The sequence below is a fragment of the Pseudomonas sp. Choline-02u-1 genome, from assembly GCF_002836515.1.
Lineage (GTDB): Bacteria > Pseudomonadota > Gammaproteobacteria > Pseudomonadales > Pseudomonadaceae > Aquipseudomonas.
This window is the reverse complement of record NZ_PJBC01000004.1, coordinates 173,014-286,594: the sequence shown is the minus strand read 5'-3', so window position 1 is coordinate 286,594 and position 113,581 is coordinate 173,014. Positions and strand designations below refer to the sequence as shown.

Annotated in this window: 103 protein-coding genes and 2 tRNA genes (2 of these 105 running past the window's edge); 41 read left to right on the top strand and 64 right to left on the bottom strand. The window is 59.5% G+C overall.

Annotated features, from left to right (window positions below):
- Window positions 1-523 carry the final stretch of an efflux RND transporter periplasmic adaptor subunit gene (locus CXF97_RS05415; protein ID WP_101156918.1) on the top strand. The gene continues 542 nt to the left of window position 1, outside the view, so only the last 523 of its 1,065 coding nucleotides appear in the window; its start codon lies beyond the left edge, outside the window; its stop codon occupies window positions 521-523.
- Window positions 520-3,573 carry an efflux RND transporter permease subunit gene (locus CXF97_RS05410; protein WP_101156916.1) on the top strand — a complete coding sequence of 1,018 codons (3,054 nt, stop codon included), beginning with the start codon at window positions 520-522 and terminating at the stop codon, window positions 3,571-3,573. Before CXF97_RS05415 ends, CXF97_RS05410 begins: the two co-directional genes overlap by 4 nt.
- Window positions 3,574-3,663: 90 nt before the next feature.
- On the opposite strand, the gene CXF97_RS05405 is transcribed toward CXF97_RS05410, so the two are convergent.
- From CXF97_RS05405 to CXF97_RS05345, 13 genes are all read right to left on the bottom strand, one after another.
- Entirely contained in the window at window positions 3,664-4,293 is a 630-nt protein-coding gene (locus tag CXF97_RS05405; RefSeq protein ID WP_101156914.1) for a bifunctional 2-polyprenyl-6-hydroxyphenol methylase/3-demethylubiquinol 3-O-methyltransferase UbiG, read from the bottom strand.
- Between the two features lie 104 nt (window positions 4,294-4,397).
- Window positions 4,398-4,754, bottom strand: coding sequence for a DUF6124 family protein (locus CXF97_RS05400; protein WP_042608557.1), 357 nt, complete (start codon window positions 4,752-4,754; stop codon window positions 4,398-4,400).
- A 411-nt stretch (window positions 4,755-5,165) separates the two neighbouring features.
- Entirely contained in the window at window positions 5,166-5,810 is a 645-nt protein-coding gene (locus CXF97_RS05395; RefSeq protein WP_101156912.1) for a methionine ABC transporter permease, read from the bottom strand.
- Window positions 5,800-6,921: a methionine ABC transporter ATP-binding protein gene (locus tag CXF97_RS05390; protein ID WP_101156910.1), complete on the bottom strand. Its 1,122-nt coding sequence runs from the start codon at window positions 6,919-6,921 to the stop codon at window positions 5,800-5,802. Before CXF97_RS05390 ends, CXF97_RS05395 begins: the two co-directional genes overlap by 11 nt.
- A 2-nt stretch (window positions 6,922-6,923) precedes the next feature.
- Window positions 6,924-7,733 (bottom strand): MetQ/NlpA family ABC transporter substrate-binding protein, encoded by an 810-nt coding sequence (locus tag CXF97_RS05385; RefSeq protein WP_101156908.1) that lies wholly within the window; start codon window positions 7,731-7,733, stop codon window positions 6,924-6,926.
- A gap of 119 nt (window positions 7,734-7,852) precedes the next feature.
- On the bottom strand, window positions 7,853-9,211 hold the full coding sequence (locus CXF97_RS05380; protein WP_101156906.1) for an LLM class flavin-dependent oxidoreductase: 1,359 nt from the start codon (window positions 9,209-9,211) through the stop codon (window positions 7,853-7,855).
- Window positions 9,211-10,404 (bottom strand): SfnB family sulfur acquisition oxidoreductase, encoded by a 1,194-nt coding sequence (locus tag CXF97_RS05375; RefSeq protein ID WP_101156904.1) that lies wholly within the window; start codon window positions 10,402-10,404, stop codon window positions 9,211-9,213. Before CXF97_RS05375 ends, CXF97_RS05380 begins: the two co-directional genes overlap by 1 nt.
- Window positions 10,405-10,430: 26 nt before the next feature.
- Complete coding sequence (locus CXF97_RS05370; protein ID WP_101156902.1) at window positions 10,431-11,672, bottom strand: SfnB family sulfur acquisition oxidoreductase; 1,242 nt, start codon at window positions 11,670-11,672, stop codon at window positions 10,431-10,433.
- Between the two features lie 260 nt (window positions 11,673-11,932).
- A complete protein-coding gene (locus tag CXF97_RS05365) occupies window positions 11,933-12,697 on the bottom strand; it encodes a hypothetical protein (protein ID WP_101156900.1) in 765 nt (254 codons plus the stop codon).
- A 462-nt stretch (window positions 12,698-13,159) separates the two neighbouring features.
- Window positions 13,160-13,909: an L-cystine ABC transporter ATP-binding protein TcyN gene (tcyN, locus tag CXF97_RS05360; RefSeq protein ID WP_101156898.1), complete on the bottom strand. Its 750-nt coding sequence runs from the start codon at window positions 13,907-13,909 to the stop codon at window positions 13,160-13,162.
- Between the two features lie 4 nt (window positions 13,910-13,913).
- A complete protein-coding gene (tcyL, locus tag CXF97_RS05355; RefSeq protein WP_256589696.1) occupies window positions 13,914-14,636 on the bottom strand; it encodes a cystine ABC transporter permease in 723 nt (240 codons plus the stop codon).
- Window positions 14,636-15,436, bottom strand: coding sequence for a cystine ABC transporter substrate-binding protein (tcyJ, locus tag CXF97_RS05350; protein WP_101156896.1), 801 nt, complete (start codon window positions 15,434-15,436; stop codon window positions 14,636-14,638). Before tcyJ ends, tcyL begins: the two co-directional genes overlap by 1 nt.
- 306 nt (window positions 15,437-15,742) lie before the next feature.
- Window positions 15,743-16,735, bottom strand: a complete 993-nt coding sequence (locus CXF97_RS05345) for a D-cysteine desulfhydrase (RefSeq protein ID WP_101156894.1) — start codon at window positions 16,733-16,735, stop codon at window positions 15,743-15,745.
- Between the two features lie 190 nt (window positions 16,736-16,925).
- Here CXF97_RS05345 and epsC point away from each other — a divergent pair, with 190 nt between their 5' ends.
- The 3 genes from epsC to mgrA all read left to right on the top strand — a co-directional run bounded on the left by epsC (window position 16,926) and on the right by mgrA (window position 21,439).
- Window positions 16,926-17,852: a serine O-acetyltransferase EpsC gene (epsC, locus tag CXF97_RS05340; RefSeq protein WP_101156892.1), complete on the top strand. Its 927-nt coding sequence runs from the start codon at window positions 16,926-16,928 to the stop codon at window positions 17,850-17,852.
- Between the two features lie 407 nt (window positions 17,853-18,259).
- Window positions 18,260-20,221, top strand: coding sequence for a choline transporter BetT (betT, locus tag CXF97_RS05335; RefSeq protein WP_160768576.1), 1,962 nt, complete (start codon window positions 18,260-18,262; stop codon window positions 20,219-20,221).
- 180 nt (window positions 20,222-20,401) lie between these two features.
- On the top strand, window positions 20,402-21,439 hold the full coding sequence (gene mgrA / locus CXF97_RS05330; protein WP_101156888.1) for an L-glyceraldehyde 3-phosphate reductase: 1,038 nt from the start codon (window positions 20,402-20,404) through the stop codon (window positions 21,437-21,439).
- Window positions 21,440-21,488: 49 nt separating this feature from the next.
- Here mgrA and tauD read toward each other — a convergent pair whose 3' ends face one another.
- The 7 genes from tauD to CXF97_RS05285 form a co-directional block, all read right to left on the bottom strand.
- Entirely contained in the window at window positions 21,489-22,331 is an 843-nt protein-coding gene (gene tauD / locus CXF97_RS05325) for a taurine dioxygenase (RefSeq protein ID WP_101156886.1), read from the bottom strand.
- A gap of 141 nt (window positions 22,332-22,472) precedes the next feature.
- On the bottom strand, window positions 22,473-23,306 hold the full coding sequence (gene tauC, locus CXF97_RS05320; RefSeq protein ID WP_101156884.1) for a taurine ABC transporter permease TauC: 834 nt from the start codon (window positions 23,304-23,306) through the stop codon (window positions 22,473-22,475).
- Entirely contained in the window at window positions 23,303-24,097 is a 795-nt protein-coding gene (gene tauB, locus CXF97_RS05315) for a taurine ABC transporter ATP-binding subunit (protein WP_101156882.1), read from the bottom strand. Before tauB ends, tauC begins: the two co-directional genes overlap by 4 nt.
- A 16-nt stretch (window positions 24,098-24,113) precedes the next feature.
- Complete coding sequence (gene tauA / locus CXF97_RS05310; RefSeq protein ID WP_101156880.1) at window positions 24,114-25,091, bottom strand: taurine ABC transporter substrate-binding protein; 978 nt, start codon at window positions 25,089-25,091, stop codon at window positions 24,114-24,116.
- 257 nt (window positions 25,092-25,348) lie between these two features.
- A complete protein-coding gene (gene gshA / locus CXF97_RS05300) occupies window positions 25,349-26,932 on the bottom strand; it encodes a glutamate--cysteine ligase (protein WP_101156876.1) in 1,584 nt (527 codons plus the stop codon).
- 317 nt (window positions 26,933-27,249) lie between these two features.
- Window positions 27,250-27,633 (bottom strand): PaaI family thioesterase, encoded by a 384-nt coding sequence (locus tag CXF97_RS05290; protein WP_024011182.1) that lies wholly within the window; start codon window positions 27,631-27,633, stop codon window positions 27,250-27,252.
- Window positions 27,633-29,957 carry a Tex family protein gene (locus CXF97_RS05285; RefSeq protein ID WP_101156871.1) on the bottom strand — a complete coding sequence of 775 codons (2,325 nt, stop codon included), beginning with the start codon at window positions 29,955-29,957 and terminating at the stop codon, window positions 27,633-27,635. Before CXF97_RS05285 ends, CXF97_RS05290 begins: the two co-directional genes overlap by 1 nt.
- A gap of 359 nt (window positions 29,958-30,316) precedes the next feature.
- On the opposite strand from CXF97_RS05285, the gene ompR reads away from it, so the two are divergent.
- Both ompR and CXF97_RS05275 read left to right on the top strand, forming a co-directional pair.
- Window positions 30,317-31,057 carry a two-component system response regulator OmpR gene (ompR, locus tag CXF97_RS05280; RefSeq protein WP_039756430.1) on the top strand — a complete coding sequence of 247 codons (741 nt, stop codon included), beginning with the start codon at window positions 30,317-30,319 and terminating at the stop codon, window positions 31,055-31,057.
- Between the two features lie 114 nt (window positions 31,058-31,171).
- Window positions 31,172-32,485, top strand: a complete 1,314-nt coding sequence (locus CXF97_RS05275; RefSeq protein ID WP_101156869.1) for an ATP-binding protein — start codon at window positions 31,172-31,174, stop codon at window positions 32,483-32,485.
- Window positions 32,486-32,571: 86 nt separating this feature from the next.
- Here CXF97_RS05275 and rimK read toward each other — a convergent pair whose 3' ends face one another.
- Genes rimK through CXF97_RS05260 form a run of 3 tightly spaced genes read right to left on the bottom strand, consistent with a single transcriptional unit; the run spans window position 32,572 to window position 34,749 of the window.
- Window positions 32,572-33,477 (bottom strand): 30S ribosomal protein S6--L-glutamate ligase, encoded by a 906-nt coding sequence (gene rimK, locus CXF97_RS05270; RefSeq protein ID WP_024011184.1) that lies wholly within the window; start codon window positions 33,475-33,477, stop codon window positions 32,572-32,574.
- On the bottom strand, window positions 33,474-33,935 hold the full coding sequence (locus CXF97_RS05265; RefSeq protein ID WP_172667902.1) for an ATP-dependent zinc protease: 462 nt from the start codon (window positions 33,933-33,935) through the stop codon (window positions 33,474-33,476). Before CXF97_RS05265 ends, rimK begins: the two co-directional genes overlap by 4 nt.
- A 34-nt stretch (window positions 33,936-33,969) precedes the next feature.
- The gene (locus CXF97_RS05260) at window positions 33,970-34,749 is read right to left on the bottom strand and encodes an EAL domain-containing protein (RefSeq protein WP_101156867.1); all 780 of its coding nucleotides are present in this window, start codon (window positions 34,747-34,749) and stop codon (window positions 33,970-33,972) included.
- A 116-nt stretch (window positions 34,750-34,865) separates the two neighbouring features.
- Between CXF97_RS05260 and CXF97_RS05255 the strand changes: the two genes are divergently transcribed.
- Window positions 34,866-35,270: an RNA-binding S4 domain-containing protein gene (locus tag CXF97_RS05255; protein WP_101156865.1), complete on the top strand. Its 405-nt coding sequence runs from the start codon at window positions 34,866-34,868 to the stop codon at window positions 35,268-35,270.
- A gap of 88 nt (window positions 35,271-35,358) precedes the next feature.
- On the opposite strand, the gene CXF97_RS05250 is transcribed toward CXF97_RS05255, so the two are convergent.
- Window positions 35,359-36,159, bottom strand: a complete 801-nt coding sequence (locus tag CXF97_RS05250; RefSeq protein ID WP_101156863.1) for a phosphatase PAP2 family protein — start codon at window positions 36,157-36,159, stop codon at window positions 35,359-35,361.
- Window positions 36,160-36,266: 107 nt separating this feature from the next.
- Between CXF97_RS05250 and hslO the strand changes: the two genes are divergently transcribed.
- Both hslO and CXF97_RS05240 read left to right on the top strand, forming a co-directional pair.
- Window positions 36,267-37,169: an Hsp33 family molecular chaperone HslO gene (gene hslO, locus CXF97_RS05245; RefSeq protein ID WP_101156861.1), complete on the top strand. Its 903-nt coding sequence runs from the start codon at window positions 36,267-36,269 to the stop codon at window positions 37,167-37,169.
- Window positions 37,170-37,350: 181 nt separating this feature from the next.
- On the top strand, window positions 37,351-38,892 hold the full coding sequence (locus CXF97_RS05240) for a phosphoenolpyruvate carboxykinase (RefSeq protein WP_101156859.1): 1,542 nt from the start codon (window positions 37,351-37,353) through the stop codon (window positions 38,890-38,892).
- A 199-nt stretch (window positions 38,893-39,091) separates the two neighbouring features.
- Here CXF97_RS05240 and CXF97_RS05235 read toward each other — a convergent pair whose 3' ends face one another.
- On the bottom strand, window positions 39,092-40,234 hold the full coding sequence (locus CXF97_RS05235; protein WP_101156856.1) for a hypothetical protein: 1,143 nt from the start codon (window positions 40,232-40,234) through the stop codon (window positions 39,092-39,094).
- A gap of 304 nt (window positions 40,235-40,538) precedes the next feature.
- Between CXF97_RS05235 and CXF97_RS05230 the strand changes: the two genes are divergently transcribed.
- From CXF97_RS05230 to CXF97_RS05220, 3 genes are all read left to right on the top strand, one after another.
- On the top strand, window positions 40,539-42,509 hold the full coding sequence (locus CXF97_RS05230) for an ATP-dependent DNA helicase RecQ (RefSeq protein WP_101156854.1): 1,971 nt from the start codon (window positions 40,539-40,541) through the stop codon (window positions 42,507-42,509).
- Window positions 42,510-42,598: 89 nt separating this feature from the next.
- Window positions 42,599-43,825 (top strand): 3-hydroxyacyl-CoA dehydrogenase, encoded by a 1,227-nt coding sequence (locus tag CXF97_RS05225; RefSeq protein ID WP_101156852.1) that lies wholly within the window; start codon window positions 42,599-42,601, stop codon window positions 43,823-43,825.
- Window positions 43,826-43,925: 100 nt separating this feature from the next.
- On the top strand, window positions 43,926-44,345 hold the full coding sequence (locus tag CXF97_RS05220) for a thioesterase family protein (RefSeq protein WP_101156851.1): 420 nt from the start codon (window positions 43,926-43,928) through the stop codon (window positions 44,343-44,345).
- A gap of 54 nt (window positions 44,346-44,399) precedes the next feature.
- On the opposite strand, the gene CXF97_RS05215 is transcribed toward CXF97_RS05220, so the two are convergent.
- The 4 genes from CXF97_RS05215 to CXF97_RS05200 form a co-directional block, all read right to left on the bottom strand.
- Window positions 44,400-44,885 carry a glycine zipper domain-containing protein gene (locus CXF97_RS05215; protein ID WP_016772172.1) on the bottom strand — a complete coding sequence of 162 codons (486 nt, stop codon included), beginning with the start codon at window positions 44,883-44,885 and terminating at the stop codon, window positions 44,400-44,402.
- Window positions 44,886-45,178: 293 nt separating this feature from the next.
- Window positions 45,179-47,527 carry an FdhF/YdeP family oxidoreductase gene (locus tag CXF97_RS05210; protein ID WP_101156849.1) on the bottom strand — a complete coding sequence of 783 codons (2,349 nt, stop codon included), beginning with the start codon at window positions 47,525-47,527 and terminating at the stop codon, window positions 45,179-45,181.
- Window positions 47,524-48,363, bottom strand: coding sequence for a formate dehydrogenase accessory sulfurtransferase FdhD (fdhD, locus tag CXF97_RS05205; RefSeq protein ID WP_101156847.1), 840 nt, complete (start codon window positions 48,361-48,363; stop codon window positions 47,524-47,526). The genes CXF97_RS05210 and fdhD overlap by 4 nt, the downstream gene beginning before the upstream one ends.
- 92 nt (window positions 48,364-48,455) lie before the next feature.
- Window positions 48,456-49,343, bottom strand: a complete 888-nt coding sequence (locus CXF97_RS05200) for a LysR family transcriptional regulator (RefSeq protein ID WP_101156845.1) — start codon at window positions 49,341-49,343, stop codon at window positions 48,456-48,458.
- Window positions 49,344-49,480: 137 nt separating this feature from the next.
- Here CXF97_RS05200 and lysM point away from each other — a divergent pair, with 137 nt between their 5' ends.
- Entirely contained in the window at window positions 49,481-49,921 is a 441-nt protein-coding gene (gene lysM / locus CXF97_RS05195) for a peptidoglycan-binding protein LysM (RefSeq protein WP_101156843.1), read from the top strand.
- A gap of 57 nt (window positions 49,922-49,978) precedes the next feature.
- Here lysM and yrfG read toward each other — a convergent pair whose 3' ends face one another.
- Window positions 49,979-50,641 (bottom strand): GMP/IMP nucleotidase, encoded by a 663-nt coding sequence (gene yrfG / locus CXF97_RS05190; RefSeq protein WP_071174081.1) that lies wholly within the window; start codon window positions 50,639-50,641, stop codon window positions 49,979-49,981.
- Between the two features lie 88 nt (window positions 50,642-50,729).
- Here yrfG and nudE point away from each other — a divergent pair, with 88 nt between their 5' ends.
- Both nudE and cysQ read left to right on the top strand, forming a co-directional pair.
- A complete protein-coding gene (gene nudE / locus CXF97_RS05185; RefSeq protein WP_101156841.1) occupies window positions 50,730-51,299 on the top strand; it encodes an ADP compounds hydrolase NudE in 570 nt (189 codons plus the stop codon).
- Between the two features lie 7 nt (window positions 51,300-51,306).
- Window positions 51,307-52,134, top strand: coding sequence for a 3'(2'),5'-bisphosphate nucleotidase CysQ (gene cysQ, locus CXF97_RS05180; RefSeq protein ID WP_101156839.1), 828 nt, complete (start codon window positions 51,307-51,309; stop codon window positions 52,132-52,134).
- Between the two features lie 11 nt (window positions 52,135-52,145).
- Here cysQ and CXF97_RS05175 read toward each other — a convergent pair whose 3' ends face one another.
- The 4 genes from CXF97_RS05175 to rfbC all read right to left on the bottom strand — a co-directional run bounded on the left by CXF97_RS05175 (window position 52,146) and on the right by rfbC (window position 56,515).
- A complete protein-coding gene (locus CXF97_RS05175; protein ID WP_101156838.1) occupies window positions 52,146-52,601 on the bottom strand; it encodes a thioesterase domain-containing protein in 456 nt (151 codons plus the stop codon).
- A complete protein-coding gene (locus CXF97_RS05170; RefSeq protein ID WP_101156836.1) occupies window positions 52,598-53,980 on the bottom strand; it encodes a sigma-54 dependent transcriptional regulator in 1,383 nt (460 codons plus the stop codon). Before CXF97_RS05170 ends, CXF97_RS05175 begins: the two co-directional genes overlap by 4 nt.
- Window positions 53,977-55,785, bottom strand: a complete 1,809-nt coding sequence (locus CXF97_RS05165) for an ATP-binding protein (protein ID WP_101156834.1) — start codon at window positions 55,783-55,785, stop codon at window positions 53,977-53,979. The genes CXF97_RS05170 and CXF97_RS05165 overlap by 4 nt, the downstream gene beginning before the upstream one ends.
- A 184-nt stretch (window positions 55,786-55,969) precedes the next feature.
- Window positions 55,970-56,515, bottom strand: coding sequence for a dTDP-4-dehydrorhamnose 3,5-epimerase (gene rfbC, locus CXF97_RS05155; protein WP_101156832.1), 546 nt, complete (start codon window positions 56,513-56,515; stop codon window positions 55,970-55,972).
- 161 nt (window positions 56,516-56,676) lie between these two features.
- Between rfbC and CXF97_RS05150 the strand changes: the two genes are divergently transcribed.
- The 4 genes from CXF97_RS05150 to CXF97_RS05135 all read left to right on the top strand — a co-directional run bounded on the left by CXF97_RS05150 (window position 56,677) and on the right by CXF97_RS05135 (window position 62,338).
- Window positions 56,677-59,589 (top strand): aminotransferase, encoded by a 2,913-nt coding sequence (locus CXF97_RS05150; RefSeq protein WP_101156831.1) that lies wholly within the window; start codon window positions 56,677-56,679, stop codon window positions 59,587-59,589.
- A 306-nt stretch (window positions 59,590-59,895) separates the two neighbouring features.
- Window positions 59,896-60,774 carry an N-carbamoylputrescine amidase gene (gene aguB, locus CXF97_RS05145; protein WP_101156829.1) on the top strand — a complete coding sequence of 293 codons (879 nt, stop codon included), beginning with the start codon at window positions 59,896-59,898 and terminating at the stop codon, window positions 60,772-60,774.
- Entirely contained in the window at window positions 60,774-61,880 is a 1,107-nt protein-coding gene (gene aguA / locus CXF97_RS05140) for an agmatine deiminase (protein WP_101156827.1), read from the top strand. The genes aguB and aguA overlap by 1 nt, the downstream gene beginning before the upstream one ends.
- Before the next feature lie 245 nt (window positions 61,881-62,125).
- Window positions 62,126-62,338, top strand: a complete 213-nt coding sequence (locus tag CXF97_RS05135; protein WP_090288350.1) for a hypothetical protein — start codon at window positions 62,126-62,128, stop codon at window positions 62,336-62,338.
- Between the two features lie 124 nt (window positions 62,339-62,462).
- On the opposite strand, the gene CXF97_RS05130 is transcribed toward CXF97_RS05135, so the two are convergent.
- Window positions 62,463-64,556: a TonB-dependent siderophore receptor gene (locus CXF97_RS05130; RefSeq protein ID WP_101156825.1), complete on the bottom strand. Its 2,094-nt coding sequence runs from the start codon at window positions 64,554-64,556 to the stop codon at window positions 62,463-62,465.
- 512 nt (window positions 64,557-65,068) lie between these two features.
- On the opposite strand from CXF97_RS05130, the gene CXF97_RS05125 reads away from it, so the two are divergent.
- The 5 genes from CXF97_RS05125 to CXF97_RS05105 all read left to right on the top strand — a co-directional run bounded on the left by CXF97_RS05125 (window position 65,069) and on the right by CXF97_RS05105 (window position 68,815).
- A complete protein-coding gene (locus CXF97_RS05125) occupies window positions 65,069-66,373 on the top strand; it encodes an OprD family porin (RefSeq protein WP_101156823.1) in 1,305 nt (434 codons plus the stop codon).
- Window positions 66,374-66,602: 229 nt separating this feature from the next.
- Window positions 66,603-67,349, top strand: coding sequence for a 2OG-Fe dioxygenase family protein (locus tag CXF97_RS05120; RefSeq protein ID WP_101156821.1), 747 nt, complete (start codon window positions 66,603-66,605; stop codon window positions 67,347-67,349).
- A 79-nt stretch (window positions 67,350-67,428) separates the two neighbouring features.
- Window positions 67,429-67,806, top strand: a complete 378-nt coding sequence (locus tag CXF97_RS05115; protein WP_101156819.1) for a GNAT family N-acetyltransferase — start codon at window positions 67,429-67,431, stop codon at window positions 67,804-67,806.
- Window positions 67,803-68,519 carry an AzlC family ABC transporter permease gene (locus CXF97_RS05110; RefSeq protein WP_101156817.1) on the top strand — a complete coding sequence of 239 codons (717 nt, stop codon included), beginning with the start codon at window positions 67,803-67,805 and terminating at the stop codon, window positions 68,517-68,519. Before CXF97_RS05115 ends, CXF97_RS05110 begins: the two co-directional genes overlap by 4 nt.
- On the top strand, window positions 68,498-68,815 hold the full coding sequence (locus tag CXF97_RS05105; RefSeq protein ID WP_024011198.1) for an AzlD domain-containing protein: 318 nt from the start codon (window positions 68,498-68,500) through the stop codon (window positions 68,813-68,815). The genes CXF97_RS05110 and CXF97_RS05105 overlap by 22 nt, the downstream gene beginning before the upstream one ends.
- Here CXF97_RS05105 and CXF97_RS05100 read toward each other — a convergent pair.
- The gene (locus CXF97_RS05100) at window positions 68,732-69,658 is read right to left on the bottom strand and encodes a LysR family transcriptional regulator (protein ID WP_101156815.1); all 927 of its coding nucleotides are present in this window, start codon (window positions 69,656-69,658) and stop codon (window positions 68,732-68,734) included. The genes CXF97_RS05105 and CXF97_RS05100 overlap by 84 nt on opposite strands.
- Before the next feature lie 322 nt (window positions 69,659-69,980).
- Here CXF97_RS05100 and CXF97_RS05095 point away from each other — a divergent pair, with 322 nt between their 5' ends.
- Window positions 69,981-70,388: an MbcA/ParS/Xre antitoxin family protein gene (locus tag CXF97_RS05095; RefSeq protein WP_101156813.1), complete on the top strand. Its 408-nt coding sequence runs from the start codon at window positions 69,981-69,983 to the stop codon at window positions 70,386-70,388.
- A gap of 11 nt (window positions 70,389-70,399) precedes the next feature.
- Entirely contained in the window at window positions 70,400-71,065 is a 666-nt protein-coding gene (locus CXF97_RS05090) for an RES family NAD+ phosphorylase (RefSeq protein WP_101157095.1), read from the top strand.
- Here CXF97_RS05090 and CXF97_RS05085 read toward each other — a convergent pair.
- The 7 genes from CXF97_RS05085 to CXF97_RS05055 all read right to left on the bottom strand — a co-directional run bounded on the left by CXF97_RS05085 (window position 71,056) and on the right by CXF97_RS05055 (window position 76,969).
- A complete protein-coding gene (locus tag CXF97_RS05085; protein ID WP_101156812.1) occupies window positions 71,056-71,853 on the bottom strand; it encodes a lipopolysaccharide biosynthesis protein in 798 nt (265 codons plus the stop codon). The two genes, CXF97_RS05090 and CXF97_RS05085, sit on opposite strands and share 10 nt — an antisense overlap.
- 411 nt (window positions 71,854-72,264) lie before the next feature.
- Window positions 72,265-72,340 (bottom strand) — tRNA-Thr (locus tag CXF97_RS05080).
- A gap of 417 nt (window positions 72,341-72,757) precedes the next feature.
- Window positions 72,758-73,990, bottom strand: coding sequence for a methyltransferase (locus tag CXF97_RS05075; protein ID WP_101156810.1), 1,233 nt, complete (start codon window positions 73,988-73,990; stop codon window positions 72,758-72,760).
- Window positions 73,971-74,660: an ABC transporter permease gene (locus tag CXF97_RS05070; protein ID WP_016772145.1), complete on the bottom strand. Its 690-nt coding sequence runs from the start codon at window positions 74,658-74,660 to the stop codon at window positions 73,971-73,973. Before CXF97_RS05070 ends, CXF97_RS05075 begins: the two co-directional genes overlap by 20 nt.
- Window positions 74,657-75,352 carry an ABC transporter permease gene (locus CXF97_RS05065; protein ID WP_101156808.1) on the bottom strand — a complete coding sequence of 232 codons (696 nt, stop codon included), beginning with the start codon at window positions 75,350-75,352 and terminating at the stop codon, window positions 74,657-74,659. The genes CXF97_RS05070 and CXF97_RS05065 overlap by 4 nt, the downstream gene beginning before the upstream one ends.
- 77 nt (window positions 75,353-75,429) lie before the next feature.
- Window positions 75,430-76,182, bottom strand: a complete 753-nt coding sequence (locus tag CXF97_RS05060) for an ABC transporter substrate-binding protein (RefSeq protein WP_101156806.1) — start codon at window positions 76,180-76,182, stop codon at window positions 75,430-75,432.
- A gap of 13 nt (window positions 76,183-76,195) precedes the next feature.
- A complete protein-coding gene (locus tag CXF97_RS05055; RefSeq protein ID WP_024011209.1) occupies window positions 76,196-76,969 on the bottom strand; it encodes an ABC transporter ATP-binding protein in 774 nt (257 codons plus the stop codon).
- Between the two features lie 543 nt (window positions 76,970-77,512).
- Between CXF97_RS05055 and gabP the strand changes: the two genes are divergently transcribed.
- Window positions 77,513-78,904: a GABA permease gene (gene gabP / locus CXF97_RS05050; RefSeq protein ID WP_101156804.1), complete on the top strand. Its 1,392-nt coding sequence runs from the start codon at window positions 77,513-77,515 to the stop codon at window positions 78,902-78,904.
- A gap of 71 nt (window positions 78,905-78,975) precedes the next feature.
- On the opposite strand, the gene CXF97_RS05045 is transcribed toward gabP, so the two are convergent.
- The 9 genes from CXF97_RS05045 to CXF97_RS05005 form a co-directional block, all read right to left on the bottom strand.
- A complete protein-coding gene (locus tag CXF97_RS05045) occupies window positions 78,976-79,428 on the bottom strand; it encodes a hypothetical protein (RefSeq protein WP_101156803.1) in 453 nt (150 codons plus the stop codon).
- A gap of 6 nt (window positions 79,429-79,434) precedes the next feature.
- Window positions 79,435-79,848, bottom strand: a complete 414-nt coding sequence (locus CXF97_RS05040; protein ID WP_101156801.1) for a hypothetical protein — start codon at window positions 79,846-79,848, stop codon at window positions 79,435-79,437.
- Between the two features lie 29 nt (window positions 79,849-79,877).
- Window positions 79,878-80,852, bottom strand: coding sequence for an alpha/beta fold hydrolase (locus tag CXF97_RS05035; RefSeq protein WP_101156799.1), 975 nt, complete (start codon window positions 80,850-80,852; stop codon window positions 79,878-79,880).
- Between the two features lie 67 nt (window positions 80,853-80,919).
- Complete coding sequence (locus tag CXF97_RS05030; protein WP_101156797.1) at window positions 80,920-81,978, bottom strand: YhcG family protein; 1,059 nt, start codon at window positions 81,976-81,978, stop codon at window positions 80,920-80,922.
- 179 nt (window positions 81,979-82,157) lie between these two features.
- Window positions 82,158-82,505, bottom strand: a complete 348-nt coding sequence (locus CXF97_RS05025) for a hypothetical protein (RefSeq protein WP_157830858.1) — start codon at window positions 82,503-82,505, stop codon at window positions 82,158-82,160.
- Between the two features lie 126 nt (window positions 82,506-82,631).
- A tRNA-Phe gene (locus CXF97_RS05020) sits at window positions 82,632-82,707 on the bottom strand.
- A 91-nt stretch (window positions 82,708-82,798) separates the two neighbouring features.
- Window positions 82,799-83,071 (bottom strand): oxidative damage protection protein, encoded by a 273-nt coding sequence (locus CXF97_RS05015; protein WP_101156793.1) that lies wholly within the window; start codon window positions 83,069-83,071, stop codon window positions 82,799-82,801.
- The gene (mutY, locus tag CXF97_RS05010; RefSeq protein WP_101156791.1) at window positions 83,068-84,135 is read right to left on the bottom strand and encodes an A/G-specific adenine glycosylase; all 1,068 of its coding nucleotides are present in this window, start codon (window positions 84,133-84,135) and stop codon (window positions 83,068-83,070) included. The genes CXF97_RS05015 and mutY overlap by 4 nt, the downstream gene beginning before the upstream one ends.
- Window positions 84,132-86,348 carry an AsmA family protein gene (locus CXF97_RS05005; protein WP_101156789.1) on the bottom strand — a complete coding sequence of 739 codons (2,217 nt, stop codon included), beginning with the start codon at window positions 86,346-86,348 and terminating at the stop codon, window positions 84,132-84,134. Before CXF97_RS05005 ends, mutY begins: the two co-directional genes overlap by 4 nt.
- 630 nt (window positions 86,349-86,978) lie before the next feature.
- Between CXF97_RS05005 and CXF97_RS04995 the strand changes: the two genes are divergently transcribed.
- The 6 genes from CXF97_RS04995 (at window position 86,979) to hisF (ending at window position 91,969) form a co-directional block, all read left to right on the top strand.
- The gene (locus CXF97_RS04995) at window positions 86,979-88,643 is read left to right on the top strand and encodes an OFA family MFS transporter (RefSeq protein WP_101156787.1); all 1,665 of its coding nucleotides are present in this window, start codon (window positions 86,979-86,981) and stop codon (window positions 88,641-88,643) included.
- Between the two features lie 273 nt (window positions 88,644-88,916).
- Complete coding sequence (gene hisB, locus CXF97_RS04985) at window positions 88,917-89,510, top strand: imidazoleglycerol-phosphate dehydratase HisB (protein ID WP_016772125.1); 594 nt, start codon at window positions 88,917-88,919, stop codon at window positions 89,508-89,510.
- Window positions 89,510-90,148 carry an imidazole glycerol phosphate synthase subunit HisH gene (gene hisH, locus CXF97_RS04980; protein WP_016772124.1) on the top strand — a complete coding sequence of 213 codons (639 nt, stop codon included), beginning with the start codon at window positions 89,510-89,512 and terminating at the stop codon, window positions 90,146-90,148. Before hisB ends, hisH begins: the two co-directional genes overlap by 1 nt.
- Window positions 90,149-90,409 carry a DUF2164 domain-containing protein gene (locus tag CXF97_RS04975; RefSeq protein WP_011332018.1) on the top strand — a complete coding sequence of 87 codons (261 nt, stop codon included), beginning with the start codon at window positions 90,149-90,151 and terminating at the stop codon, window positions 90,407-90,409.
- Window positions 90,410-90,451: 42 nt separating this feature from the next.
- A complete protein-coding gene (gene hisA / locus CXF97_RS04970; protein ID WP_003220753.1) occupies window positions 90,452-91,189 on the top strand; it encodes a 1-(5-phosphoribosyl)-5-[(5-phosphoribosylamino)methylideneamino]imidazole-4-carboxamide isomerase in 738 nt (245 codons plus the stop codon).
- A gap of 9 nt (window positions 91,190-91,198) precedes the next feature.
- On the top strand, window positions 91,199-91,969 hold the full coding sequence (gene hisF, locus CXF97_RS04965; protein ID WP_007897430.1) for an imidazole glycerol phosphate synthase subunit HisF: 771 nt from the start codon (window positions 91,199-91,201) through the stop codon (window positions 91,967-91,969).
- 61 nt (window positions 91,970-92,030) lie between these two features.
- Here hisF and CXF97_RS04960 read toward each other — a convergent pair whose 3' ends face one another.
- The gene (locus CXF97_RS04960) at window positions 92,031-93,518 is read right to left on the bottom strand and encodes a serine protease (protein ID WP_101156783.1); all 1,488 of its coding nucleotides are present in this window, start codon (window positions 93,516-93,518) and stop codon (window positions 92,031-92,033) included.
- A gap of 285 nt (window positions 93,519-93,803) precedes the next feature.
- On the opposite strand from CXF97_RS04960, the gene CXF97_RS04955 reads away from it, so the two are divergent.
- Complete coding sequence (locus tag CXF97_RS04955) at window positions 93,804-94,559, top strand: ABC transporter substrate-binding protein (protein ID WP_101156781.1); 756 nt, start codon at window positions 93,804-93,806, stop codon at window positions 94,557-94,559.
- On the opposite strand, the gene CXF97_RS04950 is transcribed toward CXF97_RS04955, so the two are convergent.
- From CXF97_RS04950 to gpmI, 5 genes are all read right to left on the bottom strand, one after another.
- The gene (locus tag CXF97_RS04950) at window positions 94,540-95,913 is read right to left on the bottom strand and encodes a Vps62-related protein (protein ID WP_101156779.1); all 1,374 of its coding nucleotides are present in this window, start codon (window positions 95,911-95,913) and stop codon (window positions 94,540-94,542) included. The two genes, CXF97_RS04955 and CXF97_RS04950, sit on opposite strands and share 20 nt — an antisense overlap.
- Before the next feature lie 115 nt (window positions 95,914-96,028).
- Window positions 96,029-96,805 (bottom strand): divergent polysaccharide deacetylase family protein, encoded by a 777-nt coding sequence (locus CXF97_RS04945; RefSeq protein ID WP_101156777.1) that lies wholly within the window; start codon window positions 96,803-96,805, stop codon window positions 96,029-96,031.
- Between the two features lie 2 nt (window positions 96,806-96,807).
- Window positions 96,808-98,127: a S41 family peptidase gene (locus tag CXF97_RS04940; protein WP_101156775.1), complete on the bottom strand. Its 1,320-nt coding sequence runs from the start codon at window positions 98,125-98,127 to the stop codon at window positions 96,808-96,810.
- 31 nt (window positions 98,128-98,158) lie between these two features.
- Window positions 98,159-99,445: a murein hydrolase activator EnvC gene (locus CXF97_RS04935; RefSeq protein WP_101156773.1), complete on the bottom strand. Its 1,287-nt coding sequence runs from the start codon at window positions 99,443-99,445 to the stop codon at window positions 98,159-98,161.
- A gap of 216 nt (window positions 99,446-99,661) precedes the next feature.
- The gene (gene gpmI, locus CXF97_RS04930) at window positions 99,662-101,191 is read right to left on the bottom strand and encodes a 2,3-bisphosphoglycerate-independent phosphoglycerate mutase (RefSeq protein ID WP_101156771.1); all 1,530 of its coding nucleotides are present in this window, start codon (window positions 101,189-101,191) and stop codon (window positions 99,662-99,664) included.
- A 153-nt stretch (window positions 101,192-101,344) separates the two neighbouring features.
- On the opposite strand from gpmI, the gene CXF97_RS04925 reads away from it, so the two are divergent.
- From CXF97_RS04925 to secB, 3 genes are read left to right on the top strand one after another with little or no spacing between them, the layout of a single operon-like run.
- Window positions 101,345-101,758 (top strand): rhodanese-like domain-containing protein, encoded by a 414-nt coding sequence (locus tag CXF97_RS04925; RefSeq protein WP_101156769.1) that lies wholly within the window; start codon window positions 101,345-101,347, stop codon window positions 101,756-101,758.
- Between the two features lies 1 nt (window position 101,759).
- The gene (grxC, locus tag CXF97_RS04920; RefSeq protein ID WP_101156767.1) at window positions 101,760-102,014 is read left to right on the top strand and encodes a glutaredoxin 3; all 255 of its coding nucleotides are present in this window, start codon (window positions 101,760-101,762) and stop codon (window positions 102,012-102,014) included.
- A 56-nt stretch (window positions 102,015-102,070) separates the two neighbouring features.
- Window positions 102,071-102,556, top strand: coding sequence for a protein-export chaperone SecB (gene secB / locus CXF97_RS04915; protein ID WP_016772114.1), 486 nt, complete (start codon window positions 102,071-102,073; stop codon window positions 102,554-102,556).
- A gap of 126 nt (window positions 102,557-102,682) precedes the next feature.
- On the opposite strand, the gene trmL is transcribed toward secB, so the two are convergent.
- Window positions 102,683-103,138: a tRNA (uridine(34)/cytosine(34)/5-carboxymethylaminomethyluridine(34)-2'-O)-methyltransferase TrmL gene (trmL, locus tag CXF97_RS04910; protein WP_101156765.1), complete on the bottom strand. Its 456-nt coding sequence runs from the start codon at window positions 103,136-103,138 to the stop codon at window positions 102,683-102,685.
- On the opposite strand from trmL, the gene CXF97_RS04905 reads away from it, so the two are divergent.
- Together CXF97_RS04905 and CXF97_RS28165 are read left to right on the top strand one after the other, a co-directional pair.
- Window positions 103,137-103,577 carry a hypothetical protein gene (locus tag CXF97_RS04905; RefSeq protein WP_101156763.1) on the top strand — a complete coding sequence of 147 codons (441 nt, stop codon included), beginning with the start codon at window positions 103,137-103,139 and terminating at the stop codon, window positions 103,575-103,577. The two genes, trmL and CXF97_RS04905, sit on opposite strands and share 2 nt — an antisense overlap.
- A 501-nt stretch (window positions 103,578-104,078) precedes the next feature.
- Window positions 104,079-107,069, top strand: coding sequence for a leucine-rich repeat domain-containing protein (locus CXF97_RS28165; protein WP_178081147.1), 2,991 nt, complete (start codon window positions 104,079-104,081; stop codon window positions 107,067-107,069).
- Between the two features lie 559 nt (window positions 107,070-107,628).
- On the opposite strand, the gene ntrC is transcribed toward CXF97_RS28165, so the two are convergent.
- From ntrC to glnA, 5 genes are all read right to left on the bottom strand, one after another.
- Complete coding sequence (ntrC, locus tag CXF97_RS04895; protein ID WP_101156761.1) at window positions 107,629-109,065, bottom strand: nitrogen regulation protein NR(I); 1,437 nt, start codon at window positions 109,063-109,065, stop codon at window positions 107,629-107,631.
- Complete coding sequence (gene glnL / locus CXF97_RS04890) at window positions 109,062-110,147, bottom strand: nitrogen regulation protein NR(II) (RefSeq protein WP_101156759.1); 1,086 nt, start codon at window positions 110,145-110,147, stop codon at window positions 109,062-109,064. The genes ntrC and glnL overlap by 4 nt, the downstream gene beginning before the upstream one ends.
- 230 nt (window positions 110,148-110,377) lie before the next feature.
- Complete coding sequence (locus CXF97_RS04885; protein ID WP_101156757.1) at window positions 110,378-111,001, bottom strand: DUF4124 domain-containing protein; 624 nt, start codon at window positions 110,999-111,001, stop codon at window positions 110,378-110,380.
- Entirely contained in the window at window positions 110,998-111,510 is a 513-nt protein-coding gene (locus tag CXF97_RS04880; RefSeq protein ID WP_101156755.1) for a DUF4124 domain-containing protein, read from the bottom strand. The genes CXF97_RS04885 and CXF97_RS04880 overlap by 4 nt, the downstream gene beginning before the upstream one ends.
- Window positions 111,511-111,798: 288 nt before the next feature.
- A complete protein-coding gene (glnA, locus tag CXF97_RS04875; protein WP_101156753.1) occupies window positions 111,799-113,205 on the bottom strand; it encodes a type I glutamate--ammonia ligase in 1,407 nt (468 codons plus the stop codon).
- Between the two features lie 327 nt (window positions 113,206-113,532).
- On the opposite strand from glnA, the gene thiI reads away from it, so the two are divergent.
- Window positions 113,533-113,581, top strand: partial view of a tRNA uracil 4-sulfurtransferase ThiI gene (gene thiI / locus CXF97_RS04865; protein WP_042608651.1) — the start only. The gene runs 1,406 nt beyond the window's last position; the window shows 49 of its 1,455 coding nt (coding positions 1-49); its start codon is at window positions 113,533-113,535; the stop codon falls past the right edge of the window.

Genomic DNA, 113,581 nt, shown 5'->3' with positions numbered 1-113,581 from the left:
GCAAGTGGTGACGGCCGGGCAGCAAGTGGTGACGCTGGCGCAACCGGACATCAAGGAAGCGGTGATCGATCTGCCCGATACGCTGGTCGATCAGTTGCCCAGCGACGTGGTGTTCTCGGTGGCCGCACAACTGGACCCGAGCATCAACACCACGGCGATCATCCGCGAGATCGAGCCCCAGGCACAAAGCGCCACGCGCACCCGCCGTGCACGCCTCACCCTGACGGATACGCCGGACGGTTTCCGCCTCGGCACCGCAATCAGCGTGACCCTCAGTTCAGCGATCAAACCACGGATCGAATTGCCGCTGACGGCGCTGCAGGAATTCGACGGCAAAACCCGTATCTGGGTGATCGACACGCAAAACAAAACCGTCAACCCGCGAGACGTCAGCGTGGTCAGCCGCAGTGACAACAGTGTGGTGCTCGCTGGCGGCGTGCGAAACGGCGAGCGCGTGGTCAGCGCCGGCGTCAACAGTCTCAAACCCGGACAATCGGTAAAACTTGACGAGGACAGTCAATGAAAGGCTCTTTCAACCTCTCCGAATGGGCCCTCAAGCATCAGTCTTTCGTGTGGTACCTGATGTTCGTCGGGCTGCTGATGGGCGTGTTCTCGTACTTCAATCTGGGTCGCGAAGAAGACCCGTCGTTCACCATCAAGACGATGGTGATCCAGACCAAATGGCCGGGCGCGACCCAGGAAGAAACCCTTAAACAGGTCACCGACCGCATCGAGAAAAAGCTCGAAGAACTCGACTCCCTCGACTATGTGAAAAGCTACACGCGCCCCGGCGAATCGACGGTCTACGTTTACCTGCGCGACACCACCGGCGCCGAGGACATTCCGCAAATCTGGTACCAGGTGCGCAAGAAGATCGACGACATTCGCGGCCAGTTTCCCCAGGGCATTCAGGGGCCGGGGTTCAACGATGAGTTCGGTGACGTATACGGCTCGGTCTATGCCTTCACCGCCGACGGCCTGACCATGCGCCAGTTGCGCGATTACGTAGAGCAGGCGCGCGCCGAGATTCGCAGCGTGCCGGGGCTGGGCAAGGTCGAAATGGTCGGCCAGCAGGACGAAACGATTTACCTGAATTTCTCCACGCGCAAACTCGCAGCGTTAGGCATCGATCAGCGTCAAGTGGTGCAAAGCCTGCAGTCGCAGAACGCGGTAACGCCGGCCGGGGTGATCGAGGCCGGGCCCGAGCGGATTTCCGTGCGCACGTCGGGGCAATTCGCCTCGGAAAAGGATCTGGCCGAGGTCAATCTCAAACTCAACGACCGTTTCTATCGTCTGGCCGATATCGCCGAGATCCGCCGCGGCTACGTCGACCCGGCCACGCCTGAATTCCGCTTCGACGGCAAACCGGCGATCGGCCTGGCGATTGCCATGCAGAAGGGCGGCAACGTTCAGGAGTTCGGTAAGGCACTGCACGAGCGTATCGACCAGCTCACCGCTGACTTGCCGGTCGGCGTCGGCGTGCACACGGTGTCCGATCAGGCGGTGGTGGTGGAAGAAGCCGTCGGCGGGTTTACCAGCGCACTGTTCGAAGCGGTCATCATCGTGCTGGTGGTGAGCTTCATCAGCCTCGGCGTGCGTGCCGGCCTGGTGGTGGCCTGCTCGATTCCGCTGGTGTTGGCAATGGTCTTTGTGTTCATGGAATACAGCGGCATCACCATGCAGCGGATTTCCCTCGGCGCGCTGATCATCGCCCTCGGCCTGCTGGTGGACGACGCGATGATCACCGTGGAAATGATGGTCACACGCCTGGAAATGGGCGAGAGCAAGGAGGAGGCGGCGACGTACGCCTACACCTCGACGGCGTTCCCGATGCTCACCGGCACGCTGGTGACTGTCGCCGGTTTCGTGCCCATCGGTCTCAACGCCAGCTCGGCCGGTGAATATACATTCACCCTGTTCGCGGTGATCGCCGTGGCAATGATCGTGTCGTGGGTGGTGGCGGTGTTTTTCGCACCGGTGATCGGCGTGCACATCCTCAGCGACAAGGTGAAGGCGCACGATGCCGAGCCGGGTCGCGTTGGCCGGGCGTTCAATGGCGGGCTGCTGTGGGCCATGCGCAATCGCTGGTGGGCGATCGGCGTCACCGTGCTGCTGTTCGTGCTGGCGGTGTTCTGCATGCGTTTCGTGCAGAACCAGTTCTTCCCCGCTTCGGATCGGCCGGAAATTCTGGTCGACCTGAACCTGCCCCAAAACGCCTCGATCGACGAAACCCGCAAAGCGGTGGACAAGCTCGAAGCCACGCTCAAGGGCGACCCGGACATCGTGCGCTGGAGCACTTACATCGGTCAGGGCGCGATCCGTTTCTACTTGCCGCTGGACCAGCAACTGCAAAACCCGTACTACGCGCAACTGGTGATCGTCAGCAAGGATTTCGAAGCCCGCGAGGCACTGAGCCAGCGCCTGCGCGAGCGCTTGCACAAAGACTTCGTCGGCATCGGCAGCTACGTCCAGGCCCTGGAAATGGGCCCGCCGGTAGGGCGTCCAATCCAGTACCGGGTCAGCGGCAAGGACGTCGATCAGGTGCGCAAACACGCCATCGACCTGGCCACCGAACTGGACAAGAACCCGCACATTGGCGAGATCATTTACGACTGGAACGAGCCGGGCAAAGTCCTGCGCATCGATATCGCTCAGGACAAGGCGCGGCAACTCGGTTTGTCCTCCGAAGACGTGGCCAACCTGATGAACAGCATCGTCAGCGGCTCGCCATTGACTCAAGTGGATGACGATATCTACCTGATCAACGTGGTCGGTCGCGCGGTGGATTCCGAACGCGGTACGCCGGAAACCCTGCAGAACCTGCAGATCGTCACGCCGAGCGGCACCTCGATTCCGCTGCTGGCGTTCGCCACCGTGCGCTATGAGCTGGAGCAGCCGCTGGTGTGGCGGCGCGATCGCTTACCGACCATCACCATCAAGGCCTCGGTGCGCGACGAGATTCAGCCGACCGACCTGGTGAAACTGCTCAAGCCGTCGATTGATGCTTTTGCGTCGAAACTGCCCGTCGGCTACAAGGTCGCCACCGGCGGTACGGTCGAGGAAAGCGGCAAGGCGCAGGGGCCGATTGCCAAGGTCTTGCCATTGATGCTGTTCCTGATGGCAACGTTCCTGATGATCCAGTTGCACAGCGTGCAGAAGATGTTCCTGGTCGCCAGTGTTGCACCGCTGGGACTGATCGGCGTGGTTCTGGCGCTGGTGCCGACGGGCACGCCGATGGGTTTTGTGGCGATTCTGGGGATTCTCGCGCTGATCGGCATCATCATCCGCAATTCGGTGATTCTGGTGACGCAGATCGATGAGTTCGAGCAGAAGGGCTACGCGCCATGGGATGCGGTAGTGGAAGCGACCGAGCACCGGCGCCGGCCGATTCTGCTCACCGCTGCGGCGGCGAGCATGGGCATGATCCCGATCGCTCGCGAAGTGTTCTGGGGCCCGATGGCCTACGCAATGATCGGCGGGATCGTGGTGGCGACGTTGCTGACGCTGCTGTTTCTGCCGGCGCTGTATGTGGCCTGGTACAAGATTCGCGAGCCTGAAAAGGAATCTTCCTGAAGCAAGAACCAGAGATCGCAGCCAACGGCAGCCCCTACAGGGAAACGCATTCCAACGCAGGAGCTGCCAAAGGCTGCGATCTTTTGATCTTCAATCAACTCGACGCCACACGCTCGCCAGCCACGGCTGCTGCTCGCGCGGCAACCCGGCGGGTCGGTAATAGTGCTCAAGCTCGACAAAGCCTGCCGCTGTCAGCAAAGCGCGCCAGGCGTCGAGATCGTGGTACGAGCCATAACGCGGCCCATTCCACCCTTCGCGGTTGTCCCCGCGCGGATTGGAGCTGAACAACACGCCGCCCGGTTTCAAGGTGCCGTGCAATTGCTGCAACACGTGCGGCAATACCTGCAACGGCACATGAAACAGCACGGCATTGGCGAAAATCCCGTCAAAGCGTTCCGCCGGCAGATCAAGCTTGAGAAAGTCCTGCTGCCAGACTTCGCAGCCGCTGTCCTCGCGGGCCATGCGCGCAAACTCCTGCGAGCCATCGAGGCCGATCGCGACGTGGCCCATGCGCGTGAACGTCTGCAGGTCCCGCCCGGGGCCGCAGCCGAAATCGAGAATCGTCAACGGCGAATCAGCCTGAATGTGGCGCAGCAAAGCCTCGATATTCTGGCTGACATCGTGGTCGCGAGTGCCCTCACGGAAATCCTCGGCCACTGAGTTGTAATGACCAAGGGTCGTGGCGGTGATCTGTTCGAGGTCGCTGGGCGTCTGTTTCATGGTCGATGCTGTATGGCGATGAGAGAGCGGACTATAAGCTTTTTCGCGGGCAAAAAAACGCCGCCTGCGCTGGTGCCAGTGCAGGCGGCCATGAGTGCCAGACTTCAGAGCTGCTTGGCTCCCAGGCAATCGATCGAACGGTCCATCATCGCTTTGGCCATCTCCAGCAGATGCCAGACCGAGAACACCATGGCTCGATCCGCGCCCCCAAGCTGGTCACCGCATTGATGGACGGTCACCGAGGCGCAGCGCAGCAGGTCGGCGACGTACAACTGCGCGTCTTCCAGCGTCACATCTTCGCTGATGCTGTAGACGCGTTTCTGTCCCGCCAACGTGACCTGAGTGCCGGCCAGATGCGAATCAACGGCGCGGCACAGTGCAGAGCGGTCCTTGAGCAAATCCTCGGTGAACCGCTTGCTGGAGGTAAGGCTGAGTGGCGGATCGGCAAGATTTTTTTCCATGGGTAAACTCCTGACTTCAAGTGGGAGCCAACCATTTCGCGAGTAAACGAGCAGGACGGCGGCTGCACGTGGATCAGTCGCCGGCCGCCGGTCATCGCGCACCCGAAAGTGCCCTGCATGCAGCCAACATCGGACAGCTAACGCCTCTGCCGAGGTCAGGCCTGACTGCACGCCCAGCGAATCCGGACAACTGAATCCGGTCACCGCAAAACAGTGACGACCGGAGATTAGCTACAGGGTATTTCGGGTACAAGCGGGCAAATCATTCTAGGAATCGTCCTGCAAAGCCGCGTGGTTCGGGCTGGCGAAACGATAAAATTTGCGTAGGAAACATCTGATTTTCGCTAAGGGCATTGCCCAAAAAACTGCAATCACATGGGCTTGGTTGATGGCCACCTGCCGCTATCGACCTTAGCGCTTATTCAGCCCCCGCGCCAGCCTGTCGCCACCCAACTGAATTACCGCCACCAACGCCACCAGCAAGACAATCACCGTCAACATGATCTGGCTGTCGAAGCGCTGATAGCCGTAGCGGTAAGCGATATCCCCCAGCCCGCCCGCACCAATTGCACCGGCCATGGCGGATGAATTGATCATTGTCACCAGAGTGATGGTGAAGCCCCCGACGATTCCAGGCAGCGCCTCGGGCAACAGCACATGCCAGACGATATGCCAGCGTCGGCAACCCATCGCCTGTGCGGCTTCGATCAGGCCATGATCGACCTCGCGCAGGCTGACTTCGGCGATCCGCGCAAAAAACGGCGTTGCCGCGATTGTCAGCGGCACCACCGCGGCCCACACGCCATAGGTCGTGCCGACGATCAAACGAGTGAACGGAATCAGCGCGACCATCAGAATCAGAAACGGGATCGAGCGAAACAGATTGACGAAGGCGCCCAAGGCCCGGTTCAACACCGGCGCTTCATAGATCCCGCTCTTGTCGCTGGTGACCAGAATCACCGCCATGGGAATGCCCGCCAGCAGCGCGATCAGCGACGACACGCCAACCATCAGGAAGGTGTCGATAAAACCCTGCAGCAAGCGATCAAACCACATAACCCAAGACCTCGACCCGTTGCGCCCATTGTCCGGCGCGTTCACGCAATTGTTCGGTGCTCAAAGCCGAGCCGCTGACGGCCAGCAACAGCTGCCCCAGCGCATGACCCTGAATCCGTTCCACACCGCCCTGAAGCAGCTTCACTCGGCCACCCAATGCCGCGAACAACGCGGCCAGATCCGGTTCATCAGCGGCGCTGCCGGTGAACTGCAAACGCAATACAGCAGCGGCATCAGAAACCGTTGATTGCGCCTGCAAACGGCTTTGCAGTTCTTCCGGCAAGGCGTGTTGCAGCGGCGCGAGCAGGGTCTGGCTGACTGCGTGTTGCGGATTGCCGAACACTTGCCACACCGGCCCTTGCTCGACCACATGGCCATGCTCAAGCACGACGACGCGGTCACAGATCTCGCGGATCACCGCCATTTCGTGAGTGATCAGCACAATGGTCAGACCCAGGCGTTTGTTGATCTCGCGCAGCAGGCCGAGGATCGACTGCGTGGTTTCCGGGTCGAGCGCCGATGTCGCTTCATCGCAGAGCAGAATGTCCGGGCCATGCACCAAGGCGCGGGCGATACCGACACGCTGTTTTTGCCCACCGGAGAGTTGTGCCGGATAGGCTGTGTGCTTGCTTTGCAGGCCGACCAGCTCTAGCAGTTCGCGAACCTTGTTCTCACGCTGTTCCTTCGGCACACCGGCCACTTTCAGCGGTAATTCGACGTTCTGCCAGACAGTCTTGGCCGACATCAGATTGAAGTGCTGGAAGATCATGCCGATGCGCCGACGCAATGCGACGAGACGGTCTTCGTCGAATCCGCCGATGTCGACCTGATCGATGAGCACACGGCCCGAAGTCGGTTGCTCAAGACGATTGATCGTACGGATCAACGACGACTTGCCGGCGCCGCTGCGACCGATGATGCCGAACACTTCACCGCGCTGAATCGCCAGGTCGACGCCCTGCAACGCTGCGACCGGGCCTTGCCGGCCGTTGTAGGTTTTGCCCACGCCGATAAAGCGTACGTGGGCGCGATTCAGCTCGGGGTGCAGCTCGGTTTTTTCAGCGTTGTGTGGCTCTGGAAGCTCCAGTCGCCGTTGGATGGCGGCAGTCATGTTCAGCTTTCCCAACCGGCCTGGTAGAGCTTGCCGTGGGCCTTGTCCAGCGCCGCACGAACCGCCGGCGAGTGCTGATAGATGTCGACGAACTCGATCAGGCGCGGGTCGGTTTTGCTCTTCGGCTGGATGACGAACTGGATCACGTATTCCTTGTGATCGAGACCGTCGAACAGCAGCGCCGAGCCGGCATCGAACGTCTTCGCCAGACGAATATAGGCCGGGTAACCCTGAACCAGGTCGGCGTCGTCGTAAGCGCGCACCAGTTGCACGGCTTCGACCTGAAGGATCCTGATGTTCTTCGGATTGGCGACGATGTCGTCCTCGGTGGCCTTGTAGCCTACACCCGGTTTCAGGGTGATCAACCCGGCCTTGGCGAGCAATTGCAGGCCGCGACCGCTGTTGATCGGGTCGTTGGCGATGGCAACGCTGGCGCCTTCGGGCAGCTCATCGAAGCTTTTGTACTTCTTGGAATACAGGCCGACGTTGTTGATGATTCCCGGGGCGAACGGCACCAGATCAAAACCTGACGCGGCTTTGGCGTTCTCCAGGAACGGGATGTGCTGGAAATAATTCACGTCGATGTCGCCAGCGGCGAGGCTGACGTTGGGCGCGATCCAGTCGGTGAATTCCACAAGTTCGACTTTCAGGCCTTGCCTGGAGGCTTCTTCGACGGCGGCTTCCAGCGGAATCGCAAACGCTGCGGTGGTGCCGATTTTCAGCGGCGCATCGCCAGCAAACACCGCCGAGCTGAACAGGCCGAAGGCCAGGGCCAGTGCTTTGACTGGGTGGGACAGGATTTTTCTGGTCATGGTGGTTTTTCCAGTCAGTGCATAAATTTTGGGTGTCTGGTCGGGCCTCTTCGCGAGCAGGCCCGCTCCCACATTTTGGAATGCATAGCCCTGTGGGAGCAGGCTTGCTCGCGAAGCTTTTAGCGACGAAACGCGGAGCCGGTGTGTTGCTCGGGTAACTGCGCCTCACCGTGAAACAACTTCTCGCGCAAGGTCCCGCGGTCATACGCGGTTTTGTACGAACCGCGCCGCTGCAGCTCTGGAATCACCAGTTCGATGAAATCGACATAGCTTTGCGGCGTGATGATGCGGGTCAGGTTGAAGCCATCCAGCCCGGTTTCGGCGATCCACGATTCCAGTTCATCCGCCACTTGCTCGGGCGAGCCGACCACGGTGATGTAGCGGCCACCGAGGGCGTGCTGGTCGAGCAATTTGCGCCGGGTCCAGTCGTTGTTCTGCAGGGTTTTCGTCGCCGATTGAATGGCGTTGCTCTTCACGTACTGGATCGGTTCGTCGATTTCGTACTGGGCAAAGTCGATACCGGTGGACGCGGAAAAATGCGCCACGCCGGCTTCGGCGCTGGCGTAGCTGAGGTACTCGGCATGCTTGGCCCACGCCGCTGCTTCAGTGGTGCCGACGATCACATTGAGGCCCATGAACACCTTGATGTCTTGAGGATTGCGCCCCGCTTCAACGGCGCTGGCACGGACCTTGTCGACCTGCACCTTGGTCGACGGTTTGTTCTGGCCGCTGATGAATACGCACTCGGCGTGACGCCCGGCAAACAGCAATCCACGATCGGAAGTGCCGGCCTGAAACAACACCGGCGTACGCTGCGGTGAAGGCTCGCAGAGGTGATAGCCCTCGACCTGATAGAACTCGCCCTTGTGCTCGACCTTGTGGACTTTCTCCGGATTGGCGTAGATGCGCTTCTCGCGGTCGTTGAGCACCGCGCCGTCCTCCCAGCTGCCTTCCCAGAGCTTGTACAGCACCTGCAGATATTCTTCGGCCTGGTCGTAGCGGCGGTCATGTTCGACCTGTTCACGCAGACCCATGGCCTTGGCGGCGCTGTCCAGGTAACCGGTGACAATGTTCCAGCCGACCCGGCCACGGCTCAGATGATCAAGCGTCGACATGCGTCGGGCAAACAGGTACGGCGGCTCGTAAGTGAGATTGGCGGTGAGGCCGAAGCCGAGGTTTTTGGTCACTGCAGCCATTGCCGACACCAGCAGCAACGGGTCGTTGACCGGCAACTGGATCGACTCTTTCAGCGTGACGTCCACCGAGTCCTGATAAACATCGTAGACGCCGACGATGTCGGCGATGAACAAGCCATCGAACAGCCCGCGCTCCAGCAATTGCGCCAGTTCCGTCCAATATTCGATGGTGTTGTAGCGCGTCGAGGTGTCGCGCGGATGCGTCCATAAACCGTGGTTGATGTGGCCGATGCAGTTCATGTTGAACGCGTTGAGCAGGATCTTCTTTTTCGCAGCGCCCATCAGATCGTCCCTCGCAGCGGAGGGTTTTCATCGTTGAGGTAGTAATTGCCCACCGCGTGATACTTCCAGCGCACCGGGTCGTGCAACGTGTGCACGCGAGCGTTGCGCCAGTGGCGGTCGAGGCCGTGTTCGGCGAGGGTGGCCTGGCTGCCGGCCAGTTCGAACAAAGTGCTGCCCGCCGCCAGAGAGGTTTCCGTGCTGATCGCGCGTGCTTCGGCGACCGCGATCGAGGCCGCTGCAACAGTTTCGGCAGTGGTGTCAGCCTGTGCGGCGTCGAGAATTTCGCCGGCGCGTTCAAGCAGGGCTTCGGTGGCGTGGAGGCGGATACTCAGGTGGCCGAAGCTTTTCAGCGTCAGCGGATCTTCGGTGGCCTTGTCATTGCCGGAATCGATCCACGGACGGGTTTTGCTGCGCACGAAATGCAGAGCGTCTTCGTAAGCGGCGCGGGCGATCCCGGTGTCGATAGCGGCGTGAAGAATTTGTGCCAGCGGGCCGACCGTGGTCGGCCGTTCGAAAGCACTTTGAAACGGCAGCACGTCTTCAGCCCCGACATAGACGTCTTCGAACACCACCGAACCGCTGCCGGTGGTGCGCTGGCCAAAGCCGCTCCAGTCGTCGATCACGGTCAGACCTTTGCTGTTGCGGGGGACGAACGCGAGTTGCTGTACGCCGTTTTCATCGACCACCGACGTCGGAATGCGCTGCGCGTAAATCGCTCCGGTCGAGTAGAACTTGCGACCGTTGATGCGATAACCAGCGCCGTCGCGGGTGAGACGGGTGACGCGGTCGTGAGCGGTTTTGGTACCCAGCTCCGCCAGTGCATTGCCGAAGCGTTGGCCGGCGAGGGCCTCGGCGTACAAACGCTGTTTCTGTTCATCGCTGCCATTCACGCGCAGTACTTGCAGTGCGTAGAAATGGTTCTGCGGAATCTGCCCCAGCGAGCCGTCGGCCTGCGCAATCAGAGCAATGACCTTGGCCAGGGTGACGTTGGATACGTCCGCGCCGCCGTATTTTTTTGGCACGCTGATACCCCACAGGCCAGAGCGGGAAAACACTTCCAGTTCCGCCAAGGGCAGGCGGCGTTCGCGGTCGCGGATCGCGCTGTCGCGTTTGAAGTCTTCGGCCAGGTCGCTGGCAACAATCAGGGCTTGCTCATCGCTGGTGATGACCGCGACGTGATGGGAAAGCGTCATGTTTTTCCTCCAGATGTCTGGTCGTCTCAGATCCAGGAATGGCGAGCCGGCAAGGTGCCGTTCAGGCGATAGGCGCCGACCGCGTGATACTTCCAGCGCACCGGGTCGTGCAGGGTGTGCACGCGGGCGTTGCGCCAATGACGGTCGAGATTGAATTCGGCGAGGGTCGCGCGGCTGCCGGCCAGTTCGAAGAGCTTCTCGCTGGCCAGCAGCGAGATCTCGGTGGTCAGCACTTTCGCCTCAGCCACGGCGATCGAAGCGCGTGCGGCGGATTCGGCGGTCAGCGGCGCGGCGTGGACCTGATCGAGGACTTTGCCGGCCTTGCGCAGCAGCGCTTCGGCGGCGTGCAGTTCGATTTTCAGTTTGCCGATATCGGCGATCACGTAGAGGTCATCGCTGGCGCGCTCGACCTTGGCATCGATCCATGGTCGCGCGCGGGTTTTGACGAATTCGATGGCGTCGTCAATGGCGCCACGGGCGATGCCGGCGTCGATCGCCGCTTGAATCAGCTGCGACACTGCGCCTTGGGTATTCGGCTTCTCGTTGATCTTCCAGTTGTCGATGACCAGGCTCGACTCGACGCGCACGTTGTTCAGCAGGATCGTGCCGCTGGCGGTGGTGCGCTGGCCGAAGCCCGACCAGTCATCGACGATGCGCAAACCGGGGGTGCCGCGACGAACAAAAGCCAGTACCTGCTTGCCCTCATCATTGAGCGCTTTCACCGCGACCCAGTGTGCAAACAGCGCGCCGGTGGAGTAGAACTTCTGGCCGTTGATCAGGTAACCGTCGCCATCGGCGGTGATTCGCGCTTTGAGTTCCAACGTGTTTTTTGTGCCGCGTTCCGGGCCGGCATTACCGATGCGCCAGCCTTCCAGAACACTCTGGAACAACTGCTTTTTCTGTGCTTCGGTGGCGCTGCCGAGCACCAGATTGATGATGCCGAACTGGTTCTGTGGAATCTGCCCGAGCGCCGGGTCGGCGGCGGAAATGATCGCGAAGACTTCGGCCAGCGTGACGAAGGAAACCTGCGGGCCTCCGTATTCACGCGGGATGGCAATGCTACCGAGTCCGCTGCGGGTGAATTGTTCGATTTCCGACCACGGCAGTTTTCGCTGGCGGTCGCGTTTGGCCGCCTGCATGCGGGCCGCTTGCGCCAGCTCATGGGCGGCCTTGATGGCTTGCGCGTCGTTGCGCAGTACTTGCGCGGGCAACAACAGTGGGGCGATATCCAGATCGGACTGCACGTTTGCATCTGCAAGACTGGACATCAGTGCCGCTCCCTGGCTGCACGCAATGCCCTGGCGATCTGCACTGGGGTGATTGTGTTCCGGACCATACCTACCTCACATTTCAAGAAAAACGTCGCGAAGCGCGACGAATGAAAGAATGTCCGGTGGTCCGGTGCATATACCCTAAGCGCGTATAAAAATTAAATAAACTAACTTTTAGGAATATGTATAGAAGGCGGGATGTTCGGGCTGGTCATCGTGTGCAAGTGAGAGGACGTGCCTCTCACCCCGACCGGAACTCATTTGGCGCGCGTTTCGGCGGCCTTGAATTCGGGCTTCAATGGGACTTTCACATATGAATTCACACAACCGATTTTCAACGTACGCGGCGGCGCCCAGCGTGAATTGTTGCCGACCCGATCGAGGATGCAGTACGTCACATCCAGCCGCAGGTCTTCGCCTGCTTCGACAATCACCGCCGGTGGCACCCAGACCTGAATCGGCAGCCCGACATCGGCGGCCGTAATCGGCGCCAGGTCCATGCGTGTATCGCCCCAGCGCAACGTGATGGCGTCGTCTTCGGCCATGTTCAGATAAGGCTCGATGGTCAGCGGTACGCCGCGTTTGATCTGGCTGGGGTTCACGCCCTGACGGCGGATCGCTTCGGGGATGACCACGGGCGCCAGTCGCTGGTTTTCGTCTTCGCATTGCGCTGTGGGCTGACCACCCGGGCAATCGAGTTTGACCTGCACCCGGGTCGCGGCCGACAACGCCGGGCCCTGGCCGACCTGCATCACCCGGTAGTGAATGCGCGCGGTGCCGTTAGTGATGAAACTCTCCGGTACGCGCAGGCTGACCGAGTCGCCCACATCGGCCGCGCTCAGGACTTTTGACGCGACATAACATTTGTTCCAGAACAGTTCGATCAGGTCGCCAACGTCCATGTCGGGATAGGGCGACACATCGATCAGCAGGTGGGCCGCTGTCGCCAGGTTGATGCCGGTTTTTTGTGCGCATACCAGCGTTGGCGCTGCAAGTTCGGGGGTGTGCGAAATGCGGGTCATCGGTTTCTCTCCTTGAAGTCTCGCAGCGAAATCCGTTTCTGGAAAACAAAAGGCGCGAATCAACTGGCAATAAAAGGACCAGTATTTACTCAGCATTAGTGCGGATTGTTTGAACTAAGTAGCGCCGGTTGCCGACTAGATAAAAGTCTGCGGAGAGGGGTGTCAATAGAAGGGATTAGTTAATCTGTGAATTACAGGTTAATCAGAAAGTTCCTACGTCACTGAGGTATTAAGCCTAGGCGCAGTAGTAAAGAGGGCTACAGGAAAACGCCGATTCGGCCGCATTTTTTAAGGGTTTGAACTTGGGCAAGCGTGTGTGGATGTGTGAGCGTTCATGGATGAGTGGAACCATTGCGCAATGTATATCCGCGCACTGAGTAACAAATGTTCAAACGATTCGAGTAATAGGAGAAAGGCGTAACTTCCATCCGTGGAAGTTGGCCAGGATTGCACCGGTAGTTCTCAGGCGTGGTTGAGAAACTTGCTAAGAAACTGTTGAGTGCGTTCTTCTTTCGGATTGGCAAAAAGTGCTTTTGCTTCACCTTGCTCGACAATGACGCCCTTGTCGAAAAACACCACGCGATTGGCCACGTCACGGGCAAAGCCCATCTCGTGAGTGACAATCACCATGGTGCGATTTTCTTCGGCAAGACCGCGAATGGTCGCCAGCACTTCGCCGACCAGTTCCGGGTCGAGTGCCGAGGTCGGCTCGTCGAACAGAATCACTTCCGGCTCCATCGCCAGCGCCCGGGCAATCGCCACGCGCTGTTGCTGCCCACCGGAGAGACGACGCGGATAAGCGTCTTCCTTGCCCGCCAGGCCGACTTTGGTCAGCAGCTTTTTGCCCAGGGCAATCGCTTGATCGCGAGGCATCTTCTTGACCACGATCGGGCCTTCTATGACGTTTTCCAGGGCGGTGCGATGGGGGAACAGATTGAAGTTCTGGAACACGAAGCCGACGTGTTGGCGCAAGTTGCGCACCAGACCCTGCTGCTGGTTCAGCGGGCGGCGGGTATCGATTTCGATATCGCCGACCTTGATCCGGCCGCTGGTGGGTTCTTCAAGGAAATTCAGGCAGCGCAGGAACGTCGTTTTTCCCGAGCCACTGGGGCCGATGATCGCGACGACTTCGCCCTCCTTTACCTCAAGGTCGATGCCATTGAGCACGACCTGACCCTTGAATTGCTTGGTCAGTTTTTCCACGACAATCATCGGATCAGGACTCCTGGTCATGCCGATTGACACGCTCTTCCAACTTGTTCTGGAAGTGCGAAAGCACCGTGGCCAGAATCCAGTAGATCAGTGCGGCGGCAAGATACATGGTGAAGACTTCGAAAGTCCGGGCGGTGATCAGCTGAGCCTGACGGAACAGCTCCGGCACCTGAATGGTCGCGGCCAGCGCCGTGTCCTTGACCAGCGAAATAAAGCTGTTGCCCAGCGGCGGCAACGCCGTGCGCATCGCTTGCGGCAGGATGGCCCGGCGCAGGGTCTGCGCGCGGGTCATGCCGATACTCGCAGCGGCTTCCCATTGACCGCGTTCGATCGAACCGATCGCAGCTCGCAGGATTTCACAGGCGTAGGCGGCCATGTTCAGCGAAAAGCCGATCAGCGCTGCCGGCAAGGGATCAAGCTCCATGCCCAGTTGCGGCAAGCCGTAATAAATGACGAACAGTTGCACCAGCAGCGGCGTGCCGCGAAAGAACGACACATAAACGCGAGCTAGCCAACTCAGCAGCTTGAACCGCGACAGGCGCATCAGCGCCAGAGCGAAGCCCAGCGCCAATCCGAAAAACATACCGCCGAGGCTGAGAACGACTGTGAAATACGCGCCCTTTAGCAGAAAGGGCGCGGAGTTCACGAGCAGGGCTGTGGTTTCGGCGATCTGCTGGCTCAACTGTGGGAAGTCCAGTCCGAATCCGAATTGAAAACCAGCTTCCATTATTTAGTGACGTCTGCGTTGAAGTATTTCTTCGACAGTTTTTCAAGGGTACCGTCAGCACGCAGTTCGTCGAGTGCCTTGTTCACCGCAGCCAGCAATTCAGGCTCGCCTTTGCGCAGGGCGATGCCGGACTCCTGACGGGAGAAAGCTTCACCGGCAGCGACAGTTTTTGGCGCTTTCTTGGCGTACTCAAGTGCGGCCAGACGATCGATAAGGATGGCGTCGATACGGCCGTTGTTGAGGTCGGCGAACTTGGTCGGATCATCGTCGTATGTACGCACGTCTGCACCCGGCACGTTGGCGCGAACCCATTGTTCGTAGTTGGTGCCCAGGCCTACACCGACCTTCTTGCCGGACAGGTCGGCGGCGGTCTTGATGTTCAGGGCCGACTCTTTGCTTTTCAGCACGAGAGCCTGAATGCCGGAGACGGTGTACGGTTCGGAGAAGTCATACTTCTTCTTGCGCTCGTCGGAGATGGTGACCTGGTTGACCACCAAGTCCAGACGCTTGGACTCCAGCGCGGCGAGGATGCCGTCCCATTTGGTTGGCTGGATCTTGGTCTTGACCCCGAGTTTTTGCGCCAGCGCTTCGGACAGCTCGACTTCGAAACCGGACAGCTTGCCGTTCTCGTCAACGAAACTGAACGGTGGATAAGTGCCTTCCAGGCCGACGTTGAGAACGCCTTTGTCCTTGATCTGTTGCAGCTGCTCGCCGGCCACTGCCTGACCGATCAGGCCGGCGCTCAGGGCCAGACCCAGCGAACCGACCAGCAGAGTGCGACGTAGTGCGGAAAAATTCATGACAAGCCCCTGTGTTTTCTTATGGAAGACGCTTAAGGAAATGTAGGCAAATGGGTGATTTGAACGACAGCGCTATCCTGCCTTAAAGCAGCTTATGCGTCTCGCCCGAAATTCGCCTGCGGCGAGACTATATGATGTCGTTTATAGACTTGAAAATACTCAATATCAAAACTGTTATTCCTTTCTTGCATAAGGATCGTTCCCCCGATCGGCGTGGGAATGCTTCAAGGCACGCCACGTTCCAGCTCTGGAAGGGATGCAGAGCGTCCCGGGCTGCATTCCCACGCGGAGCGTGGGAACGATCAGTTACAGGAAATCCTTGTAAGCAAACAACGCCGGCGCGCCACCGGTGTGCAGGAAGATGATCGGGCCGTTATCGAAGCGCTGCCGGCCAATGCCGTCGAGCAGACCGGCCATCGCCTTGCCGGTGTAGACCGGGTCAAGCAAGAGACCTTCCTGACCCGCCAACAGTTTCACCGCCGCCAGTGTGCCGGCATTCGGTTCGCCATAACGCGGGCCGAAATATTCATCCCACAGCTCGACCTTGAAGTTGCCCGGCACCTCGACGCCAAGCAGCTCTGCCGTGCGCTCGGCCAAACCCTGCACCTTCGGCCGCTGATCTTCTTCACTGCGCGAAACCGTGACGCCAATCACAGGCAGTTGCGGCAGCGCCTCACTCAGCGCCAGCGCCAGACCACTGTGAGTCCCGGCACTGCCAGACGCCAGCACGACTGCGGCGAAATCGAGGCCACTGTCCTTGATCTGCTCAGCCAACTCCAGCCCGGCGCGCACATAACCCAAAGCACCGAGCGCATTGGAGCCGCCAATCGGCACCAGATACGGCTTCTTGCCGTTGCTGCGCAAACGCGCGGCGAGGGCGGCCAGTTGTTCGTCGGCATTGTCGAGGTTGTCGACCATCTCGACCCTGGTATCGAACAGATCGAGCAGCAGCCGGTTGCCGTTACCGGTGTAATTGCCGTCGTCCGTGCCCAGCGGGTTTTCCAGCAGCGCCACACAACCGAGACCGAGCCTGGCGGCCAGCGCAGCGGTCTGACGAACGTGGTTCGATTGCAGCGCACCGGCGGTAATCAACGTGTCGGCGCCCTGCGCGAGCGCATCAGCGGCAAGGTATTCGAGTTTGCGCAGCTTGTTGCCGCCCATGGCCAGCGGCGTCAGGTCATCGCGCTTGATGTACACCTCGCGGCCGAGCCAGGCGGACAAGCGTTCGAGTTTTTCCAGTGGCGTGGGATGGCTCAGCAGGTCGAGACGGGTAAAGCGTTGCAGCTGTTGTTTGATCATGAGTCTGTACTGGCGCAAAAGAATGAGAGGACTATAGGCACGCGTTTTTACCCGGGCAACCGCCAATCGCTTATAGCCAAATGGACTGAGGCCAGCACTATCGGTTCTTAATTCGTCGGCCAGGGCATGCCGTAAAGTAGGCGCCGTTGACGCGGCCAGACAGTCCGGCCGCCCGTGAGGAGTCTTTACCGTGAGCGAGCGTTCCAGCCATTGGCAATTGCAGACCGTCGTCAGCCAACTGCGTAGCGCACGGGATCAGTGGCGTGCACAGAATGGTCGGGCTTCAGGAGAGCAGGGTGGCCGCGAATTGCCGTCCCGGGCGGCGATGGCGCAAATCCTTGAGGCGTTGTGCGGCGCGCTGTTCCCGATGCGTTTGGGGCCAGTTGATCTACGTGAAGAAAGTGAAGATTTCTACGTCGGGCACACGCTCGATGTTGCGCTGAATGCTTTGTTGGCACAGACGCGCCTGGAGCTGCGTTACGTCGCTCGACACAGCGCGCAGGATGACAGTGAAGTCGAGGCTCGGGCCATTCGGATCGTGCAGGATTTTGCCTTGGCCTTGCCGGGGTTGCGCACACTGCTCGATACCGATGTGCTGGCGGCTTACCACGGCGACCCGGCGGCGCGCAGTGTTGATGAGGTGCTGCTGTGCTATCCGGGCATTCTTGCGGTGATTCACCACCGCTTGGCGCACCATTTATACCGTGCCGGTTTGCCTTTGCTGGCGCGGATAAGCGCGGAGATCGCCCACTCGGCGACGGGCATCGATATCCACCCTGGCGCGCAGATCGGCCGCAGTTTTTTTATCGATCACGGCACCGGCGTAGTAATTGGCGAAACCGCGATCATTGGCGAGCGCGTGCGCATTTATCAGGCCGTCACGTTGGGCGCCAAGCGGTTCCCGGCCGATGAGGACGGGCAATTGCAGAAGGGCCATCCGCGCCACCCGATCGTCGAAGACGATGTGGTGATTTATGCCGGAGCGACGATTCTGGGGCGGATCACCATCGGCAAGGGATCGACCATTGGCGGCAACGTGTGGCTGACGCGCAGCGTGCCGGCGGGGGCGAATCTGACCCAGGCGAATCTGCAGCATGATGACGGGACGCAAAAATAGCCTGCAAACATGCGACCTGTAGGAGCTGACGAGTGAAACGAGGCTGCAATCTTTTGATCTTTGCTTTTAAACATCAAGATCAAAAGATCGTCCGAACGCGGCCCGAGCCTTCGGCAGCTCCTACAGGTTCGGGCATCAGGCATTTTGCTGTTGAACAAATCCCCTCAGACCCGCGTCATATCCCTCCTTGGGCGCTGTAGGAAACCTACCGCCCAGCCCTGCGATTAGTCCTTACCACCGCATTCATGTTTAACTTGAACGTTCATTCAAGTTAAACCGGTGGTTCGCTGCCCGCTCACAACAGGAGGCTTGCCTTTGCTGAGTCCGATCATTTCAGCCACGTTTCAACCCCTCGAGGTGCACGTTTCATGAGTGCATCGTCTCCCCCCGCCAGCGGTCTGGTGCGCATGAATCCGCCGGTGTTCTACTTCGCCGCGACGGTCATTTTGCTGTTTGGTCTTGTCGTCATCGCCATCCCCGAGCAGGCCGGCGCCTGGTTGCTGGAAGCGCAAAACTGGGCGGCCAATACGGTCGGCTGGTACTACATGCTCGCGATGACCCTGTATCTGGTCTTCGTGGTGGTCACCGCCTTATCCGGCTACGGCAAGATAAAACTCGGTGCCGACCACGACGAGCCCGAATTCAGTTACCTGTCCTGGGCCGGCATGCTGTTCGCCGCCGGGATCAGCATCACGCTGTTCTTCTTCTGCGTCTCCGAACCGCTGACGCACATGCTGCAGCCGCCGCAGGGCGAGGCCGGCACGGCTGATGCCGCGCGGCAAGCGATGCAGATTCTGTTTCTGCACTGGGGTCTGCATGGCTGGGGCGTGTTCGCCTTCGTCGGCATGGCGCTCGCCTATTTCGCTTACCGTCACAACCTGCCGCTGGCGCTACGCTCGGCGCTGTATCCGCTGATCGGCAAACGCATCAACGGCCCGATCGGCTACGCGGTCGATGGCTTCGGCATCATCGCCACGGTGTTCGGCCTCGGTGCCGACATGGGCTTCGGCGTGCTGCACCTCAATTCCGGTCTCGACTATCTATTCGGTATCGCTCATACCCAGTGGATTCAGGTCGGCCTGATCACCCTGATGATGGGCGCGGCGATCATCGTTGCCGTCTCCGGCGTCGATAAAGGCGTGCGGGTGATGTCCGATATCAACATGCTGCTGGCCTGCGGGTTGCTGCTGTTCGTGTTGTTTGCCGGACCCACGCAGCACCTGCTCAATACGCTGATCCAGAACGTTGGCGACTACCTCGGCGCCCTGCCGATGAAGAGTTTCGACCTCTACGCCTATGACAAGCCGAGCGACTGGCTGGGTGGCTGGACAGTGTTCTACTGGGCCTGGTGGATTGCATGGTCGCCGTTCGTGGGCCTGTTCATCGCACGGATTTCCCGTGGTCGCACCATTCGTGAATTCGTCTTCGGCGTGCTGTTGATTCCGCTCGGCTTCACCCTGGCGTGGATGTCGATTTTCGGTAACAGCGCCCTCGATCAAGTCCTCAATCACGGCATGAGCGCACTGGGCATGTCGGCCATCGACAATCCGTCGATGAGCATTTATCTGTTGCTGGAAACCTATCCGTGGAGCAAAACCGTCATCGCCGTGACGGTGTTCATCAGCTTCGTGTTCTTCGTCACCTCGGCGGACTCCGGCACCGTCGTGCTCTCGACCCTGTCGGCCAAGGGCGGTAACCCGGATGAAGACGGGCCGAAATGGCTGCGGGTGTTCTGGGGCGCGATGACTGCACTGATCACCAGTGCGCTGCTGTTCTCCGGCAGCATCGATGCACTCAAGTCAGCGGTTGTCCTCACGTCGTTGCCGTTCTCGTTGATTCTGCTGCTGATGATGTGGGGCCTGCACAAGGCGTTCTATCTGGAATCGCAGAAGCAGATCGCGCAGCTGCATTCGCTGGCGCCGGTGTCCGGTTCACGGCGCGGCACTGGCGGCTGGCGCCAGCGCCTGAGTCAGGCCGTGCACTTCCCGTCGCGCGACGAGGTGTATCGCTTCATGGAAAGCACGGTGCGCCCGGCGATCGAGGAAGTGACCGCCGTGTTCGTCGAAAAAGGTCTGCACGTGGTCACCCAGCCGGATCCGGCGCATGACAACGTCAGCCTGGAAATCGGTCATGGCGAGCAACATCCATTCATCTATCAAGTGCAGATGCGCGGCTACTTCACGCCATCGTTCGCGCGCGGAGGCATGGGTTCGAAACAACTCAACAACCGCCGCTACTACCGCGCCGAAGTGCATTTGAGCGAGGGCAGTCAGGACTACGATCTGGTCGGCTACACCAAAGAGCAGATCATCAACGACATCCTCGACCAGTACGAACGGCACATGCAGTTCCTGCATCTGGTGCGTTGATCGGCGGCTGAGCGCCGGGTCTTTTCAAGGCTCGGCGCTCAAAGCGAACGCGCGTCCCTTTCGGCAGTTTTGTGAAACGTTTCAGCTATTGATCGAGTCTTTATTTTTCAGCGCACTCGTCGGCGTATGCTGGGCTCCTCGCAACGCCGTCGATACCTGAAACTGACAAGAGAGCATTCGATGACTTACACCGCTGCCGAAAACCGCTACGACTCCATCCCCTACCGCCGCGTTGGCCGCAGCGGTCTGGTGCTGCCAGCGCTGTCGCTGGGCCTTTGGCACAACTTTGGCGACAGCACGCCGATCGATACACAGCGCGCGTTGCTGCGCACCGCGTTCGATCTGGGCATCAACCATTTCGACCTCACCAACAACTACGGCCCGCCGTACGGCAGCGCCGAAATCAATTTCGGCCGCCTGCTGCGCGAGGACTTCAAGCAGTATCGCGACGAGCTGATCATCTCCAGCAAGGCTGGCTGGGACATGTGGCCCGGCCCTTATGGCCAGGGCGGTGGGTCGCGCAAATACGTGCTGGCCAGTCTCGACCAGAGCCTGCAACGCTTGGGTCTGGATTACGTGGATATCTTCTATTCGCACCGCTTCGACCCGGACACCCCGCTGGAAGAAACCGCCAGCGCTCTCGCCACTGCAGTGCAACAGGGCAAGGCTTTGTACATCGGTATCTCGTCCTACTCAGGGGTGAAAACGCGCGAAATGGCCGCGCTGCTGAAAGAGTGGAAAGTGCCGCTGCTGATTCATCAACCGGCGTATAACCTGCTCAATCGCTGGGTAGAGAAGGATCTGCTCGATACCACCGATGAACTCGGCACGGGCGTGATTGCCTTTACGCCGCTGGCGCAGGGCTTGCTCACCGACAAATACCTCAACGGCGTGCCGGCCGATGCGCGAGTCAATCGCCCGGGCGGCGGTTCGTTGCAGGCTTCGCACTTGTCCGAGGCCAACATCGCTCACGTGCGAGCGTTGAACGAGATTGCCCAGCGTCGCGGGCAGAGCCTGGCGCAATTGGCACTGGCGTGGACGCTGCGTGATCCGCGGGTGACTTCGGCATTGATCGGCGCGAGCCGGCCGGAGCAGATTATCGAGAACGTTGGCGCGTTGAAGAATCTGAGTTTCAGTGCCGAAGAGCTGGCGGAGATTGACCGGTTTGCCCAGGAGGGCGGGATCAATCTTTGGGAGAAGCCTTCGACGGCGGAGTAAGCCTTCCGAAGACTGATCGTTCCCACGCAGAGCGTGGGAACGATCAGGCTCAGCGAAAGAACGGCACATCCCCCAACACCGTCGCCCGCTGCATCACCCGCCGCGCCGGGCGGTAGTCGTCCACTGCGTAATGCTGGGTCACGCGGTTATCCCAGAAGGCGATGTCGTCCTTCTGCCAGCGCCAGCGAATGGTGAACTCCGGCCGCGTTGCATGGGCGAACAGAAACTTCAGGATGGCCTCGCTCTCGGTTTCCGACAGCTCGTTGATCTTCGAGGTAAATCCTTCATTGACGAACAACGACCGTCGCCCACTGACCGGATGCGTACGTATCACCGGGTGCGACAGCGGTGGATTCTTGCGCCGCGCTTCTTCCCACTGCGCCAGCGCCTCGGGCGTGTTGCCGTAGCGCTCCAGCGGAAACGAGCGGGTGAAATCGTGGGTCGCGGTCAGGCCTTCCAGCAGGTTTTTCATTGGCGCCGACAACGCTTCATACGCCGCAATCCCGCTGGCCCACAACGTGTCGCCACCGAACTCCGGCAACAACTTGGCGCTGAGCACGGCGCCCATCGCTGGCGTCGGCAGGAAGGTCACGTCGGTGTGCCAGATCGCGTTGTCACGTACGTCGGTGACTGCGGTGTCGAGGATCAGAACTTCCGGTTGTTCCGGCACGTTCGGGTAGATCGGGTGAATGTGCAGGTCGCCGAAATAATGCGCGAAACGTGCCTGCTGCGCCGGCTCGATCGGCTGGTTGCGAAAGAACAGCACCTGATAGTTGAGCAGCGCCTGCTCGATGGCATCGCGGTGTTCCAGGCTCAGCGGCTGGCTGATATCGAGGCCGCTGATCTGCGCGCCGAGGGCCGAGCTTAACGGGGTGATGTTGAGGCTGCTCATGGTCTTTCTCTTCAATTCGGTGAGACCACCCTTTGTAGGAGCTGCCGAAGGCTGCGATCTTTTGATCTTGCTTTTTAAGAAGATCAAGATCAAAAGATCGCAGCCTTCGGCAGCTCCTACAGGGGGGATTCAAAAGATGTTTTAGTGCGCCTGGCCGTGCCATGGCACGAGTTTGCGCTGCAGGGCGCGCAGGCCCATTTCCATGGCGAAGGCGATCAGGGCGATGACCAGAATCCCCAGCACCACCACATCGGTCACCAGGAACTGCGCAGCCGACTGCACCATGAAACCGAGGCCGCTGGTGGCCGCGATCAATTCGGCAGCGACCAGCGTCGACCAGCCAACCCCCAGACCAATGCGCACGCCAGTGAGAATGTCCGGCAACGCGCTTGGCAAAATCACATGACGAATCAATTGCGCGCGTGTCGCGCCTAACGACTGCGCCGCACGCAGTTTTGCCGGATCAACGGTGCGCACGCCCGTAGCGGTGGCGATGGCAATCGGCGCGAAAATCGCCAGATAGATCAGCAGCACTTTCGACAACTCGCCAATGCCGCACCAGATCACGATCAGCGGCAGATAGGCCAGCGGTGGAATAGGGCGGTAGAACTCGATCAGCGGGTCGAGCACACCACGGGCGATGCGGTTGGCGCCGATGGCAATGCCCACCGGTACGGCGGTCAGAATCGCAAAAGCGAGACCCAGACCAATGCGGCTCAGGCTGGCACCCAAGTGCTGCCACAGCGTCGAATCCATGTATCCCGAAGTCGCCAACAGCCAGCCCTTTTGCAGCACGGCGGCGGGTGGCGGCAGGAACAACGGTTCGATCAAACCAGTGGCCGTCACGGCCCACCAGATCGCCAACAAGGCGAACAAGGTCAACAGGCTGATCCAGCGCGTGCTGAGGCTGCGGCCCACCGGGATGCTCACCGAAGATGTTTTCACCGCCGCAGCGGAAACGTCGTAACTGCTCATGCGCGCTCCTGCCGGGTTACGGCGCTGCGTTGCGAGAAGACTCTGCTCAGCACGTGCTCGCGGGTTTCGATAAACCGCGGATCGGATTTGATCGCACGGGCCGACTCCCCAGCGGCATAACGCTGGCCGAAGTTCAGCTGCAGGCGCTCGACGATCTGCCCCGGATTCGGCGCCAGCAGGATCAGATCCGTAGCGAGGAACACCGCTTCTTCAATGTCGTGGGTAATCAGGAAAACCGGCTTGGCCGTGCGTTGCCAGACTTGCAGCAACAGCTCCTGCATCTGTTCGCGAGTAAATGCATCAAGCGCACCGAACGGCTCATCCATCAGTAGCACGCGCGGGTCGGCGGCGAGGGCGCGGGCGAGGCCGACGCGTTGTTTCTGACCGCCGGAAAGTTGCCAGATGCGCCGGTCTTCGAAGCCAGCGAGATCGACCAGTGCGAGCATTTCACGGGCGCGCTGTTCGCGTTTTTCCTTGCTGGCACCGGCCAGTTCGAGGCCGAAGGCGACGTTGGCCAATACATCTTGCCAAGGCAGTAAAGCGTCATCCTGAAACACCACGCCACGTTCGGCGCTCGGGCCTTTGACCGGCACGCCGTCGAGGGTGATGCGCCCGGCGCTCGGTTCGACGAAACCGGCAATCAGGTTCAACAGCGAAGTCTTGCCGCTGCCGGACGGACCGAGGGCGACCAGCAACTGCTGCGGCCCCAGGGTCAGAGAAATATCCGCCAGCACCGGCTCCGGGCTGCCCGGGTACTGTGCGCTGATGCGCTCCAGCTGTAGCAAGGCCATCGCTGTTATCTCCCGATCAGTTGGTGATGTATTTGGCGCTGACGTATGGCGCGTAGTCCGGCAGCACGGCGTCGACCTTGCCCTGCTCCTTGAGGAACGCGGCGGTGTCGGTGATGGCTTTGGTGGTCGGCGCGCCAAGGTCGCTGACCTGATCAGCCGCCAGCGGGTAGACGTTGCCCTGCAGCAGCAATGGGATGTCGCTGGCTTTGGCGCCAGACAGCTTCACCAGTTTGTCGACGTTGCTCTGGTTGGCCAGCCAGGCCTGCGGATCCTTGCGGTAAGCGGCGTAGGCGTCGAGGGTGACCTTGGCGAATGCGGTGACGATTTGCGGATGCTTCTCGGCGAAGTCCTTGCGCACGATCCACGCATCGAAGGTCGGCGCGCCGAACTTGGCCAGTTCGCCGGAGGTGATCAGCACTTTGCCGTTTTCCTTGGCCACGCCCAGTGCCGGATCCCAAACGTAAGTGGCGTCGATATCGCCGCGTTTCCATGCGGCGATGATCGCTGGCGGCGCGAGGTTGAGAACGGTGACTTTCGACGGATCGATGTTCCAGTGCTTGAGCGCGGCGAGCAGGCTGTAGTGCCCCGTGGACACAAACGGCACGGCGATTTTCTTGCCGATCAGATCCTGCGGAGTCTTGATGCCGGAACCTTCACGCGCGACCAGTGCTTCAGCGGCGCCGATCTGCGTGGCAATCAGGAAGGTTTCGACCGGCACTTTGCGGGTGATCGCGGCGGTCAACGGGCTCGAACCGAGATAGCCGATCTGCACATCGCCGGACGCGATGGCGGCAATGATGTCGGCACCGTTATCGAATTTGCGCCAGCTGATATCGGCCTTGGTGGCTTTCTCGTAAGCGCCGTCGGCCTGAGCGACTTTGGCCGGGTCGACGGTAGTCTGGTAGGCGACAGTGAGATCGGCAGCCTGGGCCAGGAAGCTTGCAGCGGCCAGTGAGGCGGCGGCGAGCAGGCGAAGCGGGGAATTCAGTTTCAAGTGAGAGCTCCAGATCAGGCGACCGAGTGTCGGCGTGAAAGGAGACTAAATGATCTAAGAATCGAAAAATAAATAACTTTTTCGAATGAGCTTATGAGCGGAAAAATCTAAGACAGGAGAGGATGTGAGCCTTTGACTGATCGTTCCCATGCTCTGCGTGGTAACGCCTCAAGGGACGCTCTGCGTCCAAAGTGACGCGGAGCGTCACAGGCTGCATTCCCACGCAGAGCGTGGGAACGATCAAAGGATGTTCTATATCAATTGCTGATGGCGAGGATGCTCGCCTGATACGCGCCGACAAACACATCAAAATCGCCGACCTCGTTCTGCTCAAGCTCGGCCTGCTGCGCCAGCGACGAGCGCGCCACTTCCTCGAACTTCGCCTGCTCATCCGCCGGCAACGGCTCGCTGCGGAAGAACTCGGCATGGGCCTGGCTCTGCCGCAGCGAGAACTGCGCAAAGCTTTCCTTGTGCTCGGCCATCGCCGCCAGTACCTGCGCCGACGGTGTCAGGGACGGATCGCTGACTTTCGCCAGTTGCGCATCCAGCGCCTGGCTGTGCGCATCGCCGCCGTGGCTCTGATCGAGCAGCGCAGCCAGCGGAGCGATTTGCTCAAGCAGTTCGCCAGCCCAGGTCTTCATTTCGACCGCTTGGCCGTCGCGCTGCAATTGCAGTCCCGGACGGCGGCCTTCCTTGACCACGCTGAGGAAGTTCGAAGTGGCGTTGCCGCACGAAGTATTGGTCAGCAACGGGCTGTCGTTCAACGCGCAGTACAGCAGGAACGCGTCGAGGAAGCGCGACTCGGTGAGGTCGATGCCCATTGGCAGGAACGGATTGATGTCCAGGCAACGCACTTCGACATATTGAATGCCGCGCGCCATCAAGGCCTGGATCGGCCGCTCGCCGGTGTAAGTCACGCGTTTCGGGCGGATGTTGGAGTAGTACTCGTTTTCGATCTGCAGGATATTGGTGTTGAGCTGCACCCACTCGCCATCCTTGTGCGTGCCGACTTCAACGTACGGCGCGTATGGCGTGGCCACGGCTTTGCGCAGGCTGTCGGTGTAGCTCGCCAGATCGTTGTAGCACGGCGTCAGGCCGGCCTGGGCGTTGCTCTGGTAACCGAGGTCGCTCATGCGCAGGCTGGTCGCGTACGGCAGATACAGCGTGTCCGGATCGAGCTGTTCGAGCTGATGCGAACGCCCGCGCAGGAAACCCGCATCCAGCGCCGGCGAAGCACCGAACAGGTACATCAGCAGCCAGCTGTAGCGGCGGAAGTTGCGGATCAGGGCGATGTAGGACACCGACTGGAAATCGCGGTCAGTGCCGACGAAACCTTCGGCCTCACGCAGTAGCGGCCAGAGCTGTTCCGGCAGCGAGAAGTTGTAGTGAATCCCGGCGATGCACTGCATGGTCTTGCCGTAACGCAGGGCCAGGCCCTTGCGGTAAACGTACTTGAGCTGACCGATGTTGGAGGTGCCGTAATAGGCGATCGGGATGTCTTCCTCGGCCGGCAACGGGCACGGCATCGACGGGCTCCACAGGTACTCGCTGCCGAGTTTGCTGTAGGCAAAGCGGTGGATCTTGTCCAGGCTCGCCAGTGTGTCGGCAGGATCCGGCAGGGCAGGCGTGATGAATTCCAGCAGCGACTCGGAGTAGTCGGTGGTGATCTGTTCGTTGGTCAGCGCGGAACCCAGGGCTTCGGGGTGCGGCGTTTGCGCCAGGCGACCTTCACTGGTCACGCGCAGGCATTCACGTTCGATACCGTGCAGGCACTGCTTGAGCAGAGAGAGGTTGGCGCGCTCGCCGAGCAGAGCCAGGCGGCGGTTGAGAAGTTCGCTCAATTTGGATTCCTTCACGCGTCAGTCGCCCCAATATGGGGGTGGGCAGGACGGTCTACAAGGGTGAAGTTGAAACTGGCGTTATCGCCTGGTTTTTTGGACTGGAATAGTCCTTTCGAACCGCCTACTTCAATCCCTGAATCTGGCAGACGCACGCGAAGATCATGCAGTACCTGTGGGAGCGGGCTTGCCCGCGAAGAGGGAGTGTCAGTCAATATCAAGTCATCTGACACACCGCCCTCGCGAGCAAGCCCGCTCCCACAGAAAAGCTCGACGCTGCGATCACAGCGCCGAAATTAACTCAAAATGATGAACAACATCTACAAGACAGCGAAGGTGCCTTGCGCTTTTGCGACCAGTTTGTCGCCCTGCATCACCTCGGCTTCGACCACCAGCGTACGACGGCCCGGGTGGATCACCCGCGCCGTGCACAGCACCTCACCGTCGGAGACGGCGCGGATGTAGTTGATCTTGCATTCGATGGTCGCGCTCTGCTGATCAAAGCCATGGCTGCTGGAACACGCCAGGCCCATGGCAATATCGACCAGACTGAACAGCGCGCCACCGTGCAGCTTGCCGCCACGGTTGCGCAGCTCGGGCTCAAGCGCCAGGGCGACTTGCGCCACCCCGGTCTCGAGACTGTGCAGGCGGCAGCCCAACAGCTTGAAAAAGGCGCTCTCGACGAGCCCGGCCGGCATGTCCATCAGCGTTTCTTCAATTGCTTGGCGTTGGCAAACAACGAGGCCATTGCGTTGTTCACCGGCGCGGCGGTAGCGGTTTCCTTGCGCGGCGCGTTGCCGGAAGACTGGCGCGGTGCCGAGCCTGGACGCGAGCCACGGGCGCCGTCGACCTTCTCGCCCGGGGTGTCGCTCATGCGCATCGACAGGCCGACGCGTTTGCGCGGGATGTCGACCTCCATGACCTTCACTTTCACCACGTCACCGGCCTTGACCGCTTCGCGTGGGTCCTTGATGAACTTCTCCGACAGCGCCGAGATGTGCACCAGACCGTCCTGGTGCACGCCGATGTCGACGAACGCACCGAACGCCGTAACGTTGGTGACCACGCCTTCAAGGATCATTCCCAGTTGCAGATCCTTGAGGTCCTCGACGCCTTCCTGGAACTCGGCGGTTTTGAACTCCGGACGCGGGTCGCGACCGGGCTTTTCCAGTTCCTGGAGAATATCGGTGACGGTCGGCAGACCGAAGGTTTCGTCGGTGAATTTCTTCGGATCCAGGCGCTTGAGAAACGCCGCATCGCCAATCAGCGAACGAATGTCACGGTCGGTTTCAGCGGCAATGCGCTGCACCAGCGGATAGGCTTCCGGGTGCACCGCCGAGGAATCCAGCGGATTGTCGCCGTTCATCACGCGCAGGAAACCGGCAGCCTGTTCGAAGGTTTTCTCGCCCAGACGCGCGACTTTCTTCAGCGCCGCACGGGTCTTGAACGCGCCGTGTTCGTCACGGTGAGCAACGATGTTTTGCGCCAATGTGGCGTTGAGGCCGGAGATCCGCGCCAGCAGTGCCACGGAGGCGGTGTTCACATCGACACCGACGGCGTTCACGCAATCCTCGACCACGGTATCAAGACCCCGCGCCAGTTTCAGCTGCGAGACATCGTGTTGGTATTGGCCGACGCCGATGGATTTCGGGTCGATTTTTACCAGTTCGGCCAGCGGATCCTGCAGGCGACGGGCGATCGACACGGCGCCACGGATCGACACGTCCAGATCCGGAAATTCCTTGGCCGCCAGTTCCGATGCCGAGTACACCGATGCGCCGGCTTCGGACACCATGACCTTGGTCATTTTCATTGCTGGATATTTTTTGATCAGCTCGATCGCCAGTTTGTCGGTCTCGCGGCTGGCGGTGCCGTTGCCGATGGCGATCAGGTCCACCGAATGCTTGGCGCACAGCGCAGCGAGAATGGCGATGGTCTGGTCCCATTTGTTGTGCGGCACGTGCGGGTAAACCGTGGCGTGGTCGAGCAGCTTGCCGGTCGAATCGACTACCGCCACTTTGCAGCCAGTGCGCAGGCCCGGGTCGAGGCCCAAAGTGGCGCGCGGGCCGGCCGGTGCGGCCAGCAGCAAGTCGTGCAGGTTGTGCGCGAAAACGTTGATCGCTTCGGTTTCGGCGCCATCGCGCAGCTCGCCGAGCAGGTCGGTTTCCAGGTGCGTGTAGAGCTTGACCTTCCAGGTCCAGCGCACCACTTCACTGAGCCACTTGTCCGCAGGGCGGTTCTGGTTCTGGATGCCGAATTGCTGGCCGATCATGCCTTCGCACGGATGCATGGTGCCCGGTAGCTCGTCGCCGACCTTCAGCGCGGAGCTGAGAATGCCTTCGTTGCGGCCACGGAAAATCGCTAGGGCACGGTGCGACGGCATGCTTTTCAGCGGCTCGTCGTGTTCGAAGTAATCGCGGAACTTGGCGCCTTCCTCTTCCTTGCCGGCAATGACGCGGGCACTGAGGGTGGCTTCCTGTTTCAGGTAGTTACGCAATTTTTCCAGCAGGCTGGCGTCTTCGGCGAAACGCTCCATGAGGATGTACTTGGCGCCTTCCAGCGCAGCCTTGACGTCCGCCACGCCTTTTTCCGCATCGACGAAGCGCGCGGCTTCGGTTTCCGGCGACAGGTTCGGGTCGTTGAACAAGCCGTCGGCCAGTTCGCCGAGGCCGGCTTCGAGGGCGATCTGGCCCTTGGTGCGGCGCTTCTGCTTGTACGGCAGGTACAAGTCTTCCAGACGGGTTTTGGTGTCGGCGAGCTTGATGTCGCGCTCGAGAGCGGGGGTGAGCTTGCCTTGCTCCTCGATGCTGGCGAGGATGCTGATACGCCGTTCGTCGAGTTCTCGCAGGTAGCGCAGGCGCTCTTCCAGATGACGCAGTTGGGTGTCGTCGAGGCTGCCGGTGACTTCTTTTCGGTAACGGGCGATGAAGGGAACGGTAGAGCCTTCATCGAGTAGCGCGACGGCCGCTTCGACCTGTTGTGGGCGTACGCCGAGTTCCTCGGCGATGCGGCTGTTGATGCTGTCCATAAAACCACCTGACATAGTATGAAAAGCAGGCTCGCAGGCACGCAGATAAAGGCCTGGAGGCTGATTGAGCGGCTGGAAAATTGCCGCTGCCTGGATCAAGAGGCTGCCCATTGACCCGTGAAATCGAACAGTTGCTGCACAGGGCCTGAAAAAATACCGGCCACTTACGGTAACGATTCAGACGTTGCCTGGCGCAAAACGCCGCGCATTATAACCAGCGTTCTGTCATTCGGGGGCGTTGCAGGCTGTAGGCATAAACCCCGGTTTTCTGGCAGTGAAGGAAAAATCTGCTAACAATGCACACGGTGCGTATAACGGCAGCTACGCCATAATGCGCGCCGAGCTAAAAGGAGCATCCAATGAGCAGCACTGCACAAACTGCTGAAGGCGAAAAAATTCTCATCGTTGACGACGATCCGGGGCTGAGCAGCCTGCTGGAACGCTTCTTCGTCAGCAAGGGCTATCGCGCCCGTACCGTTCCGAACACCGAGCAGATGGACCGTCTGCTGGCGCGTGAAGTGTTCAATCTGGTCGTTCTCGACCTGATGCTGCCGGGCGAAGACGGCCTTACCGCTTGCCGCCGCCTGCGTGGGGCGAACAACCAGATTCCGATCATCATGCTCACCGCCAAGGGCGATGAGCTGAGCCGTATCAAGGGGCTTGAACTGGGGGCCGACGATTACCTGGCCAAGCCGTTCAATCCCGACGAGCTGATGGCGCGTGTCAAAGCCGTATTGCGCCGTCAGGCCGCACCGGTGCCGGGCGCACCGGGCAGCGAAGACGAAAATGTCACCTTCGGTGATTACGTATTGTCGCTGGCCACCCGCGAGCTCAAGCGCGGCGATGAGGTGCACATGCTCACCACCGGTGAGTTCGCTGTACTCAAGGCGCTGGTAATGAACGCACGTCAGCCGCTGACCCGCGACAAGCTGATGAACCTCGCCCGTGGTCGTGAATGGGATGCGCTGGAGCGTTCCATCGACGTGCAGATCTCGCGTCTGCGTCGGATGATCGAACCCGATCCGTCGAAGCCGCGCTACATCCAGACCGTCTGGGGTGTGGGTTACGTGTTCGTTCCGGATGGCACCGCCACCAAGTGATCGGTGATTTGTAGGAGCGGGTCTGCAAGGCTCTGGTCGCACGGCCATGGCCACAGACTCGCAATCTGCAATATGCGAGCATTGCTCGCTCCTGCAAGTGTGTAGCGGTTAAAGATGAAAACCCCCGTCTGGTTCCCCCAAAGTTTTTTCTCTCGCACCCTTTGGCTGGTGCTGATCGTCGTGCTGTTTTCCAAGGCGCTGACCCTGGTTTATCTGTTGATGAACGAGGACGTGCTGGTGGATCGCCAATACAGCCACGGCGTCGCCCTGACGCTGCGCGCCTATTGGGCCGCCGATGAAGAAAACCGTGCAAAGATTGCCGATGCCGCAACCCTGATCCGTGTGGTCGGCGCCGGCGTGCCGGAAGGCGAACAGCACTGGCCGTACAGCGAAATCTATCAGCGCCAGATGCAGGCGGAGCTGGGGGCCGACACCGAAGTGCGTTTGCGCATGCACTCACCACCGGCGCTGTGGGTGCGCGCGCCAAGCCTGGGCGATGGCTGGCTGAAGGTGCCGCTTTACCCGCATCCGCTGCGTGGCCAGAAAATCTGGAACGTGCTCGGCTGGTTCCTCGCCATCGGCCTGTTGTCGACAGCGTCGGCGTGGATTTTCGTCAGCCAGCTCAACCAGCCGTTGAAGCGTCTGGTATATGCCGCACGGCAGCTCGGTCAGGGCCGCAGCGTGCGCCTGCCGATCAGCGACACGCCCAGCGAAATGACCGAGGTTTACCGCGCCTTCAACCAGATGGCCGAAGACGTCGAGCAGGCCGGACGCGAGCGCGAGTTGATGCTCGCGGGGGTGTCCCACGACTTGCGCACACCGCTGACGCGCTTGCGCCTGGCGCTGGAATTGATGGGGGCTCACACCGATCTGACTGACGACATGGTTCGCGACATCGAAGACATGGACGCGATTCTCGACCAGTTCCTCGCGTTCATTCGCGATGGTCGAGACGAGTCGGTGGAAGAAGTCGACCTCAGCGATCTTGTGCGCGAAGTCGCCGCGCCGTACAACCAGAGCGAAGAGAAAGTGCGCCTGCGTCTGGAACCGATCCAGCCATTCCCGCTGCGTCGCGTGTCGATGAAGCGCCTGCTCAACAACCTGATTGGCAACGCCTTGAATCATGCCGGTAGTGGCGTCGAAGTGGCGGCGTACGTGTCGGGGGATACCAGCGCTCCGTATGTGGTGCTGAGCGTGATGGACCGTGGCGCCGGGATTGATCCGTCCGAGCTTGAGGCGATTTTCAACCCGTTCACCCGGGGCGATCGGGCTCGGGGCGGCAAAGGCACGGGGTTGGGGTTGGCGATCGTCAAGCGAATTGCGGCGATGCATGGCGGCAATGTCGAGTTGCGCAATCGGTCCGGAGGCGGGCTTGAAGCGCGGGTGAGATTGCCGCTTGGGTTGATGTTGCCTAGAGATGCCGTGTAACGGCTGAAAAAAGATCGCAGCCTGCGGCAGCGCCTACAGGAAACGCATTCCCATGTAGGCGCTGCCGAAGGCTGCGATCTTTTGCTTTACCCCTTGCCTTTGGTGCGGGTCATATTCGGCCCGCCATTTTTTTCCAGATGTTCGATGATGATCCCGGCCACGTTCTTGCCGGTGGTGGTCTCGATCCCTTCCAGGCCCGGCGATGAATTCACTTCCATCACCAATGGGCCGTGGTTCGAACGCAGGATATCCACACCCGCCACTGCCAGGCCCATGACCTTTGCAGCGCGTAACGCGGTCATGCGTTCTTCCGGGGTGATCTTGATCAGGCTGGCGCTGCCCCCACGGTGCAGGTTGGAGCGAAATTCGCCTGGTTTGGCCTGGCGCTTCATCGCCGCGATCACCTTGTCGCCCACCACGAAGCAACGGATATCTGCACCGCCGGCTTCCTTGATGTATTCCTGAACCATGATGTTCTGCTTCAGGCCCATGAACGCTTCGATCACCGACTCGGCCGCCGTCGCGGTTTCGCACAGCACTACGCCGATGCCCTGAGTACCTTCGAGCACCTTGATCACCAAAGGTGCGCCGTTGACCATGGCAATCAGGTCGGGAATATCGTCCGGCGAGTGAGCAAAACCGGTGACCGGCAAACCGATTCCGCGCCGCGACAGCAGCTGCAGCGAACGCAATTTGTCCCGCGAGCGGGCAATGGCCACCGATTCGTTGAGCGGGAATACGCCCATCATTTCGAACTGACGCAACACCGCGCAGCCGTAGAACGTTACCGACGCGCCGATCCGCGGGATCACCGCGTCGAAACCTTCCAGTGGTTTGCCGCGGTAGTGGATCTGCGGCTTGTGGCTGGCAATGTTCATGTAGGCGCGCAAGGTGTCGATCACCACCATTTCATGCCCGCGCTCGATTCCGGCTTCGACCAGACGGCGGGTGGAATACAGACGCGGATTACGCGACAGCACAGCGATCTTCATGCAACACCTGTGGAGGAGGTAGATACCGGGAACACCGGCTTGTCTTGTACATACTTGATGCCCGGATTGACCACCAACTGGCCATCGATCAGGGCTTTGGAACCGAGCAACAGGCGATAACGCATCGACTTGCGGCAGGCCAGGGTGAACTCCACCGGCCAGACCCGATCACCCAGCGCCAGCGTGGTGCTTATCACGTAGCGCACCTGCGCATGGCCGTTGGAGCTTTTGATGGTTTTGCGCGTGACCAGCGGAGCTTCGCAGCGCCGGTGACGTAACTGCACGACCGTGCCGAGGTGCGCAGTGAAACGCACCCATTTCTCGCCGTCGCGTTCAAACGGCTCGATGTCGGTAGCGTGCAGGCTGGAGGTGCTGGCGCCGGTGTCGATTTTTGCGCGCAGGCCCGCCACTCCCAGGCCCGGGAGCGCCACCCACTCGCGCAGACCGACAACGGTCAAATGATCAAATGTCTTCAAAGAAAAAAACCAAGGGTTAACGCTTCCAGGCCTTGTCCGGCACCTGGGCCAACGCTTTGAATGCAGGTTTGGCGAACCAGTAGCCCTGCATCAGAAATATTCCACAGTCTGCGAGAAAATCCCGTTCCCCGGCGCTTTCTATGCCTTCGGCAATGACTGTAACGTCCAACTCCGCACACATTGTGACAATCCCCCGCACAATCACCTGACGGACGCGGTCTTGATCGACGTCACGGATCAGCGCCATGTCGAGTTTGATCAGATCCGGTTGGAAATCTGCCAGCAGATTGAGCCCCGAATAACCGGCACCGAAATCGTCGATGGCGGTCTTGAAGCCGAATTCGCGGTATTCACGCAGAATATTGGTCAAATGGCGATAATTATCTACGTGCTCGATTTCCAGGGTTTCGAAAATCAGTCGGTCGATCGGAAAGTCGTGTTTTCGCGCGGCCTCCAGCGTGCTGCGAATGCATAGCTCTGGACGGTAGACGGCGTTGGGCAAAAAGTTGATCGACAAGTGTGTCTGCATATTAAGGCTCGCCGCGCCTTCGATGGCGCGAGTCCGGCAGAGCTGGTCGAAACGGTAGCGGTTGTCTTCTGTAACCTGATTTAACACGGACAACGCGCCTTCACCGGCCACGCCTCGCACCAGCGCTTCGTGGGCGAACACCGATTGGTCACGCAGGTCGACGATCGGCTGGTAGGCAAAGGAAAAATCGAAGTTCAGCGGCTCGCTCTGCTGGCAGCCCTGGCAACCGCCGTTGGGCGAGGTCAAAGAAGTTGGAAATTTAGTCACGCGGTCACTCCAGGCCGGTCAGGCGGCGAAGATCACAGTCTATCTGGAGGGCCGAGTTCTTGCGCCCGACAGAAACGGTAGTACAGTTCCGACTACTGGCTGAGCGAGGAATTCATATGGGACAGAAGCAGGAAGAGGACGACAAGGTCCGTCTTGATAAATGGCTATGGGCGGCGCGGTTCTATAAAACCCGTGCCTTGGCCAAAGCAGCAATTGAAAGTGGCAAGGTGCATTGTCGTGGCGAGCGGTGCAAACCTGGCAAGGAGCCACGCATTGGTGATGAGTTCGAGATTCGCGCCGGTTTCGAAGTTCGTACCGTGAGGGTCGAGGCCTTGTCCATCGTGCGTCGTGGCGCACCCGAAGCGCAGACTTTGTATGCCGAGACCGAGGCGAGTATTGCCAAGCGTGAAGCGGCCGCGGCCATGCGCAAGGCCGGGTCATTGGGCGTGAGCACCGACGGCAAGCCGAGCAAGAAACAGCGGCGTGATCTGTTCAGGTTTCGCGGCAGCAATGACGAATAAAAAGATCGCAGCCTACGGCAGCTCCTACAGTTGAATGCGATCCTGTGCAGGAGTTGCCGAAGCTGCGATCTTTTCGAAACGTCACCATTTACCGGGCGGAAATGACGCTCATCCGCGACACCATCGGCAGCTTGCCCAGCAGCGCGAAAACCGGCGCGGTGAGCTTCAACCAGAAGTTCGCCGCGTGATGGGCAAATGGCGTGTAGTAACCCCAGCCCAGCGCCCATACCGCCAGCAGCACGCCCCCAATGTAGTCGTCCTGGCCCCAATGCGCCCCGGCGACCAGGCGCGGCATCATGAACAGCACGGCCAGGCCCCAGACCGTCAGAAACTGCCCGACCGTGCGGCTGAAGACGCCCATGAACAGTGCCCAGATCAACAGCACCGACGCGTGATCACCGGGAAAGCTCTGCCCCGAGCGGTCCTTCAGCTCCCAGGTTTTCTCCAGGTGGGGAAAGTAATCGCTGATGTGCACGGCGCCCTCAAGCACCATCGATGGACTGCTGTGCTGCCAGCCCATGTGATCGGCGAATTTGGAAAACAGCGCGCGGATCACCACCATCAATAGAAGAATCGAGAAAAAACCGAAGAATGCGCGGCGCACGTCGATCGCCCTGAAGATCCAGTCGCCCTTGATCAGCAGCGTCAGAAGAATGAGTCCGACGACGATGTCGAACGGGCGCAGACTTGCAATTGCCCAGATGTGGAGCCATATCGGGTTGCTGGCCAGCGGTGTGTTGAGCGAGCGGAACAGCCACTCGTCGAAAATCACACACAGCATCTGGCCCGTAGGCCATAACCAGAAAGCCAGTAGCGCCAACGGCACTACGTTACACAGAACCAGCCGGCCGAGGTTCCACCTTGATTGGAACAAACCCGGATTGTTCATAAAATGCCTCCCATGGCGAAAAAGCGCCGGCACCAAAAAAAGTGCCAGCAAGCGCAAATTTTCACGTTTTGTAACCATTTTGTCATCACATTCAGATACCCAGACCTATGACCGACCTAGCGGATACCGATTTCACACAGCGCTTCATCTTCGATGACAGCGATACTCGCGGCGAACTGGTAGCGCTGGAGCGCAGCTATGCCGAAGTCCTTGCCAAACACCCGTACCCGGAGCCGGTCGCGCAGTTGCTCGGCGAACTGATGGCGGCCGCTTCCTTGCTGGTCGGCACGCTCAAGTTCGATGGCTTGCTGATCTTGCAGGCGCGTTCGGAAGGGCCGATTCCGCTGCTGATGATCGAATGCTCCAGCGAGCGCGAAATTCGCGGCCTGGCGCGCTATAACGCCGAAGAGATCGCGGCGGACGCCACACTCGGCGACCTGATGCCGAACGGTGTTCTGGCGCTCACTATCGACCCGACTGTTGGCCAGCGTTATCAGGGGATTGTCGACCTTGACGGCGAAACCCTGTCCGATTGCTTCACCAACTACTTCGTCATGTCGCAGCAAGTCGGCACGCGCTTCAAGCTGTTCGCCGACGGTCGTCGTGCACGCGGCATGTTGCTGCAACAACTCCCCGCCGATCGCTTGAAAGACGAAGAAGATCGCGCCGCCAGCTGGCAGCACCTCACCGCGCTGGCCAGCACTCTGGGCGCCGATGAACTGCTCAGTCTGGACAACGAAACCGTCCTGCACCGGCTCTATCACGAAGAGCAGGTGCGCCTGTTTGATGTCCAGCATTTGCGCTTCAACTGCAGCTGCTCGCGGGAACGCTCCGGCAATGCGCTGGTCAGTCTTGGGCTGGAAGATGCGCTGGCGCTGGCAGCCGAGCAGGGTGGCAAAGTCGAAATCGATTGCCAGTTCTGCAATCAGCAGTACCTGTTCGACGCGGCTGATATCGCTCAGTTGTTCGCTGGCGCGGGCGTCGATACGCCGTCAGATACCCGTCACTAAAACGGTTCAGCGCAGGTAAATTCACTGCGCAATGACGGAATATCGCCGTTACGACGGGAGGACCCTACTCTTTTTGGGCTTTTCTGGCATAATCCGGCCCACTTTTTTCGCGGTAGTAGTGCACGACTTTCTACTACAAAACGTTTGGAGCACACTCGGCCACTGGCCGACGGGGAACCTCATGACGCAAGCCAATAACGCCGTGTACACCGATCTGAGTGTTGATGATCTGGTAAAAGAAGCCCTGAATCGCGGTGAAGGCGAGCTTGCCGATACCGGCGCTCTGGTTGTTCGCACCGGTCACCGCACCGGTCGTTCGCCAGTCGACCGTTTCATCGTTGAAGAGCCTTCCACTCAGGCCGCTATCGCCTGGGGCCCGATCAACCGCAAGTTCCCGGCCGACAAGTTCGATGCCCTGTGGGCTCGCGTCGAGGCCTTCAACAACGCGCAAGAGCATTTCGTTTCCCACGTGCATGTAGGCGCGGCGGAAGATCACTACCTGGCCGTGAAAATGACCACGCAGACTGCCTGGCAGAACCTGTTCGGTCGTTGCCTGTTCATCAATCCGGCCCAGTACAACCCGGCTGGCCGTGAAGAATGGCAGGTGCTCAACGTCGCCAACTTCGAGTGCGTGCCCGAGCGTGACGGCACCAACTCCGACGGCTGCGTGATCATCAACTTCGCGCAGAAGAAAGTGCTGATCGCCGGCATGCGTTACGCCGGTGAGATGAAGAAAGCCATGTTCTCGGTGCAGAACTTCCTGCTGCCGGCCGCTGACGTGCTGCCAATGCACTGCGCTGCCAACATCGGCGAAGAAGGCGACGTGACCCTGTTCTTCGGTCTGTCGGGCACCGGTAAAACCACCCTGTCGGCCGACGAAAGCCGTTACCTGATCGGTGACGACGAGCACGGCTGGGGCGAAGGCGTTGTCTTCAACATCGAAGGTGGTTGCTATGCCAAGTGCATCGACCTCTCCGAGAAGAACGAGCCGGTCATCTGGAAAGCCATCAAGCACGGCGCGGTGCTGGAAAACGTCGTCATCGACGACGCCAAGCACGCCGACTATGCCGATGTCAGCCTGACCCAGAACAGCCGCGCCGCATATCCGCTGGAGCACGTTGCCAAGCGTTCCGAGAAGAACCTTGGTGGCGAGCCAAACGCGGTGATCTTCCTGACCTGCGACCTGACCGGCGTGCTGCCGCCAGTGTCGATCCTCAACGAAGAGCAAGCGGCCTACCACTTCCTGTCCGGCTACACCGCGCTGGTGGGCTCGACTGAAATGGGTTCGGGCAGCGGCATCAAGTCGACTTTCTCCACCTGCTTCGGCGCACCATTCTTCCCGCGTCCGGCTGGCGAATATGCAGAACTGCTGATCAAGCGCATCCGCGGTTTCGGCTCCAAGGTCTACCTGGTCAATACCGGCTGGACTGGCGGCGGCTACGGCGTTGGCCAGCGCTTCAACATCCCGACCACCCGCGCAGTGATTGCCGCGATTCAGAGCGGCGCACTGATCGGTGCTGCCACCGAACACCTCGACACCATCAACCTCGACGTGCCACTGGCCGTTCCGGGCGTCGACACCAACCTGCTCAACCCGCGCAATACCTGGGCTGACAAGGCGGCGTACGACGAGGCAGCGAAAGCACTGGCCGGTCTGTTCATCGAGAACTTCAAGAAGTTCGAAGTGAGCGACGCGATCAAGGCGGCTGGGCCGAAGTTGTAAATATTGGTTTGCGATGATTGAAAAAACCGCCCTTTGGGGCGGTTTTTTTTATTCTCGATCTTGACCCGTAATGCCTTCACATGAAATTCGCGGGATGGAGCTTCGCCCCACCGGGATCGGGATGGCAGACAGGGCATCGCGCAGAGCCGGAACGGGACGAACTGTTTGCCGGACGTTGCTACCGATTTTTCAACGATTTTCAACGCAGATGCCCGTAACTGGAGATGTCCAGCAGGCTAGTGGTCAGTCCGGTTGCCGGCCGGTAGATCGTGCCTTTCACTGCCGAGAACGGCACGCCTTTGCTGCCGAGCGAAACATAGCGCTCGCCTTGATCCAGTTCGGTGAAATAAGTGTAGGACTGGCTGGGCATTTTCTTGTAACGCGCTTCGTCGCTGACGATGGCGCCGGTGAGGCGCAGCAGGTCGGCATCGCTCAGGTTGAGGGTTTTGGCAAGTGACACGCCCCAGCGCTTGAGGGAGGTTTCTGCCAGATGGCGAACGATGCGTCCTGGCTCGATCAGAGCGTTGAGGTCGCTGCTGCTGCTTGGCTCGCCCCCAAGCGATGTGGCGTTGCCCGCGAGGGTGGCGTGGCGACCGGCCATTGGATAGATCGAAGTCCTGGTGCCGGTGGCGGTTTGCGGGATCACGCAGCTGAAACCTTTTGAGCGTTCGTCGCGGGCATAGAACGCGATGTATTCCTTGACGTTGGATTGAAGTTTTATCCGGTTTTCCTGAAAGTTACCGATTCCCGGAACTGGATCGATCGCAAAGATGTTCACCGGAACATGTTTGAGGGCCGCGTCCTGGAACATTGCATTGGCGAGCATATGGCAACTGATACCGCCCCGGCTCCAGCCGACAAGATTGACTGTGGTTGGAATAACACCGTCCTTGCGGAAAGTCTTGATGATTTGTTCCTGCAATTTCTGTTGGGTGATGCTGCGATCGCCATAGTTGTAATTGCGCCATAACCAGGAGCCTTCAACTTTTACATCTTCAATAGGAATGCCTGCGGCTTTGAGGCGGTTATATTCTGCTTCGGTCAGTTGTTTACGCTGCCAGTCACATTTGCCTTTGATGATATTTACGGCGTGTTGCACGTTTTCCTCCCATCCCTTACCAAACAGGGTGCCGGTCAGGCCGTATTCAGACGTCTTGGTGAACAGGTCATCGGCTTGCAGATTGCCGCTGCCAGGGCCATCGACGACAATCCACTCGGCAAATTCACGTCCGTTGTGGTGAGCAGCAAGCGTGGAGACGATTTCGCCATCCCAGAAGTTTTTATGGTGTTGGTCAAATTTGTTAGAGCCGGTGCCGCAAAAAAATATGCTTAAGATCGTCATTGTGTTGCCCTCTTATTATTTGGGAGAGCAAGTAATTTAGTTTGGGTGAGCTGAGCAGATAAAGTTTTTCGTTGTATCGATTCTTGTCGTTTTAATAAGCTGGTTTGTAATGTTTTGTCTGTCTTGGAAGTTTGTTGTGGTTGGTTTTTAAACTGTCATGGAGGCTTTTATCTGGCTTACGATCCCTTGGGTGCGCTTGATCCGCTGTATTATTCCGTATCGTTTTGACCTGCAACCTTTTCTCGACTCGCTGCAATCGCCCGCTAGGCTTTGGGCAAGGCAGCAGTCAAAGGAGTGACAGCAAATGCACAACACCCTGGAACAGGTTTTTGGTTACCCACAGTTCCGGCCCGGTCAGGAGGCCGCCATCAGCGCGGTGCTAGCGGGGCGTTCGGCGGCGGCGATCTTTCCTACCGGCTCCGGCAAATCGCTTTGCTACCAACTGCCGGCGCTTCTGTTGCCGCACCTGACACTGGTGGTCTCGCCGTTGCTGGCGTTGATGCAGGATCAACTGGCGTTTCTCAAACGCCACGGCATCTCGGCAGGGAGCATCGATTCGGCACAGAGCCGTGAGGATGCCAACGACGTAATGGCCCGTGCGCGTTCGGGTGAATTGAAAATTCTGATGATTTCCGTCGAGCGTCTGAAAAACGAGCGCTTCCGCAACTTCCTGCAGCAGGTGTCGATCTCGTTATTAGTGATCGACGAGGCGCACTGCATTTCCGAATGGGGCCATAATTTTCGCCCCGATTACCTGAAACTGCCGGACTACCAACGTCAGTTCAACATTGCGCAGGCCCTGTTGCTTACCGCCACGGCCACACCAAAGGTCATCGCCGACATGCAGGCCAGATTCGCCATCGCACCGGGCGATGTGGTGACCACCGGTTTCTATCGTTCCAACCTCAACCTGCTGGTCGAGCCTGTGCGCGGTCAGGACAAACGTCGGCGTCTGGTCGAATGGATGGCCGCACGTCCCGGGCAACCGAGCATTGTCTATGTCACGTTGCAGAAGACCGCCGAACACATTGCCGAACACCTTCAACGCAACGGAACGCAGGCCGAGGCTTACCACGCAGGCTTGCCCCACGATCAGCGTGAAGGCATACAGCATCGCTTCATGGTCGGTCAGTCCAACTGCATCGTTGCCACCATCGCCTTCGGGATGGGCATCGACAAGAGCGACATCCGCAACGTGGTGCATTTCGATCTGCCCAAATCCATCGAAAACTACAGTCAGGAAATCGGCCGTGCCGGGCGCGACGGGCAGCCCTCCGATTGCCTGGTATTGGCCAACCGCGACAGCCTCAATGTGCTGGAGAATTTCGTTTATGGCGATACGCCTGAGCGCGCTGGGATTCGTCATGTGCTCGATGAACTCAAAGCCTCAGTGCCGGAGGGGCAGTGGGAATTTTTGCTCGGGCCACTGGCCGATCAGAGCAATATTCGTTCGTTGCCGTTGAAGACGTTGCTGGTGCAGCTGGAACTGCGGGGTCTGATCGCGCCGCGTTACGCCTATTACGCCGAATACCGCTTCAAATATCTGCTTGAGCCTGAAGCACTGCTCCAGCGCTTCGAGGGCGAGCGAAGGGATTTCGTGGCGGCGATCATCCAGACATCAACTCGCGCACGTACCTGGGCCACGGTGGATTTCGAGGCGATGTACTCGCAGTATTCCGCCGAGCGCAATCGAGTGGTGACAGCGCTGGACTATTTTCAGGAAAAGGGCTGGGTCGAGCTTGAAAGCAAGCAGATGACCGAGGTGTACAGCCTGCTGCACAGCGATTTTGACAGCGATGCCCTGAGCGCTGAACTGCACGGGTATTTCACTCGGCACGAACTGACGGAGGTGGCGCGGATTCACGCCATGCTCGAGGTGTTCGCCACTGAGCGCTGCCTGGGTTATCGCCTGGCGGAATATTTCGGCGATCTCAATGCTCCTGAGCGTTGTGGCCATTGCTCGGTGTGTCACGGCCAGACCGCACGATTGCCTGAGCCGCCAGCATTGCCTCCGCTTGTGGATAAAAACTTCGCGCAGCTGTGTGGGGAATTTATCCACAGGCATGAGCAACACACAGGCAGCTTCCCCACGGCCGAACGGCTGACGCGGTTCCTGTGCGGTATCAGCGTGCCGTTGTTCACCAGGCTCAAGGCTCGCGCGATACCAGGATATGCGGCACTGGAAGAGTACCGCTACGCTGAGGTCCGCGAGTGGGCGGACTACCATTTGCTCGATCAGGCGCGCAATTCTGGGCGAGCTGGATCCATCTGCTGAATATCGATCATCACGCTAATAAACTTCAAAAACCGCTGTTGCCTGACTAAGGTTGGAAGCTGTCTCAGGGCCACTTACAAGAGAACAACATGAGCCAGACATCCTTTGATATCCAGCAGGCTGCCGTGATCGGCGCGGGCACCATGGGCCGTGGCATTGTCATGTGCCTGGCCAATGCCGGCGTGAGCGTGCAGTGGGTCGATAACAACCCGCAGATGCTTGAGCAAGCTCTGACAACGGTCGCCGACACTTATGCACACAGCGTGCGTCAGGGCCGCATCGATCAGGCCGAGGCGGATGCGCGAATGGCTCGCGTATCAGCGGCGGCGGATTACGCGGCGATTCGCAATGTCGACCTGGTGATCGAAGCGGTGTACGAAAACCTTGAGCTGAAGCAGAAGATCTTTCGCGAACTGGATGGCCTGCTCAAGCCCGAGGCACTGCTGGCGAGCAACACCTCGGCGCTGGATATCGACGCCATTGCCGCCGCAACCCGGCGCCCGGCACAGGTCCTGGGCCTGCATTTCTTCAGCCCTGCGCACATTATGAAACTGCTGGAGATCGTGCGCGGTGCGCAGACCTCGCCAGCAGCGCTGGAGGCAGCGCTGGCGCTCGGCAAGCGCATGGGCAAGGTCAGCGTGGTGTCGGGCAACTGTCACGGTTTTATCGGCAACCGCATGCTGCATCCGTATGTACTCGAAGCACGCAAGATGCTCCTCGAAGGCGCTTATCCACAGCAGGTGGATGCTGCGCTGCAAGGCTTCGGTTTCGCCATGGGGCCGTTTCGCATGTACGACGTGGTCGGCATCGATCTGGAGTGGCGTGCTCGGGAGCTCGCTGGCAAAGGTCAGGATGCGCCGCAGTTGCAGATCGATAACCGACTGTGCGAGATGGGGCGGTTCGGGCAGAAGTCCGGCAACGGTTACTACCATTACGAACCAGGCAGTCGCCAGGCCGAGCATGATCCCGAGGTGGATGCGCTGGTGCTACGGGTCAGCGAAGAGCTGGGATTTCAGCGTCGCGACATCGGCCCGGGCGAAATTCTTGAGCGCTGTCTGCTGGCGCTGGTCAACGAAGGTGCGAAGATTCTGCAGGAAGGCATTGCCGGCTCGGCCCATGACATCGATCTGGTGTACTTGAATGGCTATGGTTTTCCAGTGCAGAAGGGCGGGCCGATGGCTTGGGCGGATCAGCAGGGACTGGCGGATATTCATCAGCGCTTGCTGGCGCTGGAGGCGCGTCAGGGCGATCAATGGAAACCGGCGCGGCTGATTGGCGAGCTGGCGGCGCAGGGGAAGGGGTTTGCAGATCGTTAATTTGACAGGCTGTGCAGGCGCCTTTGCGGGCAGGCCCATTCCTACAGGTAAAGGGTCGTCCTCACGGTCAAATCCATTCTAGAAAATGCGAGAGTCCTGCATGAATCAACGCTCCGACTACCCCCACTTCCAGCCGATCACTACACGCTGGCACGACAATGACGCCTACGGTCATATCAACAATGTTACCTACTACAGCTTCTTCGATACGGCGGTGAACACGTATCTGATTCAGGTCGGGGGCCTGGATATTCATGACGGCGAAGTGGTGGGATTCGTGGTCAGTTCGGCCTGCGATTACTTCGCGTCCATCGCTTTCCCCGATCTGATCGAGATCGGGCTGCGGGTCGGCAAGCTTGGCAACAGTTCGGTGCAATACGAACTCGCGGTGTTCAAGGTCGGCGAAAACGAGGCGTGTGCGGCGGGGCGGTTCGTGCATGTATTCGTGGATCGGGCGAGCAATCAGCCGGTGCCGATTCCTGCCGGTTTGCGCGGGGCGCTGGAGAGGCTGGTCATCTAGACGCGAAAAAAAATCGCAGCCCAAAGGGCCGCGATTTTCGTTCAAGCCTTCGCCTTAGTGGTGGCGATAGTACTTGTGATGCTTACGATGGCCGTAGGCATGGCCGCGACCTGGATGACCACGGTCGCGGTAGTAGCGACGGTCATCATGGCCCCGGTCGTAGCGACGATCATCGTCGTCACTCTTGTTGCCCATGTAGTTACCCAGCGCGCCACCTGCACCGCCACCAGCGGCAGAGCCGATCAGGCTGCCGGTGGTGCCACCGAGGCTGCGACCAACCACGTTACCGCCGGCTGCACCCAATGCACCGCCGATGGCTGCTTCGCCACGGCTGCGCTTGTCTGCGCCGACTGCGCTACCACCCGCGCCGCCCAAGGCTGCGCCGATGGTGGAACCTGTATTGCCGCCTAACGACTGACCGACGACCGAGCCAAGAACCCCGCCCAATGCGCCGCCCACACCTGCTTCGGTGGTGCCTCCGGCAGAAGCGAAGCCACTGACCAGGCCAAGGGACAACAAGAGAATCGAGGAGAACTTCATAGAGGATGAGCCTCAAAGGGATGACGGCGCCGATCCTGAGGCTCTGCAATGGGCGTGACAATCAAAATCCGACGAATAACACGACTTGTATACAAGATTGCAAGTTACTGTTTTTTCACCGGAACTTAACCGATTTTCGCCGGTCTTTAACTACTTCGGACAGGCCGTTTTTATGCAAAAACGGCCTTTTTTGTGGGCGGTCGAAAAGCAGAAGCTAAAAGATCGCAGCCTTCGGCAGCTCCTACAAGGATCGGTGTAGGAGCTGCCGAAGGCTGCGATCTTTTGATCTTTGCTTAAGCGGATTTGGCCATGATCAACCCGGTCTCACTCGCCGCTTCCAGCCGGATCGCAATGAACTTGGATGTCGGCGTGTGGCTGCCATCGCCCGTGCTCTCCAGTGGCACCAGCGGATTGACTTCCGGATAGTACGCCGCTGCCTGCCCGGCAGGAATGTCGAACGCCAACAAGGTAAAACCTTTCACCCGGCGTTCGCGACCGTCGTCCCAGATCGACACGATGTCGGCCTTCTGCCCCGGACGGAAGCCCAGACGAATGATGTCAGCCTCATTGGCAAACAGCACGTCGCGCTGGCCCTTCACGCCGCGATAGCGGTCGTCGAGGCCATAAATCGTCGTGTTGTACTGATCGTGGGAGCGCATCGATTGCAGGATCAGATCCGGCACCTGCCCGGTAGCACGGGTGCGCTCATGGACCAGATCTTTCGGCAACTGATTGGCGCGGAAATTGGCGCGGCCCGACGGCGTGTTCCATTTGCGGGCGCCAGCCGAGTTGCCCAGATAGAAGCCGCCCGGGTTTTTGATCTTGTCGTTGAAGTCTTTGAAACTTGGAATGGTGTCGGCGATCAGTTCGCGAATGCGCCCATAATCGGCTACCAGCCAGTTCCAGTCCACCGGTTGGCTGCCCAGCGTCGCGGCAGCGATGCCGGCGATGATCGACGGTTCCGAGCGCATCTGGTTCGACAGCGGCTGCAACTGGCCGTTGGAGGCATGCACCATGCTGAACGAGTCTTCCACCGTCACCGCTTGCGGGCCTTCGGTCTGGATGTCGATGTCGGTACGGCCCAGGCACGGCAGGATCAGCGCGTCTTTGCCGTGAGCGAGGTGGCTGCGGTTGAGCTTGGTGCTGATCTGCACGGTCAGGTCGCAATTGCGCAGCGCTTCGAAGGTGCGCGAGCTGTCCGGCGTGGCCTGGGCAAAGTTGCCACCCAAGCCGATGAACACCTTGGCGCGACCTTCGGCCATCGCATGAATCGCCTCGACCACGTTGTGACCGTTATGACGCGGCACTTTGAACTGGAAGCGACGTTCGAGGGAGTCGAGGAACGCCACCGGCGGACGCTCGTTGATGCCCATGGTGCGATCGCCCTGCACGTTGCTGTGACCGCGCACCGGGCACAGACCGGCGCCCGGCTTGCCGATGTTGCCGCGCAGCAGCATCAGGTTGGCGATTTCCTGAATGGTCGGCACCGAATGACGGTGCTGGGTAATGCCCATTGCCCAGCACATGATCACGTTTTTGCCTTTGGCGTACATGCGCGCCGCTTGCTCGATCTCGATCAGCGTCAGGCCGGACTGCTCGACGATCTGCTCCCACGAGGTGTCGTCGACAGTGGCGAGATATTCCAGCACGTTGGCGCTGTGGGCATTGAGGAAATCATGGTCGAACACCGCTGGCTCACCAGCCTTTTGCGCATCGCGTTCCCATTGCAGGAGGAACTTGGCCATGCCGCGCAGCACCGCCATGTCACCGCCGAGCGCCGGGCGGAAGTACGCGGTGTTGGTCGGCTTGTCGCCGTTGGTGAGCATTTCGATCGGGTGCTGTGGATGCTGGAAACGCTCCAGGCCGCGCTCTTTGAGCGGGTTGATGCACACCACCTGGGCGCCGCGTTTCACCGCTTCACGCAACGGTTCGAGCATGCGCGGGTGGTTGGTGCCGGGGTTCTGGCCCCAGACGAAAATCGCATCGGCGTGTTCGAAGTCGTCGAAGGTCACCGTGCCTTTGCCGACACCGACGCTCTGCGCCAATGCCACGCCGCTGGCCTCGTGGCACATGTTCGAGCAGTCAGGGAAATTGTTGGTGCCGTAAGCCCGTACGAACAATTGATAAAGATACGCCGCTTCGTTGCTGGCGCGGCCCGAAGTATAGAACTCGGCCTGATCCGGGCTCGGCAGATTGCGCAGGTGCTTGCCGATCAGGGCGAAAGCATCTTCCCAGCTGATTGGCTTGTAGCGATCGGTTTCAGCGTTGTAGACCATCGGCTCGGTCAGCCGGCCCTGATATTCCAGCCAGTAGTCGCTCTGCTCCAGCAACGCAGTGACGCTGTGCTTGGCGAAGAATTTCGCATCGACGCGACGCTTGGTCGCTTCCCAGTTCACCGCTTTGGCGCCGTTCTCGCAGAACTTGACCATGCCGCTCTCCGGCGAATCACCCCAGGCGCAACCCGGGCAGTCGAAGCCACCGTTCTGGTTGGTCTTGAGCATCATGCGCAGGTTCTTCAGGGCGTTGTCGCTGGTCAGCCACGCCTGAGCCACACTGATCAGGGCGCCCCAGCCGCCGGCGGCACCTTTGTAAGGCTTGTAGCGCGGGACAGGTTTCTGGTCGGCTTGATGATGTTGGCTCACGCTTGATTCTCCATCGCGGGGCTGTACACCCGCGGCGCACTTTTCTGCGGCAGGTGGATGAGATTGAGGTTGTGGCGCCGGGCCCATTGCACGGCCAGGCCGGTGGGTGCCGACAGGCTGACGAGGGTCTGGATGCCGGCACGCAAGACTTTCTGGATCAGTTCGAGGCTGCAACGGCTTGTGACAATCGCCAGCCCGCCCTCTGTGGATATCTTCTGGCGAATCAGTCCGCCGATCAGCTTGTCCAGCGCGTTATGGCGGCCGATGTCTTCGCGACCGAGCAATAATTCACCGCTGGCATTCATGAACACCGCCGCATGCACCGCGCCGCAGTGCTGGCCGAGCGGCTGGAACGCGCCGATGCGCTGGCGCAAACCGTCGAGCCATTCGATCGGTGGCAACGCTGCGCCCGGCAATACGTTGAGATCGGGCAAGGCCTGTTCGACCGCTTCGACGCCGCACAGTCCACAGCCGCTGGTGCCGGCCAACTGGCGCCGCTGTTGCTTGAGGTTCCAGAACGCACGGTTGGCGATGGTCACTTGCGCGTATTGCGCAGAGCCTGCGCCTGTCAGTTGCAGATCGTAGATATCGCTGGGGTCTTCGATGATGCCGCTGCCGAGGCTGAAACCGACGATGAAATCCTCAAGGTCCGTCGGCGTGACCAGCATCACTGCCTGGCTGATGCCGTTGTAGGCGATCGCCAACGCAACTTCCTCGGCCAGCGCGGTGCTGGCCGATGCCTCAAAAGGTAGATCGCTGTAGCTGTAGGTCTGGCTGGCGGCAGGCGCGGGCGTTTCAATTGCTGGCGCCGCGCAGGCTGGGCGCTTGGCGTTCATGGCATCACCGACGGTTTGATCTAGGTCAAGACTAGGCGCGGCAAGATGTCGCGTCTAATCGCTATTACCGATCTACCGATAGATGCCGTCGATCAAGCGTCTTTTGGCAATTTCTGATACAGCGCGAAACAGGCTTCTGCCAGCGCTGAGCGGGGGGCGCCACGGCGCATGATCAGGCCCAGCGGTGCGAGGGTATGAGCGTTCTCGATCGGTTGCAGACGCAGGTGATCGGCGAGGGTTTCCGCGCCGCCATCGAGCGGCATGATCGCGCAGCAAAAACCGCCGTGAACCGCTTGCAGCAGTTGATGCACGGCGTCGGTCTGCAGCAGCGGCTGCGGGGTCAGGCCGCGGCTGTGGAAGTTGTGGTCGATGGACTGGCGAAAATGCATGCCGCTGGTGAGCATGCACAGCGGCAGTTCGATCAGCGCTTCCCAGCTCAGGGGTTCTTCGCCGAAGTTGAACGAGCGCTCGTCGTAAAGCAGGCCCATGCGCGTCTCGTTGAAGGCCAGCGAATCGAAGCGCTCGTTGTCCAGGCGTTCAAGGTACGACACGCCGATGTCGATGCGATTGTTCGCCAAGTGTTCGAGCACCTGTTCGGAACTCAGCGACGACAGCTCGAAGCGCAGGTCCGGGTGCGCCGCATGCAGACGTTGCATCAGCGGCAACGGATCGAAACTCGACAGCGGCACCACACCCAGGCGCAGCGTACCGATCAGGTTGCCGCGACAGGCCGCCGCTTCCGCTTGCAAGCCGTCGTACGCCGCCAGCACCGTGCGCGCCCACGCCAGCACGCGCTCGCCCGGCGCGGTGAAGCCTTCGAAGCGCTGGCCGCGATTGACCAATGGCAGATCAAGTTCTTCTTCGAGGCTGCGCAGGCGCATCGACAAGGTCGGTTGAGTGATGTGGCAGCGCGCGGCGGCCTGGCCGAAATGGCGGGTTTCGTCGAGGGCGATGAGGAATTTCAGCTGCTTGATGTCCATCTTCGCTCCGGGCGGTTGGCGGGGTAGGGCGATTCTACCGCCTGCGGCGCGGCAGCGTCATTGGTCGGACTGGAACCGGGTTTGGCTGGGGTGGTCTAGGCTTGGGCGTCTGGAACCCAAATCAAGGAGTGTGCGCTATGAGTCTTTTGAGCTTTGTAAAAGAGGCCGGTGAGAAGCTGATCGATCTGTTGACCCCAGGCAATGCCAACGCCAGTGAGCAGTTGAAGGAACATATCAGCAAGGTCGGGCTGGGCAATCCCAACGTGCAGGCGACCGTGGATGGCGACAAGGTGACGGTGACCGGTGAAGTGGCGAGCCAGGAGGAAAAGGAAAAGATCCTGCTGGCCGTGGGCAATATTGCGGGCGTAGGCAGTGTCGATGATCAGATCACTGTGACCGGACCGGTCGTCGTGGCTGCCGAGTTTGTCGAGGTCAAGGCAGGTGACACGCTCAGTGCGATTTCACTGCGCGTCTATGGCAATGCCAACCAGTACGAGAAAATTTTCGAAGCCAACAAACCGATGCTCAAGGATGTGAACAAGATTTATCCGGGGCAAAAGCTGCGTATTCCAAAGTAACGCAGTCATGTAGGAGCTGCCGAAGGCTCGGGCCGCGATCGGCAGCTCCTGCAGGGATCACAGTCCGGCGATGAGATCGCGGTAGTCCTCGACTGCGGCAAATTCTGCGGTGTCCTTCGGCCCTTTGCGGCTGTCCGGTTCTTTCACCGCGAGCAGATGCGCCACGCCAAAATCCCGTGCACTGCGCAGGATTGGCAAGGTGTCGTCGATAAAAAGGCTGCGCGCCGGATCAAAACCGATGTCGGCCTGAAGGGCATCCCAGAACTGCGGGTTCTCCTTGGGATAACCATAGTCATGCGAGCTGATCAGCCGCTCGAAGTACGGTGCCAGTTCGATCCGTTCCAGTTTCAACGACAGCGAATCGCGGTGCGCATTGGTGATCATGATCACCCGTTTGCCGGCACGCTTGATCGCGTCGAGAAAAGTATCGGCATCCGCGCGCAGGGCGATCAAGTGCGCGGTTTCCTGTTTCAATTCGCGCACCGAAAGCTTCAGCTCCGCGCTCCAGAAATCCAGGCAATACCATTGCAACTGGCCGGCGTGGCGTTCGAACAACGGCTGCAACTCCAGTTCGGCCATGGCCCGGCTGATACCGTGCAGTTCGGCGTAGCGCTGGGGCAGGTGCTCGAGCCAGAAATGATTGTCGAAGTGCAGATCCAGCAGCGTGCCGTCCATATCGAGCAGAACGGTATCAATGTCGGACCACGGTAAAGATGGCATGGCAACGTCTCGAACGATGAAAGGATATCCGACGCAAACAATCGGGAAAGCCGCGTTATAGTAGCGCGTTCACGCCAAGGAGCTTTGCATGCGCCAGAAACCCACCGTACTCGCCCGCGAGATCGTCGCTACCAGTCGCCTGTTTCGCGTCGAAGAACTCAAGCTGCGATTTTCCAATGGCGTGGAGCGCACCTACGAGCGTTTGGTCGGCAAAGGTGCTGGCTACGGCGCGGTGATGATTGTCGCCATGCTCGACGCTGAACATGCGGTGCTGATCGAGGAATATTGCGGCGGCACTGACGAATACGAACTGTCTTTGCCCAAAGGCCTGATCGAGCCGGGCGAAGACGTGCTGGCGGCAGCCGAGCGGGAGCTCAAGGAAGAGGCCGGTTATGGCGCGCGCCAACTGGAACATCTGACCGAGCTGTCGCTGTCGCCCGGCTACATGAGCCAGAAGATCCAGGTGGTGCTGGCCACCGATCTCTACGAAGAACGGCTGGAAGGCGATGAGCCGGAGCCGATGCGGGTCGACAAGGTCAACCTGCGCGAACTGTCGACGCTGGCGCTCAACCCGCAATTTACCGAAGGCCGCGCGTTGGCGGCGCTGTATTTGGTCCGTGACCTGCTGAGCCAGCGCGGGATATTCAGCTATGAGTGAGACGTCGATGAATTATCCCCATCCGTTGATGGCACCGGTAATTGAGCTGGCTCTGCAGGCTGGCGAGGCGATTCTGCCGTTCTGGCGTGTCGGCGTTGAAGTCACGGCAAAGCCCGATGATTCGCCGGTGACGGCCGCCGACCTGGCTGCGCATCACCTTATCGTTGCCGGGCTGACGGCGCTTGATCCGAGCATTCCGGTGTTGTCGGAAGAGGACGCCAATATCCCGCAGAGCGTGCGCGCCGGTTGGCAGCGCTGGTGGCTGGTGGATCCGCTGGACGGCACCAAGGAGTTCATCAGCGGTAGCGAGGAATTCACCGTCAACATCGCACTGATCGAAAACGGTCAAGTGGTGTTTGGCGTGGTGACGATGCCGACCAGCGGTCGTTTTTACGTCGGTGGCGCCGGGCTCGGTGCATGGCGTGGCGACAAGGGCGCAACGCCGGTGCCGATTCAGGTACGCGATGTGCCAGCGCCGGGCGAGGCGTTTACCGTGGTGGCCAGCCGTCGACATTCCAGTCCCGAGCAAGAGCGTTTGCTGGCCGGTTTGAGCGCCAGTCTCGGTGAGCTGCAACTGGCCAATATCGGCAGTTCATTGAAATTTTGTCTGCTCGCCGAAGGTGCTGCCGACTGCTATCCGCGTCTGGCGCCGACTTCGCAGTGGGACACGGCGGCAGCTCAAGGTGTGCTGGAAGGGGCGGGAGGCGAGGTGCTGGATCTGAACGGTGAAGCGTTTTGTTACCCAGCGCGGGAATCGCTGTTGAACGGGTTTTTTCTGGCGTTGCCGGCGAAGGCTGCGTGGCGTGCGCAACTGTTGGAGTTGGCACGCTCCTGAGAACTTTTGCTTCAGCGGTGCAAAACGTACTGCCCGGTAAATCTCACCGCATCGTCTGCACTTCCCGCATTCAGGATCCGCGTATCCAGCGTCAACCGCGCTCGCCCATAACGCCGGTACATCGCCAGAAACTTCTTCCATATTGCCGCATCAGGCGCCGGGCAAATCGCCACGGCGTCTCCGGTCACCGGCAGCGGATAACTGATCTGCCCTTCCTGAATGACGATGTGTCCGTCGCCAATTCCTTCTTCCTTCAAACGCAAATGCAACCAGCCCCAACCGGCCAGCACCGCGCCGCAGTACAGGCTGCCGCCAAACATGGTGCTCTTGTGGTTGACGTTGGGTGCGAGCGGCAGGTGCAGGCTTAATTGTTGCTCGCGCCACTCGAGCACCTCGAGACCCATCTCGGCAGTGAGCGGAATGTCGTGGTGCAGCACCGTTTGCAGGTATGCGCTTTCGCTGCTCATTCGTTCTCTTCCCCATGGCTGCTGTCGCCGAAATTCAGGCCATGTTTGCGCAATTTGTCGTGCAGGGTTTTGCGCGGAATGCCCAGGGCTTCGGCGAGGCTGCGCACCGAGCTGTGCGAGCGCGCCAGTTCGGCGGCGATCAGCGATTTCTCGAAATTTTCCACCTGCTCGCTGAGGCCGCCGCTGACTACTTCGACAGGCGTGCCGCCGCTGCCATCAGCGCTATTATCCAATGCCAGCTCCAGTCCCAGCGCAAACCGCTCGGCGGCATTTTGCAGCTCACGCACATTGCCCGGCCAGGTGTGACGCAGCAGCAGAGCGCGTTGTGCCGGTTGCAATGGGTGGGGCGGCAAACCGTGGCGAGCACTGGCTTCGTCGGCGTAATGCTGGAACAGCACCAAGGCGTCTTCGCCTCGTTCGCGCAGCGGCGGGATGCGCAACGGCGCGACGTTGAGACGGTAATACAAGTCGGCGCGGAAGCGGCCCTGGTCGGCGGCCTGACGCAGGTCTTCCTTGGTCGCGGCAATGACGCGAATGTCCAGCGGGATCAGTTGGTTGCCGCCCAGGCGTTCGACGACACGCTCCTGCAACATGCGCAGCAATTTCACTTGCACGTCCATGCTCATGCTTTCGATTTCGTCGAGAAACAGCGTGCCGCCGTTGGCGAATTCGAATTTGCCGATGCGACGTTTCTGCGCTCCGGTGAAGGCGCCGGGTTCGTGGCCGAACAGCTCGCTTTCCACCACCGATTCCGCCAGCGCGCCAGCGTTGATCGCCACGAACGGGCCGTTGCGCCGGCTCGACAAGTCATGCAATGCACGGGCTACGACTTCTTTGCCAGCACCGGTTTCGCCGAGGATCAGCACGTCAGCCTTGGTCGCTGCCAGCGCACCGATCTGCTCGCGCAGGCGCAGCATCGGCGTCGAATGGCCGACCAGCCGCGCGCTCAGTTCGTTGCGATCGCTCAGCGCCAGACGCAGGCTGCGGTTGTCCAGCACCAGTCGCCTTAGCGAGAGGGCACGGCGGACGCTGTCGAGCAGGGCATCGCTGGCAAACGGTTTTTCCAGAAAATCGTAAGCACCGGCGCGCATCGCTTGCACCGCCAAGGGCACGTCGCCATGGCCGGTGATCAGCAGCACCGGCAACTCGGGATCCTGCGCGTGCAATTCGCTCAGCAGTTCGAGGCCATCCATGCCCGGCATGCGAATATCGCTGACCACTACGCCCGGCCAGTCACGCTCAAGTTGCGCAGCCAGGCCCTTGGCTTCGGACAGCGGCAGGATTTTCAGGCCGGCCAGGTCCAGGGTCTGGCCGAGGGCCTGGCGCAAGTGCGGATCGTCGTCGATCAACACTACCTGGATGCGATTGTCGATGGTCATGCACTTCGATCCTCGGACGGTTGCAGGCTGACCCCGGGCGCGCCGGCGCGCAGGCGCAGGGTGATCAGGGCGCCGCCTTGCTTATGGTTGGCGAACGACAACTCACCGCCGAAAGCGCGCATCAGCGTTTCGCAAATGGCCAGCCCCAGACCCAGGCCTTGCGTGCGAGTCTTGGTGGTGTAAAAGGGCTCGCTGGCGCGGCCAAGGGCTTCCATGCAGAACCCGGGGCCGTTGTCGCGAATGTACAGATTGACGCCGTCGGCGGTGGCTTCGGCACTCAGCCACAATTTGCGCGGCGGGCCTTTTTCAGTCAGGGCATCGAGAGCGTTGGCGAGCAGGTTACCGAGAACCTGGCGCAAGCGGGTTTCGCCGGCCTCGACCCACAGCGTCGCGGCGGGCAGGTCGCGGATCAGTTCGACTTCCATGCTGCGCCGACGTTTGGCCAGCAAGGCCAGCGCATCGTCCAGCGCCGGTTGCAGGGCGACGCTCTCCGGGGCGTGGCGGTCTCGACGGGCGAAGGCGCGCAGGTGGGCGATGATCGAGGCCATGCGCCCGGTCAGTTCGCTGATCAACTTGAGGTTGCCGCGCGCGTCGTCGGTGCGCTGATGATCGAGCAGCACTTCGGCGTTTTCCGCGTAGCTGCGGATCGCCGCCAGCGGCTGATTGAGTTCGTGGCTGATGCTTGCCGACATCGTCCCCAGTGCCGACAGTTTGCCGGCCTGAACCAGATCATCCTGCGCGCGAACCAATTCCTGTTGCGCGGTTTCGCGTTCCAGCACTTCCTGCTTCAGGCGTCGGTTGAGGCCTTCAAGATCGCTGGTGCGCTCGGCAACCCGGCCTTCGAGCTCACGTCGCGCCTTGGCCTCGAAGGCGATGCGCTCCAGATAATGGCGACGGCGCTGCATCATCAGGCCCAGCAGCAGCATCACCACCAGCAGCGTCGCCCCGCCAATCGCGACGACGGTGCGCACCGGGCGGTCGATCAGCGTGCGCGGCGCGAGGATGCTGACGCTCCAGCCGGTTTCGGCGATATCGTGGGTCTGGATCAGCCAGGCGTCGGGGCTGAGGTTCAGCGGCCGCGGCTCACGCGTCGGGTACGGCTGGATCGCAGTGATCGCCGAGCGCTCTGTATCGCTCAACTCGCGGGTCGAGCGGAAACGCCATTCGGGCCGCGAGGTGAGGATGACCACGCCGTTATGGTCGGTCACCAGCAGTTGTTCCGGGGTTTTGCCCCACAGGCTTTCGGTGTGGTCGAGGTCGACCTTGATCACCAGCACGCCGATGATCTTCTCGCCGTTGCGCACCGCGGCGGCGAAGAAGTAGCCGCGTTTGGCGGACGTCGTGCCGAGGCCGAAGAAGCGCCCGAGGCGCCCGGCCATGGCTTCGCTGAAATACGGGCGAAAGGCGAAATTGCGGCCGACGAAACTGTCACGTTTGTCCCAGTTCGACGCCGCCAGCGTCTGGCCAGAGGTGTCCATCAGGTACATGACTTCGGCGCCGGTCTGCGCGGCGATGTTTTTCAGCAGGCGGTTGGCGTTGCCTTGGGTGACGCCGTCATCCGGTGCGCCGAGGACTGCGCGCAGGGCCGGCAAGTCGCCGAGAATCTGCGGCAACACTTCATAGCGATGCAGGGTGCCGAGCAGGTTGGCGACGTAAAGATCGAGGGTCTGGCGATTCTGCCCGGCGAGTTCGCTGCGGTAATAGCGCTCGGCGAGGTGTTCCAGCGGCCACAGCAGCGGCGCCAGGCACAGGGCCAACAGCGCGAGGCTGCGCCAGCGGGGTCTGCGAGGGAGAGATGCTTTCATGAGCCGGTAGCGCCTGTAGGGACAGGCGCATTATGCCTTTGCTCTGTACGAAAACTGCCTGCGCATCGATCATGCTGCGTTAAAAACAGGCTCGGAATGCTCATTTAGGTACCTGGACTCCGCTTCCTCGCCTGTTTTTGCCTTGCCTGATCACCGCTCGGCGAGTTTTCGTACAGACCTGGCCTCAGGCGAAGACGTCAGCGTCCTTGAGCAGCGCGGCTGCCTGGTCCTTGGCCGACAGCTTCGGCGCTTCGTCCAGTTGCCAGTCGATGCCCAGCGCCGGGTCGTCCCAACGAATGCTGCGTTCGGAGGTCGGGTCGTAATAGTTGGTGGTCTTGTAGAGGAATTCGGCAAAATCACTCAGCACCACGAAACCGTGAGCGAAACCTTCCGGCACCCACAGCTGACGATGGTTTTCCGCCGACAGGCGCACCGCCACCGATTTGCCGAAATGCGGCGAGCTGCGACGGATGTCCACCGCCACATCAAGCACTTCACCCACGGTCACGCGAACCAGTTTGCCCTGGGTGTTCTGCAACTGGTAATGCAGGCCACGCAGCACGCCTTTTTGCGAGCGCGAATGGTTGTCCTGGACAAATTGCGTATCGAGACCGGTGGCGTCCTGAAACGCCTTGGCATTGAAACTCTCGTAGAAAAAACCGCGCTCGTCGCCGAACACCTTGGGTTCGATGATCAGAACACCGGGCAGCTCGGTGGTGATGACATTCATGAGGATTTCCATTGATGAGTGTGAATGGCCGACATTCTTGCGCAAAGTGCTGCAGGGCGCGAGTGTTGGGTTTGAATTGGAGCGTTCATTGAAGCCGGGGGTTGCGCAACCGCTAAGGCAATGGCGATATAAGCGCCTAATAAAATTTCAGGGGTCGTTTCATGCCGCTCGCCACGTTGATTCATCGCGCCAGTTTGCCCGGTCCGCAGGTTTCAGAGGCGCAGGCGCTGCAATGGCTGGCCGAATATTACGGAATTGGCGGCACGTTGCAGGCGCTCGGCAGCCAGCAGGATCTGAATTACCGCGTCGACAGCGCAAATGGGCGCTTCGTGTTGAAAGTCTGTCGTGGCGATTACGCGCTTGTAGAGCTGCAAGCCCAGCACGCCGGGCTCAAGTATCTGGCCGAGCACTCGCCGATCAAGGTGCCTCGCGTGATTGCTGCCAATAACGGTGAAGACCTGTTGTCGCTGCAAGCCAATGGCGAAGCGGTTCATGTGCGATTGCTGGAGTACATCGACGGGCAGCCGTTGACCGATTTCGATCATCTTGGCCAGAACGTGGTCGCCGGGTTTGGCCGGCTCTGTGGCGAGATGGATCTGGCCTTGGCAGGTTTCGATCACCCGGGCCTTGAGCGCACCTTGCAATGGGATGCGCGTCACGCCGATGCTTTGATCAGTCATCTGTTGCCAGTGATCAACGACGAGCCGCAGCGTGCGGCGATCAGCGCTGCTGCCGAGCAGGCCCGGCACCGCTTGCGGCCGTTGCTGGACAAGCTGCCGGTACAGACGATCCACATGGATATCACCGATGACAACGTCGTTTGGGCCCGCGATGCTCAGCGGCATTGGCAGCTGCAGGGTGTGATCGATTTCGGTGATCTGGTGCGCACCTGGCGCATCACTGATCTGTCGGTGACCTGTGCGGCTTTGCTGCACCACGCCGATGGCGATCCGTTTGTCATCCTGCCGGCGGTCCAGGCTTATCACGCGGTCAATCCGTTGCAGTACGCTGAGCTGCAAGCGCTGTGGCCATTAATCGTGGCGCGGGCGGCGGTGCTGGTGCTCAGTGGCGAGCAGCAGGTGAGCATCGATCCCACCAATACCTACAGCCGCGACAACCTCAGCCATGAGTGGGAAATTTTCCGCGTCGCGACCTCGGTGCCCCTGGCGCTGATGGAAGCGGCCATTCTGGCGGCCGTGGACCAGCCCCTGCCGAGTGGCGAAAACATTCAATTTGCGCCGCTGCTGCCCGGCCTGGTCGGGCGCGAATTTGCGCTGATCGATCTGGGCGTGTTGAGCCCGCACTTCGAGGCTGGCAACTGGGAGCAGGAAGGCATCGATCAACGCTTGCTGACAGAAGCGGCAGCGGTGCATGGGCTGGCAGCGACGCGTTATGGCCAGTACCGCTTGTCACGCACCCGGCCGGACAGCGCGACTGAGCCGGACACGTTCCCGTTACATGTCGAATTGCGTGTGCCCGTCGGGGCCGAAGTGCAAGCACCGTTCGCCGGCGTTCTGAATCAAACGTCGGACGGTGCGCTGCAACTCGATGGCCCGCAGTTCAGCGTCCGCCTGTGGGGCGTGACGCCGATTCCTGGCCATGGCGCAGCACTGAAGAAAGGCCAGAAACTCGGTGCGGTCACGGCGCCGCTGCTCGTGCAGTTGTGCCGGGAAGCGGAGCTCGACGCGCCGCTGTTCTGCACGCCGACCCGCGCATCAGCCTGGCGGACTTTGTGCCCATCACCGGCGACCTTGCTCGGGCTGGCCTGCGATGCCGAGCCTGAGCTGGACGCGAAAACCCTGCTCGAACGCCGCGACGCCAGTTTCGCCCGCACGCAAAAACACTATTACGTCGACCCGCCACGTATTGAGCGCGGCTGGCGCAATCACCTTATCGACATGCAGGGCCGTTCGTATCTGGACATGCTCAACAACGTCGCGGTGCTCGGCCACGGTCATCCGCGGATGGCGGCGGTCGCGGCGCGGCAGTGGTCGCTGCTCAACACCAACTCGCGCTTCAACTACGCAGCGGTCGCCGAGTTTTCCGAGCGCTTGCTGAAGCTGGCGCCGAAGGGCATGGATCGCGTGTTCCTGGTCAACAGCGGCAGCGAGGCCAATGACCTGGCGATTCGTCTGGCCTGGGCCTACAGCGGCGGGCGCGACATGGTCAGTGTGCTCGAGGCATATCACGGCTGGACGGTCGGCGCCGATGCGGTATCGACGTCGATTGCCGACAACCCGAAGGCGCTGGAAAGCCGCCCGGACTGGGTGCACCCGGTGCCGGCGCCGAACACTTATCGCGGCGAATTCCGTGGCGCCGATTCGGCGCCGGATTACGTGCGCAGCGTCGAGCATCATCTGCAAAAACTGGCCGAGCAGAAGCGCCAACTGGCCGGTTTCATCTGCGAGCCGGTGTACGGCAATGCCGGGGGTATTTCTTTGCCGCCGGGCTATTTGCCGCAGGTGTATGAGAAGGTCCGCGCGCAAGGCGGGGTGTGCATCGCTGACGAAGTGCAGGTCGGTTACGGGCGCATGGGCCATTTTTTCTGGGGCTTCGAAGAGCAGGGCGTAGTGCCGGACATCATCACCATGGCCAAAGGCATGGGTAACGGCCAGCCACTTGGCGCGGTGATCACTCGCCGGGAAATAGCCGAGGCGCTGGAGGCCGAGGGTTATTTCTTCTCATCGGCGGGCGGCAGTCCAGTCAGTTGCCAGATCGGCATGGCGGTGCTGGATGTGATGGAGGAAGAAAAACTCTGGGAGAAAGCCCAGGTGGTCGGCGGCCACTTCAAGGCGCGGCTCCAAGCATTGATCGATAAACATCCGCTGGTGGGTGCGGTACACGGCTCCGGGTTTTATCTGGGCCTGGAGCTGATCCGCGATCGGCAGACGCTGGAGCCGGCAACCGCCGAGACCGCGTTGCTGTGTGATCGCCTGCGCGAGTTGGGGATTTTCATGCAGCCGACCGGCGATGACTTGAACATCCTCAAGATCAAGCCGCCAATGGTGACGTCGCGCCAGAGTGTGGATTTCTTTGTCGATATGCTGGATCGGGTGCTTGCTGAAGGCCTGTAAGCACCGCACATCCTCCTGTGGGAGCGGGCTTGCTCGCGAAAGCGGTATTTCAGTCACCCTCTCTAGTGACTGAAATACCGCTTTCGCGAGCAAGCCCGCTCCCACGTTTGTTTTGGACGATAAATTCGATTTGTATCGGTATTTTCTGGGTTTATTTAGATAGAAGGCGTTTCAGTCGCTTTTAAAGTCGATATTTATCGGTTATAAAGTCGCCATTGCTCCGGGGTGGCGATCGCTTGTCCGGTGCGCGCGTTTTCTTTTCGGTCAAATTCTTTGACCGTCAAAGCACTAGCCCGGAGATGATTCATGAGCCGTATCGTTACCGTCGCCGCCACGCAGATGGCCTGTTCGTGGGATCTTGAAGCCAACCTCGAAACCGCTGAAAGGCTGGTCCGCGAAGCTGCCGCCAAAGGCGCGCAGATCATCCTGATTCAGGAGCTGTTCGAGGCGCCGTACTTTTGCCAGAAACCGAATCCGGATTACCTGCAACTGGCGACGACGGTTGAAGAGAACGTCGCCATCAAGCATTTCCAGACAATCGCCAGAGAGTTGCAAGTAGTGCTGCCGATCAGCTTCTACGAATTGGCCGGGCGGGCACGCTTCAACAGCATCGCGATCATCGACGCCGACGGGAGTAATCTGGGGATTTATCGCAAGAGCCACATCCCCGACGGCCCGGGTTATCACGAGAAGTATTACTTCAACCCGGGCGACACCGGTTTCAAGGTATGGAACACCCGTTACGCAAAAATCGGCGTGGGCATCTGCTGGGACCAGTGGTTCCCGGAAGCTGCACGCAGCATGGCGCTGCAGGGTGCGGAAATCCTCTTCTATCCGACTGCCATCGGCAGCGAGCCACACGACAAGACCATCTCATCGCGCGATCATTGGCAGCGTGTGCAGCAGGGCCATGCCGGTGCCAACCTGATGCCGCTGATTGCCAGCAACCGCATCGGCAACGAAGAGCAGGACGGCTACGACATCACCTTCTACGGCTCCTCGTTTATCGCCAACCAGTTCGGCGAAAAAGTGCAGGAGCTGAATAAAACCGAAGAAGGTATTCTTGTGCACACGTTCAACCTCGACGAGCTGGAACATATTCGCAGCGCGTGGGGTTCATTCCGCGACCGCCGGCCAAATCTGTACGGCGCGTTGAAAACCCTCGACGGTTCCCTGGAGTCCTGATGACCACATTGAAAAGTACCCCACGCGCCGACGGCTTCTTCATGCCGGCCGAGTGGGCGCCACAGACCCAGACCTGGATGATCTGGCCCGAGCGCCCGGACAACTGGCGCCTGGGCGGCAAACCGGCGCAGGCCGCACACGCCGCGGTGGCCAAAGCTATCGCCCGCTTCGAGCCGGTGACCGTTGCGGTCTCCGCTGGCCAATACGAAAACGCCCGCGCGCGCCTCGATGTGCCGAATATCCGCGTGGTGGAAATGTCCAGCGACGACGCTTGGGTGCGTGACAGCGGTCCGACCTTCGTCATCAACAACCGTGGCGAAGTGCGCGGCGTGAACTGGGATTTCAACGCCTGGGGTGGTTTCGATGGCGGCCTGTATGCGCCGTGGAACCGTGATTCGCAAGTCGGCGGCAAGATCCTCGAAATCGAGCGCAGCCCGCGCTACCGCACTGAAGGTTTCGTGCTCGAAGGCGGTTCGATTCATGTCGATGGCGAAGGCACGCTGATCACCACCGAAGAATGCCTGCTCAACCGCAATCGCAACCCGCACCTGAGCCGCGAAGAAATCGAAGCGGTGCTCAGCGACAACCTGGCCGTGGACAAGATCATCTGGTTGCCGGATGGCTTGTTCAACGATGAAACCGACGGCCATGTGGATAACTTCTGCTGCTACGTGCGCCCGGGCGAAGTTTTGCTGGCGTGGACCGACGATCCGCAGGATCCGAACTACCCGCGCTGCCAGGCTGCAATGAACGTGCTGCAAAGCAGCACCGACGCCAAGGGTCGCCCGTTCACGGTGCACAAGATGCCGATACCGGGGCCGCTGTATGCGACCGAAGAAGAATGCGCCGGGGTTGACGCGGTGGACGGTTCGCAGGAGCGCAATCCTTCCGTGCGTCTGGCGGGTTCCTACGTGAACTTTCTGATCGTCAATGGCGGCATCATCGCGCCGAGCTTCGATGACCCAATGGACGCGCCGGCCAGGGAAATTCTGCAGAAGCTGTTCCCGCAGCACGAAGTGGTAATGGTGCCGGGGCGCGAACTGTTACTGGGCGGCGGCAATATTCACTGCCTTACCCAACAACAACCGGCGCCGCACAAAGAGTGAGGTCAGACGTAACAGCCTGAGCTGGCAGATAAAAAAGCCTGACGTTTGTTAACGTACCGGTCAGGAACACCAAGCCCGCAGCCCGAAAGGACCGCGGGCTTTTTTGCCTCCACTGGTCGTCCCGGTAAAAACCTTGGCATACCTCTTGTATTGCTTCTGTTGCACTAGGGAGGGAGAGGAACTTCAACAGTTCTGTCATGAATCTTGGATAACGTAGCCGCTCACGAACGGGAGAGAGCGCTGAAATGAACGCCGAAGTGAACGTAATCAGCGAGCGGACTTTGCATCCCATGGCCGTCAACGGCGAAACGCTCCAGCGTGTGGCGCACTGGTTGAAATCCAATGGAACGCGTCAGATCAGAGAACCTGATCCGCGCCGGATGATGATCGAGCGCTATCCCGCTGACCTGTTCAGCGAGGCCGAACTGGATGCGTTGTGGGCTGTGATGGAAGGATAGGAAGAACAACAGGGATTGGAAAAAGCGCTGCCGGGAGGGCGGCGCTTTTTTATGCACGACACAAATACCATCGCGAACATTGAATCTGTGGAGGGGGCTTGCTCCCACCAGATGTTATGTGCAATCAGAAACTGTAGGTGCCGGTCATCACGACACTGCGTGGCGCACCCGGTTGGATCTGATACTGGCTGGTCGCTGAGGCGTAATACTCGCGATCAGCAATGTTGTTCAGCGCCGCACGCAGATCCCACTCCTTCATCCGGTAACCGACCAGCGCATCCCAGCGACCATATCCTGGCAATACCACGGTGTTGGCATTGTCGGCATAACGCTGGCCAACGAGGGTCAGGCCGGTCTCGCCGTACCAGCCCATTTCCGGTTTCCAGGTCAGGAACAGACTGGCGTTGCGCTTGGCGACGTTGTTGATGCGCTTGCCTTCCAGGCCGTTGTTGTCCTTCTCGATGGTTGCGTCCTGCACGCCGACGCCACCGCGCACGTACCAGTTGCCGACGAGGTTGCCGGTGGCGGTCAATTCGATACCGCGTGAGCGTTGCAGACCGGACATTACCGTCAGGGTCGGGTCGTTCGGATCGGCAGTGCGGCGGTTGTAGAGCTCAAGATCGTAAACGGCCAGGGTGGTACTCAAACGGTCATCGAGCCAATCGCTCTTCACGCCGATTTCTTTCTGCTTGGTCAGTTCGGGGCTGAGGTCGTTGGTATTACCGGCCGCGCCCGGTGTGATGCCAATCAAGCCGCCGCCCACCGGCGAAAAGGTCTTCGACCACGAAGCGTAGAACGAGTGATTCTGCAGCGGCGTCCAGACCAGACCGACGCGTGGGCTGGTGCTGTGGCTGTCGCGATCCTCAGAGATATTGCGCATTTTGTTGGTCGATTCGATAGCGAAGGTGTCGTAGCGTAAACCACCGAGCAGTTGCCATTGGTCGTTCAAGCGCAGTTGATCCTGCACGTACACCGCGCGGCTCTCCACTTCGGTATGGCTGCTGCTGGCCACCTGCATGCTGCCGGTGTGGCGAAGATCGCGGTTGGGGCTGTACAGATCGAGCGACGGAACGGGTTGCGCACCGGGCGTTCGGCCGGTGGCGGCGTTATACAACGTCGGATCGCGGCGTTGACTACCGATCTCGACGCCGGTCAGCAGGCGATGCTCGAGGCCGAAAGTATCGAAGCCACCTTCCAGTTCGAGGTTGTTGTAGACGTTGCGGGTGGTCAGGTCCTGCTGCCAGTGCTGACGCGTGACCTTGTTGGTCGCTGGCGTGTAGCCGGTGAGGTAGGTGTTGTCGAAATCGCTGTCGAGCTTGAATACGCCCAGTGTCTGGCGCAGTTGCCAGCTGTCGTTGAGCTCAAAGGTGAGTTTCGAACGCAGCGATTGCGCCTTGTCGTCGATGAAGTCGTGATCGTTGCCATACGTGGTATCACGACCTACGTCCGCCGGCCGGCCGTTGACGCCGGGTATGCCGCGATCCGGCGTGCGGTTGTAGCGGCTGTATTCGTACTGCACCAGCCAGTTCAGATCGGGGGTCAATTGCCAGCTCATCGAGGGTGCGAACAACTGGCGATTGCCGCTGACGCCATCGCGGAAGCTGTTTTCGTCCATGTTGCCCATGTTCAGGCGCAGGCTGATGTTCTCGCTCGGGTCGGTGCTGAGGTCGGCGTAAAGACTGCGCAAATCTTCGCTGCCGCCCTGGGCCTCGATCGTCGAGCGGCGGCCGAACTCGGGCATTTTGCTCACGCGGTTGACGATCCCGCCTTGGCTGCCGCGGCCGTACAGCACTGCGGCCGGGCCTTTGAGCACTTCGACGCGCTCGACATTGTGCAGGTCGCGCTTGTATTGGCTGTCGTCGCGGATGCCGTCCAGATAAAAGTCGTTGCTGGCATCGAAGCCACGGATGCGCAGGCTGTCGAAGCGGGTGTCGGCGCTGCTGCTGACGTTGGGCATGCCGCTCAATGCGTCGCCAATATCATTGGTGCCGTAGTTGGCGACGTTCGAAGTCTTGATCGAATCGATCGCCTGCGGCACATAACGCACCGGCGTGGCGGTGCGCGTCGCGGTGTTACTGAGCCTTACTCGCGGGTCATCCGCCTGCGCTTCGGCGTTGATCGCAGTAGCGGGTAATTCGGTTGCAGCGAAGGCAAAACCGCTGGACAGCAAAGCAGAAAGCCCAAGGGTCAAGGGCGTGAGACAGAACGGGGCAGGCATTTAACAGCGCATCCGAGAGGGTGGGAGAATTCGATCGCGCGGATGGTAATGCTTTGCATTTGCTTCCGTTAATTATTCCTTATTACTTCACTTGGTTGATTGTTTCAACTTATGTCTGCTTTGATCCAACTTTGTCAGATTCACAGGTCGGCCGGGTTCGGAAGAAAATTGTAATACATCCCCTTTTCCAGTCAGGCGTAGGTACGCTACGTCTGTCACGCAGCGGATTCACTGGCTCCACGCATTTAACAGCAAGCCGCCAGCGCAAAATTTCCATTTCTTAGACGATTTCTGCTTGTTTCTAGACGATTCTTGAAATTGATACACTGTTCAGGGCGCGGCTACGATTCGGCCCAACGCCTGTGGCTAACCGCCATGAATCAAAAAAAGGAGCAGGCCCGCCATGAATCATCGGTGGCGGGTCTTTTTGTTTCGGGGTGAATACAAGAGTGCAAAAGCGCCGTTTCAGCCGTTCGACACAGCGCGTTTCAACCCGTGATAAGGAAAACAAAATGTTGAACAAGCGAATCAGTCTGATCGCACTGGGGATGTTGAGTGCTACACAGGCCATGGCAAACGACCAGGCCGAATCCAAGGGCTTCGTTGAAGACAGCAGCCTGAAAGTGCTGCTGCGCAACGCCTACATCAATCGTGATTACAAAGACGGAAACAAGGACAAGGCCGAATGGGGCCAAGCGGCCATCGGTACGTTCTCGTCGGGCTTCACCCAAGGCACTGTCGGTGTCGGTGTGGACGCTTTCGGTCTGTACGCCTTGCGTCTGGATGGCGGCAAGGGCCGCAGCGGCGCTGGCGGTATCGATTTCTTCAGGCAGGAAAATGACGGTCGCGCGAACCACGACATCGCCAAGGGCGGCGCCGCGGTCAAATTCCGTTTCTCCAACACCGTGCTGACCTACGGCGACCAGATGCCGGCCTTGCCGGTGCTGAGCTACGACAACGTGCGTCTGCTGCCGGAAAGTTACACCGGGACTCTGGTCACTTCCCGTGAGATCGAAGGTCTGGAATTGAACGCCGGTCGTTTCACCGCCGAGTCGCGCAAGAGCGATGAAGGCCGTGACAGCGGCGGTCTGAAGTCGATCAACGTGTTGGGCGGCAGCTATCAGTTCACCGAAAACTTCAAAGGCGCTCTGTATGCGTCCGACGTCGAAGACGTCCTGAAGAAACAATACGTGAATGCCAACTACGTCATCCCGTTCAACAAGGATCAGTCGCTGACCCTGGACTTCAACGGCTATCGCACCAAACTCGACAGCTCGTACGTGCGAGAAAACACCGTGCCGGGCGAAAGCATCGTCACCGGTCGCGACAACAAGATCTGGAGCCTGGCAGCCACGTTCGCCACCGGCCCGCACTCGTTCACCGTGGCGCATCAGCGTTCCACTGGCGACAGCAACCTCGGTTACGCCTATGGCGGTTACCAGAAAGATCAGGGTCGTGTCGGCGACGGTGGTAACTCCATCTACCTGGCCAACTCCTACTGGTCCGACTTCAACGCCGAAGACGAACGCAGCTGGCAACTGGGCTACGGCCTGGACTTCGGTTCGTTTGGCGTTCCGGGTCTGAGCTACAACTTTGCTTACGTACGTGGCGACAACATCACCACCTCCACCAGCGAAGGCGGCACCGAGCGCGAAATCTTCAACCAGTTCAAGTACGTCGTGCAAAGTGGCCCGGCCAAAGACCTGAGCGTGAAGCTGCGCAGCTCGATCCTGCGTGTGTCGCAGAAGTCCAGTGAATACAACGTCAGCGGTAACGAGGTGCGTGTATTCGTGGACTACCCGATCAACATCTTCTGATGATCGATCCGCTGTAAGAGAAATGAGAAAACCCCGATTCGCTCGGGGTTTTTTTTCGACGTTTTTTCGACGGAAACCGGAAAAACCAGTGTTTTTGTGATGTGAAAGTTGTTTTTAAAGCGCTGCGAATTTCGTTTCAAGCAGTGTTTCAAATGCCTGAAATTCTTTCTCATGGACGCCATTTCTCCACCTAATAGATTAGGGCGTTCAACGCAGCGGAGAATTGGTAATGATCGTTTTGAACAGAGAAGTGGGCGAATCGCTACGGCGCGACAAATTTGTCAACGTCCAGGGTGGTGACTTCAATCTCTACGGTCATTTTGCCGACTTCGTCAGACTGACCAAAAGTTGGGAAAACATGGAGCCTGACAGTTACTACGGTCAGGCCGAAGCCGGCATGCGCTACCGTCGTTACAGTGACTTTGAATACAACCCGAAAACCCGCGGACTCACCCAGCTTGAGCATCGCCCCTATGTGCAATCGAAAGAGAACAATGCCTATGTCGGCGGCGTGGTGCGCCACTTCCAGGACTTTTCCGAGGAAGTGATTACTTCGCCGGTGATGCGCAGCCTGATCGACACTGATTTCGAAGTGTACAAAAGCGTGCTGCCGGAAGAGTTGCACGATGAAATCTGGCAGTGCCAGATTCATCAGATCCGCATCGAGATCAAACCCGGCAAACAGCTGGAAATCACCCCGGAAGGCATTCACTGCGATGGCTATCCGTTCAGCGGTGTGCACTTCTGGGGGCGCAATAATGTCGAGGGTGCGGAGAGTCGCTTATACGACGTCCATCAGCAGCAACTGGCAGCGACCACTTACGAGGAAATTCTCGATACCACTTACTTCCTCGATCGCGACATGCGCCATTACGTGACTCCGGCGCGCAACACCCACACTCATGCCATGGCGTACCGGCAGATTCTGGCGATTTCCTTCTCGCGGCCCGGGACCGCTTTCGACATTGTTCGCTAATCAGATCACCCCAATCGACGGCGTCGAGTGCTCAACGCCTGTGGTATTGCGCCGCGCTACCACCAAGGATGCCCAGCGCATGGAACGCTTCTTCCGCCAGTTCGACGAAGTGTCGTTCTGCCAATGGCAGGACGCCAAATGCCTGCGCGGTGTATTGATCCAGAAAACCACCACGGCGTATCTGGCGTTCGATGTCGACGGCGAAATCGTCGGCGCGGTGCTGGGCGGCATGCTCGGCAGTCGCGGCACGATCAATCATCTGGCTGTCAGCCCGCGCTATCGCAGCCAGGGTGTGGGCCAGCGCCTGGTCGAAGCCGCGTCATCCGACATGAAGCGGGTCGGGGTGCTGCGGATGTTTCTGTTCGTCGACGATGCTAACCTCGCGGGCAAGCGATTCTGGACCGCCCAGGGTTTTTGCGAACCTCACGGCGAACGAACATTTGAGAGGGATCTATGAATGAAAGGTCCGGCAGCGCGCCGCTGATGGCGACTCACCAGCCGTCGCGCACGTTTGCCGAAGCCAGCCCGGTGGTCGCCGGGTACTTCACCGTGTCGTTTGTCTTCGGGCTGATGGCGGTCAACGCCGGGCTGCCGATGTGGCTGCCAGTGGCGATGTGCTTGTTTGTTTATGCTGGCGCTTCGCAATTCGCTGCGCTGGCGCTGATCTCCAGCGGCGCATCGCTGACCACCATTGTGCTGACCACTTTCCTGATCAATGCGCGGCACATGCTGATGTCGGTGTACATGGCCAAGGCCTTGCGAGCCCTTGGTTTGAGCCGCATGGAGCGTTGGGCATACGCTGGTGGCCTGACGGATGAATCCTTCGCTTTGCACAGCGTCAAACTCGGCACAGGCGCCCCGGTCAATGTGCGTTACCTGATCGGTTTCAACCTGTTCTGCCACACCTCCTGGGTGCTCGGCGGTTTGCTTGGCGCGGTCTGCGCGCAATACGCGGCGCATCTGATCAAATATCAGCTCGACTATGCGCTGACGGCGATGATGCTCTACGTGCTGGTCTCGCTGTGCAACACGCGCAACAAGCTGATCGCAGCGGCCGCTGCCGTCGTCTGCATGGGCGCCCTGAGCTTGATCGGCAGTTCGCCCTTCAACGTATTTATCGCCACGTTCGTGGGCTGCGGAGTAGGTGTATGCCTGACCAAACGTTCCTGATTCTGGTGGTGGTGCTGATGATGGCCGTGACCTTTCTGCCGCGCGCCTTGCCGCTGCAGATCAACACCGAACACTGGCCGCCGTTCGTGGCGCGGGCGTTGGAATATTTGCCGGTGGCGATCGTCGCTGCGATCAGCCTCACGCCCCTGTTGATCAAGGACCGGCAGATTCAGCTCGATCGCCCGGAATTCTATGCCGCAATTCCGACGTTGCTATGTGCGTATTTCAGCAAAAACCTCTTTCTCAGTGTGGCGGTGGGGACGGCTGCGTACATTGCGCTCGGCTCGTTCATGTAACGGCAAATCGACGACATCGCTCAACGCCTGGCTCGACAACTCCGGATTGTTCACCGCCAGGCGCACTTCGAGAAAGTCCTCGAAACCGGGAAAAATTGTCAGACCGTTCTTCTGCGCCGCTTCACGCGAGACCATGCCGACTGCGTCCATCTGCGTAATCAGCGACAACGTCAGGGTTTCGCTGCAGGAATAGACCATGCGCTGGCCATTCTCGTGGTTGCCCAGCCCAGCGTCGAGAAAACGCAAAAAGCTGTGGGAATACGGACAGTCTTCCGCAGGACGCACCTGGAATTTGTTGCCAAGCAAGGTCAGCGGATCGTTCTCCTGTCCGCAATGGGCACCGACCACCTGTACCTGCACGTCTGGCAGCACGATGCTCGGCAGTCCCGGGCGTTGTGGGCCGATGAGCACGGCAAGGTCGAAATCTTCGTTCTTCAGCTTGCTGAGATTTTCCATCGACTCGGCGTAGCTGAATTCCATCTGGTAATCGGCAAACACCTCGATCAGACGTCCGATCATGCGCCGGTTGAAGTCAGGCGACAGCGTGTTGTTCAGCGCCACCTTCAATGTCCGCTGTCCCGGCACCTTCAGCGCCTCGACCTTTTCTTCCATCTGTCGCGTGGCGATCAACACTTTGTCGATGTAAGGCGTGAGCTCCGTGCCTTGCGGTGTCAGCGTCAGGCCCTTGTTGGAACGACGAAACAAGCGGAAACCGAACTGTTCTTCGACCTTGTTCAACTGTGCAGCCAAGGCCTGCACGGTCAGGCACGAATGCTCGGCTGCAGCCGACAACGAGCCGGTCTGCACGATGCGCATGAGGTTGCGTAAGGTTCTGCTATCCATGGGTAATGCCCTCTGAAGTGGGCTGGGTATTGTTGTTTACGAAACGACCGAAACGGCGCCATATGCCGGCTATATTCCTGCACCTGAGCATAGTTGTCGCGGATTTAGTAGTGAATTGATTTCCCCGCCGATGGCTGGAGGCTGACGGAGGATCGGGTTTTTTGGCTGGGTGGGGGTGATGGAGATCAAAAAAGGACGGAATATTTGTGCAGGAAAGACGGTTTGTTCAGCCTGCTTTATCGTCCGTTTGTGTATTGATTTTTAGCAAAGGTACCGATATGTACTACTCTCACGACACGATGATTTCTCTGGAGGCGGCCCGATGCCAACTTCATCTATAGCGTTAAACCCGCGCGAACAACTTGACGCCCCCGAAGCTGGCCGCGTTGCGCTGAAGTTCTTTTTCAACCTCATGGAACATTGGGGCTGCAACGCCGAGCAACAGCGCACCCTGCTCGGAGGAGTCGGCAACACTACGTTCTATAAATACAAGCACCTGCCAAACATACGCCTGCCCCATGACACCCTCGAGCGCATTTCTTACTTGATGGGCATTCACAAGGCGCTGAGCATCATCTTCAGCAACAGCCGCGAGCGCGCTTACGCTTGGGTCAGCAGCCCTAACATGGCGGCACCGTTCAATGGCAAAACTGCCATCGACTACATGCTGGCGGGCCGGGTGGTCGACATTGCCGATGTGCGCCGCTACCTCGACGGAGTGCGCGGTTGAAAACCCCGGCGCTGGTCGATGTGCCGTGGCCGCGGGCCTATCGCATCGTCAACAGCAGCTTCCCGCCGATTGCGCTGTTCGAGGACGTCCTCGACCCCGAAGACCTCGAAGTGGCCTACGCCATCGAAGCGCTGACCAATGATCGGCTGATCGAACAGGCCGGCGTACTGGCTCGCGTGCGCCCGGAAGATCGTCTGTCCGGCCCCGGTTCCAGTCCGGTGATGGCCGCGTTCACTCATGTCGGTAAACGCAGCCGTTTCAGCGACGGTACTTTTGGCGTGTACTACGCCGCCAGCAGCCAGGCAGCGGCCATCGCCGAAACCTGTTTTCATCAGGAGCGCTTTCTCGCCGCGACCCACGAAGCCGACCTCGAATTGACCATGCGCACTTACGTCAATCAGGTGATCAAACCGCTGCATGACGTTCGCCGGGGCTTCGATCATTTGCATCAGCCCGACCCCGGAGCCTACGGGCCATCCCAGGTATTTGCGCGGCAATTGCGCGATGCTCAATCCTGGGGCCTGCTCTACAACAGCGTGCGTTTGCCTGGGCAGGAATGTGTTGCGGCGTTCCGGCCTCCGGCGGTTTCGATTCCGAGGCAGGGCAAGCATTTGCGCTATGTCTGGAATGCGAGTCAGGGCAAGATTTCGTTTGTGTTTGAGGTCAGTCAGCTCTGAATTATCGCTTTGACTTCGTCGAGGGTTTTGACGGGAATGACGCTGGATGGAATTCGCGAAGTGGGCGATAAGTTGTAAACGGCAAACTTACTGCCGACGACTTTCTCCGACATGAGTTTCAGAGATGGAAGAATTCTGGAATGAAAATGCTGGTCCAGCCCGCACGGGGAGATGGAGCTGCCATCAGTCTCGTAAAAGCGCCCGGCAGACTGGTTCATATCCGCTCCCACCAAAAACACCTTGGAGAAACCTGCGTGACAGGCAATCTGGAGTGCGAGGTACAAAACGGTGCGAGCATCAAAGAAACCGTTAGCGAGGTTTTTGCTGAAGCCGATACTCCGGTTTCGGCTACCCAGAACAGCGCGATTACGTACCAGATCCTTGTCGATACGCAGTAGCCATTCAGTCAGTGTTGGCTTGGGCGCTTTCTTGAGCAGATAGAGATCGCCCGTCGGTTCAACGGCAAGTTCCTCCGCCTGGTTCCCCCACAAAGCTACGCGCTGACTAATGCGCATCGCATAGGCAAACAGTTCAGGCTGTTGCTTTGAAAAACTGGTATCGGTGCAGGCGTAGAAGAACGGTTCAATGCCCGTTTCCATGAACATTGATATCGCGCCGTTCACCGTGATCATTGGAATGCCAGCGAACTCTCTGATCGGAAAATCCTTCGCGGAGTTGCCCGAAGCAATGATGAATACAGCGCCGTGAGCAATATTGCGGCAGTCAGCAAAGTCATTGATTCGCCGGGAGCGTGCGGAGCCGTTTGACGTTTCTGATGTTGAATTCATCGGATCTTTAAGTCCATGTCATGCGTTCAGTCCATTCGTTACGAGATGAAGGGGCATGACTGCTCCACAGCTCAGTACCTGTTTAGGGATTGCCGCAGTCGGCATTTAGTTCCCATTCGGCAACCGGGTGTGAGGTGCGCAGGTTTTCGGCAGGCCTGAAACGCAAAAAGCCCTCGTATCTACGAGGGCTTCATAGGGTGACTTAGATTGATGGCTTGCAGATGTTCTCGAGTTTGAATCCGCAGGCGGGCCGGCGGTTGGAGTGCATGCTTTGGATGTGTGTCAAAGGACGTGTGGCTAATCGGGCGACGTGTGAGTGGAGGACTATTTGCACTGGAAATGAAATTGTCGAAATACCCACGCCCCGGAAACAACAAAGCCCCTGCATTTCTGCAGGGGCTTTATTTTGTATGGTGCCGGCACCAGGAGTCGAACCCGGGACCTACTGATTACAAGTCAGTTGCTCTACCAACTGAGCTATACCGGCGTGTGGGCGACGATTATAGCGATTGGGCTGATTCTGTAAACCCCTGAATTCAGACTATTTTTGAGCGAAGATCAAATTGTCTTTTACGCAGGGTTGCCGTGCGCGGCGTTGCACTGCTCGAAATGCCGAGTCGGATGGCCTGCGTGCGTGGAAATATCGGACTTCTGTGCTTGTGAATCATTGAATTGACGCGGTGATGCCTTTCAACGGGCGGGTTATGCACATATGGATAAGCAGGAGGGTGTTCGAATTCATGTTCATGAATTCATTCTCATCTTGTCCGCAAATCGCTGTTCTCGCAGTTCTTTATTGATGCGAGCAAAAAATGATCAGTGCTTATAGTTGCTTGAAACAGGCAGGGATACTGGATCCAAGAAGTTTCCATCAACAGAGTTATCCACAGGCTTCAGGGTGTTCTCAACGCTCGGCCAGCAGCAGTAAGTTGCGTGGTGTGAGCATTGATTGGCAAAAGATGCCGAGGCGCACGTCATATCCTTGCTCGGTGAGAAACAGCGCTCGATCAAGATTCAACCAAAGCTCCAGTGGCCGTCGGAACAGCCCGCGGAGTAATTCGAGGTTCCGGACTTCGGCCAACCGCTGCCAGCCGGCGGCTTCCAGCGCCTGCCAGTCGGGCGTGCCCGTTGTGGATAACTCTTTCAGCGCTGCCAGATCGCGACAGTAGTCAGCGAAGGGTTTGTCCAGCCAGGCGCTGGGCAGGGATGGGGTTGGCAGGTATTCATTTACGCCGCGCACTTGCCGTTGCAGCAGATCAAACCCCAGGCGTCGTGCCATGGAGGTGTCGCGCTGGCGTCGAACTCGTGCACCGGCGGTGACGGTTTCGCTCATCGGCAGCGCCAGGTCTTCGAGCGATAGCTGTAGGGCGGATCGCAAACCCGCTGAGGACAATGCCTGGTACTCGCTGCGACTGATGCGGTTGTAACAGCAGGGCGCGATTGCCATTTGCCGACATTCGGCGGCACTCGCCAATTGCATCAGGCGTACGTGCAGATCGCCGCAGGCGTGCAGGGCGACGGGGGTGTGTCGAGCGCTTAAAACGGTCGCTGCGTCTGCTGCCAGAACATCCTGTTCAACATGCAAAGCGTGCAGATGATGACGCTGGCTCAACGTCTGGCCGCTGATGACCAAAGCCGGATCGTACTCCACGCAGGTCAGTTGCTGCCCTTCACCCAGTAAGCGCCGCCCCAGGTGCCCTTTGCCCGAGCACCAGTCCAGCCAATGCGTGGGCTGCGCGGCGAACGACAACCGACTGGCAAACGCCTCGATCTGCTGCCACTTGCGTCCAGGCACATCGACATTCAATCGATGACCAGCGTTTTCCAGCACATGTGAAGGCAACTCACCGACCGCGCTCAACTTCGCCGACAACGTCGCCAATGAAGCAAACGGCTCAGGCGCATCGACAAGATCAGCGGGATGGTTATGCGCGCGTTCCGCATCTTCCAGCGATCGCTCGCGCAGCCACGACGACAAGGCCGGGTAGGACGCTTCCCAGGCAAGCGAAAGATGCGTGAACGGCCGAGGTTTCCACAGCGCCTGATGTTCAATCAGAAAAGTATTCAGCGCCGTGAAACGGGCGAGTAAGTCCTCGCCCGTCAGCACGTGGGAAGTTTCAGCGGCCCTGGCAGGCATCGACGCGCAGCCAGCGCTCCAGCAGCTTGAAGCCGCGAACCAGCACGTAAGCCATGACCAGATAGAACACGCCGGCGGCGAAGAAGATTTCCACCGGCAAGTAGGTGCGAGCGATGATTGTGCGGGCCATGCCGGTCAATTCCAGCAGGGTCACGGTGCTCGCCAGCGCGCTGGCCTTGAGCATCAGGATCACTTCGTTGCTGTAGGCCGGCAGGCCGATGCGCGCTGCCCGGGGCAGGATAATGTAGAACATCGCTTTCGGCCTGGACATGCCCAAGGCCCGCGCGGCTTCGATTTCGCCCGGCGGAATTGCTTGTATCGCGCCGCGCAGAATCTCGGCGATGTACGCCGCCGTGTGCAGTGTCATGGTCACCGTCGCACACCAGAACGGATCGCGCAGGTACGGCCACAAAGCGCTTTCACGCACGGCGTCGAACTGCGCCAGGCCGTAATAGACCAGAAACAGCTGCACCAGCAGCGGCGTGCCACGGAAAAAGAAGATGTACGCGTATGGCAGCGAGCGCACGTACCAGCGTTTCGAAGAGCGGGCGATGCCCAGCGGAATGGCGAGCAGCAGGCCGGCGATGACAGCGATGGCGACCAGTTCCAGCGTCAGCGTCGCGCCTTGCGCCAGTTTCGGCAGCCACTTGATGATCACTTCCCAGTTCACTGAGCGCTCCTCGCAAAGCCGCGTGCGGCGCGTTTTTCCAGGAAGTGCATGCCGGTCATCGCCAGCACCGTCAGGCCCAGATACATGACGGCCGCAACCATATAAAAGGTGAACGGCTGTTTCGACACAGTCACGCCGATCTGCGCGTGACGCATGATTTCTTCCAGGCCGATAACAGAAACCAGCGCGGTGTCTTTCATCAGGATCATGAACAGATTGCCCAGGCCCGGCAGGGCGATGCGCCACATCTGCGGCATGATCAACCGGGTAAAAATGCGCCATTTCGACAGGCCCAGGGCCTGGCCGGCCTCACGATGGCCCTTGGGAATGGCGAGAATCGCGCCGCGAAATACTTCCGTGGCGTAGGCGCCGAAGCAAAGGCCCAGGGCGATCACGCCGGCGGCGAAGGCATTGAGTTGCAAGTCGGGATTGCCGAAGTATTCACCGAGCGCGCGCATCAGGTTGACCGTACCGAAGTAGATCAACAGCACCCAGAGTAATTCCGGGACGCCGCGCACCAGCGTCGAATAGATGCCGCCAAGCCACTGCAGCGGCTTGTACGGAGAAGTTTTGGCCAAGGCGCCGAGCAGGCCGAGCACCAGGCCCAGGCACAGTGCGGTCAGGGCCAGTTGGACGGTCATCAGCGCACCAGCGGCAAGCGCCGGGCCGAATCCGTAGAGGTCGATAATCATGGGTTTCTGTTCAAATTGCGGGAGGCAAAGTCGGGAGTCGGCGTCGCTTGATCACGGCGCCGGTCCCACAGGTCAGATCAATAGATGCTGAACGGAAAATACTTGTCGTTGATTTTTTTGTAGGTACCGTCAGCGACGATTTCCTTCAGTGCGGCGTTCAGCTTGTTGCGCAGCTCGTTGTCACCCTTGCGCACCGCGATGCCGATCTTGTCGCTTTCCACCACCGGGTCGCCTTTGAACTCGTAGTTCTTGCCGGCGTCGGTTTTCAGCCAGTCATAGTTGGCGTACTTGTCGGCGAGGATCGCGTCGACACGACCGGATGTCAGGTCGAGGTAGGCGTTTTCCTGGGTGTCGTAGAGGCTGACCGAGATGTCATCACCGTAGGTGTCTTCCAGCCAGGTGCCCGCCAGCGTCGCACGCTGGGTGCCGATCTTCTTGCCTTTGAGCGAGTCCTTGTCGGTTTTGAAGTCGACATTTTTCGGCGCGATGAACTGCAGTTTGTTCGAGTAGTACGGGTCGGTGAAGTCCACCGCGGCCTTGCGCTCTTCGGTGATCGACAGCGAGGAGATCAGGAAGTCGAATTTCTTCGCGTTCAGGGCCGGAATGATGCCGTCCCAGTCAGAGGTGACGACCGAGCATTCGGCTTTCATCTTCGCGCACAGGGCGTCGCCGATTTCCTTGTCGAAGCCGACCACCTGACCGCTGGCGTCTTTATTGTTGAACGGCGGGTAGGCCGCTTCGATGCCCATCTTCAGGGTTTCAGCCATGGCACCGGCGCTGAACGCGAGGGTGACGGCGGCGGCGAGAAAGACCTTCTTGAAATTCTGCATGCATGTTGCTCCGTTAGCGGTTGCTGGACATGAATTGTTTGCAGCGCGCCGAAAGCGGGTTGTCGAACACCTGCTGTGGCGATCCTTGCTCTTCTATAAGGCCCTGATGAAGGAACACCACTTCGCTGGAGACCTGACGGGCGAAGCCCATTTCGTGGGTCACGAGCAGCATGGTGCGGCCTTCTTCGGCCAATGCGCGGATGACACTAAGTACTTCCTGAACCATTTCCGGGTCAAGCGCGGAGGTGGGTTCGTCGAACAGGATCACTTTCGGCTGCATCGCCAGTGTGCGGGCGATGGCTGCGCGCTGTTGCTGGCCACCGGACAATTGCGCCGGGTAGGCGTGGCGCTTGTCGGCGATGCCGACCTTGGCCAGCAGGGCTTCGGCAACTTCGATGGCCTCGGCCTTGCTCTGGCCGAGCACGCGGCGCGGGGCTTCGATGACATTGTCGAGCACGCTCATGTGCGGCCACAGATTAAAGTTTTGAAATACAAAACCAATCTCCGAGCGCAGGCGATTGATCTGCTTGCCGTCGGCGGCAACCAGTTCCCCATTTTTGGCGGCTTTGAGCTTGAGTTCTTCACCAGCCACCAGGATCTGGCCCTGGTGGGGGTTTTCCAGCAGGTTGATGCAACGCAGGAACGTGGACTTGCCGGAACCGGAAGAGCCGAGGATCGAGATCACGTCGCCGTCGCGGGCGGTCAGCGAGATGCCTTTGAGCACCTCAAGCTGTCCGTAGCGTTTGTGCAAGTTGCGGATTTCAAGCGCGGGCGTGGCCTCAGCCATGTGCGTTCCTCATATATGTTGCGCTCCTGCTGTTGGCGGGCCTTCCTGGCGAGGCGGCCAAGCTAGCATAGCGTTTCAATGGCAGCCAACAGCGCTACGAGCGGTAAACGGGTGGCAGGTGGCGGGTTGTCGCATCGGCGCAGCAGACTGTCGCCCCATCAACAACCGAACGGGTGTTTGACGTGCAAACCCTTGGGTGCCGCGTAAAAAAAGGCGCGATGTTGCCAGCTTTGGCGGGGTGTTGGAAGCGCTATCCGGCTGAACGTTCCTTATTCGCCCTTTTTCTGTGCGACACACACTTTTTCTGTGTGTTTCTGGTGCGCTGATTTGTCCTTAAAGTGAGTCGCCGGGTAACGCTCTGGCGAATAGCCATTAAACTCAAGGACTTGCATCGGATGTCGTAACCCCCGGCCCCCAAGGACTTGAAACATTTTGGCGCAAATATTGCGTGCAGAATAAGGAACAGCCCGTTGGATTCTTTTTACGAGAAAGAATTTTTCAGACCGGCCGGATGCACTCGCTTTCCTTGCAAAGGTAGTCTCTATGAGCAGTACCCCAAGCTCCACTGGCCTCGAACAGGGGCTCAAACCGCGTCATGTGACCATGTTGTCGATCGCCGGTGTGATCGGCGCCGGTCTGTTTGTCGGCTCCGGCCACGCCATTGCTGCCGCCGGCCCGGCCGTGCTGCTGGCTTACGCCGCCGCCGGTACTCTGGTGGTGCTGGTGATGCGCATGCTCGGCGAAATGGCCGTCGCCTCGCCGGACACCGGTTCGTTCTCGACTTACGCTGACCGCGCGATCGGCCACTGGGCCGGTTTCACCATCGGCTGGTTGTACTGGTGGTTCTGGGTGCTGGTGATTCCGCTGGAGGCCAATGCCGCCGCAACCATCCTCCACGCATGGTTCCCGGGCGTGGACATTTGGGCCTTCGCTCTGGTCATCACCATGCTGCTGACCGTGACCAACCTGTTCAGCGTGAAGAACTACGGCGAATTCGAGTTCTGGTTCGCCCTGATCAAAGTGCTGGCGATCATCGGCTTCATCGGCCTCGGGCTGGCGGCGATTTTTGGCTTCCTGCCGACCAGTCAGGTCAGCGGTGTGTCGCATCTGTTCGACAGCGGTGGCTTCCTGCCTAATGGCATGGGCGCTGTATTGGGCGCGATCCTGACCACCATGTTCTCGTTCATGGGCACCGAAATCGTCACCATCGCGGCGGCGGAATCGAAAGACCCGGGCAAGCAGATCTCCAAAGCGACCAACTCGGTGATCTGGCGGATCGGCCTTTTCTATCTGGTGTCGATCTTCATCGTCGTGGCGCTGGTGCCCTGGAACGATCCTACGCTGGCCAACCTGGGTTCCTACCAGACCGTACTTGAGCGCATGGGCATCCCGAACGCCAAGATGATCGTCGATATCGTCGTGCTGGTCGCGGTGACCAGTTGCCTGAACTCGGCGCTGTACACGTCTTCGCGCATGCTGTTCTCGCTCGGCAAGCGCGGCGATGCCCCGGCCATGTCGACCCGCACCAACAAAAGCGGGACGCCTTACTGGGCGGTGATGTTGTCGACCGGCGCCGCGTTCCTCTGCACTTTCGCCAACTACGTGGCGCCGGCCGCGGTGTTCGAATTCCTCCTGGCCAGCTCCGGCGCCATCGCGCTGCTGGTGTATCTGGTGATCGCCTTCTCGCAACTGCGTATGCGCAAACAGCGCATGGCGCGCGGCGAGAAGATCGTCTTCAGCATGTGGCTGTTCCCGGGCCTGACCTGGGCGGTGATCATCTTCATCGTCGCGGCGCTGACCATCATGCTGTTCCAGGAAGCCCATCGCGTGGAAATCCTCGCCACCGGCCTGCTGAGCCTGCTGGTGGTGGCTGCCGGCCTGCTGGTATCGCGCCGTCGCAAGCTGGAAAAGCGTGGTGCGGTGGTGTTGAACTGAGTCGCAACGCGTGATGTGAAAACGGCCGCTGTCAGGGATGACGAGCGGCCGTTTTTGTTTCTGCGCAGGATTTATTCGCTCTTTTCTTCCGGCGAGTCCACTGATTTGCCATAAGCATCCAGCGCCACCCCGAAATCGGTGATGAACTGCGGTTCGCTCAGCCAGGCCTGGGCTTCTTCGATCGTCATGCCGTCGGCCCACATGCGGTAGTCGATGAGCATGTCGGCGGCCAGGTGGGTGGCGGCCATGCCTTCGTTGTCGGCGTTTTCCATGTCCAGCAGTTCAGGATGGTCGACGATGATGAAGGCCAGTTCGCGCAGCAGCGTCAGCAGCATGTCGTTGCGGCTGACGGCTTCGGCGTCGCGCATTTTGCTGAACATCGCCAGGGTGTATTCCGGGATCGGCTCGGCGAGGTGGCCGAGGTCTTCGTCCTGATCCAGCGGTTTACGACCGACCATGCGGATTTGCTTGGCTTTGACCTTGGCGCGTTTGGCGCGTTTGTGTTGCTTGTTCAGGGATGCCATGGGAACTCAGTTCTTCTGTTGGGTTTGTGCGGCGATCGCGTCGGACGCCGCTACATAGTCGGCCTGGAAGGCCGGGGATTCGATCCACGCCAGCGCGCCGGCTTCGTCGGTTTCCTGCGACCACTGGCGATATTCGATCAGCGCGGCGAGGATGAAATCCATCGCGCCTTCTTCGCCTTCCTGCTCATAGACCAGTTCCAGCAGCGGGTCTTCGAGGAACGCGCTGCACATCGCTTGCTGGCTGATCTTTTCGGCGTCGATCATTTTCTTGAACAGCTCGGTCAGGTCCACCGATTCGAAGTCGATGCGGTCATCGTTTGGGTCCAGTTCGACCGGCGTCTCGGCGCGTTTGGTGCGGTTCTGCTTGGCCTTGGTCTTGGCCCGGGCGGCGCGTTTTTGCTGCTTGTTGGCGGAGGCCATGGTGTGTTCCGTCGTGCGTGGAGAAGGGCTCAGCTGCGCGGGACTTGCCGTCCGGGTGTGTCGGGGGCCAGTGCGCCGGTCTGCAGCCAGGTCAGAGCGATGGGCCATAGTGTGGCTTGGTATGCGCTGCGAAAAAAGGCGAAATGTCCGACTTGTTGCTCGCCGATGTCCGGCGGCTCGATACGCAGGTGGGTTTTTGCCGCGTTGCTGAAGTAGTCGAGCAGGCGTTCGATGGCCGGGATCGTGCCGTAAGGGTCGTCGCTGATGCTGATGGCCAGAGTTTGTGCATGGACGTTGGCGAAGGGCAGGGCACCGGTCTTCTGCATCAGAACGCGACCGCTCGGGCGCTGTTCGAACCGCGCGGCAGGCGTGCTCCAGTCGTGTACAACGCCATTTGGCGTGTCTTCCAGCCAGCCGAGCCGCTTGCCGGGGAAATAGCCGCAGAGCAGCGTCAACAAAGGCATGACCACATGCCATTTGCCCAACATGCGCCAGCGCTGCTCGGGAGCGTAATCGCGCCAGTACGCAAACTGCGCGCCGACAGTGACCAACCGTCGGATGACTCTGCCGGATTCGGCGAGCCCCGCCGCGCAACCGCCGAAGCTATGGCCGACCACATCGATCGGCTGCCCGGGAAACTCCCGCTGCGCACGTTTGAGCATCGCTTCGAAATCCAGTGCGCCCCAATCCGTCCATGACGCGTTCAAGCCTTTGATCGAAGCGCGGCGCGATTCGCCGATGCCGCGGTAGTCGTAGGTCATCACGTCGAAGCCATGGCTGAACAGGTAAGCCGCGAATCGTGAGTAGTGACGGCAACGCACGGACGTGGCGGCGTTGATGATGACCACCGGGCGTTGCGGGTTGGGCGAGGTGTGGCGCCAGGTGAAACCGCCCAGTGCATAGCCGTCATCGGCGGTTTCCTTGAAGGAAATACCTTCGCTTGCAGTCAGAACCGGTTGGCTCAATTCCACATCTTCCAGTTCGGTTGTGTGCTGACTGCTCATGGCGCGTGACCTCGGCGGAGAGTTGCCAACGATAGTCTCAGTGGTGCCTGTGAACAATCCAGCCGGTTTATTCAGCGGATTGGGTGAGCAAGCGTTCTTCAATCAGCGCCTGTTCGCGGTTCAGCTCGGCGCGTAACTCTTCTTCGCTCGGCAATATCGTTTTGTAACTGCTGGCGAACAGTTGCTCATTGCCCTTGAGCATCGAATAACGCGCAACCGAGTCGTTGCTCTCGGCGCTCAGAATGATGCCGACAGTCGGCTTGTCGCCCTCGCTGCGCTTGAGCTCGTCGTACATGCGTACATACATGTCCATCTGCCCGACGTCGCGGGCGCTGAGCTTGCCGCGTTTGAGGTCGATAATCACGAAGCACTTGAGCAGGTAGTTGTAGAACACCAGATCGATGTAGAGATCAACGCCGTCAGTGCTCATGCGTTGTTGCCGAGCGACAAAGGAGAAGCCTTTGCCCAGTTCAAGCAGAAAGCTTTGCAGGTGATCGATGAGAGCTTGTTCGAGGCCGCTTTCCCTGACTTTGCCCGCCGAGGGCAGGCCGAGGAATTCGAGCATGACCGGATCGCGAATGAATTCCCGTGGATTGCATTTCATCGCGTTGATGTTGGTGGTCGCTTCCTCGACCACTTCGGTTTTGTCCTGACTCATGAGCAGGCGCTCGTAATAGAGCGTCAGGATCTGCCGATCAAGGGCGCGGCTCGACCAGTTGAGGTCGGCACATTCGTTCATGTACCACAGGCGCCCTTTCTCGTTTTCGACGCGTAGCAGGCGACGGTAATGGGTCCAGCTCAATTCGGGACGCAGTGCGTCTCGAATTGGAAACTTTTGATAAAACAGGCGCATCTTCCACAAATTGGTTTCATCAAACCCTTTACCGAACTGCCCGGTCAGGTCCCTAGCCAGTAGGCCAATCAGCTGCTTCCCATAGCCCGCACGCTGAGCGCCCTTCTGTTCGAATTCGACAATATGCCGGCCGATCTGCCAGCAAGTCTGCACTTGAATCGTATCAACCGCGCGCAGCACTTTTTGCCGCGCCTGGCGAATCAACTCGCCCAGTTCGCCCAGCAGTGAATCGACTTTCGGGTCTTGCGTGTCAGCAGGTATGAGCTGGCTCATCGGGTCTTCCGCGTCAGAGTGAACAGACGCAAAAGCATGACGATTGTCGCCGTTTGAGTATGTCGGGGGAGACGGTGAAGTCCGCAGGAAGAGGAGATGGCGATTGCAGGACGTTGCCGAGGACCGAAGCTTTGCCGGGCTGACGTCTGTAGTCCATTTCGTACGCTTGAGGACAACCGTTAACGCGAACCTGATTTGCGTTTGGTTCTGGCCGCGGGTTTTTCGATGCGCGTCAGTCTGTGCCACGCCAGGCCTGCGGCCATCAGTAACATGCCGAACAGACCTTGAAGTACGACATGAAACCAGTACGCGCCCGGCTGCATGGCGAGGGTGTAGACCTTGGCCGGCCCGCCGCGCGTGGCGGTGGTGATCGTCTCGTGGATAACGCCATCGATGGCCGAGTAGCCCAGCAACGCGCCGGTACCGATCAGAAACAGGCAAATCATCATTGCCAGTCCTCTGGACACCAGACCTTCCCGGGGCGGCGGCGGATGGGGCAGGGGCACGCGGGTTCGTTTCTGGTTCATGGCGGGGATGACCCTCTTCCGTAAGGGGGGGCTGATGGTAGCGCGGATCAAGCGGTGCGAAACCAGCCTCATTAAATCGCAAGCATAAAAAAACCCCGAATCTTGCGATTCAGGGTTTTCGGTATTTGGTGCCCAGAGACGGAATCGAACCGCCGACACGGGGATTTTCAATCCCCTGCTCTACCGACTGAGCTATCTGGGCAACGGGGCGCATTAAAAGGGTTTTTCGGATTTACGTCAACGACTTTTTGAAAATTTCTTAAATTAATTCCGTCGCTTACGAAATCTGCGGGTTATTCGGCTGGCGGCACGTAGCCTTCGGCCTTGGCGTATTCCTCGCCGGAGAAGTACTTGTCCATTTCGCCCTGCAGGTATTTGCGATCTTCGGCGTTCATCATGTTCAGGCGCTTTTCGTTGATCAGCAGGGTCTGGTGTTTCTGCCAGTCGGCCCAGGCCTTGGCCGAGACGTGGTCGAAAATATCCTGGCCCTTGGCGCCCGGGAAAGGGGCGCGTTCCAGGGCGGGCAGTTGTTCTTTGTACTTGCGGCACATTACGGTGCGGGTCATGGCGATTCTCCTGCATTCAAGACGGCGGCCGCGCGTTCGAGCAAGGTCTTGACCGGGGCAGCAAGGCCCAGGCGCGGCGGGGTGGCGAGGTTATACCAGAGCCAGTCGGCCTCGGCCACGTGATGACTGGCCTCCTGCACCTGAACTAGCCAGGGTTCGATGGACAACTGGAAATGGCTGAACGTGTGAACCAGGCTCGGCAGTGCTTGCGGCTGGCCCATGGTCAGCGAGTGCTGATCGGCCAGATGTTGCAGATCTTCCAGATCATCCAGTTCCGGCAGGCTCCACAAACCTCCCCACAGGCCTGTCGACGGGCGGCGGTAAAGCAGAATCGCGCCTTCGCCGTTGGCGAGCATCGGCATCAGCGTACGTTTCTGCGGGATGGCTCTGCGTGGCTTGGGAATCGGGTAGCGGGTTTCCAGGCCAAGCATGTGCGCTTCACAGCCGCGCTTCAGCGGACACAGCAGGCAGCTCGGCTTGCTGCGCGTGCAGAGTGTGGCGCCAAGATCCATCATCGCCTGGGTGTAGGCGTTGACCCGATCGTGCGGGGTGAAGCGCTCGGCGTTGGCCCATAGCTGCTTGGCGACCTTCGGTTCGCCGGGATAGCCCTCTTGCGCGGTGAAGCGCGCGAGCACGCGTTTGACGTTGCCGTCGAGGATCGGCGCACGCAGGCCCATGCTGATGCTGGCAATCGCGCCGGCGGTGGACAGGCCGATACCCGGTAGCTCGGTGAGTTTCTCCACGTCTCGCGGGAATTCGCCAGCGTACTGGCTGACGACGATCTTCGCGGTCTTCTGCAGATTGCGTGCGCGAGTGTAATAACCCAGCCCCGTCCACAGATGCAGCACCTCGTCTTCCGGGGCTTCGGCCAGTGCCTGGACCGTTGGCAGCGCTGTCATGAAGTGCTCGAAGTAATTGAGCACCGTGCTGACCTGAGTCTGCTGCAACATGATCTCGGAAACCCAGACCCGATACGGATTGATGTCCTGCTGCCACGGCAAATCGTGGCGGCCATGGCGGTCGAACCACTCCAGCACCGCCGTGGAAAACTGCTCCGCTGTCATCGCTTGAACAGCCCCTTCAATGCGTTTTTCAGTTCCGGGCTGACTTTGTCGCCCAGTTTCTCGTCGATCTTTTCGCTGAGCTTGTTGCCAGCCATCTTGCTGGCGACCTGACCGAGACGGTCATTGTCGATGCGGCAGGCCTTTGCGCCCAGTTCCAGCGGGCCACGGCAGCGCAGGGGCCACTCGATACCGACGAATTTGTCGCCGACCTGACAGGCCGGATCGGGCATGGCGCTGGTGTCGCCCTCGACAATGATGCCGACGCGGTAGTCCATACCCAAAACGCGCAGATCGATATCGCCGTCACCGTTGACGGTCATGCCGGGAATGCGCACTTTCAGGTCAGGGTTGTTGGCAACGCCGTTGCGCACGGTCAGATTGCCCTTGAGTTCTTCGAACGGCGTGTCCTTGCCGCGTGGCTCGCCGCTGAGGGTTTTGCGATTGAGCGTGGCGATGCCTTTGCACAGTTGCTGCTCAAGGTTGGCATTGAGCAGCACGCCGTTGTTGATGACGAAACTGGCATTGCCGTTCAGCGTATCGATCAGCGCCTGTTGGCTGTTGCCACTGCCGGTGAAGCTGCTGGTAAGTGTCACCAGACCTTTGACCGGCGGATTCTTGCCTTGGCTTTCGATGATTTTTTCTGCGGGAACGCGATTGAGTCGGGTCTGCAGATTCAACACCGGCGCACTCGGGCGCACGTCGAGCGTGCCGTTGGCGACAAATCCACCGTTGTACAAGTCGCCGCTGAGATTGGTCAGGGTCAACAGGCCGCCCTGACCGCTGGCCTTGAGCGCGGCGTTGTCGATCGGCAACTTGTCGAGGGTCAATTGGCCGAAGGTCAGGTCAGCGTCCACATCGAGTTTGGCCAGGCGTTCGACCGGCAGCAGGCGCTCGGTACTCCAGGCGGTTTTGCTCGGTTTGTCCGGCAGCGGCGTGGTGCCTGCCACGGCGCCGGCCTCGGTGCTGGCGACTTCGGCCTGACGCGTCTGCGTGGCGCTGTTGGCCTGCGCCGATTTCGGCAGCAGGTAACGGTCGGCGTTGAAGGTGTCGGCTTTGAGGATCATCCGCAACGATTGCTTGGCAAAGTCTTCGACGGCGATACGGCCGCTGATGCTGCTGTCGTCGAGCTTCAGGTTGATGTTATCGAAGGCGACGCTGGTGGGCGTGGCCGCGATGCGGCTGACCAGTTCGACCTTGCTCAGACTGCCTTCGGCCATGGCCGGCAAGGTCTGCCCGACGCTGTCGACGAATTTCGCCAGATCGAATTGGGCAATGGAAATGCCGCCGGTGATCTGCGGGGTCTTGTCGAGGTCGTTGGCTTTCAGCTCGCCCAAGGCGCGCAGCTGGTTGGCGGAAATCTTGATGCCGGTCCATTCGGCGACGTTCGCGGCTTTATCCAGCAATAGCTGCCCTTGCGCCGAGAAAGTCATGGTCTTGCCTTGCAGCGGATCACCGGCCAGTTCGCCGGACAGCTTCAAGTCTTCGAACTTGTAGCGCTGCACGGCGCGTTCGAAGCGCAGCTCGCCGCTGAGTTCGGTACGCACACGCAGCACCGGTTGATTGGTGCCGAGAAACGCCGTGGCTTTTACCGGAATATTGGTCGAGTCGTGGACCGGGCCGGTGCTCAACTGAATGCTTTCGGCGCTGAATTGCTTGCCGGTCAACTCGTCGGTGTACTCAACGCGGGCGTTGTTGACGGTCAGGCTGTCGATGTCGAGGCGGATCGGCTGGGCCGGCTTTTCCACGGCAACTGTCGGTTCGCTGGCCGGCGCGTCGGTTTTTGCCGGCGTGGTCGTGCCAGGCGCAACGGGCACCTTGCCGATGTCTTCCCAATTGCCGTGGCCGTTCTTGTCACGGTTCAGGCGCAGGTTCAGGCCTTCGACACGCACATCGCTCATTTGCACTTCGCGGCGCAGCAGCGGCAGCACGCGCACAGACAGGCCGAGCATCTGCAGGTCGGCGAACGGTTCGGCAGGTTTGGCCAGGGTGGCGACGCTGGCTTCGTGCAATTCCAGGCCGAGCCATGGGAACAGGCTCCAGCCGATATCGCCATTGAGCGTCAGCTCGATGTGGGCCTTGTCGCGGGCTATCTGGCGGATCTCGTCTTTATAGTCGTTGGGATCGAAGAGGTGGGTCAGGGCAAAGCCTGCCGCCACAATGATCAGCAACAGCCCGAGAAGTACCAGACCCAGGATTTTGCCGAACGCTTTCATGGGCGAGTCCTTGTAGTTAGTCGAATTGGTCATATGGCCGGGGAGTATAGCGCTGCCGGCACCCGGTTCGGTGTGGCGTCATCTGCCGAGGGTCGGCAACGGTACCTGCCACTTTGCCACCGGCGTCTGTGTTTGAGGGTGCCCGGCTGGCGCCGGAAAGCGCAATCAGGCCCCCGTTTGCGACGCCTTTTTCGGCGCTTGGTTCACCCGCTGTTCAGCCACACCGAGGCGATGGGTAACTTTTCGCACGCATAAATGGGACAAGTACCAAATGCATATATCTGTCGTCAGACACCTCAACAACATCCGGCATGGTAACCCCGTTGAAATGCCGACTGTAGGCGCTGCGGAACGCTGCGATCTTTTGATTTTGGCATTTTTCAAATACATCAAAAGATCGCAGCGTTCCGCAGCTCCTTCAGGGGACGGACGCAGCTGACAGAAAAAAGGTGATATCAGTTTGGTTTTTCTGTCACCTGAGAATGGTAACCTTCGCCAGTTCGTCCGCCCGTCTGCGACTTAACGTCGCGCCTTCAAGGAGCTTCACCTCAAAAAACGGTCATGCCTGCGTGCATAAGGCCGAGGGTGAGCAGTGGCTGGCGAACCATACTAACAATTGGGGGATACACAATGAGCACGAGCATCACGGCGGACGGCCTCAAAGCCGATCAGCCTGCGTTCCTGTCCAAGGAACGCATCATCGCCAAGCCCGGTTTTAACCGCTGGCTGGTTCCACCGGCCGCTTTGGCCATTCACCTGTGCATCGGCATGGCCTACGGCTTCTCGGTGTTCTGGTTGCCGCTGTCCAAGGCACTCGGCGTTACCGCGCCGGTGGCTTGCGCGCCGGACATGAGCTTCATCGCACAGGTATTTTCGTCGAACTGCGACTGGCCGATCTCCATGCTCGGCTGGATCTACACGCTGTTCTTCATCTTCCTCGGCTGCTCGGCAGCGATCTGGGGCGGCTGGCTGGAACACGCCGGTCCACGCAAGGCTGGCGTTGTATCGGCCTTGTGCTGGTGTGGCGGTCTGCTGATTTCCGCGCTGGGTATCTATACCCACCAGATCTGGCTGATGTGGATCGGCTCCGGCGTGATCGGCGGTATCGGTCTGGGCCTGGGCTATATCTCGCCGGTGTCGACCCTGATCAAGTGGTTCCCGGACAAGCGCGGTATGGCGACCGGCATGGCGATCATGGGCTTCGGTGGCGGCGCGATGGTCGGCGCACCATTGGCGACGGCACTGATGAGCCACTTCGCTTCGCCAGAAGGCGTGGGCGTATGGCAGAGCTTCGTGGCCATGGCAGCCATCTACTTCGTGTTCATGATCGGTGGCGCACTGTCCTACCGCGTGCCGCCAACCGGCTGGAAACCTGAAGGCTGGACCGCTCCGGCGAAGAAAGCTTCCAACGCGATGATCACCAACCGTCACGTTCACGTGAATGTAGCGTGGAAAACTCCGCAATTCCGTCTGGTGTGGCTGGTGCTGTGCCTGAACGTATCTGCCGGTATCGGCATCCTCGGCATGGCTTCGCCGCTGCTGCAGGAAGTGTTCGGCGGCAAGCTGCTAGGCGTTGACGTGCCGTTCGGTCAACTCGACGCCGGTCAGTTGGCTTCGATCGCCGCAATTGCCGCCGGTTTTACCGGCCTGCTGAGCCTGTTCAACATCGGTGGCCGCTTCTTCTGGGCTTCGTTCTCGGACTACCTGGGCCGCAAAAACACTTACTTCGTGTTCTTCGCCCTGGGTTTTGCCCTGTACGCGCTGATTCCGAACATGGGCCATCTGGGCAACGTTGCGCTGTTCGTGGCGGCGTTCTGCATCATCCTGTCGATGTACGGCGGTGGTTTTGCCACCGTTCCGGCGTATCTGGCCGACCTGTTCGGTACACAGATGGTCGGTGCGATCCACGGTCGTCTGCTGACTGCCTGGGCTGCTGCCGGTGTACTCGGTCCGGTGCTGGTCAACTACCTGCGTGAATATCAGTTGAGCATCGGCGTTGAGCGCGCTGCCGCTTACGACATCACTCTGTACATCCTCGCCGGCCTGCTGGTGCTGGGCTTCCTGTGCAACCTGATGGTGCGCCCGGTAGCCGACAAGTACTTCATGACCGACGCTGAACTTGCCGCCGAACAAGCGCTGGGCCACGACAAGGGTGCTGATGCCAGCACCGTTCTGGAATGGAAAGCCGCGCCGGGCAGCAAGCCGTTGGCCATCGCGGCATGGCTGGTAGTGGGTATTCCGTTGGCGTGGGGTGTGTGGGTGACCCTGCAGAAGACGGCGGTACTGTTTCACTAAGGTGTTGGCTGAATAAACACCGAACCTGTGGGAGCGAGCCTGCTCGCGAAGACGGAGCACCAGTCGACATCAATGTTGGCTGGCGTACCGCATTCGCGAGCAGGCTCGCTCCCACATTTGTTTCTGGCATGCCTGTACTGGCTTGTATGGACATGTCTACCCGCGACCGCCGGGCATTCTATCCGTCAACCATCTCACCTCTCGTGTTTCTGTTTGCTTCCTGCGTGCCTATAATGGCTGCCTTTTTCGCCCAATGATTTTGCGGAGCTGGTGATGGCCGAACGTAAGGCGTCTGTCGAGCGCGACACTCTGGAAACCCAGATCAAAGCCTCGATCAACCTTGATGGCACCGGAAAGGCCCGATTCGATATCGGTGTCCCTTTTCTTGAGCACATGCTGGATCAGATCGCCCGTCACGGGTTGATCGATCTGGATATCGAATGCAAGGGCGATCTGCATATCGACGATCACCATACGGTGGAAGACGTCGGTATCACCCTCGGCCAGGCGTTCGCCAAAGCCATTGGCGACAAGAAAGGCATCCGTCGCTACGGCCACGCCTACGTGCCGCTCGATGAAGCGCTGTCGCGCGTGGTGATCGATTTCTCCGGTCGCCCGGGCCTGCAGATGCACGTGCCGTACACCCGCGCCACGGTCGGCGGCTTCGACGTTGACCTGTTCCAGGAGTTCTTTCAGGGCTTCGTCAACCATGCGCTGGTCAGCGTGCACATCGACAACCTGCGCGGCACCAACACTCACCACCAGATCGAAACCGTGTTCAAGGCTTTCGGCCGCGCGCTGCGCATGGCCGTCGAGCTGGACGAGCGCATGGCCGGGCAGATGCCTTCGACCAAAGGCGTTTTGTAATGCAGACGGTTGCAGTTATCGACTACGGCATGGGCAACCTGCACTCGGTGGCCAAGGCCCTGGAGCATGTCGGCGCCGGCAAGGTGCTGATCACCAGCGATGCGAACGTGATTCGCGAAGCCGACCGCGTGGTCTTCCCGGGCGTTGGCGCGATTCGCGATTGCATGGCGGAGATCCGTCGCCTGGGTTTCGATTCGCTGGTCCGTGAGGTCAGCCAGGATCGGCCGTTCCTCGGCATTTGTGTCGGCATGCAAGCCCTGCTCGATACCAGCGAAGAGAACGCCGGCGTCGACTGCATCGGCCTGTTTCCAGGCGCGGTGAAATTCTTCGGCAAGGATCTGCACGAAGACGGCGAGCACCTGAAGGTCCCGCACATGGGCTGGAACGAGGTGAAGCAGAATATCAGTCACCCGTTGTGGCATGACATCCCGGATCTGGCGCGTTTCTACTTCGTGCACAGCTACTACATCGCCGCCGCCAATGCGCGTCAGGTGGTGGGAAGCGGTCATTACGGTGTCGATTTCGCCGCAGCGCTGGCCGACGGTTCGCGTTTCGCCGTGCAGTTCCACCCGGAGAAAAGCCATACCCACGGCCTGCAACTGCTGCAGAACTTCGCTGCGTGGGACGGTCGCTGGTAAATGGCTGTCAAGAAATCCAAGCCGCCGATTCTGACCCTCACTCCCGAGCAGGAGAGCGAGGCCAATCGCAAGATTCAGCGGTTCATGGAAGACCGTTTCGAACTGGATCTGGGTTCGTTCGAGGCGGCGGAAATTCTTGAGCTGTTTACCCGCGAGATTGCTCCGCACTATTACAACAGGGCGATTTTCGATGTGCAGACCCACCTCAAGGAACGGTTTGAAAGCATCGAAAGCGACCTGTGGGCGCTCGAGAAAAACTGATTCCCGAGCCAAGCTGAACATTCCAATTTTAAGGTTTGCCAGATGCTGATTATTCCCGCTATCGATCTCAAAGACGGTGCTTGCGTACGTCTGCGCCAGGGCCGCATGGAAGATTCCACGGTGTTCTCCGATGACCCGGTGAGCATGGCTGCCAAGTGGGTGGAGGGCGGTTGCCGTCGTCTGCATCTGGTCGATCTGAATGGTGCTTTTGAAGGCCAGCCGGTCAACGGTGAAGTGGTCACCGCGATCGCCAAGCGTTACCCGACCCTGCCGATCCAGATCGGTGGCGGCATCCGTTCGCTGGAAACCATCGAGCACTACGTCAAGGCCGGCGTGAGCTACGTGATCATCGGCACCAAAGCCGTTAAGGATCCGGCGTTCGTCGCTGAGGCCTGCCGCGCCTTTCCGGGCAAGATCATCGTGGGTCTGGATGCCAAAGACGGCTTCGTCGCCACCGATGGATGGGCGGAAATCAGCACCGTGCAGGTCATTGACCTGGCCAAACAGTTTGAAGCCGACGGCGTCTCGTCGATCGTTTATACCGACATCGCCAAAGACGGCATGATGCAGGGCTGCAACGTACCGTTCACCGCTGCGCTGGCTGCGGCGACTAAGATCCCGGTGATCGCTTCCGGCGGCATCCACAACCTGGGTGACATCAAGTCGCTGCTCGACGCCAAGGCACCGGGCATTATCGGCGCGATCACGGGCCGGGCGATTTACGAAGGCACCCTCGACGTCGCCGAAGCGCAAGCTTTCTGCGATTCGTACCAAGGCTGAGGACTGACCATGGCGCTGGCCAAACGCATAATCCCTTGCCTGGACGTGGACAACGGCCGGGTCGTTAAAGGCGTGAAGTTCGAGAACATCCGCGACGCCGGTGACCCGGTGGAAATCGCCCGTCGCTACGACGAGCAGGGTGCCGACGAGATTACCTTCCTTGACATCACCGCCAGCGTCGACGGTCGTGACACCACGCTGCATACCGTCGAGCGCATGGCCAGTCAGGTGTTCATCCCGCTGACCGTCGGCGGTGGCGTGCGCACCGTGCAGGACATCCGCAACCTGCTCAATGCCGGCGCGGACAAGGTCTCGATCAACACCGCTGCTGTGTTCAACCCGGAGTTCGTCGGCGAAGCTGCGCAGCATTTCGGCTCGCAGTGCATCGTCGTCGCCATCGACGCCAAGAAAGTCTCCGGCCCCGGCGAAACCCCGCGCTGGGAAATCTTCACCCACGGCGGGCGCAAGCCGACCGGCCTCGACGCAGTCGAGTGGGCGAAGAAAATGGAAGGCCTCGGTGCCGGCGAGATCCTCCTGACCAGCATGGATCAGGACGGCATGAAGAACGGCTTCGACCTCGGCGTGACCCGCGCGATCAGCGACGCGCTGGGCATTCCGGTGATCGCCTCCGGCGGCGTCGGCAATCTGCAGCATCTGGCTGACGGCATTCTTGAAGGCCACGCCAGTGCGGTGCTGGCGGCGAGTATTTTCCACTTTGGCGAATACACCGTGCAGGAAGCCAAGGCTTACATGGCGCATCGCGGCATCGTGATGCGCTGATCAGGTTGAGTCTGAACACGGTCGGGCGCAAACCCATGCGGGTTGCTTGCCGCCCGACGGGTCAAGGTTTTTGCAGTATTTCTGTGCGCACGGCAGAGGTATTGAAGTCGCGATCCATGGTGTAGCTGCACAGCGTCAACGGCAGGGCTTCGTTGGGTACCAGAAAGCTGTCGCCTATCTTGGTGTAGCTTCTCGAATCGATGCCGGCGCAGTCTGTTGAATCGACTGCCCCGACGTATATCTGAGTCCAGATATTGCGATCGGTGGTTTGACGATATTCGATCAGCAGTTCTTCAGCGCCGTGCTTGATGTGAGGCGCCGGTTCAGACAGTGAAATCCCGCCTGGATTAACCAGCCGCGCCGGCAGAATTTGTGTGTTGCGTAATTCGCCCGCGATGAGTTGTTGCTCAACTGAGTCGACACCCACCAGGCACAGATAATATAAGCCTGCCATGCTGCCGATCGGTGCATCAACAAGGCCGGTGCTGAGATTGATCGGGTTGCTGTAATCTTCTGGCAGGTAACAGGCATGGGCGTCGCGCACGGTTTTGAATCGAAAGAATTTCGTGCTCATTGAAAAGTTCACGTCCCAGGCTGGACTCTTTTCGTATTCCTTCTGAGGTGCTTTATAAAGCGTAACGTCTGAGTTGGTTCTGGCTCTGAAATTGAATTCAGGCTTTAGCGAGCAGGCAGGCGCATTCATGTTGAAGCGACCTTCAGAAAAACAGGGCATCAGATAATCGATCGGGAAACTCTGGCTGGCCTGATCAGGCAAAACGGCTCGGCGATCAGGCTTTGCACAAAGTCCATGCCAAAAGCACAGGTCGCCCGTTGATATCCCATAAGTGGTTCCCGACAGGACGCCGGTAACTTCTCCCGTAGCGATATCAATGACCGGAGAACCGGATGACCCCGGTTCAATGCCTTTGCAATCCTGTTTCTGGTAATCGGTATGAACGGTCAGATACTTGATCAGTGTCGTGTTTGCTGGCTCTTGAGTACAGGACGAGAGCCTCAGGCCCGGCGCACTTGAGGGCGCGCCGATAACCGTGACCTGGGTGAGTTGCTCAGGTGCTTTGGGCGCCGCCTTGAGCGGGTTGATGCCGGCGGCGATCACCGCTTGCAGCGAACTGTTCAATTGCATGACCGCTACATCGGTGCCGGCCAGGCTGGCCCAGTTGATCTTTTGGATGTCGTAACGCCTGCCCTCCAGCTGCGTGTCTTGAAAGTAATTGAATTGTATCTGGCCCTCATAGGAACGATCCGCGACCGTTCCAATCCAGATGGACGCGCAATGTCCGTTGGTAAGGATATACGCCGGGCCGTTTGCGTTATTTTCAGAGTCGCGGCTGTCGACGAGAAAAGCCGTGCAATAGCGAAGGTCTCCTTTGAAGATCTGTCCAATACCATTCAAGTGATTATTCTGGCCAAGAGAATTGTTCAAAAGAACCGGCTCTGCAGGTGCAGGAACTGCATATGAACAAGACGTTAGAGCGAAGATGATTGCCGGAAAGGCAATAATTGCTGTTATTTTTGATGTGTAGTTCATGACCGATCCTTAGTCGAGGGGTGAAATAATAAAGCCTGGTTCCAATTACTCTAATTTGAATCTTTCATTGTTATGTTATTTGTGCTGTAGCCAAATGTAAGTCATGTGGTTATTGCCAGGAGTTTCAACTCTGTTTGTTGTTGGCGTAGTTAAGAAAGGCCCGCCGAAGGAATATCTTATCGCCGCCCCCGATTGGGCCGAGGCGCATTGATTTCATACAGGCCAGTGGACAGCATGGCGCACCCAAGGCACTCTTGGGCACGCCATGGATTCCGGTAGCCCGACATGATCAAACGCCTGCTTGTTGTTCTCGCCAGCGCCTCATTGTTGCTCATCAGCAATGCCCGGGGCGAAACCAGTCCCGCCACCGATCTGGTGCTGCTCACCGAAAACTTCCCGCCGTACAACATGGCGAAAAACGGCAAGAATTTCGCTCAGGGCGAAAACATCAACGGCATTGCCACTGACATCGTTCGCGAGATGTTCCAGCGCGCCGGCCTCACTTACAGCCTGACCCTGCGTTTCCCCTGGGAGCGCGTCTACAAACTCGCGCTGGAAAATCCCGGCTACGGGGCCTTCGTCATGGCGCGCCTGCCCGATCGCGAAAAACTGTTCAAGTGGGTCGGCCCGATCGGCCCGGATGACTGGATCCTGCTGGCCAAGGCTGACAGCAAGATCACTCTCGAGACGCTCAATGATGCGCGCAAGTACAAGATCGGCGCCTACAAGGGTGACGCGATTGCCGAAACGCTGACCAAGCAGGGCCTGAAGCCGATCGTGGTGCTGCGTGATCAGGACAATGCAAAAAAACTTGTCAACGGCCAGATCGATCTGTGGGCCACGGGTGATCCTGCCGGCCGTTATCTGGCGCGGCAGGATGGCGTGACCGGTCTGAAGACCGTGCTGCGCTTCAACAGCGCCGAGCTGTACCTGGCGCTGAACAAGGACGTTTCCGATGAGGTGGTGAACAAGCTTCAGACCGCGCTGGATCAACTGCGCAAAGAAGGCGTGGTCGATGAAATCATGGCGCGCTATCTGTAGCGGCGGACGGGTCGGGCTCTGGCAGCGGGGCGCTGATTTCGTTCTCGCTCAGAGACGGCTGCACAGCCTGATCTTCGACTGCCTCCGTATCTGGCGCGACGATGATTTCGGGCTCGGTTGCCGCGTACTGGCTGATGTGCAGGCTATTGCCATCGGTGTAGCTGAAGCCGTCCGTCACTGAGGTGCCGTCGGCGCGCACCAGTCTGTAATCGCTCTGCACCAGATAGGCCGCCACTGAGCGGTTTTTGTCCACCACCGCAACCACTTCGATTGCCGCCGTATTGAGCCAATCATTCGCATGCACTTCGCATTGGGTGAAATCATGGCCCAGGCGTGCGGAAAACATCAGCGCGCTGTGCTGACCGGTTTTCCATTGGGCGCCGAATTCGACGGAAGTCGTTTGGGTGAAAGTCCGCAAGCCGGCAGTGCGTTGAGCGCGAGGCGCAGTCCATCTGAATATCTGACTGTTGTTGCCACTGTTGCGTGCGTGTCCGACGAGCACGTACCGATCCTTGCGTTCCAGCAGGTAGGAAGGTGAATCACGCAACTGCTCGGCGACGGTGTAACGCGGATCCTTAACCGTGAACCAGGGCAGAACGGCGCTGTAAGTAGGATCGTCCACTGCGTCTACAGGGGTCGGCGTTTCCCCGCAGAGAATCGGTGGCGATGGGCGTGTGTAAAGCTGCAGGCCAATCTGCAAGCGCAAGCAATAGACGGGGAAACTGGCAGGTCGGGTGTAGTCACTCAAGCTGAAAAAACTGCCCGATGCCAAATAGACCTCGCCCGGTGAAGCCGCTGGAGGAACGGCGCTCCAGCTACTGATGCGCTGCCGGGCTTTGCTGCCTTTGTCGTCCCAGATCAACTCGCTTGAATTCGAAGCGATCACCAGGTCTGCACGAACGCAGCGGACCGCGTTCAGCGAAGGTTTTTCATGATCATTCGAACACACCGACCCCAGCGCCACATAGCCTGCAGGAGGCAGCGGTCGCCAGATCGACAGATCTCGTTTTGAGCCTGACCCGGAATCCTTCCAGACCAGCTCATAATCATCGGGACGCCGCAGCGCCCGGCCCTTGGTGGGGTCAGTGCTGGCGATATCTGCCTCACAAGCCACCGCCACCACTCGTTCGCCATTGATGTTGCCAACGCCTCTGGTGACGACATCGCCCAAGGGGAAATAACCGGGCAGCGCGTCGGGAGCCGGGGTCGGGCGCCAGAACGACGCAGGTCTGGACGACACACCGTCGGTATCCCAGATGCGCAGGAATTCTGTTGTGAAGTTGATCAGCAGGTTATCGATGCGGATCGGTTCAGCTCGCCCAACGGGCGGGATGATCGGGGCATTGCTTGTCATAGGCACTCCTGATAGTTGAAAGCGACTCAAAGGAGCCGCGACCTGTTGCAGGTCTCACTATCCGGAACGAGGCGGGGCGTTCGGTGGTAACTATGTATTGCAAGGTGACCGGGTGTTACCGGTAAACGCCGTCCTTGCCATGGCCAGCCATGGCACGGTTGCTGCGCACGCTGATCATCTGCCTGATATCGATCCAGTCGATGCCTTGCGCCTTCAGCTTGGGCAACTCGCGCTCGAGCACCGCCAGCGTCTGCGGATACGGATGGCCGATCATTACCGCTGAACCTTGTTTGTGGGCCAGGGCGATCGCGGTTTGCAACTGAGTGGCGATCGCCGCTTCGGTACGTTCGTCATCGAGGAATACGTCTCGCGAGACACTCGCCAGATCGATTTTCTGCGCCTGCTGCGCGGCGACCGTTTGAGCGCTGGTGCGGCTGTCGACGAAGAACTTGTGCCGGCGCTGCAACTCAGCCATCAACCACGCCATCGCCGCTGGCTGCGCGGTCATGCGGCTGCCCATGTGATTGTTGATGCCGGCGGTGAATGGCACTTTTTCGAACGCCGCATTCAGGCGTTTCTGCAGCTCTTCGATCGGCAGTTCCGGATGCCAGGCATACGGCCCGGTGGCCGGGTCCATTGGCATGTGCAGGATGACGAGTTTGCCCGCGCGATGGGCCTCGCGGGCAAACTCGGTAGCGTGCGGCGTATCCGGCATGATCGCGGTGGTCACCGGGCCGGGCAGGGCGAGCACGCGACGATCCCGGGGCAGGTTCTGCCCCAGGTCATCGATGATCAGCGTCAGGTAGGCTTTGGGTGGTTTCGGGCTGGCGGGCTCTGCGTGAACAGTACCCGCCAGACAGCACAATAGAACGAACAGAAAACGCAGCGACATCCTCAACGGCCGGATGTGATGCTCAGCCCTTTGAGCAGGCTCAGGGCTTGGGCGAGCTGATAATCGTCATCCTGCGGCATGGCTTTGGCCTTGCCAGCCGAACCGCTCGGTTTGTCGGCGCCGCCGTTGCCGTTGCCCAGGTGCCCTTGCAGATCGGCTTCCTTGAAGTATTCACTGTCGACTTCGTTGGTGATTTTCGCGCGGCGCACTTCGATGTCCGGGACGATGCCCTGGGCCTGGATCGAACGGCCATTGGGCGTAAAGTACAGCGCGGTGGTGATTTTCAATGCGCGGTCGTTGTTCAGCGGCAGCACGGTTTGTACCGAGCCCTTGCCGAAACTGGTGGTGCCCATGACCACAGCGCGTTTCTGGTCCTGCAGGGCGCCTGCGACAATTTCCGAAGCCGAAGCGCTGCCGCCGTTGATCAGCACGACCATCGGCACTGCTTCGCTTTCGTCCTTGCCGGTCGCGGAGAAGCGCAGTTCGGAGTTGGCGATGCGGCCCTTGGTGTAAACGATCAGGCCTTTGGTGATGAAGTGGTCGACCACTTCCACCGCCGATTGCAGCACGCCGCCCGGGTTGTTACGCAGGTCGAGAATGATGCCGTTGAGCTTCTTGCCGTTGTCCTTGCGCAGCTTGGCCAGCGCCTTGGAGACTTCGTCACCGGTCTTGACCTGGAACTGGGTAATGCGGATGTAGCCGTAACCCGATTCGAGCAGCTGTGCCTTGACGCTCTTGACCTGAATCACCGCACGCGCCAGGGTCACGTCGAACGGCGTACCGCCATCGCGCACAAGGGTCAGGGTGATTTTCTGGCCGATCTTGCCGCGCATCTTGTCGACGGCTTCGGTCATGGTCTGGCCGCGGGTTGGCTGGCCGTTGATCTTGACGATAAAATCGCCGGCCTGAATACCCGCTTTCGACGCCGGGGTGTCATCGATCGGCGAGACGACCTTGATGAAGCCATCCTCGGCGCCGACTTCGATGCCCAGACCGCCGAACTCACCGCTGGTGCTTTCCTGCAGCTCGGTGAAGTCTTCGGGGCCGAGATAGGCCGAATGCGGGTCAAGGTTGCTGAGCATGCCCTTGATCGCGTTTTCCAGCAGGGTCTTGTCGTCCACCGGTTCGACGTACGCGGCTTTGATCCGGTCCATGACCTCGGCGAAAGTACGCAGCTCTTCCAGCGGTAGTGGCGCCTTGGCGGTTGCAGCAGTGCCTGCCGGAGCCACGGCCGGTGCCGGTTGCGCGGCGAACGCCAGAGGCGCGCCGATCACCAGAGCGATCGTCAGGGCCAGCGAGGTAAGGCGGGACAAATGCAGCATGTCGAACGAACTCCTGAATTAGATGCGGCGCTTATCCTTGCGCACGACACCATTGCGCCGGATCACTCGGGTGACCCTGCTGACGAATTGCGAAATACAGCGCTGGCGTGTCCTGACCGCCACTGTTACCGACAGTGGAGATCGACTCACCCGCTTTGACCACATCACCCGCCGACTTGAGCAGCGTCTGGTTGTGGCCGTACAGACTCAAAAAACCGTTGCCGTGATCGAGGATCACCAGCAGCCCGGCACCGCGCAGCCAGTCGGCGAACACCACGCGACCGCCATGGACGGCATGCACTTGACTGCCGGCGGAGGCGCTGATCATCACGCCGTCCCACTTGGTTCGGGCATCGTCGCCGCGGCTTTCACCGAAGCGTGCGAGTAATCGACCATCAACCGGCCACGGAAGTTTTCCCCGGGTTGCAGCAAAAGGCCCGCCAAACGTTTCACCGCTGCTCGATACCAGCGCGCCGGGGCTTGATCTGGCGGGTTTTCGTGGGGCGTCGCTGGTGTCAGCCTGCGCCTCACGCAAGCGCTTTTTTTCCGCTTCCTGCTGGGCGATCAGCGCTTTCTGTCGCGCTTCTTCTGCCTCACGAGCCTGACGGGCCAGGGTTTCTTCAATGGTTTTAAGGACTTTAGACAGGTCTGCCTGATCCTGCTCGCGGGCGGCGAGTTTCTGGTCGCGGGCTTTCACGTCGTCATTAAGTTTGGCGAGAACCTGCTGGCGCTCCTTGCGCACTTTCTCGAGGGCTTCGCGTTGAGTGTCGAGATCGCTTTTCTGTACCAGCAACTGCGCCTGCTGCAGGCCGATGTCTTTTTCGACATTGGCCAGTTGGCGCAGGGTTTCGTTGAAGTTTTTCAGCTGCTCCAGGCGAGCCTGGCTCAGGTAATCGTAATAGGTCAGGGTGCGGGCGAATTTCTCGGGATTCTGCTGATTGAGCAGCAGCTTGAGATATTCCTGACGACCGTTCTGATAGGCCGCACGGGCCTGAATCGCGATCAGTCGCTGCTGTTCAGTGCGCGCGCTCTGGAGTTTTTTTTTCTCTGCATCGAGCCGCTGCAGCTCGGATTCGCTTTTCTGCAGTTCTTTCTGCAGGGCGTCGACCTGCTTCTGCAGCTTGCCCATCTCGGTTTCAGTGCCCTTGAGCTCTTTCTGCACGCCGGATTTTTCTTCCTGCAACTTGCCCAGAAGCTTTTTCAGCTCGGCAATGTCCTGACGCGTGGCGTCCAACTGCTGTTGGGTTTGCGCGCGCTCGTCGGCGAAGGCCGGCTGGAGCAGACAGGTCAGAGCAAGGGCGATCAGGACGCGAAGCATAGGGGCGGGCGGCACCAGGGTAAGGGACGGCCTAGTATGCCCGCCCGAGGCTGCAAAAAAAACGCCCAATTGGGGCTGTGTGATAACTGGACAGAAAAACACCAAAATCCACTGTGGGAGCGGGCTTGCTCGCGAAAGCGCTGTGTCAGGCGACATTGATATCGACTGATCCATCGTATTCGCGAGCAAGCCCGCCTCCACAGGGATTAGCGGCGTTTATACGAGGATGGAAGTGCCGGTCATCTCTGTCGGTTTTTCCAGGCCCAGCAGCATCAGCATGGTCGGCGCTACGTCCGCCAGTACGCCACCCTCACGCACCTTGAGGTCGCGTTTGCCGACATAGATGAACGGCACCGGCTCGGTGGTGTGCGCGGTGTGCGCCTGGCCGGTGGATTCGTCGGCCATCTGCTCGACGTTGCCGTGGTCGGCGGTGATCAGTGCTTCGCCGCCTACTTTTTCCAGAGCTTCAACGATGCGCCCGACGCAGGTGTCCAGGCATTCGACCGCTTTGACCGCTGCGTCGAACACGCCGCTGTGGCCGACCATGTCGCCGTTGGCGTAGTTGACCACGATCACGTCGTAACGCTGGTTTTCGATGGCATCGACGATGCGGTCGGTCACCTCGGGTGCGCTCATTTCCGGCTGCAAGTCGTAGGTGGCGACTTTCGGCGACGGAATCAGGATGCGCTCTTCGCCCGGGAATGGTTCTTCGCGACCGCCGGAGAAGAAGAAGGTCACATGAGCGTATTTTTCGGTTTCAGCGATGCGCAGCTGGGTCTTGCCGTTTTTCGCCAGGTAATCGCCGAGGACGTTTTCCAAGCTGCCGGCGGCGAAGGCCGACGGTGCCGGGATGCTTGCGGCGTACTGGGTCAGCATGACGAAACCGGCCAGTTTCGGCTGACGGGCGCGCTCGAATTCCTTGAAATCGTCTTCGACGAACACCCGGGTCAGCTCGCGGGCGCGGTCGGCACGGAAGTTCATGAACACCACGGCGTCACCGTCTTCGACTTTGACCGGCTCGCCGATGGAAGTGGCTTTGACGAACTCGTCGCTTTCGCCACGGGCGTAAGCGGCTTCGAGGCCTTCCTGAGCGGTGGCGGCGTTGAATTCGCCCTTGCCATCGACGATCAGGTTATAGGCCTGGGCGACACGATCCCAACGGTTGTCGCGATCCATGGCGAAGTAGCGGCCAATGATGCTGGCGATCCGGCCTTTACCGAGTGCCTGGAAGGACGCGTCGAGCAGTTCGATCGACGAGGCAGCGCTTTTTGGCGGCGTGTCGCGGCCATCGAGGAAAGCGTGCAGGTAGATTTTCTCGGCGCCGCGCTTGAAGGCCAGTTCGGCCATGGCAATCAGGTGATCCTGGTGGCTGTGTACGCCGCCATCCGACAGCAGGCCCATGAAGTGCACGGCCTTGCCGGCGGCCACGGCCTTATCCACAGCGGCGCAGATGGTGGGGTTTTCGAAGAACTCGCCATCGCGAATCGCTTTGGTCACACGGGTGAAGTCCTGATACACCACGCGCCCGGCGCCGAGGTTCATATGGCCGACTTCGGAGTTGCCCATCTGGCCGTCCGGCAGGCCGACGTCCATCCCGCTGCCCGAGATCAAGCCGTTCGGCACCGTGGCCCACAGACGATCCAGGACAGGTTTCTTCGCCGCGAACACGGCATTGGATTCGGGGCTGTCGCTGTGACCGAAGCCGTCGAGAATCATCAGGACCAAAGGTTTGGGCGTAGTCGTCATGGAATCCACTCGTGGCTGATAAAGAAGAGGGCGATGCAAAACGGAGTTGGAGTTTAAAGCGAAGTTCCGACCACGTCACCGCCGGACGGGGTTTGGCCGACCATAGTGGCTGTGTATACTGGCCGACATTTTAACGCCCTGGAACCTCCTTCGATGGTTGCTCACCTGATTGAATTTGCCACTAACCACTACATTCTTGTCGGTATCTTCGTCGTACTGCTGGCTCTGTTGCTGGCGCATACGATGCAGGGCGGCGGTAAAAGCCTGAGCACCGGCGAGCTGACCGCACTGGTCAATAAAGATGCAGGCGTGGTGGTAGACATCCGTCCGGCCAAGGATTACGCCGCAGGCCACATCGTCGGAGCGGTGAACATCCCGCAGGACAAACTGGCTGCCCGTGCCGGCGAGCTGGAAAAGCACAAGTCCAAGACCATCATTCTGGTCGATGCCCTCGGTCAGACCGCCGGCACCCACGCCCGCGAACTGATGAAATCCGGCTTCACCGCCGCCAAGCTGTCCGGCGGGATTTCCAGCTGGAAAGGCGACAACCTGCCATTGGTGAAGTGATATGAGCCACGTCGTCGTCTACTCAAGCGATTACTGCCCTTACTGCTCGCGCGCCAAGCACCTGCTCGCCAGCAAAGGCGTGGCCTTCGAAGAGATCAAGGTCGATGGCAAGCCGCAGCTGCGCGCCGAAATGACCAAAAAGGCCGGGCGCACGTCCGTGCCGCAGATCTGGATCGGCGACAAGCACATCGGCGGTTGTGATGATTTGTACGCCCTGGAGCACGCCGGCAAACTCGACGCGCTGCTCAAGGGCTGAACGGCTGCACCCACGTACAGCACTCCCTAAAGACCCAAGATCGATAAGGATCTGAGATGACTGACCAACAGAACACTGCAGCCAGCGAAGAAGAAACCGCACCGCAATTTTCCTTGCAGCGCATCTACGTACGCGACCTGTCCTTCGAAGCCCCGAAAAGCCCGGCGATCTTTCGCCAGCAGTGGGATCCGGCGGTCGGTCTGGATCTGAACACTCGCCAGAAAGCGCTGGAAGGCGACTTCTACGAAGTGGTGCTGACCCTTTCCGTGACCGTGAAAAACGGCGAAGAAGTGGCCTTCATCGCTGAAGTACAACAGGCCGGTATCTTCCTGATCAAGAACCTGGACGCGGCTTCGATGAGCCACACCCTCGGTGCGTTCTGCCCGAACATTCTGTTCCCGTATGCCCGTGAAACCCTGGACAGCCTGGTCACCCGTGGCTCGTTCCCGGCGCTGATGCTGGCCCCGGTGAACTTCGACGCTCTATACGCGCAAGAGCTGCAGCGCATGCAGGAAAGCGGCGAGACGCCAACCGTTCAGTAAATACCAGCGTTGACGCAAGTCCAATGTGGGAGCGGGCTTGCTCGCGAAGGCGGCGTGTCAGGCGACAGTGATGTCATCTGGTGCACCTTTCGCGAGCAAGCCCGCTCCCACATTTGCTATGCATCGTTATTTGAAGTCGTTCTGCCGCCAGGCTTCGTAAACGGCGACCGCAACGGTGTTGGACAGGTTCAGGCTGCGGCAGCCTTCGCGCATCGGCAGCCGCAGGCGCTGTTCGGCGGGCAGGGCATCGAGCACCTCGGCGGGCAAACCGCGGCTTTCCGGGCCGAAGATAAACGCATCGCCCGACACGAACGCCGCGTCATGAAACGGCCGCGAGCCCTTGGTGGTAAACGCGAACAAGCGTGGATTGCCGAGACTTTCCAGACAACTGGCGAGGTCCGCATGGCGTTGCAGCGTGGCATATTCGTGGTAGTCGAGACCGGCGCGGCGCAGGCGCTTGTCGTCCATCTCGAAACCCAGCGGTTCGATCAAATGCAGGTGGCAGCCGCTGTTGGCGCACAGCCTGATAACGTTGCCGGTATTCGGCGGAATTTCTGGTTGAAAAAGGATGACGTGAAACATGCACGGCTCCGAAGGTAAAGATGAGCGGCATTCTACGCCGCCTGTGGACAACCGTTCGAAACTATTCCCGCGGGTGATCGGTTCGTTGGCGATTGTCGGCCTGATGGTGGGGCTGATGATCGGCCGTCTGACCACGCCGGACCCCAGCGTGCTGCAGCAGGTCGAGGTGACCGATGGCGGCCTGGTGGTGTGGTTCAACAACGAACCGAAGCTGCATGGCGAGATCATCGACGGCAGCGTCGCGCTGCTGTTTCAGGCTGAAGGGCACGCGCAAAAAGGTCAGCTGAAACTCAATGGCCGGGACGTCAACTGGCGCACGCGCAAGAGCGATGGTGGCTTGCTGCTGACCGTGCTGGCGGCACGGCCGCTGAAAGGCGAGTGGGTCGGCAGCGAGGTCGACGACCGCTGGCGGCTGGAGATCCGCTTGCAAACGAACTGATCGCACTCCTGCCGTCCTTCTCGAGTACCCCTACGCTTTTTGACGTCGTTTCCCACTGCGCCTGTCTGTCTTTCCACTCTCCTTCAGTGCTTGCACAGGCTATCTTGCGATCCTCTTTTAACCCGGCAGGATGCCGAAAGCGTTCGTCCCTTGCACGACTGTCAGGGGCGACTTTTTTCAAGGATGAAAAACATGCCAGTAAAACCACCTACCGGTGGCAGCAGCCACGTGAGAGTGGATGCTTCGACCAGCCCGACCCGACCGGCCGACGCGGATATTCCGCTCCCCGGGCCATCGGGCCTTAGAGATTACGGCTCAGGACGCTCCATTGATGATCCTGGGCCGCGAGCCGGGACGTCCAGCGCTGTTGGCGCTGTTGGCGCAGGTGCCGCTGGGGCGACTCCGACGGTCGTTATTCACGCGGCCCCGGCTGCAACGCGTTTGCTTGCGCCTCAACCGATACTGGACGATTACGTAGTCAACGCCCGGGCGTTACTTCCAGTGGCCAACGCCGAAGGCTTAAGGGTTTTCAACAATCGTACTTACGTTGAGGTGGCCGAGGGCGCTTTCGTGCTTGTCGCCGTGGACCCGACGACTGGATTGCATCGTGCCCGACGGCCAAGCGAACTGCTCCCAGGGCCGGTGATGCTGCGTAATGCCGATAATGGTCTTTGGTACCAGCGCACGCTCGTCAAGCCAACCACTCGAGAACAGGTCCGAAGGTACCTTCCGGAAACGACCGACCTGGCCGCCGATGCCTTTATCGCCCGGTTTGGCGACAAGGATGTGGCAGAGGTGGAACTGAGGCGGATCGAGCGTGCGAGCCCCGAGCTAGAGCGGCAGTACGGTGGTATCAGCGAGGAAATGGCGAGCAGGATACGCAGGCTTCATAAGTGGCAAGGCGGGCCCGGTGAGCATGTCTATCGCGAAGGCCGACTGGTGGGTTTCAAGCTGGATCTGGATTTCGGCTCTCTTCCAAACGTTTTTCCTCATTTGGAAAAATTCAACTCTGTTGTCGCCCTGACCCTTGGCTCGGGTGAAGTTCCGCACTCGCATCGTTTATCTGCGCTGTTTCCCAACCTTGAAAGTCTGACGGTGTCTGGCCGGCCATCCATTCTCTCTGGCGGTCATTCTGCAGCGAGGCTCAAGCTTGAGGGAAGCGTCGTCCAGGACTTGGCAAAGCTTCCTCATTTACGCTCGCTGAGCCTGCAAAACTGCGATTTACCCGCCGAGTTCTCGCTGGCAGGCATGCCTGAACTGCGGGCACTGACACTTGGCAACATTCACGGGGGGGCTGATCTGAATGCCGTAGTGAATGGCCTGCCCGGGCGGTTGAGCTTGCAGGTCCTCGATCTGAACCGCAATGCTGCCCTGAAAGTGGCACCTGACGTGACCGGGATGACCGAGTTGCGCGTATTGGATTTGACGCAGACCGGCATAGAGCAGCTGCCATCAGGGCTTGAGGCTGACAACGGGCCGTTACGACTGGAGGTATTGAGGCTTGGCGACAACCGGCTTTCTAAAATGCCTTCACTTACAGGCCGAACTGCGCTGCAGGAGCTGGACCTTTCCAATACCGGTCTGGACCGATTTCCCGAGGGCATCACTTCCGAAATTCCCGGGAAAGTCCTGAATCTTTCGAAAAACCGTATTACATCGATTCCTGAGTCCGTTGAGGTCAGAGCGGGCTTCAATCTAATGGGCAACCCCATAACTGATCTGGCGAGCCACCGGCGGCTGATGGACGCGCGTACAAAAACAGGCACCGACGTTTGGTTGGGGGAAACAAATTTTGACCGCTCGCCAAATGCCTGGCTACGACATTTGCCGATAGAGGAACTGTCTGAAAACTTGAAAATTTGGGACAGTGTTGACGTTGACGCATATTGGCTTGTGGCTAGGCAAATTGCGGTGGACTTGGCGCGTACGCCTGGATTTCACGTTGAGCGCCCGGTTTTGCAGCAACGGGTCTGGCGATTTCTCGAGAGCTACAGTAAGGCTGACCCCGGCCTTCAGGCCAGGTTGAAGGACATTTTGAAGAATGAACCGAGCCCTTTGAAAAAGCTGGAAAGGCTGGAGGCAGAAACAGGCCTGCCAAGCGAACCATCGCCGGCGCGCTCGGTGCTGCGCGGTGATACTGGCGACGTAGGGCGTTTGCTGGCTGTCGCTGAGTCCACCACCCGAGCGCAGGTCCGACAATACTTTCCGGAAGCGAGCGATCAACAAGCCGATCATTTCCGCGTGCACTTCAGTGCCAAGGATGCGGCAGAGGTGGAGCTCAAACGGCTCCAGCCTGGACTTGTGCAACTGGATCAGGAACTCAGCCGTTGGACGAACTCCTACCTGTATGACGGCGATAAGTTGGGCCCCACGTTACGCCGTCTGTACACGTGGCAAGGAGAGCCTGACGAACTGGTCTTTCACGATAAGCGGCCGGTGGGTTTCAAGCTGTCTGCGAGTGTTTCGAGGTGGCCAGATCATCCGTCACTGGCAACACAATTCAACTCCATCGTTTCCCTTGAGCTAACGGGGTTAGCCGTGCCTCTGCCGGAGCGGTTTTTTTCAGCGTTCCCCAATCTTGAAAGTCTGAAATTGATTTTCGGATATGGCATGTCTTCTGCCGATCCCGGCTTCAGGTTCACCGTGGATGCGGGAAACGTTGAAGTGTCGGGAAGCCTTGCGCAGTTACGAGGCTTGACGCTGCAAAGGGCCAACTTGTCGCCTGATTTTTCGGTGGTCGGCATGACCGGGTTGCGCGTCCTGGATCTGGAGCAGAACGGTATACAACAGCTGCGAGGACTTGATGCCGATAACGGGCCGTTGCGCTTGGAAGTACTGAAACTCAGTAATAACCCGCTCTCGGTTGCGCCTTCAGTCACACGAATGACCGTGCTGCAGGAACTGGATCTTTCCTTTGCCGGGTTAGACAGGTTTCCCGAGGGCATCACCAACGAGATTCCCGGCAAAATCCTGAATCTGGCGAACAATCGCATTACATCGATTCCCGAATCCATTGAGATCAGAGCCGGTTTCAATCTCCTCGGCAATCCAATAACGGATCCTGCTTCACTCCGACGGCTGATCCATGCACGTATCGCAACGGGTAGCGATATCTGGCTGGGAGTTGCAAGCGATGACCGGTCGGCCCACCTTTGGCTGCGAAACGTGCCGCCGGGAAAGGAGTTGACTGAAAAACTCCAGCTCTGGGACAGCTTCGGTCCTCGCTCGAGCTTGACGGGCGCGATGAGGCAACTGAGTCGAACCCCCGAATTCCATGTCGAGTATCCGCTTTTGCAGCGGCGGGTCTGGTCGTTCCTCAAGATTTACAGCGAGTGCATACCTGGCGAGCAGGCACGGCTCGACAATATCCTGACCTTCGAATGGAGCCCTGGGAAGATGCTGGACAGGCTGGAGGCCGAGATTCGTGAAAATGACCCGGGACGGCAAAATCAGCCCCTGCATCATCTGCCCAAGCGTCCGAAGCTCGATTGAGCTTCAAACCGGGTGGGAGGAATAAAAGCGGGAATCCCTGACCTGCCTGTATCAGGGTTCCCAAAAGGGGCGGACTTCGCTGCGAGCGTCGGTCCAGTGTAAAGAGGGAACCCCCGGCCTGCCTGTACCAAGGATCCCAAAAGGATGGGCTCATCCGTTGCGGCATGAGCCCGATGTAAAGAGGGGAATCCCCGGCCTGCCTGTACCAAGGTCCCCGAAACGGGTGGTGAATCGAATCACCTGAAGAACGTATTGCAGGCGCCGTGCCAGGTTTTAATTTGCTGAAACAAACAAACGATTCGGAAACGCGAAAGCCCCGGAATTCGGGGCTTTCGTTATTTTTGAAGGGTGAGCTTTTAAGGTTTTGAGGTGGTCATTCGAAAGACCGGCAGTGCCCGATCACAGGTCATCGTGCATCCATGCGGTGCACGGTGAACCAAGTGTGGGAGCGGGCTTGCTCGCGAAGGCGTCGTGTCAGTCACCCTATATTTCAATGACCCACCGCATTCGCGAGCAAGCCCGCTCCCACAGGGGATATCGGGTGCTCGCCTATTATGTGTTAAGCCTCTTCCCCCTCATCATCATCGCCACCATCAACCTTCATCCCCAGTTCCTTGATCTTGCGCGTCAGGGTGTTACGCCCCCAGCCCAGCAACACCGCAGCATCACGGCGACGGCCCGCTGTGTGCTTCAGCGCCGTCTCGATCATGATCCGCTCGAACGCCGGCACGGCGCTGTCGAGCAGGCTCGACTGGCCGCGCGCCAGCGCCTGATCGGCCCACTGACGCAGCGCCTGCTCCCAGTTGGTCACCGGCGCTGAATCCTGCGGCAGGTTCAGCAGTTCTGGCGGCAAGTCGCTGATGTGCACTTCACGCCCCGAGGCCATCACGGTGATCCAGCGGCAGGTGTTTTCCAGCTGACGCACGTTGCCCGGCCATGGCAGGTTTTTCAGGTATTCCTCGGTCTCGCTCTTCAGCAGCTTGGGCTCGACCGCCAGTTCCTGCGCGGCGCGGCTGAGGAAGTGTCGGGCCAGGGTCGGGATGTCTTCGCGACGATCCGACAGGCGCGGGATGTGGATGCGGATCACGTTGAGGCGGTGGAACAAGTCCTCACGGAATTTGCCGGCATGCACCAGGGTTTCCAGGTTCTGGTGGGTCGCGGCGATGATGCGTACATCGACCTTGACCGGCACATGGCCGCCGACGCGATAGAACTCGCCATCGGCCAGCACGCGCAGCAGACGCGTCTGCGTGTCGGCCGGCATGTCGCCGATCTCATCGAGGAACAGCGTGCCGCCATCCGCCTGTTCAAAGCGGCCGCGACGCAAGTTGGCGGCGCCGGTGAAGGCGCCTTTCTCATGGCCGAACAGCTCCGACTCCATCAGATCCTTGGGGATCGCTGCCATGTTCAACGCAATGAACGGCGAAGCCGCGCGAGGGCTGTGACGGTGCAGGGCGTGAGCGACCAGTTCTTTACCGGTACCGGACTCACCGTTGATCAGCACGGTGATGTTGGAATGGCTCAAGCGGCCGATAGCACGAAACACTTCCTGCATCGCCGGCGCTTCGCCGATGATTTCCGGAGTGCGGGTCAATGCCGGTACGACTTCCAGGCCTTGCTGTTCCTGGGCGTGCTGATTGGCACGCTTGACCAGCGAAACGGCTTCATCGACGTCGAAAGGCTTGGGCAGGTATTCGAAGGCGCCGCCCTGATAGGAGGCGACAGCGCTGTCCAGATCCGAGTGAGCAGTCATGATGATGACCGGCAGCCTTGGGTGTTGTTCGCGAATCCGCGCCAGCAGATCCAGGCCACTGGCGCCCGGCATGCGGATATCGGAAATGATCACGTCTGGCTGCTGCCGTGCCAGACGACTCATCACGCCATCGGCGCTGTCGAAGCTCTGGGTGGTCATGCCTTCCTGCTGCAAGGCCTTTTCCAGAACCCAACGGATAGAACGGTCGTCATCGACGATCCACACGGTTTCACTACGGCTCATGTCGATGTGGCTCCTTGTTCCAGTGGCAGGAAGATCGAGAAGGTGGTGTGGCCTGGATGGCTCTCACACTCGATCAGGCCCTGGTGCTGACTGATGATGTTCTGGGTGATGGCCAGGCCGAGCCCGGTACCGTCCGGGCGACCGCTGACCATCGGAAAGAAAATGGTTTCCTGCAGTTCCGCCGGGATGCCCGGGCCGTTGTCGATGATCTCGATCTTGGTGACCAGGCGATGACGGATGTGGCCGATGGTGAACTGGCGCATGGCGCGGGTGCGCAGGCTGATGCGGCCCAGGCGCAGCTCGTTCTGGCTGCTGATCGCCTGCATCGCGTTGCGCACGATGTTCAATACGGCCTGGATCATTTGCTCGCGGTCGATCAATACGTCAGGAATGCTCGGATCGTAATCGCGCACCAGCGTGATGCAGCCCTGGCTTTCGGCTTCGACCAGTTGGCAAACGCGTTCGAGCACTTCGTGGACATTGCACATGGCAAGCGACGGCAATTTGTTCGAGCCGAGCATGCGATCGACCAGATTGCGCAGGCGGTCGGCCTCTTCGATGATCACATTGGTGTAATCGCGCAGGCTGTCTTCCGGCAGTTCGCGGGCCAGCAATTGCGCCGCGCCACGAATGCCGCCGAGCGGATTCTTGATTTCATGGGCGAGGCCGCGCACCAGCATCTTGCTGGTTTCCTGTTTGGACAACTGCGCCTCTTCCTTGGTGATCCGCAGCAAGCGGTCACGCGGATGCACTTCGAGCAAAAGCAAAGTCTCGCCGTTACTGAGAATCGGCGTGACCGCGTAATCCACAGTCAGGGTCTGGCCGGTGAGGGCGGTGAGCATCGCTTCGCGCTTGGTAAACGGGTGCGCCTGCTCGACCGCCTGGCGCAGGGAATTGAGCGCCTCGGGGGATTCGGTAAACAGCTCGCTGATGAACTGGCCATGGCTGCGTTGACCGCTGACGGCCAGCAGCATTTCCGCCGCCGGGTTCATGTACTCGAGACGCAGTTCGGCGTCGAGCAGGATGGTCGCCGTGGTCAGGTTGTCGAGCAGCAAACGGTGAATAGCGTCGCTTATGGTCATCTGGACCCCTTTTGGAGCAAGGCGTGCGCGAGAACAAAGCGCTGATGTCGGGAAAATGCAAAAACCAAACCAAGGCTCCGAAAAGAAGCGTCTGGCCTCTGAAACAGGCGTTTGACGCGCGTTTGTATGGCACGGAGCCAGCTCAAACGGGAAGTTTCGAACCAAAATGGGATGGCATGTGGGTGGAATGCAGTTTAGTGCACCAATAGAGTGCGGATGGCTGGCGGACGTTAAAAGAAGCGCAGAAACGGATTTTTCGGCTCTGCAGGTTTGTCCTCGAGCGGGCATTCCGGGCGCACGCCGTAGTCTTCTGCGACGCAGGGTTGAACCTTGCGTTTCTGCGCCAGGGAAATGCGTAGCATGTGGAAAGGCTGGTTGGCGGTGCGTTCGACAGTTTGCCCGGCGGCGTCGAGGATTTCGATCGAAAGGCTGTGGCTACCGCGATCAATGTTACTCAGGGCAAATACCGGACTGACGCCGGGCTCGCCCGTGGCCTTGCCATCCAGCAGCAGCCGATAACGATGGCCGCTTTGCAGGCGGGGTTCGCTGGTGACGCTGACGATCAGCTCGCCGGCGCTGCTGCGCAAAGTGGCGTCGGGCTCCGGGATCAGAATGCGCAGCATGTCGTAATGGAAGGGTGGTGCTTCAGCGGATTTTTTCGCCGTGGCGATCGGCGCGGCGGTGTTGGCAGGCACAGCCATGCGATTGCTCGTCGCGATCGGCACTCGCTGTGCGTTGGCATGTGGCTGATCGGTGTAGACGCGGTTGCCCTGCGCGTCGATATAGGTGAAGACCTCGGCCCGGGCGGGCAGCGCAATCAGCGCCAGGATGAGTAACAGCCCTGCACGGATCATGGCGTATGCACGCGTTGCACGGTGAAGGCTGCGGGCGGGCTCTGCTGAATGACGGTCTGGCCGTCGATCACTTGCACGGCCAGGCGATGCTCGCCGCGATCGATATTCACCAGTTGCAAAACCGGCACGTTGCTCGGCTGGCCGTAGGGCACATCGTCCAGCACCAGTCTCAGCTGATGCGGCGGTTGCAGGCGCGGCTTGATCAGAACATTGACCGTGAAGGTGCCGTTGTTGGCGCGCACGGCCTCGTCAGTCGGCAGACCGGTGAGCTCGAGGATTTCATAGGGGTTGCGCGGCGGTTGCGGTGCTTGGGCGCTGGATGATTGCGGCGCGCTCGGCGCTTGCGGCTCGACCCGATTGAGTGGCGGCAACTCGACCGGTTGCGCCTGCACGCCGTCCGGCGGTTGATTGCTGTACGCGGTGTTGCCGTTGGCGTCGGTGTACTTGTAGATCTGCGCAGCGGCGGGCAGGGCGATCAGCAGCAGAATGTAGAGAAACGTGCGACCCATGAAATCGACCGGGATTGAAAACGATGGGTAGCAGCATAGGACAGCTGCGGCGGTTGGCCCAACTGGCGACACATCCAAAGATCATTCAAACACCACAAATCCCCTGTGGGAGCGGGCTTGCTCGCGAAGGCGTCGTTTCAGGCAACAGTTTATTTCAATGACCCACCGCTTCCGCGAGCAAGCCCGCTCCCACATGAGAAATGCGTAGCGTCACAAAATCCGGACAACAAAAAAGGCCTCCCGAAGGAGGCCTCTTTCTGTCACGCCACTTTACGCAGCGCTACCGGATCAGCAGCTGTAGTACAGCTCATATTCCAGTGGGTGTACGAAGGTGCGAACCTTGATTTCCTCTTCCGATTTCAGCGCGATGTAAGCGTCGATGAAATCGTCGGAGAATACGCCGCCCTTGGTCAGGAACGCGCGGCCCTTGTCCAGCTCTTCCAGGGCTTCTTTGAGGCTGCCGCACACCTGTGGGATTTCTTTCGCCTCTTCAGGCGGCAGGTCGTACAGGTTCTTGTCGGCCGCATCGCCTGGGTGGATCTTGTTCTGGATACCGTCCAGACCAGCCATCAGCAGAGCTGCGAAGGCCAGGTACGGGTTGGCAGCCGGATCCGGGAAGCGTGCTTCGATACGGCGGGCTTTCGGGCTCGACACGTAAGGAATGCGGATCGACGCGGAGCGGTTGCGAGCCGAATAGGCCAGCATCACCGGAGCTTCGAAGCCTGGGACCAGACGCTTGTAGGAGTTGGTCGCCGGGTTGGTGAAGCCGTTTAGGGCCTTACCGTGCTTGATGATGCCGCCGATGAAGTACAGAGCGGTATCGGACAGACCGGCATAGCCTTCACCGGCGAAAGTGTTCTTGCCGTCTTTCCAGATCGACATATGCACATGCATGCCCGAACCGTTGTCGCCGTACAGCGGCTTCGGCATGAAGGTCGCGGTGCGGCCGTAAGCGTCGGCAACGTTGTGTACAACGTATTTCAGGGTTTGAACTTCGTCGGCCTTCTTCACCAGGGTGTTGAACTTGACGCCGATTTCGTTCTGGCCGGCAGTTGCCACTTCGTGGTGGTGAACTTCAACCGATTGACCCATTTCTTCCAGTGCGTTGCACATGGCGGTACGGATTTCGTGGTCGTGGTCGAATGGTGGAACCGGGAAGTAGCCGCCTTTCACGCCTGGACGGTGGCCCTTGTTGCCGCCTTCGATGTCCTGGTCGGACATCCACGAACCTTGCTCGGAGTAGATCTTGAACATCGAGCCGGAAATGTCCGACTTGAACTTCACCGAGTCGAAGATGAAGAATTCTGGCTCTGGGCCGGCGAATACGGTGTCACCGATACCGGTGGCTTTCAGGTGCTCTTCGGCGCGCTTGGCGATTGCACGTGGGTCGCGATCGTAGCCTTGCATGCTCGAAGGTTCGATGATGTCGCAGACCAGAATCAGAGTCGGGTCTTCGGTAAACGGATCGAGCACGGCAGTGTCGTCGACCGGCATCAGGATCATGTCGGAGGCTTCGATGCCTTTCCAGCCGGAGATGGAGGAACCGTCGAACATCTTGCCGACTTCGAAGAAGTCGTCATCCAGCGCATCGCGAGCCGGCATGGTCACGTGGTGCTGAGTGCCTTTGGTGTCCGTGAAGCGCAGATCAATCCACTTGACGTCATGATCTTTGATGAGTTGAACCGACTTCGACATAGTGTCCTCCGGGTGAATTAGGGCGGGTAGTGGATGCCCTTAATAATGGTGATGCCGGCGCGAATACTCTGCCAAGGCAACCTGCCTCACAAGGGAGCAAATTGCATGCCAGTGCCCCAGCATGGGTTTTTTGCCCCGAATTCACGCTTATTAAGGTGCGTGAGGTACTGAATCGACAAATCTCGCCCCGTAATGTTGCGTTTAAATTGAGAAATGACCCGTTTTGGTGCGCGCAAAACCTTCTGCACATAAACTGGTTAAACCTTGAGCAATTTCCGCTATAATCCGCGCCCCCCTTTTTCGGCTGGCCGTTCGCGCGCTGTTTTCATGAAACTAATCGTAAAAGTCTTCCCCGAGATCACCATCAAAAGCCGAC

What these genes read in the sequence shown, in the direction of transcription:
- CXF97_RS05410 (WP_101156916.1), top strand. Translation starts at nt 520, where the DNA reads ATGAAAGGCTCTTTCAACCTCTCCGAATGGGCCCTCAAGCATCAGTCT.
- CXF97_RS05405 (WP_101156914.1), bottom strand. Translation starts at nt 4,293, where the DNA reads ATGAAACAGACGCCCAGCGACCTCGAACAGATCACCGCCACGACCCTT.
- CXF97_RS05400 (WP_042608557.1), bottom strand. Translation starts at nt 4,754, where the DNA reads ATGGAAAAAAATCTTGCCGATCCGCCACTCAGCCTTACCTCCAGCAAG.
- CXF97_RS05395 (WP_101156912.1), bottom strand. Translation starts at nt 5,810, where the DNA reads ATGTGGTTTGATCGCTTGCTGCAGGGTTTTATCGACACCTTCCTGATG.
- CXF97_RS05390 (WP_101156910.1), bottom strand. Translation starts at nt 6,921, where the DNA reads ATGACTGCCGCCATCCAACGGCGACTGGAGCTTCCAGAGCCACACAAC.
- CXF97_RS05385 (WP_101156908.1), bottom strand. Translation starts at nt 7,733, where the DNA reads ATGACCAGAAAAATCCTGTCCCACCCAGTCAAAGCACTGGCCCTGGCC.
- CXF97_RS05380 (WP_101156906.1), bottom strand. Translation starts at nt 9,211, where the DNA reads ATGGGCGCTGCGAAAAAGAAGATCCTGCTCAACGCGTTCAACATGAAC.
- CXF97_RS05375 (WP_101156904.1), bottom strand. Translation starts at nt 10,404, where the DNA reads ATGACGCTTTCCCATCACGTCGCGGTCATCACCAGCGATGAGCAAGCC.
- CXF97_RS05370 (WP_101156902.1), bottom strand. Translation starts at nt 11,672, where the DNA reads ATGTCCAGTCTTGCAGATGCAAACGTGCAGTCCGATCTGGATATCGCC.
- CXF97_RS05365 (WP_101156900.1), bottom strand. Translation starts at nt 12,697, where the DNA reads ATGACCCGCATTTCGCACACCCCCGAACTTGCAGCGCCAACGCTGGTA.
- tcyN (WP_101156898.1), bottom strand. Translation starts at nt 13,909, where the DNA reads ATGATTGTCGTGGAAAAACTGACCAAGCAATTCAAGGGTCAGGTCGTG.
- tcyL (WP_256589696.1), bottom strand. Translation starts at nt 14,636, where the DNA reads ATGGAAGCTGGTTTTCAATTCGGATTCGGACTGGACTTCCCACAGTTG.
- tcyJ (WP_101156896.1), bottom strand. Translation starts at nt 15,436, where the DNA reads ATGAATTTTTCCGCACTACGTCGCACTCTGCTGGTCGGTTCGCTGGGT.
- CXF97_RS05345 (WP_101156894.1), bottom strand. Translation starts at nt 16,735, where the DNA reads ATGATCAAACAACAGCTGCAACGCTTTACCCGTCTCGACCTGCTGAGC.
- betT (WP_160768576.1), top strand. Translation starts at nt 18,260, where the DNA reads ATGAATCCGCCGGTGTTCTACTTCGCCGCGACGGTCATTTTGCTGTTT.
- mgrA (WP_101156888.1), top strand. Translation starts at nt 20,402, where the DNA reads ATGACTTACACCGCTGCCGAAAACCGCTACGACTCCATCCCCTACCGC.
- tauD (WP_101156886.1), bottom strand. Translation starts at nt 22,331, where the DNA reads ATGAGCAGCCTCAACATCACCCCGTTAAGCTCGGCCCTCGGCGCGCAG.
- tauC (WP_101156884.1), bottom strand. Translation starts at nt 23,306, where the DNA reads ATGAGCAGTTACGACGTTTCCGCTGCGGCGGTGAAAACATCTTCGGTG.
- tauB (WP_101156882.1), bottom strand. Translation starts at nt 24,097, where the DNA reads ATGGCCTTGCTACAGCTGGAGCGCATCAGCGCACAGTACCCGGGCAGC.
- CXF97_RS05290 (WP_024011182.1), bottom strand. Translation starts at nt 27,633, where the DNA reads ATGGACATGCCGGCCGGGCTCGTCGAGAGCGCCTTTTTCAAGCTGTTG.
- CXF97_RS05285 (WP_101156871.1), bottom strand. Translation starts at nt 29,957, where the DNA reads ATGGACAGCATCAACAGCCGCATCGCCGAGGAACTCGGCGTACGCCCA.
- ompR (WP_039756430.1), top strand. Translation starts at nt 30,317, where the DNA reads ATGAGCAGCACTGCACAAACTGCTGAAGGCGAAAAAATTCTCATCGTT.
- CXF97_RS05275 (WP_101156869.1), top strand. Translation starts at nt 31,172, where the DNA reads ATGAAAACCCCCGTCTGGTTCCCCCAAAGTTTTTTCTCTCGCACCCTT.
- rimK (WP_024011184.1), bottom strand. Translation starts at nt 33,477, where the DNA reads ATGAAGATCGCTGTGCTGTCGCGTAATCCGCGTCTGTATTCCACCCGC.
- CXF97_RS05255 (WP_101156865.1), top strand. Translation starts at nt 34,866, where the DNA reads ATGGGACAGAAGCAGGAAGAGGACGACAAGGTCCGTCTTGATAAATGG.
- CXF97_RS05250 (WP_101156863.1), bottom strand. Translation starts at nt 36,159, where the DNA reads ATGAACAATCCGGGTTTGTTCCAATCAAGGTGGAACCTCGGCCGGCTG.
- hslO (WP_101156861.1), top strand. Translation starts at nt 36,267, where the DNA reads ATGACCGACCTAGCGGATACCGATTTCACACAGCGCTTCATCTTCGAT.
- CXF97_RS05240 (WP_101156859.1), top strand. Translation starts at nt 37,351, where the DNA reads ATGACGCAAGCCAATAACGCCGTGTACACCGATCTGAGTGTTGATGAT.
- CXF97_RS05235 (WP_101156856.1), bottom strand. Translation starts at nt 40,234, where the DNA reads ATGACGATCTTAAGCATATTTTTTTGCGGCACCGGCTCTAACAAATTT.
- CXF97_RS05230 (WP_101156854.1), top strand. Translation starts at nt 40,539, where the DNA reads ATGCACAACACCCTGGAACAGGTTTTTGGTTACCCACAGTTCCGGCCC.
- CXF97_RS05225 (WP_101156852.1), top strand. Translation starts at nt 42,599, where the DNA reads ATGAGCCAGACATCCTTTGATATCCAGCAGGCTGCCGTGATCGGCGCG.
- CXF97_RS05220 (WP_101156851.1), top strand. Translation starts at nt 43,926, where the DNA reads ATGAATCAACGCTCCGACTACCCCCACTTCCAGCCGATCACTACACGC.
- CXF97_RS05215 (WP_016772172.1), bottom strand. Translation starts at nt 44,885, where the DNA reads ATGAAGTTCTCCTCGATTCTCTTGTTGTCCCTTGGCCTGGTCAGTGGC.
- fdhD (WP_101156847.1), bottom strand. Translation starts at nt 48,363, where the DNA reads ATGAACGCCAAGCGCCCAGCCTGCGCGGCGCCAGCAATTGAAACGCCC.
- CXF97_RS05200 (WP_101156845.1), bottom strand. Translation starts at nt 49,343, where the DNA reads ATGGACATCAAGCAGCTGAAATTCCTCATCGCCCTCGACGAAACCCGC.
- lysM (WP_101156843.1), top strand. Translation starts at nt 49,481, where the DNA reads ATGAGTCTTTTGAGCTTTGTAAAAGAGGCCGGTGAGAAGCTGATCGAT.
- yrfG (WP_071174081.1), bottom strand. Translation starts at nt 50,641, where the DNA reads ATGCCATCTTTACCGTGGTCCGACATTGATACCGTTCTGCTCGATATG.
- nudE (WP_101156841.1), top strand. Translation starts at nt 50,730, where the DNA reads ATGCGCCAGAAACCCACCGTACTCGCCCGCGAGATCGTCGCTACCAGT.
- cysQ (WP_101156839.1), top strand. Translation starts at nt 51,307, where the DNA reads ATGAATTATCCCCATCCGTTGATGGCACCGGTAATTGAGCTGGCTCTG.
- CXF97_RS05175 (WP_101156838.1), bottom strand. Translation starts at nt 52,601, where the DNA reads ATGAGCAGCGAAAGCGCATACCTGCAAACGGTGCTGCACCACGACATT.
- CXF97_RS05170 (WP_101156836.1), bottom strand. Translation starts at nt 53,980, where the DNA reads ATGACCATCGACAATCGCATCCAGGTAGTGTTGATCGACGACGATCCG.
- CXF97_RS05165 (WP_101156834.1), bottom strand. Translation starts at nt 55,785, where the DNA reads ATGAAAGCATCTCTCCCTCGCAGACCCCGCTGGCGCAGCCTCGCGCTG.
- rfbC (WP_101156832.1), bottom strand. Translation starts at nt 56,515, where the DNA reads ATGAATGTCATCACCACCGAGCTGCCCGGTGTTCTGATCATCGAACCC.
- CXF97_RS05150 (WP_101156831.1), top strand. Translation starts at nt 56,677, where the DNA reads ATGCCGCTCGCCACGTTGATTCATCGCGCCAGTTTGCCCGGTCCGCAG.
- aguB (WP_101156829.1), top strand. Translation starts at nt 59,896, where the DNA reads ATGAGCCGTATCGTTACCGTCGCCGCCACGCAGATGGCCTGTTCGTGG.
- aguA (WP_101156827.1), top strand. Translation starts at nt 60,774, where the DNA reads ATGACCACATTGAAAAGTACCCCACGCGCCGACGGCTTCTTCATGCCG.
- CXF97_RS05135 (WP_090288350.1), top strand. Translation starts at nt 62,126, where the DNA reads ATGAACGCCGAAGTGAACGTAATCAGCGAGCGGACTTTGCATCCCATG.
- CXF97_RS05130 (WP_101156825.1), bottom strand. Translation starts at nt 64,556, where the DNA reads ATGCCTGCCCCGTTCTGTCTCACGCCCTTGACCCTTGGGCTTTCTGCT.
- CXF97_RS05125 (WP_101156823.1), top strand. Translation starts at nt 65,069, where the DNA reads ATGTTGAACAAGCGAATCAGTCTGATCGCACTGGGGATGTTGAGTGCT.
- CXF97_RS05120 (WP_101156821.1), top strand. Translation starts at nt 66,603, where the DNA reads ATGATCGTTTTGAACAGAGAAGTGGGCGAATCGCTACGGCGCGACAAA.
- CXF97_RS05115 (WP_101156819.1), top strand. Translation starts at nt 67,429, where the DNA reads ATGGAACGCTTCTTCCGCCAGTTCGACGAAGTGTCGTTCTGCCAATGG.
- CXF97_RS05110 (WP_101156817.1), top strand. Translation starts at nt 67,803, where the DNA reads ATGAATGAAAGGTCCGGCAGCGCGCCGCTGATGGCGACTCACCAGCCG.
- CXF97_RS05105 (WP_024011198.1), top strand. Translation starts at nt 68,498, where the DNA reads ATGCCTGACCAAACGTTCCTGATTCTGGTGGTGGTGCTGATGATGGCC.
- CXF97_RS05100 (WP_101156815.1), bottom strand. Translation starts at nt 69,658, where the DNA reads ATGGATAGCAGAACCTTACGCAACCTCATGCGCATCGTGCAGACCGGC.
- CXF97_RS05095 (WP_101156813.1), top strand. Translation starts at nt 69,981, where the DNA reads ATGCCAACTTCATCTATAGCGTTAAACCCGCGCGAACAACTTGACGCC.
- CXF97_RS05085 (WP_101156812.1), bottom strand. Translation starts at nt 71,853, where the DNA reads ATGAATTCAACATCAGAAACGTCAAACGGCTCCGCACGCTCCCGGCGA.
- CXF97_RS05075 (WP_101156810.1), bottom strand. Translation starts at nt 73,990, where the DNA reads ATGCCTGCCAGGGCCGCTGAAACTTCCCACGTGCTGACGGGCGAGGAC.
- CXF97_RS05065 (WP_101156808.1), bottom strand. Translation starts at nt 75,352, where the DNA reads ATGATTATCGACCTCTACGGATTCGGCCCGGCGCTTGCCGCTGGTGCG.
- CXF97_RS05060 (WP_101156806.1), bottom strand. Translation starts at nt 76,182, where the DNA reads ATGCAGAATTTCAAGAAGGTCTTTCTCGCCGCCGCCGTCACCCTCGCG.
- CXF97_RS05055 (WP_024011209.1), bottom strand. Translation starts at nt 76,969, where the DNA reads ATGGCTGAGGCCACGCCCGCGCTTGAAATCCGCAACTTGCACAAACGC.
- gabP (WP_101156804.1), top strand. Translation starts at nt 77,513, where the DNA reads ATGAGCAGTACCCCAAGCTCCACTGGCCTCGAACAGGGGCTCAAACCG.
- CXF97_RS05045 (WP_101156803.1), bottom strand. Translation starts at nt 79,428, where the DNA reads ATGGCATCCCTGAACAAGCAACACAAACGCGCCAAACGCGCCAAGGTC.
- CXF97_RS05040 (WP_101156801.1), bottom strand. Translation starts at nt 79,848, where the DNA reads ATGGCCTCCGCCAACAAGCAGCAAAAACGCGCCGCCCGGGCCAAGACC.
- CXF97_RS05035 (WP_101156799.1), bottom strand. Translation starts at nt 80,852, where the DNA reads ATGAGCAGTCAGCACACAACCGAACTGGAAGATGTGGAATTGAGCCAA.
- CXF97_RS05030 (WP_101156797.1), bottom strand. Translation starts at nt 81,978, where the DNA reads ATGAGCCAGCTCATACCTGCTGACACGCAAGACCCGAAAGTCGATTCA.
- CXF97_RS05025 (WP_157830858.1), bottom strand. Translation starts at nt 82,505, where the DNA reads ATGAACCAGAAACGAACCCGCGTGCCCCTGCCCCATCCGCCGCCGCCC.
- CXF97_RS05015 (WP_101156793.1), bottom strand. Translation starts at nt 83,071, where the DNA reads ATGACCCGCACCGTAATGTGCCGCAAGTACAAAGAACAACTGCCCGCC.
- mutY (WP_101156791.1), bottom strand. Translation starts at nt 84,135, where the DNA reads ATGACAGCGGAGCAGTTTTCCACGGCGGTGCTGGAGTGGTTCGACCGC.
- CXF97_RS05005 (WP_101156789.1), bottom strand. Translation starts at nt 86,348, where the DNA reads ATGAAAGCGTTCGGCAAAATCCTGGGTCTGGTACTTCTCGGGCTGTTG.
- CXF97_RS04995 (WP_101156787.1), top strand. Translation starts at nt 86,979, where the DNA reads ATGAGCACGAGCATCACGGCGGACGGCCTCAAAGCCGATCAGCCTGCG.
- hisB (WP_016772125.1), top strand. Translation starts at nt 88,917, where the DNA reads ATGGCCGAACGTAAGGCGTCTGTCGAGCGCGACACTCTGGAAACCCAG.
- hisH (WP_016772124.1), top strand. Translation starts at nt 89,510, where the DNA reads ATGCAGACGGTTGCAGTTATCGACTACGGCATGGGCAACCTGCACTCG.
- CXF97_RS04975 (WP_011332018.1), top strand. Translation starts at nt 90,149, where the DNA reads ATGGCTGTCAAGAAATCCAAGCCGCCGATTCTGACCCTCACTCCCGAG.
- hisA (WP_003220753.1), top strand. Translation starts at nt 90,452, where the DNA reads ATGCTGATTATTCCCGCTATCGATCTCAAAGACGGTGCTTGCGTACGT.
- hisF (WP_007897430.1), top strand. Translation starts at nt 91,199, where the DNA reads ATGGCGCTGGCCAAACGCATAATCCCTTGCCTGGACGTGGACAACGGC.
- CXF97_RS04960 (WP_101156783.1), bottom strand. Translation starts at nt 93,518, where the DNA reads ATGAACTACACATCAAAAATAACAGCAATTATTGCCTTTCCGGCAATC.
- CXF97_RS04955 (WP_101156781.1), top strand. Translation starts at nt 93,804, where the DNA reads ATGATCAAACGCCTGCTTGTTGTTCTCGCCAGCGCCTCATTGTTGCTC.
- CXF97_RS04950 (WP_101156779.1), bottom strand. Translation starts at nt 95,913, where the DNA reads ATGACAAGCAATGCCCCGATCATCCCGCCCGTTGGGCGAGCTGAACCG.
- CXF97_RS04945 (WP_101156777.1), bottom strand. Translation starts at nt 96,805, where the DNA reads ATGTCGCTGCGTTTTCTGTTCGTTCTATTGTGCTGTCTGGCGGGTACT.
- CXF97_RS04940 (WP_101156775.1), bottom strand. Translation starts at nt 98,127, where the DNA reads ATGCTGCATTTGTCCCGCCTTACCTCGCTGGCCCTGACGATCGCTCTG.
- CXF97_RS04935 (WP_101156773.1), bottom strand. Translation starts at nt 99,445, where the DNA reads ATGCTTCGCGTCCTGATCGCCCTTGCTCTGACCTGTCTGCTCCAGCCG.
- gpmI (WP_101156771.1), bottom strand. Translation starts at nt 101,191, where the DNA reads ATGACGACTACGCCCAAACCTTTGGTCCTGATGATTCTCGACGGCTTC.
- CXF97_RS04925 (WP_101156769.1), top strand. Translation starts at nt 101,345, where the DNA reads ATGGTTGCTCACCTGATTGAATTTGCCACTAACCACTACATTCTTGTC.
- grxC (WP_101156767.1), top strand. Translation starts at nt 101,760, where the DNA reads ATGAGCCACGTCGTCGTCTACTCAAGCGATTACTGCCCTTACTGCTCG.
- secB (WP_016772114.1), top strand. Translation starts at nt 102,071, where the DNA reads ATGACTGACCAACAGAACACTGCAGCCAGCGAAGAAGAAACCGCACCG.
- CXF97_RS04905 (WP_101156763.1), top strand. Translation starts at nt 103,137, where the DNA reads ATGCACGGCTCCGAAGGTAAAGATGAGCGGCATTCTACGCCGCCTGTG.
- trmL (WP_101156765.1), bottom strand. Translation starts at nt 103,138, where the DNA reads ATGTTTCACGTCATCCTTTTTCAACCAGAAATTCCGCCGAATACCGGC.
- ntrC (WP_101156761.1), bottom strand. Translation starts at nt 109,065, where the DNA reads ATGAGCCGTAGTGAAACCGTGTGGATCGTCGATGACGACCGTTCTATC.
- glnL (WP_101156759.1), bottom strand. Translation starts at nt 110,147, where the DNA reads ATGACCATAAGCGACGCTATTCACCGTTTGCTGCTCGACAACCTGACC.
- CXF97_RS04885 (WP_101156757.1), bottom strand. Translation starts at nt 111,001, where the DNA reads ATGATCCGTGCAGGGCTGTTACTCATCCTGGCGCTGATTGCGCTGCCC.
- CXF97_RS04880 (WP_101156755.1), bottom strand. Translation starts at nt 111,510, where the DNA reads ATGGGTCGCACGTTTCTCTACATTCTGCTGCTGATCGCCCTGCCCGCC.
- glnA (WP_101156753.1), bottom strand. Translation starts at nt 113,205, where the DNA reads ATGTCGAAGTCGGTTCAACTCATCAAAGATCATGACGTCAAGTGGATT.